This is a genomic window from Flavobacterium sp. FlaQc-52 (assembly GCF_044007495.1).
Taxonomy (GTDB): domain Bacteria; phylum Bacteroidota; class Bacteroidia; order Flavobacteriales; family Flavobacteriaceae; genus Flavobacterium; species Flavobacterium cupriresistens.
In genome coordinates this window covers 173,014-275,679 of record NZ_JBIPCV010000007.1, presented here as the reverse complement: position 1 = coordinate 275,679, position 102,666 = coordinate 173,014, and the positions used below count along the sequence as shown (strand labels likewise).

Annotated in this window: 81 protein-coding genes and 4 tRNA genes; 21 read left to right on the top strand and 64 right to left on the bottom strand. The window is 35.5% G+C overall.

Features of this window, described 5'->3' with window-relative positions:
• Window positions 1-315: 315 nt before the first annotated feature.
• The 4 genes from ACHRV5_RS14155 to ACHRV5_RS14140 all read right to left on the bottom strand — a co-directional run bounded on the left by ACHRV5_RS14155 (window position 316) and on the right by ACHRV5_RS14140 (window position 4,367).
• Window positions 316-2,223: an SPFH domain-containing protein gene (locus ACHRV5_RS14155; protein WP_047773586.1), complete on the bottom strand. Its 1,908-nt coding sequence runs from the start codon at window positions 2,221-2,223 to the stop codon at window positions 316-318.
• Window positions 2,224-2,509: 286 nt separating this feature from the next.
• Window positions 2,510-3,046 (bottom strand): YcxB family protein, encoded by a 537-nt coding sequence (locus tag ACHRV5_RS14150; RefSeq protein WP_047773584.1) that lies wholly within the window; start codon window positions 3,044-3,046, stop codon window positions 2,510-2,512.
• A 136-nt stretch (window positions 3,047-3,182) separates the two neighbouring features.
• Window positions 3,183-3,677 carry a YgcG family protein gene (locus ACHRV5_RS14145; protein WP_230002643.1) on the bottom strand — a complete coding sequence of 165 codons (495 nt, stop codon included), beginning with the start codon at window positions 3,675-3,677 and terminating at the stop codon, window positions 3,183-3,185.
• A gap of 207 nt (window positions 3,678-3,884) precedes the next feature.
• Window positions 3,885-4,367, bottom strand: coding sequence for a TPM domain-containing protein (locus ACHRV5_RS14140; RefSeq protein WP_395427198.1), 483 nt, complete (start codon window positions 4,365-4,367; stop codon window positions 3,885-3,887).
• A gap of 351 nt (window positions 4,368-4,718) precedes the next feature.
• Here ACHRV5_RS14140 and ACHRV5_RS14135 point away from each other — a divergent pair, with 351 nt between their 5' ends.
• Window positions 4,719-5,120, top strand: coding sequence for an NUDIX domain-containing protein (locus ACHRV5_RS14135; protein ID WP_395427197.1), 402 nt, complete (start codon window positions 4,719-4,721; stop codon window positions 5,118-5,120).
• A 67-nt stretch (window positions 5,121-5,187) separates the two neighbouring features.
• On the opposite strand, the gene ACHRV5_RS14130 is transcribed toward ACHRV5_RS14135, so the two are convergent.
• From ACHRV5_RS14130 to truA, 16 genes are all read right to left on the bottom strand, one after another.
• A complete protein-coding gene (locus ACHRV5_RS14130) occupies window positions 5,188-5,505 on the bottom strand; it encodes a hypothetical protein (RefSeq protein ID WP_395427196.1) in 318 nt (105 codons plus the stop codon).
• Window positions 5,506-5,555: 50 nt separating this feature from the next.
• Entirely contained in the window at window positions 5,556-5,999 is a 444-nt protein-coding gene (locus tag ACHRV5_RS14125) for a hypothetical protein (RefSeq protein WP_395427195.1), read from the bottom strand.
• 72 nt (window positions 6,000-6,071) lie between these two features.
• Window positions 6,072-7,754 (bottom strand): CocE/NonD family hydrolase, encoded by a 1,683-nt coding sequence (locus ACHRV5_RS14120; RefSeq protein WP_395427194.1) that lies wholly within the window; start codon window positions 7,752-7,754, stop codon window positions 6,072-6,074.
• 202 nt (window positions 7,755-7,956) lie between these two features.
• Complete coding sequence (locus tag ACHRV5_RS14115) at window positions 7,957-8,334, bottom strand: DUF3703 domain-containing protein (protein WP_047773570.1); 378 nt, start codon at window positions 8,332-8,334, stop codon at window positions 7,957-7,959.
• 194 nt (window positions 8,335-8,528) lie between these two features.
• On the bottom strand, window positions 8,529-8,936 hold the full coding sequence (locus ACHRV5_RS14110; RefSeq protein WP_395427193.1) for a VOC family protein: 408 nt from the start codon (window positions 8,934-8,936) through the stop codon (window positions 8,529-8,531).
• 56 nt (window positions 8,937-8,992) lie between these two features.
• Entirely contained in the window at window positions 8,993-9,724 is a 732-nt protein-coding gene (locus ACHRV5_RS14105; RefSeq protein WP_395427192.1) for a helix-turn-helix domain-containing protein, read from the bottom strand.
• 60 nt (window positions 9,725-9,784) lie between these two features.
• On the bottom strand, window positions 9,785-10,282 hold the full coding sequence (locus ACHRV5_RS14100; protein WP_395427191.1) for a hypothetical protein: 498 nt from the start codon (window positions 10,280-10,282) through the stop codon (window positions 9,785-9,787).
• 373 nt (window positions 10,283-10,655) lie between these two features.
• The gene (gene lpdA / locus ACHRV5_RS14095) at window positions 10,656-12,044 is read right to left on the bottom strand and encodes a dihydrolipoyl dehydrogenase (RefSeq protein WP_047773563.1); all 1,389 of its coding nucleotides are present in this window, start codon (window positions 12,042-12,044) and stop codon (window positions 10,656-10,658) included.
• Between the two features lie 343 nt (window positions 12,045-12,387).
• Complete coding sequence (locus ACHRV5_RS14090) at window positions 12,388-12,972, bottom strand: NUMOD4 domain-containing protein (protein ID WP_047773783.1); 585 nt, start codon at window positions 12,970-12,972, stop codon at window positions 12,388-12,390.
• 204 nt (window positions 12,973-13,176) lie between these two features.
• Complete coding sequence (locus ACHRV5_RS14085) at window positions 13,177-13,941, bottom strand: LytR/AlgR family response regulator transcription factor (protein WP_395427190.1); 765 nt, start codon at window positions 13,939-13,941, stop codon at window positions 13,177-13,179.
• Window positions 13,942-14,180: 239 nt separating this feature from the next.
• Window positions 14,181-15,500 (bottom strand): RagB/SusD family nutrient uptake outer membrane protein, encoded by a 1,320-nt coding sequence (locus tag ACHRV5_RS14080; RefSeq protein WP_395427189.1) that lies wholly within the window; start codon window positions 15,498-15,500, stop codon window positions 14,181-14,183.
• Window positions 15,501-15,512: 12 nt separating this feature from the next.
• Window positions 15,513-18,854: a SusC/RagA family TonB-linked outer membrane protein gene (locus tag ACHRV5_RS14075; protein ID WP_230002586.1), complete on the bottom strand. Its 3,342-nt coding sequence runs from the start codon at window positions 18,852-18,854 to the stop codon at window positions 15,513-15,515.
• An 18-nt stretch (window positions 18,855-18,872) separates the two neighbouring features.
• Window positions 18,873-21,473: a zinc-dependent metalloprotease gene (locus ACHRV5_RS14070; protein WP_395427188.1), complete on the bottom strand. Its 2,601-nt coding sequence runs from the start codon at window positions 21,471-21,473 to the stop codon at window positions 18,873-18,875.
• Between the two features lie 86 nt (window positions 21,474-21,559).
• Entirely contained in the window at window positions 21,560-23,131 is a 1,572-nt protein-coding gene (locus tag ACHRV5_RS14065) for a histidine kinase (protein ID WP_395427187.1), read from the bottom strand.
• Window positions 23,132-23,164: 33 nt separating this feature from the next.
• Entirely contained in the window at window positions 23,165-24,919 is a 1,755-nt protein-coding gene (locus ACHRV5_RS14060; protein WP_395427186.1) for an ABC transporter ATP-binding protein, read from the bottom strand.
• A 63-nt stretch (window positions 24,920-24,982) separates the two neighbouring features.
• Window positions 24,983-25,723, bottom strand: a complete 741-nt coding sequence (truA, locus tag ACHRV5_RS14055) for a tRNA pseudouridine(38-40) synthase TruA (RefSeq protein ID WP_395427185.1) — start codon at window positions 25,721-25,723, stop codon at window positions 24,983-24,985.
• Window positions 25,724-26,045: 322 nt separating this feature from the next.
• Here truA and ACHRV5_RS14050 point away from each other — a divergent pair, with 322 nt between their 5' ends.
• A complete protein-coding gene (locus ACHRV5_RS14050; RefSeq protein WP_395427184.1) occupies window positions 26,046-26,540 on the top strand; it encodes a metallophosphoesterase family protein in 495 nt (164 codons plus the stop codon).
• Between the two features lie 7 nt (window positions 26,541-26,547).
• On the opposite strand, the gene ACHRV5_RS14045 is transcribed toward ACHRV5_RS14050, so the two are convergent.
• The 3 genes from ACHRV5_RS14045 to ACHRV5_RS14035 all read right to left on the bottom strand — a co-directional run bounded on the left by ACHRV5_RS14045 (window position 26,548) and on the right by ACHRV5_RS14035 (window position 29,075).
• Window positions 26,548-27,264, bottom strand: coding sequence for a sensor histidine kinase (locus ACHRV5_RS14045; protein ID WP_395427183.1), 717 nt, complete (start codon window positions 27,262-27,264; stop codon window positions 26,548-26,550).
• 202 nt (window positions 27,265-27,466) lie between these two features.
• The gene (locus ACHRV5_RS14040) at window positions 27,467-28,129 is read right to left on the bottom strand and encodes a response regulator (RefSeq protein WP_395427182.1); all 663 of its coding nucleotides are present in this window, start codon (window positions 28,127-28,129) and stop codon (window positions 27,467-27,469) included.
• Window positions 28,130-28,661: 532 nt separating this feature from the next.
• The gene (locus ACHRV5_RS14035) at window positions 28,662-29,075 is read right to left on the bottom strand and encodes a DUF4293 domain-containing protein (protein WP_395427181.1); all 414 of its coding nucleotides are present in this window, start codon (window positions 29,073-29,075) and stop codon (window positions 28,662-28,664) included.
• A 183-nt stretch (window positions 29,076-29,258) separates the two neighbouring features.
• On the opposite strand from ACHRV5_RS14035, the gene rho reads away from it, so the two are divergent.
• Window positions 29,259-31,100 carry a transcription termination factor Rho gene (rho, locus tag ACHRV5_RS14030; protein ID WP_395427180.1) on the top strand — a complete coding sequence of 614 codons (1,842 nt, stop codon included), beginning with the start codon at window positions 29,259-29,261 and terminating at the stop codon, window positions 31,098-31,100.
• A 691-nt stretch (window positions 31,101-31,791) separates the two neighbouring features.
• Here the strand turns inward: rho and ACHRV5_RS14025 are convergent.
• From ACHRV5_RS14025 to ACHRV5_RS13995, 7 genes are all read right to left on the bottom strand, one after another.
• Window positions 31,792-32,814 (bottom strand): M28 family peptidase, encoded by a 1,023-nt coding sequence (locus ACHRV5_RS14025; RefSeq protein WP_230002577.1) that lies wholly within the window; start codon window positions 32,812-32,814, stop codon window positions 31,792-31,794.
• Window positions 32,815-32,821: 7 nt separating this feature from the next.
• The gene (locus ACHRV5_RS14020; protein ID WP_230002576.1) at window positions 32,822-33,799 is read right to left on the bottom strand and encodes a DUF3667 domain-containing protein; all 978 of its coding nucleotides are present in this window, start codon (window positions 33,797-33,799) and stop codon (window positions 32,822-32,824) included.
• A gap of 37 nt (window positions 33,800-33,836) precedes the next feature.
• Window positions 33,837-34,610 carry a dienelactone hydrolase family protein gene (locus ACHRV5_RS14015; RefSeq protein ID WP_395427179.1) on the bottom strand — a complete coding sequence of 258 codons (774 nt, stop codon included), beginning with the start codon at window positions 34,608-34,610 and terminating at the stop codon, window positions 33,837-33,839.
• Window positions 34,611-34,711: 101 nt separating this feature from the next.
• Entirely contained in the window at window positions 34,712-36,913 is a 2,202-nt protein-coding gene (locus ACHRV5_RS14010) for a penicillin acylase family protein (RefSeq protein ID WP_395427178.1), read from the bottom strand.
• Window positions 36,914-36,915: 2 nt separating this feature from the next.
• The gene (locus tag ACHRV5_RS14005) at window positions 36,916-37,782 is read right to left on the bottom strand and encodes a cyanophycinase (protein ID WP_395427177.1); all 867 of its coding nucleotides are present in this window, start codon (window positions 37,780-37,782) and stop codon (window positions 36,916-36,918) included.
• Window positions 37,783-37,801: 19 nt separating this feature from the next.
• Entirely contained in the window at window positions 37,802-39,325 is a 1,524-nt protein-coding gene (locus ACHRV5_RS14000) for a M20/M25/M40 family metallo-hydrolase (protein ID WP_395427176.1), read from the bottom strand.
• 20 nt (window positions 39,326-39,345) lie between these two features.
• On the bottom strand, window positions 39,346-39,798 hold the full coding sequence (locus ACHRV5_RS13995) for an Lrp/AsnC family transcriptional regulator (protein ID WP_047773536.1): 453 nt from the start codon (window positions 39,796-39,798) through the stop codon (window positions 39,346-39,348).
• A gap of 200 nt (window positions 39,799-39,998) precedes the next feature.
• Here ACHRV5_RS13995 and rocD point away from each other — a divergent pair, with 200 nt between their 5' ends.
• Both rocD and ACHRV5_RS13985 read left to right on the top strand, forming a co-directional pair.
• The gene (rocD, locus tag ACHRV5_RS13990; protein WP_230002571.1) at window positions 39,999-41,252 is read left to right on the top strand and encodes an ornithine--oxo-acid transaminase; all 1,254 of its coding nucleotides are present in this window, start codon (window positions 39,999-40,001) and stop codon (window positions 41,250-41,252) included.
• A 297-nt stretch (window positions 41,253-41,549) separates the two neighbouring features.
• Window positions 41,550-42,155 carry a hypothetical protein gene (locus ACHRV5_RS13985; protein WP_395427175.1) on the top strand — a complete coding sequence of 202 codons (606 nt, stop codon included), beginning with the start codon at window positions 41,550-41,552 and terminating at the stop codon, window positions 42,153-42,155.
• Window positions 42,156-42,295: 140 nt separating this feature from the next.
• Here ACHRV5_RS13985 and ACHRV5_RS13980 read toward each other — a convergent pair whose 3' ends face one another.
• The 11 genes from ACHRV5_RS13980 to ACHRV5_RS13930 form a co-directional block, all read right to left on the bottom strand.
• Complete coding sequence (locus ACHRV5_RS13980) at window positions 42,296-43,693, bottom strand: RagB/SusD family nutrient uptake outer membrane protein (protein ID WP_395427174.1); 1,398 nt, start codon at window positions 43,691-43,693, stop codon at window positions 42,296-42,298.
• A 10-nt stretch (window positions 43,694-43,703) separates the two neighbouring features.
• Window positions 43,704-46,694 carry a SusC/RagA family TonB-linked outer membrane protein gene (locus ACHRV5_RS13975; protein WP_395427173.1) on the bottom strand — a complete coding sequence of 997 codons (2,991 nt, stop codon included), beginning with the start codon at window positions 46,692-46,694 and terminating at the stop codon, window positions 43,704-43,706.
• 364 nt (window positions 46,695-47,058) lie between these two features.
• Window positions 47,059-48,456: a RagB/SusD family nutrient uptake outer membrane protein gene (locus ACHRV5_RS13970; protein WP_395427172.1), complete on the bottom strand. Its 1,398-nt coding sequence runs from the start codon at window positions 48,454-48,456 to the stop codon at window positions 47,059-47,061.
• A 10-nt stretch (window positions 48,457-48,466) separates the two neighbouring features.
• Entirely contained in the window at window positions 48,467-51,463 is a 2,997-nt protein-coding gene (locus tag ACHRV5_RS13965) for a SusC/RagA family TonB-linked outer membrane protein (RefSeq protein WP_395427171.1), read from the bottom strand.
• 320 nt (window positions 51,464-51,783) lie between these two features.
• Window positions 51,784-53,433, bottom strand: a complete 1,650-nt coding sequence (locus ACHRV5_RS13960) for an arylsulfatase (RefSeq protein WP_395427170.1) — start codon at window positions 53,431-53,433, stop codon at window positions 51,784-51,786.
• Window positions 53,434-53,463: 30 nt separating this feature from the next.
• On the bottom strand, window positions 53,464-54,726 hold the full coding sequence (locus tag ACHRV5_RS13955; protein ID WP_395427169.1) for a YeiH family protein: 1,263 nt from the start codon (window positions 54,724-54,726) through the stop codon (window positions 53,464-53,466).
• A 103-nt stretch (window positions 54,727-54,829) separates the two neighbouring features.
• A complete protein-coding gene (locus tag ACHRV5_RS13950) occupies window positions 54,830-55,552 on the bottom strand; it encodes a thioredoxin domain-containing protein (RefSeq protein WP_395427168.1) in 723 nt (240 codons plus the stop codon).
• Between the two features lie 9 nt (window positions 55,553-55,561).
• Window positions 55,562-56,662, bottom strand: a complete 1,101-nt coding sequence (locus ACHRV5_RS13945) for a sterol desaturase family protein (RefSeq protein WP_395427167.1) — start codon at window positions 56,660-56,662, stop codon at window positions 55,562-55,564.
• A 206-nt stretch (window positions 56,663-56,868) separates the two neighbouring features.
• Window positions 56,869-58,791, bottom strand: a complete 1,923-nt coding sequence (locus ACHRV5_RS13940) for an arylsulfatase (protein ID WP_395427166.1) — start codon at window positions 58,789-58,791, stop codon at window positions 56,869-56,871.
• A gap of 22 nt (window positions 58,792-58,813) precedes the next feature.
• Complete coding sequence (locus ACHRV5_RS13935; RefSeq protein WP_395427165.1) at window positions 58,814-60,286, bottom strand: RagB/SusD family nutrient uptake outer membrane protein; 1,473 nt, start codon at window positions 60,284-60,286, stop codon at window positions 58,814-58,816.
• Window positions 60,287-60,302: 16 nt separating this feature from the next.
• Entirely contained in the window at window positions 60,303-63,425 is a 3,123-nt protein-coding gene (locus ACHRV5_RS13930) for a SusC/RagA family TonB-linked outer membrane protein (protein ID WP_395427164.1), read from the bottom strand.
• Between the two features lie 941 nt (window positions 63,426-64,366).
• Here ACHRV5_RS13930 and ACHRV5_RS13925 point away from each other — a divergent pair.
• From ACHRV5_RS13925 to cobA, 3 genes are read left to right on the top strand one after another with little or no spacing between them, the layout of a single operon-like run.
• Window positions 64,367-64,870, top strand: a complete 504-nt coding sequence (locus ACHRV5_RS13925) for a hypothetical protein (RefSeq protein WP_395427163.1) — start codon at window positions 64,367-64,369, stop codon at window positions 64,868-64,870.
• A 45-nt stretch (window positions 64,871-64,915) separates the two neighbouring features.
• Entirely contained in the window at window positions 64,916-65,488 is a 573-nt protein-coding gene (locus ACHRV5_RS13920; protein WP_395427162.1) for a molybdenum cofactor guanylyltransferase, read from the top strand.
• Between the two features lie 5 nt (window positions 65,489-65,493).
• Window positions 65,494-66,285, top strand: a complete 792-nt coding sequence (gene cobA / locus ACHRV5_RS13915; RefSeq protein ID WP_395427161.1) for a uroporphyrinogen-III C-methyltransferase — start codon at window positions 65,494-65,496, stop codon at window positions 66,283-66,285.
• Between the two features lie 436 nt (window positions 66,286-66,721).
• Here cobA and ACHRV5_RS13910 read toward each other — a convergent pair whose 3' ends face one another.
• Window positions 66,722-67,078 (bottom strand): hypothetical protein, encoded by a 357-nt coding sequence (locus tag ACHRV5_RS13910; protein WP_395427160.1) that lies wholly within the window; start codon window positions 67,076-67,078, stop codon window positions 66,722-66,724.
• Between ACHRV5_RS13910 and ACHRV5_RS13905 the strand changes: the two genes are divergently transcribed.
• On the top strand, window positions 67,059-67,442 hold the full coding sequence (locus ACHRV5_RS13905) for a hypothetical protein (RefSeq protein WP_395427159.1): 384 nt from the start codon (window positions 67,059-67,061) through the stop codon (window positions 67,440-67,442). The genes ACHRV5_RS13910 and ACHRV5_RS13905 overlap by 20 nt on opposite strands.
• An 829-nt stretch (window positions 67,443-68,271) precedes the next feature.
• Here ACHRV5_RS13905 and ACHRV5_RS13900 read toward each other — a convergent pair.
• Window positions 68,272-68,856: a DUF4202 domain-containing protein gene (locus tag ACHRV5_RS13900; protein WP_395427158.1), complete on the bottom strand. Its 585-nt coding sequence runs from the start codon at window positions 68,854-68,856 to the stop codon at window positions 68,272-68,274.
• A gap of 437 nt (window positions 68,857-69,293) precedes the next feature.
• On the opposite strand from ACHRV5_RS13900, the gene ACHRV5_RS13895 reads away from it, so the two are divergent.
• The gene (locus tag ACHRV5_RS13895; protein WP_395427157.1) at window positions 69,294-72,077 is read left to right on the top strand and encodes a chondroitinase family polysaccharide lyase; all 2,784 of its coding nucleotides are present in this window, start codon (window positions 69,294-69,296) and stop codon (window positions 72,075-72,077) included.
• 378 nt (window positions 72,078-72,455) lie between these two features.
• Here ACHRV5_RS13895 and ACHRV5_RS13890 read toward each other — a convergent pair whose 3' ends face one another.
• The 7 genes from ACHRV5_RS13890 to ACHRV5_RS13860 all read right to left on the bottom strand — a co-directional run bounded on the left by ACHRV5_RS13890 (window position 72,456) and on the right by ACHRV5_RS13860 (window position 79,213).
• Window positions 72,456-73,736, bottom strand: coding sequence for a TolC family protein (locus tag ACHRV5_RS13890; protein ID WP_395427156.1), 1,281 nt, complete (start codon window positions 73,734-73,736; stop codon window positions 72,456-72,458).
• Window positions 73,737-73,811: 75 nt separating this feature from the next.
• Window positions 73,812-74,951, bottom strand: coding sequence for an ABC transporter permease (locus ACHRV5_RS13885; protein ID WP_395427155.1), 1,140 nt, complete (start codon window positions 74,949-74,951; stop codon window positions 73,812-73,814).
• 108 nt (window positions 74,952-75,059) lie between these two features.
• Entirely contained in the window at window positions 75,060-75,995 is a 936-nt protein-coding gene (locus ACHRV5_RS13880) for an HlyD family secretion protein (RefSeq protein WP_395427154.1), read from the bottom strand.
• A 14-nt stretch (window positions 75,996-76,009) separates the two neighbouring features.
• A complete protein-coding gene (locus ACHRV5_RS13875) occupies window positions 76,010-76,732 on the bottom strand; it encodes an ABC transporter ATP-binding protein (RefSeq protein ID WP_395427153.1) in 723 nt (240 codons plus the stop codon).
• A 102-nt stretch (window positions 76,733-76,834) separates the two neighbouring features.
• On the bottom strand, window positions 76,835-77,248 hold the full coding sequence (locus ACHRV5_RS13870) for a DUF2141 domain-containing protein (RefSeq protein WP_047773769.1): 414 nt from the start codon (window positions 77,246-77,248) through the stop codon (window positions 76,835-76,837).
• A gap of 46 nt (window positions 77,249-77,294) precedes the next feature.
• Window positions 77,295-78,212, bottom strand: coding sequence for a DUF6268 family outer membrane beta-barrel protein (locus tag ACHRV5_RS13865; protein ID WP_395427152.1), 918 nt, complete (start codon window positions 78,210-78,212; stop codon window positions 77,295-77,297).
• Between the two features lie 107 nt (window positions 78,213-78,319).
• Window positions 78,320-79,213, bottom strand: a complete 894-nt coding sequence (locus tag ACHRV5_RS13860) for a helix-turn-helix domain-containing protein (RefSeq protein ID WP_395427151.1) — start codon at window positions 79,211-79,213, stop codon at window positions 78,320-78,322.
• 358 nt (window positions 79,214-79,571) lie between these two features.
• On the opposite strand from ACHRV5_RS13860, the gene ACHRV5_RS13855 reads away from it, so the two are divergent.
• The gene (locus ACHRV5_RS13855; protein WP_395427150.1) at window positions 79,572-80,336 is read left to right on the top strand and encodes an META domain-containing protein; all 765 of its coding nucleotides are present in this window, start codon (window positions 79,572-79,574) and stop codon (window positions 80,334-80,336) included.
• A gap of 720 nt (window positions 80,337-81,056) precedes the next feature.
• On the opposite strand, the gene ACHRV5_RS13850 is transcribed toward ACHRV5_RS13855, so the two are convergent.
• A complete protein-coding gene (locus tag ACHRV5_RS13850) occupies window positions 81,057-82,337 on the bottom strand; it encodes a DUF2130 domain-containing protein (protein WP_395427149.1) in 1,281 nt (426 codons plus the stop codon).
• Window positions 82,338-82,738: 401 nt separating this feature from the next.
• Here ACHRV5_RS13850 and ACHRV5_RS13845 point away from each other — a divergent pair, with 401 nt between their 5' ends.
• Entirely contained in the window at window positions 82,739-83,449 is a 711-nt protein-coding gene (locus ACHRV5_RS13845; protein ID WP_395427148.1) for a class I SAM-dependent methyltransferase, read from the top strand.
• A gap of 275 nt (window positions 83,450-83,724) precedes the next feature.
• Complete coding sequence (locus ACHRV5_RS13840) at window positions 83,725-87,402, top strand: PKD domain-containing protein (RefSeq protein ID WP_395427147.1); 3,678 nt, start codon at window positions 83,725-83,727, stop codon at window positions 87,400-87,402.
• Between the two features lie 150 nt (window positions 87,403-87,552).
• On the opposite strand, the gene ACHRV5_RS13835 is transcribed toward ACHRV5_RS13840, so the two are convergent.
• The 3 genes from ACHRV5_RS13835 to ACHRV5_RS13825 all read right to left on the bottom strand — a co-directional run bounded on the left by ACHRV5_RS13835 (window position 87,553) and on the right by ACHRV5_RS13825 (window position 89,533).
• The gene (locus tag ACHRV5_RS13835; protein WP_395427146.1) at window positions 87,553-87,831 is read right to left on the bottom strand and encodes a putative quinol monooxygenase; all 279 of its coding nucleotides are present in this window, start codon (window positions 87,829-87,831) and stop codon (window positions 87,553-87,555) included.
• A 2-nt stretch (window positions 87,832-87,833) separates the two neighbouring features.
• Window positions 87,834-88,439, bottom strand: coding sequence for an NAD(P)H-dependent oxidoreductase (locus ACHRV5_RS13830; protein WP_047773483.1), 606 nt, complete (start codon window positions 88,437-88,439; stop codon window positions 87,834-87,836).
• Window positions 88,440-88,546: 107 nt separating this feature from the next.
• The gene (locus tag ACHRV5_RS13825) at window positions 88,547-89,533 is read right to left on the bottom strand and encodes an aldo/keto reductase (protein ID WP_395427145.1); all 987 of its coding nucleotides are present in this window, start codon (window positions 89,531-89,533) and stop codon (window positions 88,547-88,549) included.
• A gap of 120 nt (window positions 89,534-89,653) precedes the next feature.
• Between ACHRV5_RS13825 and ACHRV5_RS13820 the strand changes: the two genes are divergently transcribed.
• Window positions 89,654-90,499 carry an AraC family transcriptional regulator gene (locus ACHRV5_RS13820; RefSeq protein ID WP_047773479.1) on the top strand — a complete coding sequence of 282 codons (846 nt, stop codon included), beginning with the start codon at window positions 89,654-89,656 and terminating at the stop codon, window positions 90,497-90,499.
• Between the two features lie 498 nt (window positions 90,500-90,997).
• On the opposite strand, the gene ACHRV5_RS13815 is transcribed toward ACHRV5_RS13820, so the two are convergent.
• The 4 genes from ACHRV5_RS13815 to ACHRV5_RS13800 form a co-directional block, all read right to left on the bottom strand.
• Window positions 90,998-91,468, bottom strand: a complete 471-nt coding sequence (locus ACHRV5_RS13815) for an RES family NAD+ phosphorylase (protein ID WP_395427144.1) — start codon at window positions 91,466-91,468, stop codon at window positions 90,998-91,000.
• Entirely contained in the window at window positions 91,468-91,968 is a 501-nt protein-coding gene (locus ACHRV5_RS13810; RefSeq protein ID WP_230002532.1) for an antitoxin Xre/MbcA/ParS toxin-binding domain-containing protein, read from the bottom strand. Before ACHRV5_RS13810 ends, ACHRV5_RS13815 begins: the two co-directional genes overlap by 1 nt.
• Window positions 91,969-92,434: 466 nt before the next feature.
• Window positions 92,435-93,199, bottom strand: a complete 765-nt coding sequence (locus ACHRV5_RS13805; RefSeq protein ID WP_395427143.1) for an NlpC/P60 family protein — start codon at window positions 93,197-93,199, stop codon at window positions 92,435-92,437.
• A gap of 69 nt (window positions 93,200-93,268) precedes the next feature.
• Complete coding sequence (locus ACHRV5_RS13800; RefSeq protein WP_395427142.1) at window positions 93,269-94,447, bottom strand: acetyl-CoA C-acyltransferase; 1,179 nt, start codon at window positions 94,445-94,447, stop codon at window positions 93,269-93,271.
• 241 nt (window positions 94,448-94,688) lie between these two features.
• On the opposite strand from ACHRV5_RS13800, the gene ACHRV5_RS13795 reads away from it, so the two are divergent.
• The 7 genes from ACHRV5_RS13795 to ACHRV5_RS13765 all read left to right on the top strand — a co-directional run bounded on the left by ACHRV5_RS13795 (window position 94,689) and on the right by ACHRV5_RS13765 (window position 98,016).
• Window positions 94,689-94,772 (top strand) — tRNA-Ser (locus tag ACHRV5_RS13795).
• A 14-nt stretch (window positions 94,773-94,786) separates the two neighbouring features.
• Window positions 94,787-94,861, top strand: a tRNA-Pro gene (locus tag ACHRV5_RS13790).
• 15 nt (window positions 94,862-94,876) lie between these two features.
• Window positions 94,877-94,950, top strand: a tRNA-Arg gene (locus ACHRV5_RS13785).
• A gap of 94 nt (window positions 94,951-95,044) precedes the next feature.
• Window positions 95,045-95,121: transfer RNA gene (locus ACHRV5_RS13780), tRNA-Arg, on the top strand.
• Between the two features lie 382 nt (window positions 95,122-95,503).
• The gene (locus ACHRV5_RS13775) at window positions 95,504-95,686 is read left to right on the top strand and encodes a type II toxin-antitoxin system HicA family toxin (protein ID WP_395427141.1); all 183 of its coding nucleotides are present in this window, start codon (window positions 95,504-95,506) and stop codon (window positions 95,684-95,686) included.
• Window positions 95,687-95,984: 298 nt separating this feature from the next.
• Window positions 95,985-96,395, top strand: coding sequence for a type II toxin-antitoxin system HicB family antitoxin (locus ACHRV5_RS13770; RefSeq protein ID WP_395427140.1), 411 nt, complete (start codon window positions 95,985-95,987; stop codon window positions 96,393-96,395).
• Window positions 96,396-97,296: 901 nt separating this feature from the next.
• The gene (locus tag ACHRV5_RS13765; protein WP_395427139.1) at window positions 97,297-98,016 is read left to right on the top strand and encodes a hypothetical protein; all 720 of its coding nucleotides are present in this window, start codon (window positions 97,297-97,299) and stop codon (window positions 98,014-98,016) included.
• Window positions 98,017-98,155: 139 nt separating this feature from the next.
• On the opposite strand, the gene msrA is transcribed toward ACHRV5_RS13765, so the two are convergent.
• The 6 genes from msrA to ACHRV5_RS13735 form a co-directional block, all read right to left on the bottom strand.
• Window positions 98,156-98,692, bottom strand: coding sequence for a peptide-methionine (S)-S-oxide reductase MsrA (gene msrA / locus ACHRV5_RS13760; RefSeq protein ID WP_395427138.1), 537 nt, complete (start codon window positions 98,690-98,692; stop codon window positions 98,156-98,158).
• Window positions 98,693-98,739: 47 nt separating this feature from the next.
• Window positions 98,740-99,189, bottom strand: a complete 450-nt coding sequence (gene msrB / locus ACHRV5_RS13755) for a peptide-methionine (R)-S-oxide reductase MsrB (RefSeq protein ID WP_395427137.1) — start codon at window positions 99,187-99,189, stop codon at window positions 98,740-98,742.
• Window positions 99,190-99,384: 195 nt separating this feature from the next.
• Complete coding sequence (locus tag ACHRV5_RS13750; RefSeq protein ID WP_395427136.1) at window positions 99,385-99,594, bottom strand: hypothetical protein; 210 nt, start codon at window positions 99,592-99,594, stop codon at window positions 99,385-99,387.
• 85 nt (window positions 99,595-99,679) lie between these two features.
• Window positions 99,680-100,168 carry a peptide-methionine (S)-S-oxide reductase gene (locus ACHRV5_RS13745; protein ID WP_395427135.1) on the bottom strand — a complete coding sequence of 163 codons (489 nt, stop codon included), beginning with the start codon at window positions 100,166-100,168 and terminating at the stop codon, window positions 99,680-99,682.
• Window positions 100,169-100,238: 70 nt separating this feature from the next.
• Window positions 100,239-100,730 carry a peroxiredoxin family protein gene (locus tag ACHRV5_RS13740; protein WP_395427134.1) on the bottom strand — a complete coding sequence of 164 codons (492 nt, stop codon included), beginning with the start codon at window positions 100,728-100,730 and terminating at the stop codon, window positions 100,239-100,241.
• 112 nt (window positions 100,731-100,842) lie between these two features.
• A complete protein-coding gene (locus ACHRV5_RS13735) occupies window positions 100,843-102,627 on the bottom strand; it encodes an aldo/keto reductase (protein WP_395427133.1) in 1,785 nt (594 codons plus the stop codon).
• Window positions 102,628-102,666: the final 39 nt, after the last annotated feature.

Genomic DNA, 102,666 nt, shown 5'->3' with positions numbered 1-102,666 from the left:
TAAAAAATCATTACAGACAAATCGCTTAAATTCTTCACTGTATTTAGATTGCCATTTTGAGGTTGATATTTTTGTATATCGTTCCATTTTGTTACACTTTTGTGTAAACCTATTTCAGGACAAGACATGATTTGACAAAGTAAATGACTTATTTAGAAAGTCTTTCGTAGCTTTCATTCAAAGTAAGAGTAAACATATGAAGATATTATATATTGATTTTAGTAAAAAATAGTAAAGTTAGATTTGATTAATTGTATTATAAAAAAAATCCGACTTGCTCTCACAAATCGGATTTAATAATAAAATTGAAATCAATTATTTTTTAGGACTTTTTACATTTTTTTCGGTGTCCATCATTTCCATTAGTTTTAAGCCAAGCAGGCCACTTATAGATCCATCGGAACCACCGTTTCCTGTAATTAAAACATCCGGAATTACTTTAATGTTTCCTTTACCAATCTCTTCGGTTACTTTGTATTTGGTAAAATTATCACCACCCATTGCGGCAACTTGTAATTGATACGATTCGGCTGTTGATTTACCAACGGCCATAATTTTCTCTGCTTCTGCCAAACCGGTTTTTGAGATTCTTTCAGCTTCAGCACTTGCTGTCAGTTTTGTAGCTTCGGCTTGCGCTCCGGCTCTGGCTTTGGTTGCTTCTGCTTCTGCATTGGCACGCATTTTTGTAGCTTCAGCTTCGGCATTTACATTTAATTTTAAACTGGTTGCATCACCTTCCGCTTTCTTAACAGTTGCATCTGCTGTACGTTGTGCGATTTCAACACTTTGTGAAGCGCGAACAATTTCTTTTTGCATATCAGCAATTGCCGTTTCTTTCTCCATTCCCTGACGTTGTTCCTGTGCCATTCTTTGGGTTTGATAGGTTTTTTGCTCTTCTTCGGCCAGTTTTCTATCGGTTAGAGTTTTCATCAAAGAGTCCGGCGGTACAATATCTCCAATTAAGGTATCAACAGCGTTTACATTGTATTCGTCTAATACCAGTTTGATATGGTTTTTAGCAGATTCCTGACGCTCTTTTCTGGTTGACAAAAACGAAATTACATCACTATCCTGAGCTGAGTTTCTGAAATAGTTACCAATCGTTGGCTCCAAAACCTGAGAAACCAGATTGTTCATGCTTCCGAAACGGGCAATAACTTTTGGCGCTTCATTGGCCGGTACGTGAATAATTTGCGCAACATCCAGATTAAACGGGAAACCATCTTTTGAACGTACGGTAATTGTAGATAAGTTTTTATCTAAATTATGAGATTCGCTTCGTGCATTTGCCCAGTTTAAAACCAGGTTAGTGGTCGGAACAGCTTCCAGTTTTGTGGTGTATTTATTCAGTGCATATTTTCCGGGACCAAGAGGTTCCATCCAAACACCACGTTGTCCTTTGGAAACAATATTTCCGTGTTTGAAAGTGTCGCCTGTTACGTCTTGTCCGTCTTCACCTATATAGGAGATTATAACACCAACATAACCGATTGGCACATCTGTCATTGGGTTTTGTTCAATTAGAACTCCCCAGGTATTGATGTAATACGAACCGGCAAGCATGACCTGAGGTTGCAAACCACGATTTCCGCCTTTGTCAAGGAACTGGTCAAAATCCTGAAAGTTATTATGTCCTTCGATAGATTTACCTGCAATTTGTCCTTGCGGAATTGGCTCGCCATCAAGAGCCGTTACGATTCCGATCATGTTTTCGTAAATCTTAATTTGATCTGCGATTACAATCTCAAACAGGAACGTATTAATACGATAAGACCCTGTTGTAATAAAAGCGGTCTGACGTCCTTTTTGTCCTCCGTTGTTTAAGAAAGCAGTAGCATCCTGAAAGTTGTCGCTGTCTACTTTTCGGGCCAGAATTCGTCCGGTTGGGATTTCTTTTCCGTCTTTACTTAAAACGAGTCCGATTTTACCTTCGGGAATCAAAGTAAAGCTTGTCATGTCTACTATGTATTGCCAAATCCACATTCCCCAATACAATCCGGGAGCTAAGGCCTGTGCTTGGTAACCGGCTTCTCCTTTTGTGGCAATAATTCTACCATCGGGAAGTGATTTGTCGGCACCAAACAAAACAAATTTCTTGGTTACAAGACCAATTTTATCTTCCGGAACAATCACCATTCCGAAGAAAACGCGAAGCACAAATTTGTAAAATAAGATGGAAAGTACAAGTAGTAAAATCCACCAATAAGAAGTAATTTCAGTCATAATTATTTATAGTTTATACTACAAACGTACTGCAAATGTTTCCTGTTAAAATGAAATATTTTTAAAATTAACATTTGATAACTGTTACTTAAAAAAGTTAAAAAAAGACTGATTTTATATCGTTGGAATTGTCAATTTGTGACACGATTTTTTGCTGTGTCAACTATGATTGGTATTTTGGGTTTTAACAATTTAAAAGGGAAATTGTTTGATTTTGGATGGGGTTGGGGAAGGAGTTTTAAAACGTACTTGATTTAAGAATATAGAAAAAGAGGGATAAGAGTATTTATTGCCATTCCCAATTTACTTTGTCTACATACACTGCTTTGTATTCTATTAGTATGGTTTTAAATTCTTCTGTATGATTTATTGCTTTTCGAGGTATTATTATGGAGAGATCTGTTTTTAATCGTATTAAAAAATGGTCTTTAAGTTCGATGAGTTTTTCGACTTCGTTTGAATTTATTTTTGTTTCGCTTGTTTCATCTTTACCGTAAATATAATCTTCCGTAAACGTAATTTCGGAAGTACGATTTACACTGTTTTTATAATGTTCATTTATGTGATTTACATAATGTTTTTTATATCTTCTTTTTGAATAATACGGGTAGAAAGAAAACCAGATAATTCCGAAAAGAATTAGTAGAATTCCAGCGAAAAAATTGCCTTTATGCAGAATAAAATACAATGCAAGTATTAAATATAGTATTGGAATTCTAATTCGTTCGTTTCTTCTTTTTCTCTTAATGTTTTTTGATTCAGAAGCAAGGTATAATTGATTTACTAGTAAGTCTGAATAGTTTAATTCGTATGTTAATGTCATTTTTTATGGAAGAGTATTTTATTGATGTCGATTTTTTATGATGTAAACAATACGCTCATAATAAGGATTCAATTTGCATTGATAAATCGGATTTTAACTAATCAGTTTTTGATTTCAGTGTTTTACCGTTAACGGGTTATAATTCCAGCTTTTTTATAATCTGAATTGTTCCTTCTTGCAGTCCTTTAAAATAGTCTCCTTTTTTTAGTTCAGGAATGACAAAAGTAGAGAGGATTATTTCTACTTCTTTGTCACTAAGTTTGTTGCGTAACTTTTCTACTCCTCGAATTTGTATTTGTCTCAATTGTTTGCTTATTACGAGCAAAATAGAAGCATCTATCTTTAAATTGGTATTCAAGTATTTGTCGAGTTCTAAAGAATAATCGGCAAGTTCTGTGTAAGAACCTAATGTAGGAGTGGTTATAATCAGTATTTTATTGTTTGTTTTTGTGTCACAGGACTTTAAGGCTTCTTTTAAAGTTTCTACTTGTTTTGAAGTCAGAATTTTTTCGAAGTCATTTACATAATCATAGGATTTTGCGAAGATATTTTGCGCTTCTGTTTTTGACTGAGCTAATGAATTGTTGAAAAAAATTACAGAAAGTGTAATGATGAAAAATATTTTTTTCATGGGTAGATTTGGTTTTTGGGAGTCGTAAAAGTAGGATATTATTATTAGATATCAAGTTGCAATTTGATACCAAATCGTTACTATTTGTTGTTTTTCAGGAAGATTTAACAGAATCAAAAAAAATCCGGTTTCTGAAGACAGACCGGATTTTTTGGATTGAAAAATACATGCAATTTATAGCTGTACAGTTCTGTAATTGAAGTAAGTTTATTCTATTTTTTTTAATATTTGTGCTATGCCATCTTCCAGACCTTTGTAATAATTTCCCTTTTTTAATTCCGGAACTACAAAATTGGCTGCGATTTCTTCTATTTCTTTGTCGGAAATCTTGCTGTGTAGTTTGTTGACACCCTGAATTCGCATTTGTCTCAATTTTTCACTCATGATAATTAAAATCGAAGCATTTACCTTTAAGTCATTGATTAGATATTTGTCTAAATCCAGCGTATAATCGGAGATGTTTGAGTAAGGGTTTAGGGAAGAAGTGGTTACAATTATAATTTTATGAGTTGATTTTGTTTCCCCTTTTTTTAGAACGTTATTGAGATTTTCTATTTGTTTTGGAGTCAGAATTTTTTCAAAGTCATTTACATAATTGTATGATTTTGCAAAAACATTTTGCGTTTTCGTCTGAGAAAACAGAACATAAGGGAAAACTAAAGAAATTACAAGAATTAAAATTTTTTTCATGAGGTGTAGTTAATTTGGGTGCCGCAAAATTAGCATTTTATTATTGTAATTAGGTCTGTCAATAACTGTTAAAAATTAATTTATATTCGATTTTTTATAAGGCACTAAAATCGGAGTATTTTTTAATTTTTTTGAGATGCAACAATTATTTCATCTTCGTTGATTTCGCAGAGCAGGACAGCTATTAGAAAAAACGAGCAACGAACTTCATAGAAGATTGTGATAGAAATAAATGGAATCATAGAAATCGAGCGAACAAAAAAAGAAAAATAAATCGTATTAAAATACTGTTTCTCATTTAGCGTTTTTTTTAATTAATAGTATATTTGAGGTCAAATTTAATTTTATAGTATGCCTGGTTTTATTGACAAAGTGGCTTTGATTCACGTAAATGATCAAAAAGTTTTGAGTACCATCTCAAAGAATAAAAACGCATTTTTTTTCCCTGGTGGAAAGAGAGAACCTAACGAATCAGATATTGATTGTTTAAAAAGAGAGATTGAAGAAGAACTTAATGTTACATTGAATGATGATACTATTCAGTTTTTTGGCACTTTTGAAGCGCCTGCACACGGACATCCGGAAGGTGTAAATGTACGTATGATTTGTTATTTTGCTGACTATATTGGTGAATTGAAAGCCAGTAATGAAATAGAAAGTTTTGCTTGGTTAGAATTTAAAGACAAAGCAAATTCCTCATTGGTTGATCAGTTGATATTTGATGAATTGTATGAGAAAAAAATAATTAAATAGTTGTAGAGATGCACTGCTGTGCATCTCTATCTGCATCTCTACTGTGCATCTCTACAACAACAATGGGTTATAAACACCAAGAATTGATATTTTGGACATTAAAATCCAGGCATTTTTTAGATTGTTCCTTAGAGATTGCAATTATTTCTTCTTTTTTAATTCCTGCATTGTAGTAATAATTAGTGTCGTCTTCTCCATAAATCCATGCATCACTAGAACCGTTTTCCATGACTATACTATTAAAAACAAACACATTGGATTGTTTTGGGATGTAGTAATTGGGATCAATTAGGCATCCCCAGAGATTTTCCAAGAATGTGGAAGTGAAGAACAGATAGAGAGTAACAAATAAAAATGTCGTTGCGATGTACTTTCTGTATTTCATTATAAAGGGTTTTGCAAAATATAAAAAAAGTGAGGGAGTTTGATTTTGTTTTATTCAACTGTCCCACATTCAATTGGTTCGGGTTGTATCTTTAACTTTTTGTACATCCTGTCAAAGTCTTCTTTGGGATTGTTGTAATCGGTTTTTCCGTATTTGAGGTAAATTGTGGTTTTCAGATCGTCTTTAATCGAAAACTTCTTTTTATAAGGTTTACACTTTAGACCATAAACTTTTATGTCAATACGATTCTTGACGATGTCTTTTGGATTAAGAGTGAAAATGTCAATGCCATCAAAATTGGTGCAACATTCTGCTTTGATTCTTTTATTACCGGAGTATATTTCGAAAAATGATCCTATTATAGTGTCTTTTGTCTTTTTCTCAATGGTCATTATTTCAATTCTGTAGTCTTTTTTGGAATCGTTGTTTTGTCCAATCACTGATAAACTGAAAAGAAAGAGGAAGGAGTAAATTATTTTTTTTATTGAGGGCATTTTTTGGTTTGTTACTGTTGTTCTGGAAATGTTGTCAAACGACTGTTAGTTGCAGTCAATTTATTAGTCGAATTAGTTCTTCCATATCGGAATTTTTATAAAACTATCGTTATGCCATTTTATTTGTAACGGTTCGCCTGCATCCTTTATAGTTTCGTCCACGACTTCTTTCCCTGAGCCGTAATTTATAATCTCAAATGGGTGTTTGTTGATGTTTACCAAGATTAAAAGCTGACTACCTTTACTAATTTGCTTGCTTATAAATCGGGTGTTGTTGACAGGAATGCTTTCTTTTTTGCCGGGTTCTAACAATTGTCGTTTAGCGTTGTCTTTTGCGTAACTGGCTCTGCCGACATATCGCGTTAAGTAAAAATATTTTCCGTTTGGGAGTATCTCGTATAAAGCCAACGAAACATCCATGTCTTTTTTATTGATAGTTGCATAAAGATTGCCAAGAAAGGAGCCATTTATTGAAAATTCTTTCTCAAAAGGGTCTGTTTTAAAAACCAAAGCACCGCTTACATCTAGTGTATCAATAATAATTTTGGGTGTGTAGTAGTTGTTTTGATTTTCACGATCTTTAAAATCAACAGTTTGAATTTCAAAACCTTTCTGTTTTGGTTTTTTGGCTGTCAAAGTTTTAGTGTTGAGATACAATTTTAGGGTGTCGTTATTTATTTTATTTAAGGAGGGAACGTGCTTCCATTCGTTTTTCCCCATTAACTGAAAGTTGACTTTGTCTTTTAACAGATCGGGTTTGGGTTTGTTTTTTAGAATATAATCAAGCCATTCATAAGCAAGATCCCCCATGCTAATGTTGGCAACGTTGTCTATTTCGTAGCCCATTAGATTTGGAGTTGCTTTTCGTTGTCCACTCCAATGGTCATAAGGACCAATTACAAGATAATGGTTGGCATTTTTGTTGTATTGGTTGTGCCATTTGAAGTATTGTAAAGAACTAATCTGAGCACCATCATAATATCCGGTTGTAGATAAAACTGGGATATTTATTTTAGCGTATTCCTGTGGTGTTGGTACTACTGATTTCCAATAGGCATCATAAGCAGGATGTTGCAGCCATTTTTGAAACATAGGATTTGGAATCCCGGCTAAACTGTCTAAACTCTTGTAGGAACTTCCTTTTTCAAACCATTCAAAAGGCAAATTTTTGCTTATGCCCTGCGATTTGTATATATTTTGATAGGGCCAGTTTAATGCAATATTACTTTGAACATTATTCTCCATTGGCACATCAAAACCGGGCATTATTGCTACTTGTGGCACAATGGTTTTAAGTGCGGGATGAATGTTTTTTGCGGTTGCCCATTGCGAAAAACCGGTATAACTGCCTCCCAACATTCCAACTTTTCCATCACACCATGATTGTTTACTAATCCAATCTATAATGTCATAGATGTCCGTTCCTTCGTGTTCGTAGGGCACATAGTTCTTGAGATCGCCTCTGATACCACGGGCGTAAGCGACAATTCCGACATAATCTTTGTCGGCAGATCTTTTGCCAAGAATGGCGTCACCGGCTCCCTGATAATAGGTTGTGTAAAAAAGTACCGCAGGTAATGGTTGAACATTTGCTTTTTTGCGAACTATAATTGCCGAGATCGGGATTCCGCTCTTTGTAGGTATTAAAATGCTGTCCTGAATACGGTATATAGTGTCAGCAGGATTGGTTTGTTGCGCAAAAACTGTTGTTAAACTCGTCAGTGTAAGTAAAAAGATTAAAAATAAATGTCTCATTCATTTTATGTTTTTGGTTGCTCAATTTTAACGTGTTGTGGGGTGTACCCGTTGCTACTGTTTTGGTAATTAGTGCTTTTGGGGATTAAAGATGCGATATTTTACTTTAAAAACAAGTTTTTGAAATACAAAATTCTCTTCAGATTAAGTCTAAAATGCTAATCTTACCTACGGTTTTGTATGATCTTTTCTCCCTATAATCTCAATTATAGCTTACACCTGCTTTATGGAATATATTTTTTATTTCTTCTTCAATTGGAAAAGATTTTAAAGGAGGGACATTGGCACCTCCTGGATTTCCTGTGGGAATTTTGCCTACAAATGATTTTACACCACCAAAGATCAGACGAGGAATTTGCCCAAGAATTTCTTTTTTACTTTTTATTTTGAATCCGAATTGTAACATCTTCCAGTGTACATAAGTATGCGAAATCGGAAACTTTTGCCCTATAATATGGGCTCTTTCCAGATGATTCCAGGCAGCTTTTAAATTATTGGCAGTATATTCAGTTTGATATTTTTTTAATTCTTCATTATAATAGGGGGCTAATTCTTTTGGAAGTAATGTATTAAATTTCATGGTTTTTCTTTTTCAAATAATGATATAATTAGCTGTAATATTCGTTGCTTATAAGTGCGTACGACTTTCGTTTCAGTACCAGGCGAGGTTGGAGATCTCGAAGCCGAATATTTTCGCTACAACGAATATAGGAATAAAAATGCTAATTTCATTGCAACTCCAATCTCATCCTGTGGCTGTTGGTGACAGATTATTTATACCTTTATATAGTTCAGATACCAATGTATTCCAAACTTATCCAGTACACAAACCAAATTAGTTTCGATGGTCGTTTCAAAAAAGTCAGAAGTAATATTCCCGTCAACTTTTAGTTTGTCGAATACCGATTTATGTTCAACGGGATTGTCAAAATTTATAGTCATTCCGATACCATTTCCATAAATTACATCTTCTTTTTCAAATCCGTCTGAGATATAAAAATGAATATTTTCGGCTTTAAATTCGGCGTGAGCAATTTTGTTTTTGTAGCTATCCGAAACTTGATAAGGTGTTTCAGAGAACCGTTGTACAAACGTTGTTTTTCCGTTAAAACATTCTTCGTAAAATTCTAAGGCTTCTTCTGTTCTGCCTTTAATGGTGAAATAAGCAACTAATGGTTTCATATTTTATGTTTTGCCAAAGATTGACATTAGTTAGACCAAAAAATTGAACGGAGTTGCTATTTTACACTTCGCGAAGGTAAAATGCCAAAAGCTTTAAAATAAGTTCTTGTAAAATGTGCCTGATCAGAAAACCCGCCTGAGTAGGAAGATTGTGTGAAATTCTGATTGTCGCATATCGATTTTAAAGATTTTATCAATTTGGAATACAATACAAATTCTCTAAACGACATTCCGGTTTGTTCTTTAAAAAGATGGGAGAGTCGGTAAGTAGATAAATTGTTTGATGCTGCAACATGCTTGAGAGTACTTTTTTCTGATTTCCGAATTAAATCAATAGCTTGTACAATTCGTGAATCCATTTTAACTGTGTTGGATATTATTCCGATTTTCGCAGCAATTTGGACAATTAATTCTTCGGTTAGTTTCTCATTATTTTCATTGACGGAAAACCAGTTCCTTAAGATTTCAAGGATGTTTTGTGTTTGAGCAGGAGATAGTTCTTTGAAAGTTTCGCTTTTGTCTGTCAGATTGAATCCCTGACTACAAAACGGATCAATATGAATAAAAGCAACATAACTCTTATACGGATTGATGAATTTTCGAATGGCATTGGGTTGAATAATTATTCCTGAACAAAAAACACTCTGTTGTCCGGATTCAAAGTGAAATTTTTCTGAAAACGAAACGGCTATGGTAATAGCATGATGCAAGTGCTGCTCAGTTTGAATGTCTTCTCCAATGTAGATTCCGCCAATCTCCGAAAATCCTATTTTTATATTTTTTCTCACGGAGGTTTTGTGTCTAAGTTTGGGTTGATGATTACTAACGGTTGTTAGCGCTCTATTTTTTTAATGCCTACTATCCGAAACTAAATATTTTTCAATGTGCACTTTCCAAACTTCTCTTTTGTTAACGACAAATTGTTCTTCTTGACTATTTTTATTTTTTATGAGTATTCCATTACTTACCAAACCCATTGTCTTAACAAATTCAACTGCTTCGATTTGATTTAGAAGTATAATTTGTTCATGTCGTTTTATGTAGTTTATTAAATTGGTTTGGAAAATTAGCCTGTCACTCATTAGGTAAAGTGTTCCTCCAACTGCTATACCATCTTTAAAATGATTTGTCATTCCGTGATAAATTACGAGTTGTTTGTCAATGTCTTGAAATTTAATTGAGAAATCAATTTTTGAAAATATTTTGAAGTAAAAAAGAATAGGTGAGAGTACTAAAATGATGACACTAACAATAATTGCAATGTCTATTTTGACAGTGTACGCAAGGTAAGTAAACATAATGACTGCAAAGATTAATCCTGATAAAATAGAATATTTAATTTTCATTTATTGATATGTTTTTATTGAGATGATTTTTTTTATTCTCGAACAATTTAATCGTTACTGTTTTGAGGCTAGTTGCGGCTGGAAATTAAAGGTGCGATATTTTCCCGTTAAACACAAATTTTGAAATTACAAAGTCTTCTTAACAGGAATCTTTTTAACTGCTAAGTGCGCAGGGGTTTACGCAAAGTTCGCAAAGTTTTTTAGACAAAGCTTTGCGAACTTTGCGTTTTTATAAAGGCTCGCATATCAAAAAAATCTTTGCGACCCTTGCGGTTTAAAACAAACGACAGAAAAAAAATCCGATCTGCTTTACACAAATCGGATTTTTAATTGAAAATTATATATAACCGTCGTCGTCCTGACGCGGGTATTTTTACAAGTGAATTACTTCGCCGTAAGCATCAGCAACAGCTTCCATAACCGCCTCACTCATCGTTGGGTGAGGGTGAATAGATTTTAAGATTTCGTGACCTGTAGTTTCCAGTTTACGGGCTACAACTGCCTCAGCAATCATATCTGTAACTCCGGCACCAATCATATGACATCCTAACCATTCTCCGTATTTAGCATCGAAGATTACTTTTACAAATCCGTCTGAATTACCGGAAGCTTTTGCTTTACCTGAAGCAGAGAACGGGAATTTACCAATTTTTAATTCGTATCCTTTTTCCTTTGCTTGTTTTTCAGTCAAACCAACTGAAGCGATTTCTGGAGTTGCGTAAGTACAACCCGGAACGTTTCCGTAGTCAATTGGGTCTACGTGTAAACCTGCAATTTTCTCCACACAGTTGATTCCTTCAGCAGAAGCTACGTGAGCTAAAGCTTGTCCCGGAGTAACGTCTCCAATTGCATAGTAACCAGGGATATTGGTTTGGTTGTATGCGTTTACCAGAATTTTATCACGGTCTACAGCAATACCAACTTCTTCTAATCCGATGTTTTCGATGTTTGTTTTGATTCCAACTGCAGAAAGTACGATGTCTGCTTCAAGGATTTCTTCTCCTTTAGCTGTTTTTACTGTTGCTTTTACACCAGCACCTGTAGTATCTAATTTTTCTACAGAAGAATTAGTCATTACTTTGATACCTGCTTTTTTCAAAGATCTTTCAAATTGTTTTGAGATATCTTCGTCTTCTACCGGCACTACATTTGGCATAAATTCTACAATAGTAACATCTGTTCCCATTGAGTTGTAGAAATGTGCAAATTCAACACCAATGGCTCCTGAACCTACAATGATCATAGATTTTGGTTGTGTTGGTAAGGTCATTGCCTGACGGTATCCAATTACTTTTACACCATCTTGTGGTAAGTTTGGTAACTCACGAGAACGTGCTCCTGTAGCAATAATAATATGATCTGCACTATATTCGGTAACTTTATTGTCTTTGTCTGTAACGTCCAGTTTTTTTCCTGGTTTTAGTTTTCCAAAACCTTCGATAACGTCAATTTTGTTCTTTTTCATTAGAAACTGAACTCCTTTGCTCATTCCGTCTGCAACATTACGACTACGTTGTACCACTGCCGGGAAGTCTTTGTCGAATTCAGTAACTTTTAATCCGTAGTCTGAAGCATGTTTCAAATAATCAAAAACCTGAGCCGATTTTAATAATGCTTTTGTTGGGATACATCCCCAGTTTAAACATACACCACCTAAGTTTTCTTTTTCAACTACCGCTACTTTAAAACCTAATTGTGAAGCTCTAATAGCTGTTACATATCCACCAGGACCACTTCCTAAAACAATAACGTCGTATTTCATTTTTTTTGCTTTTAATAGTACTACCGAAAATGAAGTTTTATAGATCCGAAACTCATTTTCAATTTCTTTGTTATTTGTGATTGCGAATTTAAGGATTTATTTTAAAAAAAGGACTATAAAGGTAAAATGTGAATTGTGATTTGTGAAATGGTTGACGTGAAATGGGAATCTTAATGAAGGGGAGTTGTGTACAGTATAGTATCAGATGTTGAGTGGTACCGTTTGTCAAGCAGAGCGGAGTCGAAGCTCTTTTGTGGTTATAAGCTCTTCGACTCCGCTCAGCCTGACAGTTGGGGGTGTCACATTTTTATATTTTACATTTCACACTAAACAGATAGAAAAGTTAGACCTTGATATGTCCCCAGTTCTCGCCGCTGGCGATTCTTCTGATTTGCATTTCGCTTACACCAAATTGTTTGGCGATCATTTTCAGACGTGTTTTTTGCTCAGGTCTGGCCAGAATTTTTTTGATTAACATGACTTTCGTAGTGGTCAATTTTCTTCCATCGGCTTTTAAGTTGTGCTCGATGAGATTCTTTTTGGCCTGAATTACTCGTGGGCTTTTACGACTGTGTGCCATCATTTCGGGTTTTGTCGCCCAACATAAATTGTTGCTGTCGTCGTTGCTTCTGTTGTAGTCTAAGTGTAAAACATAGGTTTGCTCTTCTGATTCTTTTGGAATGAAATAATGCGCAACCAGTTTATACAAAAACAGGTATTTGTTGATAATTTTGTCGTCTTTTTTGACTTTAAATCTAAAAGTAGGGTAGCCGTCACTCAGGCCCCCTTTTAAGAGACGACCATTTTCCATTTCGTCTATAAAGCTGATTAATCGGCCTCTGTTCGAAATGGCATATCTAAGTTGTAATGAGGCGTTTATTTCTATTTCTTTGAATTCTTCGTTTGGATAAAATCTTATTTGTGGCATTTTCTTTTTCATTTGAATTTTGTGTCTCAAATATAAATAATAAAGAAAAGTGAAAAGCTACTTTGCTGGTTATGAGGATCAGTTTTATGATTCCTATAACGCTAATTTAACTTTTTTAAGAAGTTTTTTGGGATTTGGAACTTGCCTTAGAGGTGCCGGATTTTAAATTACATTTTTTTTCTTAGAAAAACGGTTTGCAGTGTTTTATTGATCAAGCCAGTTTTTAAAGTTATTGATTTCTTTTTTGCTGATAATTATAGGATCAGTTTCTAAGGGAGAAGTCGTAAGTTTCAATTCTATTTTTTGATTAGAATGTTTGATGACTTCTTTTATAATGTTTCTGTTCACGATGTATTTGCGGTTAACTTTAAAGAAAATCACCGGATCCAGATTGTGAATAATATCGGTAAGTGTATTGTTGTACAAATAACTATTCCCTGAATTTGCATAAATAAAAAGATGTTTACCGGAGGCTACAAAATAGGTGACATCATTTTCGTTGATCGAAATAAGTTTATAACCGTGATTGACTAAAAAGTGGCGCTGTACTTTACTGGTTTCAGGATTTTCGATAGCAACAAGGGATTGTAGGGTAGCATCGCTATTGAAAGTGTTTTTTATTTTTTTGAACTTCTCGAGTGCTTCCAATAAATCCTGCTCTTCAAAAGGTTTCAGAAGATAGTCGATTGTGAAATGTTTGAAGACGGTTATCGCATAAGAATCGTAGGCGGTAACAAAAATAACAGGGCAGGCGATCGTGGTTTTTTCGAAAATCTCAAGACTTTTTCCGTCGCCGAGATGAATGTCCATAAAGGCCAGGTCGATAGGATTTCCGGTAAAAAAAAGAACGGCTTCTTTTACGGATTTTAGAATAGTGATTTCCGTTATCTGTAAAATATTTTGCTGCTCTAAAATAGATTTCAGAAAACTCGATGCAAGATACTCATCTTCAACAATGGCAATTTTCATCTTCTTTTGAATGTAAGGTTAATGATGCTTCTGTATCAAAGAAGCTGGTATTTGGCTCTGCAAATATATTAGTTACGCTTAATAATTAATAAAATTGGATTGTTTTTTTATAGAAATTTTTAAGTGATTCTGTTTTATTGTCAGGAAGATATAAATTGATAAGGATATTTTTATTTCTTCCGTTTTGAGCAAAAAAAAGTCCAGCTTTGAAACTGGACTTTTTAGAAAACAAATAGGTATTATAGATTGGGATTGTTTAATCTCGCGTTTGCCGGAAAAAGAATGGTATAACGCGGATCGTTTTGTATTAGAGTGTGAGTTTCACCATGCAAAGTGTGAACGATTTGTTTTTGAGAGGTTCTTCTCAAATCAAACCAACGTTGTCCTTCTACAGCAAACTCACGTTGTCTTTCTTGTAAAATTAAAGTGTTTAAATCTGTTGCATTCATTGTATTGATAGCACTTTGAAGCTGAGTGTATCCAGCCGCAGTATATCTGTTTTTGATAAAGCTTAATACAATTGTTCTGGCATCGGCAAGTTTGTCTAATTTTAATAAGGTCTCTGCTTTTGTCAAATACAATTCAGAGGTTCTGAAAGTACATTTTTGGTCGATATTGGCTCCTTTTTGAATTTTGAATTTACTTCCGCTTGCTACAAACAAAAGAGGGAAACGTAAATCTGCTGTTCTGTTGTAGGCTGTCAGTAAGTCTGTCGAAGCATAAGTAGCACGTTGAAGACCGGTCATATATCCTTCTTCTAAAGCTAATATAGATTCTTTTGAATCGTATTTATTTGGAAGGACGGGAGTTGCTTTTAAGTCAACAAGATTGTTATTAATTACCAAGGCTTTATTAGCAGCATCCAAAGATCTTTGCCATTGTTGCATGTACAAATAAAGACGGCTTTCGAAAGCATATAAAGCAACTTTAGAAAAACGGTAATTAATACCTTTTGCCTGAGTGTCTTTGTTAATTAATTGCCCTGCTTTATCAGTATCAGAAATAATTTGATTGTAAATTACTTCAACACTTTGAGGTATGTAAACCTGCTCTAAGTCAATTTCAAGCGCCAATGGAACTCCTTTGTCTGATGCAGCAGTTGCAGGATTGTAAGGTTTTCCGAAAAGGTTAATCAAATCAAAATATGCCATTGCTCTTAAAGCATAAGCTTCTCCTATTAATTGATTTTTTTCGGGAGAATTATCTAGCTTAGAGGATGCATCATTAATGACTACATTGGTGTAAAAAATAGTAGTATATAAATCCTGATAATGAAAAGTTTGTGTAAAACGATCCGGGTTAGCATCGTTCCAGTTATAAATGTCTTTGTAGAGATTAATTTCATCTCCAAATTCATCCATAATTAATTCGTCAGTACGAACTGCAGTTAATGATTTGTGCTGTGGGTAAGTGTTGTATCCTCTGGTCAGAAGGGCACGATATTGATCTAATGTTTCCGGAATAACTCGGCCCATAGGGGTAACATCGAGATAATTATCACAGCTTGTTATTGCAAGTACTGCAACAAAAAGGGCTATATATTTTGAGAATTTTTTCATCTTTAAATTTTATTAGAAAGTTACATTACATCCTAAAGTGAATGATTTAGGAACAGGTTGCGCATAAATATTTCCGAAGGTTTCCGGGTCAAAGTAACCTTTGTAATCAGAACTGATTACGAATAAGTTTCTTGCTTCAACATTAAGTCTGATACTTTGAATGTTTATGTAATCTGTAAATGTCTTTGGGAATGTATATCCTAAACGAACACTGCTTAATCTCATATAACTCATTTCACTGGTCCATGTGTCTAAGTAGTTCATTGTAGGTATTGGATTCCTTGTCGAAAAATATTGGTAAGCCATCCATGAATCTCCTGTACCTGATGTCTTGCTCGTAATTCCAGGTAAGTTAGAAGAGGTATTTGTCGGTGACCATGCATCTAAGATATCTCTGCTGTAATTTTGTCCTCTGTCAACTTGTGTTCCGTTGTATGGAGGAGTTCTTGTAACAGTCTGTTTGATATTAAAAGAAGCAGCGATGGCAAGATCAAAATTATTTACTCTAAAGGTATTTGTTAAACCTCCTGTAAACTTAGGATCTCTGTCTCCTAAATAAACAAATAAGTCTCTAAATTCAGTCGGTGTTAACTTTGAGTCAGCAAATTCTCCAGGAAAGAAATCTCCCCAAACGTCATATAAACCAAAGAAAGTTTGAGCATTTACAGTTTCTCCTTTTTTGTTTACAAATAACGGATAACCGTTTTCGTCGATACCGTTTGTTTTAAAGCCAAATACAGCATTTACAGCGTAACCTTCCTGATTTGGTAAGAAACTATTGTCTCTTACAGCCAGACGATCTACGTTACTTTTGTTGTGAGAGAAGTTAATACTTGTATTCCAAGAAAAGTTTGGACGGTCGATATTTCTTGTAGATAAAGTAATCTCGAAACCTTTATTACTTACTTGTGCCCAGTTCATGTTAGTGAACTCAAAACCATTTTCTAATGGAAGTGCTTTCAGACCAATTAAGTCTGTACTTTTTCTTCCATAGACATCAGTTACAATGCTGATACGGTTGTTAAATAAACCAAGGTCCATACCGAAGTTGGTATTTTCTGTTTTTTCCCAACGCAATTTATCATTTGGAGGACTGGTAACATTAATAGTAGGTTCTGCTTGTCCTGGAAGGATAATGGCCGTACTGTTTGTACCTACTACATAAGGAGAAGTGTTTTTGTCAATATTTCCTTGTAAACCATATGAAGCACGAAGTCTTAAGTTAGAAATCGTTAGATTATCTTTTAAGAAATCTTCTTCAGATACTGCCCATGAAGCAGAAGTTGACCAAAGAGGTAAATATTTGTATTTTGGATCTACACCAAACAAATCAGAACCATCATATCTAACACTTCCAAAGAAGCTGTATTTTCTGTTGTAGGTATAAGCAGCCGTTGCAAAGAATGATGCAAAAGCATTCTCGTTTTTAGATTTAGCGTAGGTTCTGTAATCTGATTCTTTAGCCAGACCAGCATTTGGGAAAACAATTTGCTGTGTAGTTAAATTGTTCTCATCAAAACCAAAACCTTTAGTAGCGATCGTTGTGTTGTAATTTCTTCTTAATTCATTACCAACCATTGCTTCAACTTCATGTTTTCCTCCTAAAGTTTTAGCGTAACTCACCATTGTTTTCAGGTTGTACTGAAAAAAGTCTGAGTTGGTGTTTTGGATAACACCACCAACCGGAAGAAAATAAAGTTGATTACCACCACTGAAGTAGCTCGTTTTTTCTTTTAAGTTTCTTGTATAATAAGTGTCTTTACCGGCGAATTTCTCACTAGCGGTATTGTCTAATTGTAAACCTAATTGACTTGTTACTTTTAAACTTTTGGTAAGTTTGTATTCAGCATCAAATAAGGCTTTTAAGGCTCTTGCTTTTAATTCGTAAGAAGTGTTTTCTCTTTCTTCTATGAAATTAAAAGGTACTCGACGATCTGAATATCCTGCAATATCCTGATCGTATTTGTAGCTTCCATCAGCATTGTATGGAGTTAAGTACGGGTTTACGTTTCTGGAGTACGTTGACGGACTTGTAAAAGCGTAAGAATCTGTTAAGTAAGAGGTAGTTATGTTTTGAGAACCAAAAATACTAACACCCACTTTGAATTTGTCTGTTATTTGGTAATTGTTTTTTAAGGTTACGTTATAACGCTTGAAACCAGTTCCAATAGTAGTTCCTTTTTCATCATAATAACCTAGCGAGAAGTAGTAATCAGATTTTTCTCCACCACCGGATAAACTTAAACCGTGCTGCGTATTGATAGCAGTTTGGTATAATAAATTACCCCAGTTTGTATTGTTGCCTCTTAAACTGTTGATCGATTGTTGTGTGTTTGGACTCAAAGAAGAGAATCCACCGGCTCTGAAAGCATCTAATTCATTCGATCCGTTAAGGATACGAGCTATATCACCACCGGTGTCTCTATACGTTAAATCTGAGCGTCCTGCCATATAAAGTTCTAAATCTACTTTCTCAGAAGAATTCATCAAATTCAATTTAGAAAATTCAGGTCTTTGTGTAATAAAAGTATTGGTATTAAAACTTACCACCATTTTACCGGCTTTACCTTTTTTAGTAGTTACTACAATTACACCATTTGCAGCACGTGCTCCATAAATAGCTGTTGCAGCAGCATCTTTTAATATGGTAATATCTTTAATATCGTCAGGGTTTAAACCTGCAATAGAATAGTTGTTTAAAACATCAATATTGTCTTTGTCAAAGTTTTTAGGAATATCATTTCCTTCTAATGGTAAACCATCAAGTACCCATAATGGATCTTGTGCACCACTTAAAGAGGCAGTACCCCTGATTCTGATTTTTGCAGGTGCTCCCGGTGCTCCCGATGGTGTGCTAACAGCAACTCCGGCAATTTGTCCAACTAATAACTGGTCAATACTCGAAACCCCTGTTTGCTGGATCGCAGACATGTCGATTTTTGTAATGGCTGAAGTAAGCTTTCTTTTCTCAATTTTTTGGTATCCTGTTACCACAACTTCTTGAAGTTTTGCAGTCTCAGATTTTAAACTAATTGTGTAATCTTTTTGAGATGGTGATAATTCTAAAGTATAAGAAGTATATCCCATAAAAGTAACTCTCAGGGCAGTAACATTTTTGGCTATTCTTAATTGAAATTTACCATCAAAATCAGAAGTAGTTCCAATTGTTGAAGTTTGAATGATTCCCGCCATAGAAGTTTTGTTGGAAATCGAGTTGTTTTCGACGAAAATAGAAACTCCTGGAATTGGAGATTTATCATTTTCATCGAGTATAATTCCCGTAATGGTTCGGGTTTCCTGCGAGTATCCTGCGATGGCCAGGAGTAGCAGTAAGGCATGTAAAATTTTTTTCATGTTTTCGGGGGTTATTTATTAAAAGGTTGTGTTACTTAATGCTTTTTCAATTCTTTGTATCAAATCGCTATAATGATTTTGTGTCGATTGATCTCCGGTATTCTTTTTACTTTTTATAAGTTGAAGTACTTTTGCAAGCTCTCCTTTTTTATCAGAAGTGACTTCTGTAACTCTTTTTAAGGATGATTGGTTAATGTTACGGGACATTTTTTCCTCCTGTAGTGAAGTACATAAATGTGGCATGCTTAAGGTTTGTAGTACCTCTATTGTTTTTTTAGGTTCTGTTTTTTCAAATAATTTGTTTGTTGAAACAATCAGCACATCTACATAGTTTTTTTGCGTCATACGTTCCAGAATCGATAATGATTTGTTTAAGATCGTTGGTGCAAAAACCTGTTGGTGTATTTTTCTGAATAACTCATTTACCGTAAAAACTTTTTCTTTGGCTTCGTTACGCTGATACAATTCGTTTTCAGTAATTCTTAGTAAACGGTCATCGCTAAACAAATCGTACATAATGCCATATTGCAACTCTCTTGATAAGGTATACGGCGTATATTCGTAAGGTCCTAAAGGAGAATCTTTCAATGGATTTGTTTTATCTAATATTGGATTGAAAAACAACCATTGTGGAATCGTAAGTACATTTTTAACCAAATAATCTGCTGCTCTTTTTTGCATCAAAGCAGGAACTGGAATATAACTTTGTTTGTTATCACCATGTACCGTTACATTTAGATAAACACCACCAATATTGTTTAATACATGACGGTTGTACATTTGCCATTGACCAATAGTTCCGATATATAATTTGGCAGTTTCATAATATGACTGATCTTTATCGTAAGTCCAGTTTAAAATATTATCAACCACACGTTTTAAGTTCTTGATACCATATTCGCTGGCTTTAACAGCGTCGTTTCCTAAATCTTCAGATTGAGAGCGAGGATCAATTAAATTTCCTCCATCTTGTTGCTCACCATAAAAATAGATCGGATCGTTTTGGTGTAAAGCGATTAAAGCATTCTGTTTTAACTTTTCGTTCTCGTTGGCAGCGTACCATCTGTATCCCCATTCGATAGCATATTTATCATACTCACCGATTTTTGGAGTGATAGCGGTAACATTATCTTCCGGCTGTGCTACGTAATTGTAACGGGCATAGTCCATAATAGAAGGAGCAGTTCCACCCATTTTTGCAGTGAATTCTTTCGAACGTAACGACTCAACATCATACGCAAAAGAAGAACCCATATTGTGTTTTAGTCCAAAAGTGTGACCTACTTCGTGAGAAGACACAAATCGAATGGCTTCTCCCATATGCTCATCACTAAAAGTATTTCCTCTTGCTTTGGGATCAATTGGTCCGGTTTGTATGCGCATCCAGCTTTGCAAAGAAGTCATTACATTGTGCCACCAGATAATATCGGCTTCAATTATTTCACCACTTCTCGGGTCAACAACTGATGGTCCCATCGCGTTTGATTTTTGCGAAGCAGCATACGTAATAACTGAATAGCGTACATCATCTGCATCAAAATCCAAATCGTCAGCTGTTGGCTCTTTGGCAATAATGGCATTTTTAAATCCGGCTTTTTCAAAAGCAATTTGCCAGTCATGCACTCCGTCAATAATATATTTTCTCCATTGTTTTGGAGTAGAAGGATCGATGTAATAAACGATTGGTTTTTGTGGCTCAACCAATTCGCCTTTTAGATAACGCCCTTCGTCTTCTTTTTTAGGCTCTAATTTCCAGCGGGTAATTAGTTCTTTTTCCAACAATGCCTGTTGAGCATCGGCAAAATACCAGTGTTTTTCTGAGAAGTATCCAATACGCTCATCAGAAAAACGTGGTTTCATCGGTACTTTATCCAACAAAACAATATTACTGGTTACGCCAAGCGTTACAGATAATGCAGGGCCACCTTCACTAACAGAAGTAGTTAGCTGCGATTTTACCACCACATTTTTAGGAAATGATTTTAAGTTTTCGATATAAGACAAGTCTGATTTTACAGAACCTCCAAAGCTGATATTGCTCAGAACATCGTTAAAACTTTTCTGTTTACCATCAAAGATTTTATTGACTTTAATGACAACCGAAGTCGAATCATTGTTTTTGGTTTCAATGTCAAAAACTTCGATAATTGATTCAGAAAAATTGTCTTTTACCGAAGCTGTTATGACATCTTCTTTTGGAGAAGTGACTTTAGGAACGTATGACTTTACCCATACCTTCTTTGCAATTGTATCTTTATAAAAACGAATTACTTTATTTTCGTAATTCATTCCTTTGTTTAATCCGGCGTCATTTACTTCAAAAGGAACCTGAGATAATTTGTTTACGACTAGAAATTCTCTTTCAAATAAACTATCCTGGATTTCAAAATAAACATCAGTCTTAACTTGAATGATATTGAATAGTCCCTTTTTTACAGTTCCCTTTTTTACAAGGTCATTGTATTTTTTTCCTTTTTTAGAAGAAGTTGTGTCTTTTGCTGTTTCGGTAGTGTTTTCTTTTTTCTTATTCTTTTGTGAATAAGCAGAAATCGGGCCTAATAAAAATAAAACTAATACACAGATTACTTTTAAATCAAACAGGAGTGCCTTTTCCCTCATTTTGGTGTTAATTTTAGGTTAATTTTTGCTCGAAAATATTTGTTTTTCTAACAAAAAAAAAGGGAAAGGGAGTGAATGGCTTGTTTTTAGGAGTGAATGTCGATTAAAGGCAAAATACATACGAAATTATCCTCTTTTTCTGAGGCTTCAAAATCACTTTTAGCATAGTGATTGTAAATACTCTGGAGGTAATTTAATCCAAACTGAGTACTAGGTTCTACATGTTGTTTTTTCTGCAGATTGTTGGTAATAATAACTTTATCTGCCTTAATAACGATTTTGGTGCGCAACGGAATTTCGTCTGTAGCCATGTTGTGCTTGATGGCATTTTCAACCACAATCTGAAGTGCTAAATAGGGAAGGCTTTTTGTTAAAGCAGCTTCATCTTCCACTTCTATAGAAAATAACAACTCTTCCTTAAAACGGGTTTGTTGCAGGAATATATATTTTTCGATAAATAATAGCTCCTCCTTTAATAGAACTATATTTTTTTCAGGCGGGTCAATTAAGTAACGATAAATACGAGACAGATTTAAGGTGAATTTCTGTGCCGTTTTTACATCGCTGCCAATTAACATATAAAGTGAGTTGAGCGAATTGAATAAAAAATGTGGATTTATCTGCTCCTTCAATTGTTGGAGTTGAATAAGGGCCTTCTCTTTTATTATTTTTTCATTTTCAACCAACAAGGTATTCTTTTCCTTGATTACGATTTCTTTTTCTTTATAAGCCCTTCTGTTGGCATAAGTAAAGAGATAGAAAATAAAAAGAAGCATTATCGTAGTAATCGAATAGATAGAAGTTGCGTATTTTTTTATAGAAGTAACATCTTCATCAATAACATCTTTTGGAAAACTCACACAGATAAACCATTTAGCGCCTTTTATATCCATTTTTTTAGTAAAACGAATGACATCCAGTTTTAAGTATTCGGAAAGAGTAGTACGTTTTACATAATCGCTTTTTTTAGTAAAAATGGTATCAGAGGACTGAATCGAAGCAATATCATACACATTTTTGCCTATGAAAGAAGTTTCGGGATGATAAATACATTTCCCTTTTTCGTCAAATATAAAAGCGTAATTAGACGTCGTGACATCTATGATCGAAAAATAATCATGCAATAACCTTAAGTTCACGTCGTAGCCATAACGAACAATGGTTCCGTCAGGACTAATTGATTTGAAATAAATTCTCCAGGCCCAGTCTCTTCCCTGCGGAACAATGGTGTTTATATGTTGCGCAGCTTTATTGGTGGCCGTAAAATCACGAATATCCTTTTTTAAAGCTGCAGAGGTCGTATCATTCTCAAAGTGAATTTGACCGTCATTAATCTGAAACCAATTATTGGCAACCAACGAATCTGTTGCCTGAATTGAACTCAATATTTCAAGATTCGATAACAGATTTTTTGAGCTGCTGATTTTTAGAAGATGTTTAATCTGCATTTCATGTTCCAGAAGCTTCGAAAATTCCATCGTCATGATTTCCTGTTTTTTAACAAAATTCCGACTGGCACTTAATTCATTCGTTTTGTTGGTAAGATCTGTAATCAGGTTACTAATAAAGTACACCGAAATGACGGTAACTAAAATAGAGATCGTGCCGTAAATTAAAAACGCTCGTCTGGAGGTGGTATTGCTAAAACTGAATTTCAAAGAAAATATATAATTTGTGTATTAATGAAAAAATTAATTTGCGACGGCAAATTGCGAATCGTACAGGTTTTTGTAATACCCATCTGTTTTACTAAGCAGTTCCTGATGTGTTCCTTCTTCAACAATCAGTCCTTTATCCATTACTACAATTTTGTCCGCATTTACAATAGTCGCCAATCGGTGCGCAATGATAATTGAGGTTCTTCCTTTTGTAATGGTTTCTGTGGCACGCTGAATCAGTTCTTCAGAATACGTATCAATCGACGAAGTGGCTTCATCTAAAATCAAGATACTGGGATTGCTGACATACGAACGTAGAAAAGCGATTAATTGTCGTTGCCCCGACGAAAGCATAACGCCACGCTCTTTAACATCAAAATCGTAATTGTCAGGCAGGCTCATAATAAAATCGTGAACGCCAATTTTTTTGGCCGCATCTAAAACCTGCTCCCGCGTAATTTCTGGATTGTGTAAGGTGATGTTGTTGTAAATCGTATCGGCAAATAAAAACACATCTTGTAAAACCACGGCAATTTGTTTTCGTAAGGAAGCCAAAGTGTAGTTTTCAATATTGTGTCCGTCAATACAAATCGTTCCGCTGTTAATTTCGTAAAAACGATTCAGAAGATTGATAATAGTTGATTTTCCTGCTCCGGTCGATCCTACAATCGCAACAGTTTGCCCAGAAGCAACCGATAAATCAATTCCTTTTATAACTTCTTCTTCCGGGATATAACTAAAACGGACTTCTTTAAATTCAATGCTTCCATTGAAAATAGGAGCCTCAAGTGTTCCGGTATCCTGAATATGATCTTGTGTATCTATAATGTCAAAAACACGATTGGCAGCAATCATTCCTAATTGCATCTCGTTAAATTTATCCGCGATCTGGCGCAATGGGTTAAACAACATTCCGATAAACATGGTGTACGAAAATAAATCCCCAAAAGTGGTAAAATGATCTCCGTTTAAAATTCGGAATCCACCATAAACCACAACCAATCCTAAAGTAATCGAGGAGATAATATCGGCAATCGGAAAGAAGATCGAGTTATATAATATGGTTTTGATCCAGGCAACTTTGTGTTTGTTGTTGATTTCTTTGAAATTTTCGGCTTCGATTCTCTCGCGGTTAAAGAGCTGTACAATCTTCATTCCTGTAACACGTTCCTGCACAAACGAGTTCATGTTGGCAATCTGCGTACGAACTTCTTCAAAAGCCACCTGCATTTTGCGCTGGAAGATTCTGGTGATGTATACAAGAATTGGCATGGCAACCACTACAATCCAGGTTAATTTCCAGTTCATGTAAAACATAAAAATCAATACCACGATCATTTTCATCATATCACTGATGATCATAAACAATCCCTGACTGAAAATACGGGCGATAGATTCAATATCCGATACAGATCTGGTTACCAATTGTCCCACCGGTACCAAATCAAAATATTTCATTCTGAAACTCAGTATATGTTTAAAGAGTTTGGTTCGAATGTCTTTTACAATATCCTGTCCGAGCCAGTTGGCCCAGTAAACAAAATAAAACTGAGAGAAAACTTCCATCAGTAAAACCACTCCCATTAATACGATATACATTAATAAACCATATTGGTCGTGAGTCTTGATATAGCCGTCGACCGTTTGTTTTAATAAGTAGGGACGCAGTGCTGCAAAAACAGACAACGAAACAGCAAATATAATAACGCCATAGTAGCGCCATTTGTAAGGTTTGGTATATTTTAGAATTCGTTTGAATAAACGGGTATCAAATGCTTTTGCTTTCATTTTATTTTGGAGCTAATTACTTCGCTTGTTTCCTGTTCTTATTTCAGTTTTTTAACTTGAGGATTATTTTTTGATATAATCGTACGTTATATCGGTTAAGTACAATCCGTGTGCGGGAACTGAAAACCCGGCCTTTTCTCTGCTTTTGCTGGCGATAATGTTTTCAAAATCATGCAGCGAAATTTTATGTAAACCAATATTGATTAAAGTACCTACAATGGAGCGAACCATATTTCTTAAAAAGCGATTCGCAGAAATCGTAAAAACCAATTTGTCATTTTCATTTTTCCAATACGCCTCAAAAATCGTGCAATCAAAGGTGTTTACATCAGTATTCACTTTCGAAAAACATTGAAAATCGGTATGGTTCAGTAAAATTTTTGCCGCTTCATTCATCAAAGCTACATCTAAATTTTGATTAAAGTACCAGCTCAATTCTTCCAAAAATGGATTTTTAACAGTGTTGATGCGATATTCGTACGTTCTTTTGGTGGCATCAAAACGACAGTGTGCTTCATCGTGAACCAAAATCAGGTTAAAAACGGCAATGCTTTTAGGTAAATACGAATTGAGTTTATGAACCAGAGTCGGTATGTCAATTGGAGTTTCAAAATCAAAATGAGCATACATTTCCTGAGCATGAACACCGCTATCCGTGCGTCCGGCTCCCATAACATTTATGGTCGAATTTAGCAAAACAGAAAGTGCTTTGTTTAAAGTCTCCTGTACAGAAGAGGCGTTTGGCTGAATTTGCCAGCCGTGATAAGGTGTTCCGTTATAGGCGAATTGAATAAAATATCTCAAAGTAAAGGTTCATAGGTTTTGAGGGACAAAGGTACAAAGGTTTTTTTTAAAAGTGGTACAGGTTCATTTCTTACACATTCACAAATCGTAGAGACGCACTGCTGTGCGTCTCAACAATGCGGTGATGAATAAGGTAGAGACGCACGTAGAGACGCACAGCAGTGCGTCTCTACCATTATTAAAAATTAGAACGAATCAAAGACGCAATGCAATGGTGATTAAAGACGCTATGCGATAACGATTAAAGACGCACAGCTGTGCGTCTCTACGGAAAAACCTTTGTACCTTTGCACCTCTGAACCTTCTTTTACCTTAATAAAAATTGAAAAAAATCCTCCTTCTTTCCGATACGCACAGTCACATTGATGACGTTATTTTAAAATATGTAGCACAGGCTGATGAAGTTTGGCATGCCGGAGATATTGGAGATCTGAATGTTACCGATACGATAAAAAAGCTGAAACCGTTGCGCTGTGTTTATGGAAACATAGACGATGCTAAGGCAAGATTGGAATTTCCGCTGCACAATCGTTTTATGTGTGAAAATGTTTCCATTTGGATTACGCATATTGGAGGTTATCCAGGAAAATACAATCCAAGTATCAGAGAAGAAATGACATTAAATCCGCCGAAGTTGTTTATTTGCGGGCATTCTCATATTCTGAAAGTGATGTTTGATAAAAAGAACAATTTGCTGCACATGAATCCCGGTGCTGCGGGAAAAAGTGGCTTTCACCAAATGCGAACGATGCTGCGATTTGTAATTGATGATGATAAGATAAAAGATTTGGAGATTGTAGAAATCGGTAAAAAATAAAGGGTTACTAAATTGGAACTTCTATTTTTACCGTAGTGCCTGTAACTTCATTTTTTTTAGAAGTAATATTGAAATTTCCTTTCAGTTTTTTAATTCGCGCTCTGATTCGGTTAAGGCCAAAACCTTCCGTTTCGTTTAGCTTTCCAATGGTAAACCCTTTTCCGTTATCCTGAATAGTGATTATGAGTCGATCGTTTTTTTCGTGCAGAGCGATTTCAGCTTTTGATGCTTCGCTATGTTTTATAATATTGTTAAGTAGTTCTGATACAATAAAATAAATATTCATTTCGAATTTTTCAATGTACCTTTTTTTGGTTGGAATTGAACTTGAAAACTGAAAATGAAGGTTTGAATTCGAGTTTTTCTCGCATAAGTCTTCCAAAGCATACAGTAGACCAAAACGAACTAAAAGCACAGGGATTAATTCATGAGAAATATCGCGTAGACGATCGTGAACTTCTTCCAGAATCGCTTTGGCCTTAGTGATTTCGTCTGATTGAATGTTGTTTTGAGCTGTAAATGTATTGAGATGCAAACCGACAGAAGAAAGCAAGGAATTGATGTCATCATGTAGAAAGGAAGCTATTTTTTTTCGTCCGATTTCCTGACTGTCAATAGCGGCGTTGATTATGTTAAGCTGTATTTTTTGCTTGATGTCTTTTTGTTTGTTTTTTCGTTTTAGCTGGTTGTTTTGGTAGTAGAAATAGAATAAAATCAATACCATGATCACCAGAATAAACACTAAACTGACTGTATTTTTATTGACGGCCGGATGAGATTGAAGTGGAGGACTCTTTGTGATTTTTCCAGTAATTATAGTCTTCTTCAGGGGTCTATTGTGCTGACTGGTAGTAGTGTTTGAACTAAAAGTCCAAAAGAGGAAAAAGAGTAGCAGTATCCTGAAAATTGACATATAAGTAATGCAATTAGGGTTTTATTAAATTGTTTTTTAAAGCATATTTTACAAGGCCGATCACGTTTTTCATCTTTAACTTTTTCATGATGTTTTTTCGATGCGTTTCAACGGTATTGAGACTTATAAAAAGTTCTTCGCTTATTTCTTTCCCACTGTATTCCAATGAGATCAGAGTGATGATTTCCAGTTCTCTGGGGCTTAGTATTTGGTTTTCTTCAAAAGAGTTTTTGTTCAATTTTGGATTGTTCCGGGTAAAGCTGGTAAAGATTTTTTCTCTTACGTGATCATCAAAATATTCCTGATCAGTGTTGACGACTTTAATGGCTTCAATAATATTTTCTCCGGCACTTTTTTTTGTGAGATAGCCTTTTGCGCCCAGTTTCATTACTTCTTTTACGATTTTTAAATCGTCGTAACTGGAAAGAATAATGACTTTACAAGGGAAACTTTTTCGGCTGAATTCCTTTAATACTTCAATTCCATCCATATTTGGCATGCTGATATCCAGTAATAAAATAGCAGCATTGTTTTTTATAACGTCTTCATATATAGTAGTTCCGTCTAGTGAGCTGCCTACCACTTCAAAGTCATGGACAGTATGTAATAAATTGCTTAGACCGTCTATGAGTACCTGATGATCATCGGCAAGATGTATTCTTATTTTTTGTGTCATTGGTGCTTTTTGAATCAGGGAAACTCAAATTTATGAAAAATAACTTACAATGAGCATTTTCTTGGGTATTTTGGCAGGGCAGGTGGGACAGACTGAAACTGGATCAAGACATATTGTTGTGGAGGGACAAATATCTTGTAGTTCCGTAATTTCGAATCAAGTTAAAAAATTGTGGAATAATTTTTAGAAATTTCTTTTGTTAGAAGTAGCAGATCTTATACTTTTTCGCCACAGCTTTTTAAGTACCTAATTTTCCAACTTCTCGCTTTGACGATCTCGCCAAGCCGTTAAGTTTTTTTTCTATTTTTAAGTTTCATCTTTCAGTTCTCTACTTTCTCGCTTTGGATTTCTAAAAATGTTATAGAGTCTCAAAGTTTTTTCTGTTTTTTCATTAAAACTTTGCGATTTTGCGACTCTGCGAGATTTTTACTTCCCCACAACTTTCGGACTTGATCCCTGAAACTTTTAGGCACAAAAAAACCCGGATCATAAAATCCGGGTTTTTTCACACAAATAAATTAAGTTTATAGGTTTACCTCAAACGATCTACAGATTTTACAAGATCTTCATCCTTTTTGATGGCCTTATTAGCTAAAACTAATAACACGATAGCAACAATCGGTAGAAACATCCCAATACCTTTCTCAGAAACTTGTACAGTTTCTCCAGATAAATTTAGTGATCGATATACAAATAATCCTAATAAAATTAAGTTTAATATTATATTCAGTCTGCCCATTACAAACTGGTTTTGTCTTTTTTTGTATGAAATAATACTTACAATCGTAAGCATTGTGCTTAGACCTAATACTATGGTGTAAATCTGGTCTTGCATAAAATAGAATGCTTTTCCGTTGTTTAATGTCCAAAGCGGAACAAAAAATAGTAGTACCCCCGTTACGATAAAGGTAAGAATTAAATATATAGTTTGAATTCGTTGTATCATGGTCTAAAATTGTTTTACAAAAATATATTTTCTTTTTTATAAATACTATTGTATGATAAAATTTTATTCGTATTATTGCATTATAATACCGTAAGCACTTCATACTGCGGTCAATTCAAAACAATTATCTACCTATTCTTTTTACAGTATTTCCGTTAAAATAATTAAATTCATAGAACATTCATGTTTGATATTTCTGCATTAAAAGAAATGAAGCTTGCTGAGCTTCAAGAAATAGCTAAGTTAGCTAAAACTATAAAGTTTAATGGCGTTAAAAAAGAGACTTTAATCAGTCAGATTTTAGCGCACCAAGAAGCGACTGTAGCGCCGCCAGTTAACACTGTGGCCGATGCGGAAATAGTGGATGACAAACCTAAAAGAGCAAGAATTGTTCCGGTCAAAAAAGCGCCGATTAGTAAAAACGCATCAGCGAGCAAAAATGCACCGGTTCTGGAATTTGATAAAGTAGAGGAAGCCCCTGTGATAGCAGCAACTCTGGAGGTTCCAACTGAGACTCCAAAAGAAGAAGAGGCTGCAGAGAATAAAGTTGTAGAGAAAAAAGGACCTAAAATTGTAAAATTTAATAAGTCAGCTTACGAGAAAAAGGTCGCTCAGCAAAAAGAAAAAGAAGCAGCAAAAGAATTTGTCAACGAGGAAGTTAATGAAAATAGTGATGCTTCGGCTCCAATAGCAGAAAGAACGGAAACTCCCGCTCCGACAACTGAAAAAGCAGAAACGGCTGCTCCGACAAAAAAAATAAATCCGAATCAGACTAAAAACCAGAATCCGAATCAAAATCAAAACCCGAATCAGAATCCAAATCAAAACGGGAACGGAAATGGTAACAGTACGAATCAAAATCCAAATCATAAAAATAAAAAGAATAATTTCAGAGATTCAGATTTTGAATTTGACGGAATTATAGAAAGTGAAGGTGTTCTTGAGATGATGCCAGACGGATATGGTTTCTTACGTTCATCAGATTATAATTATTTAGCGTCTCCGGATGATATTTATTTATCAACTTCACAAATCAGATTATTCGGTTTAAAAACCGGTGATACCGTAAAAGGGGTGGTTCGCCCACCAAAAGAAGGCGAGAAATTTTTCCCTTTAGTTCGTGTACTAAAAATTAATGGTCACGATCCGCAAGTAGTTCGCGATAGAGTTTCTTTCGAACACTTAACTCCGGTTTTTCCTTCAGAAAAATTCAAATTAGCCGAAAAAGGCAGTTCCGTTTCAACCCGTATTATTGATTTGTTTTCTCCAATTGGAAAAGGGCAACGTGGTATGATCGTAGCTCAGCCGAAAACCGGTAAAACAATGTTACTAAAAGACATTGCCAATGCAATTGCAGCCAACCACCCTGAAGTTTATTTGATCGTTCTTCTTATTGACGAACGTCCTGAGGAGGTTACTGACATGCAACGCAGCGTTCGTGGAGAAGTAATCGCTTCGACTTTTGACAGAGAGCCACAAGAACACGTAAAAATTGCCAATATCGTACTTGAAAAAGCAAAACGTTTGGTAGAATGTGGCCATGATGTGGTTATTTTATTAGACTCTATTACGCGTTTGGCAAGAGCGTACAATACGGTTCAGCCTGCTTCAGGAAAAGTTTTAAGTGGTGGTGTTGATGCGAATGCATTGCAAAAACCAAAACGTTTCTTTGGTGCGGCCAGAAATGTAGAAAACGGAGGTTCATTAAGTATCATCGCTACTGCATTGACAGAAACAGGTTCTAAAATGGATGAGGTAATCTTTGAAGAATTTAAAGGAACCGGTAATATGGAGTTACAATTGGATCGTAAAATTGCGAACAAACGTATTTTCCCTGCTATCGATTTAACGTCTTCAAGTACACGTCGTGATGATTTATTATTAGACGAAAAAACACTGCAAAGAATGTGGATCATGCGTAAATATCTATCGGATATGAACCCGGTTGAGTCTATGGATTTTGTAAATGACCGTTTCAAAAAAACGAGAAATAACGAAGAGTTTTTGATTTCTATGAATGACTAAGGAGGAAGGTTCTGAGCTGCTAAGGTTCTGAGTTTTTTAACTTGATATTTATTGAATAAAATATATAAAAAAGAGGAGTTTTTAGCTCCTCTTTTTTTGTTTTAATCTTTTTGCCACAAATTTCACGAATTCGCGCGAATGTTTTTTTGCCACAGATTAAAAAGATTCATACAGATTTTTTAATCCTATCTAACTCTTTTTTTTAGTTAGTCATGAGTAAGTCGTTTGTATTTCTTGTTTTTTTATCATTTTACCACGAATTAAGTTTTAAAATTACTAGCGGAGAAATATTGCCGAAGATTAAAGGATTAGGATGTTTTAACCCCAACAGCATAGGAGCAATTCGCGAAAATTAGTGCAATTTGTAGCAAAAAAGAAATCATTTTAATTCTCTAATCTGTGACTTTTTTTGCTCGTAGGCGTAAGAGGTTAGCAACTCTTTGTGAAATGGTATTATTTAAAATTTACACACCCAGTTTGTCCTTTCGACGAAGGAGAAATCTCCGCAAGGAACTCCGTAAAAACGAGCTTAGTAAAAAAAAATGTCCTTCGCCGTAAATGACAGAATAGCCGGAAATTCACATAAAAAAAGAGAAGTTTTTAGCTCCTCTTTTTTAGTTTTATTATTTGAAAAATCTTAGAGCCTCAGCTACTTTAAACCTTTGTCCCTCGGTATTAAAACCTCAGAACCTTACTTAATCGGTTTATCAACCACAGGTCTGTTCGCTCTATTGGCTAGATCCCAGGCAACAACAAATGCCAATTGTGTTCTTTTGGTTAAGGCATCGTATTCGATTTTTTCAGGTTCATCACCTTTACCGTGGTAATCTTCGTGTACTCCGTTAAAGAAGAATACAGCAGGAACACCATATTTTGCAAAGTTATAGTGGTCAGAACGCTCGTAAAAATGATTTGGATCTTTTGGGTCGTTAAATTTAAAATCTAAGTCTACTTTGGTGTATTTTTCGTTTTGACTTACAACCGCATTGTGCAAATCTGTAGACAAACGATCTGCTCCAATTACGTAAACATAATTGTTTGATTTGGCATGCTCTACATCGCGACGGCCAATCATGTCGATGTTGATGTCGGTAATGGTATTGGCAATTGGAAACAATGGATTCTCAGAATAGTAACGAGAACCGTGTAAACCGTGCTCTTCTCCCGTAACGTGTAAGAATAAAATAGAACGTTTTGGTCCGTGTCCGTCTTTTTTCGCTTTTGCGAATGCTTTTGCGATCTCTATAACGGCAACAGTTCCGGATCCGTCATCATCAGCACCGTTATAAACTTCTCCGTTTTTGATACCAACATGGTCGTAATGTGCCGAAATTACCAATACTTCATCCGGTTTTTCTGAACCTTCGATGTAAGCCCAGATATTCTCAGAATCAGGTAGGTTTTCGTTGCGTCTTGCATTTAAGAAAGCTGCCGGAACAGGTTGATAGAAGTCTGTTGCTCCTTTAGGAAACGAAATGCCATTTTTTTTGTATTGCTCAATCATATAAAGACCGGCCTTTTTCTGTCCTTTTGAACCCGTTTCACGGCCTTCCATTTCATCTGAAGCAACCGTATATAACATTGTTTTTAAGTCTTTTTCAGTGATAAGCTTGATGTATTTCGTTGGATCTGAATTGTCTTTCGACGCAACAGACTGCGCATTTTTACAGGAAAATGCAGTAGCAATTAATAATAAGAGAACAATCTTTTTCATTTTTGGTTTAGTGTAAATTGATAAATATGTAAAAAACATAAAAGGTAAGTAAAAATAGAATAAAAAAGGAATTTACAATAAACAGCATTACACTTTTAACAAATGAAACTATTCTTGATTCTCCATAAAAGCGATGATGTGCCGGATAGAAGTAATAACACATCCAGATAACCCCGACGAAGTTGGTAATATTGGAGATGAAACTTAGTGGACTATTCTCTCCGAACAGACCAATTATTTTTGTGATGCTAAATAAAATCAGAAACATTAGAAGGAGAAAAGAAAAATAATGTAAGGTAAAGATCCCATGATCAAAATAGTACCATTTTTTTTTGTTGTGAAAAAGCCATAATAGAAAAGCAAAAAATGGCATTATGATAAAAAGGATTTTGGGAATATTATGAATAAAGGATTCAATAAACTTTTCAAAAATCTCTTTTTTGCTATAATGCTTTGTGATATTATAAACTTTTGAGTAAGCCCAATATTCAAATTCTGAAAGTTTTTCTTTTTCTTTTCCGTATTGCTGAATAGAATCGATTTCTTTCATAGGTCTCATATCTAGATAGTTGCTCGAGATTTTCAATTCCTCATCCTTACTGTTTTTATCCGTTTTAGCTATTTCTGCTGATAATACTTTTGCGTTTTTATTGAAATCTTCGCTGACTTTGTTTGGAAATAGGGCAATTAAAAGAAAGGTTATAAAACTGATAAAGATATACAATCGGACAGGAGCCAAATAAGATAGTCTTTTGCCTGAAAGATACTCTTTGGTTAACGTGGAAGGTTTGAAAAGTAAGTTTCGTATAGTCTTCCAAAAAGCATTTTCGTAATGGGTTAAATCTTCAAAAAAATGAATAAATAAATGGTGAAATGTTTTTCTGGTATCGCTGTTTTCCTGGCCGCAATTTGGACAAAATTTTTGCTCCACGACGTGTCTGCAATTCAGACAGGTTTTATCTTTTCTAATGGTACTTTTTGACATTGGTTGTATTGACTAAGTTGGTTTTGATTGGCTTGTATTATTTTTTTAAGACTTCTTTTAAGAAAAGTTGTAAATGTTCAAAAGCTCTTTTTGCAGCAACCGGATTGTAAGCAGCACCTTTTGAATTGTCGTTTCCTGCTTCAGGATTTGTAAAAGAGTGAACCGCATTGGCGTAATAAATCATTTGCCAATCGGCTTTTGAATCGCGAAATTCTTGTTGAAGAGCTGTTATTTCCTCTTGTGATACATAAGGATCATCGGCACCGTGGCAAATCAAAATTTTTGATGAAATTGGTGCTACTGGTCTGGTACCTTCCTTACCCAGTCCGCCGTGAAAAGAAACAATACCTTTTAGATTCAGTTTTCCACGCACCGCTTCAAGGACCCCGCTACCGCCAAAACAATATCCAATTGCGACAATATTATCAGTATCGGCACCGGATTTTATTAATTGTTGTAAAGCAAGGTTGATCCTGTTTTGATATTCCGCAAAGTTGGTTTTGTAATGACCGGCTATTTTTGATGCTTCAGCAGTATTTTTAGGATAGTTTCCTTCGCCATAGATATCAGCAATAAAAACATGATACCCTAGTTTCGATAAATTTTCTGCAATTCCTTTTGAAGCATTATCGATTCCGAGCCATGCCGGCAAAAGTAAAATCCCCGGATTGTTGGGGCTTTTTTTGACTGATTTTATAAATAATCCGTTTAAGGTCTGATTTCCGTCGGCGTATTTTACAGGTTTCAATTGAGCGCTTATAGTGCTAGAAAATAGAATGGTAGCAAAAAGAAGCATAGTGTGGTTTTTCATAAATTTACAATTTTTAACAAATATCAGAAATATTACGATACAAAAAAACCTCGAAAGATATTTCCTTCAAGGTTTGATTTTGAGATGCTAAAAGTTAAAAATTACTCTCCCGGATGATAAGTGCGTTCGGCATTTTTTGTAATATCTTCTTTGTAGAATAAAACGTCTTTAAACTTTCCTTTTTGGTACATTTCTGCCTGATCGGTAAAATGTTTAGAAGTTTCATCACCGCTATTTCCTCCGGCTAATAATGATTTTGCTTTTATTTTTGGACCAAATTCAACGGCACAAACAAAACTATTACCATTGTAACCGTAACGTTTTTTTGAATTGTTTTGATAATTGCTTCTAAAAGCGGGCAAACTTCCCCAGGAAGAAGGACCAAATGCGATTGGTAAACTCGGTTTGGAGTCATCGTATTGTAGCACCAGATCTCCGCTTGTACGTTGAAAACGGTTGATTTCGCCCCAGGCAACCTGCCAGGTTCCCCATTTGGTTTTTAATTCTTTTAAAACCGATTGTAATTGCGGAATTAGTTGTGAAGTCGTTGCATTTTGGGCAAAACGTTTGGTGTTTTCGACCTGATCCGGTTCGCCTTCATCAATATAAGCTTTTTGGATAATTGGGTCTAATTTATAAGCCCATTCAACGGCTAGGGTAGTAGCAACCGAATTTTCTTTGGCATAATAGTCCCAATTTTTTAATAAAGTGATCGGCTCAATTAAATCGGAATATTCAGGATCAGTAGTTTTTATGTTTTTTTCGAAGACCGTGATCAAACTTGGAATCAGTACTTCAAAAATGGATAACTTAGTGTTGTAACCATCAGCGATTACTTTATCAAGCGTATAGTTGTTTCCTTTGCTAAAAATTCGAACCGCATTTACACCTCTGAAATTTTCCCCGTCGGGAGCCATATAAGGCAAATAGTTTTCTTTTTTTGGACTATTTTCTGCTGCCGAAGTATAAGGTGTTGAATTGCAATTCTGAATCCAACCGTTTACAGGATTGTACAAATGAACGGTTTCGTTAACGTCATGCAAACCTTTCCATTGTGTAGCAGAAACAGATCCGTCTATCACTTTAGACCAATTAAGTGTTTTATCTCTAATCGGGATATAATTACCGTGCCAATAGGCAATATTTCCTTTGTTATCAGCATAAACGGTGTTGTTTGAGGTGTTGGCTTTTAAATACATGGCTTTTTTGTACTCCTCAAAATTCTTTGATTTAGTTCTTACCCAGCTTTGAATTAAGCTGTTCATAGAACGATTCATCGATTTCAAACTAATCCATTTTCCATCGCGTTTGGCCATGATCGGGCCGTTATTGGTAAAATAGGTTTTGATTTTTTTAGCAATTAATTTCCCTTTTTCAGTGTAATTTATTGTAATTTCTTTCTCAATAACAGGAACTAACTTTTTGTCAAATTCATAAAAAAGTTTTCCTTTTTTGTTGGTGATTTTTTCCGCGTACATATCAGCAACATCTACATTGGATGAGGTGTGCATCCAGCCGCAATTTTCGTTGAAACCCTGATAGATAAAAAATTGCCCCCAGGTTACAGCACCATATGCATTCAATCCTTCTTCACTCGTGACTTGAACTTCGGGTCTGAAATAAAAGGTAGTGTGTGGATTAATATACAAAATCGAATTTCCATCAGCTGTTTTGGACGGAGCAAAAGCAAAACCATTTGAACCGGTTTGTACATTTTTTTCTCTTTCTACGTAAGCTACCTTGTCATTGTTTCCGGAATAAAAGGCTTTAAGTTCTGCGGTCGAAAGATCCGCAGTGCTAATGGCACCAATACTTCCGTCCGTCCATAAAAGCGGGTACCAAGGTTCAAAATGCGTTAAAAGAGCCGGTTTAATTTCAGGATGTTTGTATAAATAAAAATTGATGGCGTCCGCATAGCTGTTCAAAAGTTTTTTAAGCCACATGGGTGCTTTTTTGTAATCAGATTTGGCATCTTCAGCATCAATTAAAAGACGAATTTCTAAATCATTGTATAAAACCGATTCGCCTTTAATTTCTGCAAGACGACCTAATTTTTCAATATAATTCATTTCGATTCGTTTAAAATCGTCTTCACATTGCGCATAAAGTAAACCAAAAACAGCATCAGCATCCGTTTTTCCGTAAATATGCGGAATGCCCCAATTGTCTCGGATAATGGTTACCTGCTGCGCCAATTTTTCCAATCGATTGGCTTCTTTTGTATTGATTTTTTGTGCAAAAGCGGTTAAGGTTGTGCAAGAAACCAAAACGATAAGTTTAATCTTTTTTAAATACTGTAACATGATTATTTGATGTTAAATTTTTGTCCTGCGGTATAAATTCCCATTTGTAAATTCTCAATCGAAATAAGGTTGTTCTTTTTGGATTTTACAATTCCTTTTGGGTTTTTAATTACAATAACTTCGCTGTCTCCGGCCACTTCAATTTGATTGTTTCTTACGATAATGGCGGTAGCTTCATCGATTCCAATTCCGGTTAAATTTGGAAATTCAACCATTGCCGAAAGCAATCTGTTGTAGCGGTTTCTTTTTAAAAAGTGCTGGTCAATAATGGCGGTTTTCAATAATCCTAAGCCTTCAGCCGTTTCTAAATTGTCGTGTCGGATATTGTCAAAAGTACCGGAATATTCTTTTTCCAGTTTTTGGTTTCCGGTTATCATTTTTTCAGACATTACAGCTGCTCCGGCGCTTGTTCCAGAAATGGTACTTCCATTTTGGTAAGCCTTTTGTATGGCCGTTTTTATGGGAGTATTATGCACAACTTTCATAAAACGGACCTGATCACCACCACTTATAAAGATTAATTTTGCTTTTTGTACCGAATCTGCCAGTTTTTTATTTTGTGCGGTTTCGGTATTGAAATTCAACATCACAATTGGATTTTTCGTCAGCTTTACCATTTGATCTTTAAAAAACTGAAACGAACCGTCCGGCTCTTCGCTTGACATGGGTAAAACGACAATATAGTCTGTTGCTTTTAAATCTGCGACTTCCAGTACTTGTTTCATCAGTTCATCGGATCGGTCTCCGCCACCAATTATAAATAATTTCCCTTTTGGATTTTGGGCATGCGTAACAGTGCTGGAAAAGCCCAGGATTGTGATGAAAATAAAAAGTACAAACGAATAAGGCAAATAAAGTGGTTTTTTCATGGCAGTTATTTTTTGGTGGTTATTTGGTTGTTGAATGTGTTTCTATGAATTTTAACACGCTACTATTGACTATAGAAAGAATGTCTTTTTCTTTGTTTAAATCGACTTTTGCAGCCTGATCTCTTGGACTGTGGTAATCCGCATGAAAGCCGCTGAAAAAAGTCATTATGGGAATTCCTTTTGTTGTAAAAGAAGCGTAATCGCTCCCGGTATGTCCATTAGTTTCCCAAAGATCAAGTTCAAACGGATTTTGGAGGTTTTGATTGCCTGCAGCAGCGATTTTTCTTAAGTTTTCGTCTTCTTTTTGAGTGCCAATACTTAAAATGCGTTGTTTGGTATCTTCGGGAGCACTTCTTGAAATCATATCCATATTAATACAAAGAAGGATTTTCTGTTGGTTTAAATCTAAATGCTGAACAAAGTATTCACTTCCCAAAAGTCCCGTTTCTTCGGCAGTCCAAGAGGCAAAAACAATGTTGTATGGAGGTTTTATTTTAGATGCTGACCAGTTTTTTGCCAAAGCCAGCATTCCTGATACACCTGAAGCATTATCGTCAGCACCATTGTAAATAGAATCATTTTTGATGCCTAAATGATCGTAATGCGCTCCAATTATAATGGATTTAGAAGTATCTTTTCCCGGAATCATCCCGATTACATTGCGAACCGGAAAAGTTTCTGATTTCAAGTCAATTGAAAAATTACATTTTTTATTTTTTAATAAGGAAGAAGAAGTTTTTAATTGCTGCGCCGCTTTTTTTTCTGTTTCGGCTAATTGAATGGAGGTCCCGGCCAGAATTTTTTCGGTCGCTGGTGCAGATAGTCTAAAAATGGGAATAGAAAGGGACGTGGGATTTTCTAAGGAATCGAAAGTGTAATTGTTTGTTGATTTGGGTTTAAAATTCCCGGTCACATCCAAAAAAATGACTGCTATAGCCCCTTGCTGTATGGCGTTTTGGATTTTGGTTTCTTCTAAATTATTCTCTTCGGGAAACCATTTTTTAAATTTTTTAAAGCCAACTGAAGTAGTGTCTTTGTAACCCGGATAGCCTTCTAGAACTAAAACAACTTTATCTTTTGCTGATATTTTTGTATAGTCATCATAGTTTTCTTTTGGAACGCTTAATCCATAACCGACAAATACAATTCCGGCTTCTTTTTTTGAAGATTTGTCGACAGGCGTTACTTTGTATTCTGATTTTGGAGAAAGTAAAATTGTGTTGTTATTTCCACTGTCTATAGCTAAAGAAACAGATTGGACCGTATGTCTTTTGATATTAAAGTCCTGAAAAAAAGTATTGTTTTTGGATGGAGACGTATTGTTGTAGGGAAGTAGTTGGTACAATTCCATCATGGATGCAATATAGTCTGCGGCTTTAAATCCGCCTTTACTGGTTGGTTCACGGCCTTCCATCCAGTCAGAAGCTAAAAAAGACAATGTTCCTGAAAAATCACTTTTTACAGGATTTGGAACACTGGTTTGCGAAAACAAAATTGATTTACAGAAGAATAGAACAACTAAAGAAAGTTTTTGTAATCGCATACTTTTTTATTTTAAGTTTATTATAAGCTTATATTTCGTTTAAAAGCACAACCTAATTCTACCATCGAATCTGTTTTTGCAATTCCCGGAATATTATCGACTTTCTCGTATAATATTTTGCGCATATGTTCGTGGTTTTTTGCTGTAATTTTGAGGTATAGTGTATAGGAACCGGTTACAAAATAACATTCTGTAATTTCGGGTATTTCTTTTAAAGCTTCGATAATTCTTTCCGAATCCGAATCTTTATTCAATGTTATTCCGGTAAAAGAAGCCCAATCGTAACCAATAAGTTTTTCGTTTAGGATTGGCTTGATGCCCGTAATGATCCCTTGTTCAAATAAACGATTAATGCGTTGGTGCACCATGGTATTTGAAATTTTAAGATTAGTAGCGATGGTAGAATAGGCAATTCTTCCGTCTTTTTCTAATTCCTTTATAATTTTCACATCAAATTCATCTAAAATATCCATGTAACTTTTTTACGTTTAGTTTATGTAAAGATAAAAATAAGTCTAATGTACCTGAGTAAATATTAAATTTTAAAATGACTTAATTACATGTTAAAATAAGTTATATTGGTTTTATTAAGCTTATTTTTAAGTTAAAAATAACTATTCATTCACAATAAATCAATAAATTTTATATTTTTGCATTAATAAAAGAAAATATCATGGGACATAAACTAGAATCACTTTCATCAAAATCTGAGGTTTTGATTGAAAAAGAGAACAAATACGGAGCTCATAATTACCACCCGCTTCCGGTAGTTTTGGAAAAAGGAGAAGGCGTATACGTTTGGGATGTGGACGGTAAAAAGTATTATGACTTTTTATCTGCTTATTCTGCCGTAAATCAAGGACACTGTCATCCAAAAATTGTTGGAGCCATGGTGAATCAGGCGCAAACGCTTACTTTGACGTCCCGTGCCTTTTACAACGACCAATTAGGAAATTACGAAGAATATGTAACCAATTATTTTGGTTTTGATAAAGTTTTACCAATGAATACGGGTGCGGAAGCAGTAGAAACTGCTCTTAAACTTTGTAGAAAATGGGCGTATGAGGTAAAAGGAATTCATGAAAATCTGGCTCAGATTATTGTTTGTGAGAACAATTTTCACGGAAGAACGACTACCATTATTTCTTTTTCGAATGATGAAGGAGCGCGTAAAAACTTCGGTCCTTTTACAGACGGATTTATAAAAATTGAATACGATAATTTAGCAGCTCTTGAAAAAGCGCTGGAATCATCAAAAAATATTGCTGGTTTTCTTGTAGAGCCAATTCAAGGAGAAGCAGGAGTTTATGTTCCTTCTGAAGGTTATTTAGCAAAAGCAAAAGAACTTTGTGAGAAACATAATGTTTTGTTTATTGCTGATGAAGTTCAGACGGGAATTGCCCGTACAGGGAAATTATTGGCTGTTCACCACGAAAATGTGCAACCTGATATTTTAATTTTAGGGAAAGCAATTTCAGGTGGAGTTTATCCGGTTTCTGCGGTTTTGGCGAATAACGAAATCATGAATGTAATCAAACCGGGACAACACGGATCTACTTTTGGTGGAAATCCTGTTGCTGCGGCTGTTGCCATTGCGGCACTTGAAGTTGTTAAAGACGAAAAACTGGCTGAAAATGCAGAACGTTTAGGGATTCTTTTAAGAAAAGGATTAAATGAAATTGCAGAACGTAACGATTTAATCACCCTGGTTCGTGGAAAAGGATTATTGAATGCCATCGTAATCAACTGCGGTGAAGATTCAGATTTGGCTTGGGAAATCTGCCTGAAATTCAGAGATAACGGATTATTGGCAAAACCAACTCACGGTAATAAAATCAGATTGGCTCCACCATTGGTTATGACTGAGGCTCAAATTGAGGAATGTCTTGAGATTATCGAGAAATCTTTGAATGAGTTTAGAAGTTAAAATTTCATTTTATTATTAGTTCATATAGAAACCATTCGTTGCGACGAATGGTTTTTTTGCATACAATTGTTTTAATACTTTTGTGATTGACGTAAGTATATTTCTAAATAGCTGAAAACAAAACAAATTGGCTCACCATGATTGTTGAAATTTTGTTTGACTTTGATATCTTCAAAATAAAGGATCAAGTTTTTGATAGTTTTTTAAACGCCAATAGTAAATGCTTTTGGGTAGTGATTTAGTATTGAAAGAATGAATTACGATGTAAGATAGTGTTGATATTAAAGGGTAACATATATGAAAACAGTAAATATTTTAATAGTATTGATTTTTGTTTTTGCATTTTCGTCTTGTGAAAGAGACAAGGTAATTGAAAAAAAAAAGGTAGATAATAACAGCGATATAATTAAAAAAGAATTTAAAAGATCAAAATATTTTGATGAAGATAGAATTAAAGATGCGAAATACGCTGTAAAATATAAGGGAGATAAAGCTTCTTATGCTGAATTAGAATTATACTATGTATATAATGATTTGAAAAAAGAAGAAATTATTCCTTATACATTAATAATGGTCGAAAAATATCATAAATATGAATATGCATCTACTGCATTTATGAATTTATTAGAATTTTATACAGATGCAAAATTCACTTATGATGGAACGGATATTAGTTTATTACCTTATCTGAAAAATTTTAAAAAGTTAAATTTAGATCAGAAAAATTATTTAATATATTTTTTGAAAACCGGAGTAAAAAATGAAAACCTTGGATGTGTTCGTTATTTAGAAATATTAAATCGTGAAGGAATTGGTATTTCTCGGAATATTAAAATAGCAGATAGTTTAAAAAAGAAAGTAATACAATTGGAATACAAAAAACATTTGAGGGTAAAAAAATAAGGGCATATTAAAATGGATAGGCTTTCTGAAGTGTTTTCATAAAATTACGCTAACAAACGTCTTGCTATTTCAAGACAAGATAATTCATAAAAAAAACCATTCGCCGCAACGAATGGTTTTTTAGTTAAGATGTAATTTAGTTACTGACTATAACCCGGATTTTGAGTAATTAGTTTATTAGCATCCATTTCTGTTATCGGAATGGGGAATACTAATTTATCAGCATCAAACGGAAGCAAAGACGAGCCATCACCTTTATCACTAACATCAATAGAACCTTTTGTTCTTTTGATATCGTGAATTAAAAAACCTTCCATTGCGAGTTCAAGTTGACGTTCCAGTAAAATATCATTTAATGTTACTGCAGTTAAATTTTTGGCATTGGCTCTTGTTCTGAGAATGTTGATATCGTCGAGAGGTGTATTTCCGATGGCGGTTCCGGCCTGTAAATTGGCCTCGGCTCTTATTAAATACATTTCGGCCAGACGAATAATGCCAACATCGGCAAATTGATCGGTGTATTTTGAAGTTAGTATTTTTCCGTTCGTGGGATTTTCATAATTAAATTTTCCTCTGTCATCATTAGGATCGGTGAATTTAGCTAAGTAGGGATCTCTAATATAAAAATCACCGTTGCGACCTCCTCTGTCTTCAGAGGCATAAAATGTAACAGCGTCATTTTTACCGGTTTGTTTGGTGATTTGAATAGCAAATACATCTTCGGTTTTATCTGTATCGTGATTAAAGGCATCGGCATATTTAACAGATAACCCATGGCCACTGTTGGCAATGACATCATTTGCGGCATCTCTGGCTGCTGTATAATTGCTTTGTTGCAAATATACTCTGGCCAATAGTGCTTTTGCAGCGTATTTGTCGGCATAAAAATCATTTTCTGCGGGAAGATTGGTATAAGCGACATTTAAACCGTCAATAATAACTTTATAAACTTCATCTACCGTACTTCTTTCTTTAGAAAGATCAACACTAAAATCATAAATTGCTTTTGGTCGTATGACCACTCCTAATTGTGTATTGGCTTTGCCACTTTCATAAGGTTTTGCAAAGAAACGAACCAGATCAAAATAAGCTAAAGATCTTAAAAAGTTAGCTTCACCAATCATAATGGCTTTTCTTTCAGGATCTTTTACTTTATCGATGTTGTCGATAACCGTATTGGTGGCATTAATAATTTGATAACATTTGGCATAGGTTCCTTCAATGATAACATTATTGGCTAACATTGATTTGTTGTACATTTGACCTAATTCGCCATAAGTTCCCTTCCATCTCAAGTCAGTTGTAGCCGTTACACCGGTTACGCCAAGCAAATCCGCATAAAGTAAAATTCTTCCACCATAGGACTCTTTGTTTGCGGCCAATGCGTAGGTTCCTATCAGTACATTTGTTACTCCGGCTTCGGTGCCTAAGGTAACGTTTGCATCTCCTTTTTGTTTAGGTTCGATATCGAGTTCATTTTCGCAACTTGCATAAAACAACGCGAAAACGATCAGTAGGATTAGTTTATTTGATTTCATTTTGTAAGTTTTAAAAATTAATATTTACTCCTAAAGCCATTGTTCTTGCAGGAGGTGCTGAATAGAAATCTTCTCCGATTACGTTATCGTCTCTTCTTGCTTCGGGATCAAATCCTTTATAATTGGTGAACGTAAGTAAATTTACACCTGTAAAATAGAGTCTAAGACTGCTCAGTCCGGTATCCTTTATGGCTTGTTTAGGCAGTGTATATCCTAATGTAAGGTTTCTTAAACGCACAAAATCTGATTTGTCTAAATAACGAGTTGATTTCTGTGTACCATTTTTCCCTCCAAATCTTGCTTGTGGTACATCCGTAACATCTCCGGGTTTTTGCCAGCGATTTAACTGATCTGCCGTTTGATTGTCATAAACATCAGCAGCGGTAGATTGGTAAGAACCCGCATCGTTGTAAATACTGGCACCCCATTCTCCCTGAAAAGTAAAGGTAAAATCAAAACTTTTGTAGGTAATCGTATTAGTCATACCTGACATTAAAGTAGGGAACGGATTTCCAACGATCACTCTTCTTGCTTCAGCATAGTTACTTGTCATCTCTTTATTGAGAGTACCATCAGGATTTACAGTGTTTTTGAAAAAAAGAGCATCTCCGTTTTCTGAATTAACACCGGCATATTCAACTAAATAAAAAGAAGAGATATTGGCACCGGATCTGTTAATTGTATTACCTAACACAATGTCACTGTTGTTATTCGGCAATGATTTCACTTTTGATTGGTTGGTGGTCAGGTTAAAACTGGTGTTCCATGTAAAGTTTTCCTTTTCAATATTTTTGGTATTTAAAGTAAATTCAAAACCACTGCTTCTGATTGCTCCAATATTTTTATTGATAGAAGCTGCTCCCGAACTTATTGGAAGAGGAACTTCAAACAATAAACCATTAGTATCTTTTTGATAGTAGTCGGCCTCAAGCGTAATCCTGTCCCAAAAACGAGTTTCAAAGCCAAAATCAATTTGTGTAGATTTCTCCCAGGTCAGATTATCATTCCCCGTCTGATCGAAAGTTAAACCTGATTTTGCGTTATATGGATTTGTTTGGTATAACTGGCGTGAAGCAAAATTGCCTATTTCAGCATTTCCTAATTTCCCCCAGCTTCCTTTTAGTTTTAAGTAGGTTAAAACAGAATTGTCTTTAAGAAAGCTTTCCTGAGAAACAATCCAACCAGCAGAAAGGGCAGGGAAATAGCCAAATCGGTTGTTTTTACCAAATCGCGAAGAGCCGTCACGACGAATACTTGCTTTAAAGAGGTATTTGTTATTAAACGCGTAGTTTAATCTTCCAAACTGAGAAACAAAAACATAATCCGTTTCACTACCATGGCCTTCATTTACTTCGGCACCACCATCTATGGTATTAAAATTATCATTTGGGAAATAAATACTGTTTACATCCTGATATCTTCTGTGGTACTTATTATACTCCATACCGACAACAGCATTAAAACTGTGTTTTTCTGCAACAGTTTTATCAAAAGTAAAGTAGTTGCTCGAAATATAATTTTCGGTGTTTACGGAAGAGGCAAAAACGGCGCCGTCAGTAGCCATAAAAGGAGCATTTTTCCCTTCCCAATTATCTTCTGTTTGAGATAAAAGATCATAAGAGAAATCAGAATTGAATTTTAGAGAGGGTAAAAATTTATATTCTCCGTAAACTTTTCCTGTCACTCTTCTCATGATGGTTTTCCAGAACGTATTGTCTTTGGCTAAAAGATAATTTGAATATTCGGTATTAGGATTGGCACTACCGTCTGTTAATCGGGCAGGTGAGATTGGAGCTTGCGCTACTGATTGTAACGGAGTTGAAAAGGAATCATCATTTTGAACCCTGTTGATTAAGGATCTTGAAAAGCTTAAGTTCATACCCACCGTAAAATTGTCAAAAACTTTATGCGATAAATTTGTTCTAGCTGTTATTCGTTTTAAATCATTACTGTCAATGATACCTACCGTATTGTTGTAAGCTCCTGAAATGAAATACTTTGTTTTCTGATCGCCTCCCGAAAGTGAAAAATCTGCATCAGTCGTGTGACCGGTCTGAAAAGCAATATCCTGCCAATCGGTGTATGTTTGTCCGTTTCTCCAGTCTGAACCTTGAGATAAATTTTCTAATTCTTCCTCCACAGATTGCAGATCGTTTGCATTTCGTCCTGCCTCCAGTAATAATTCTACATATTGTTTAGCATTTAACCATTTCTTTTTATGTGTGGGTTCGCTAACCCCTTGTGAAAGGTTGATACTGAAAGTTCCTTTTCCTTCTTTCCCTTTTTTGGTGGTAATAATTACAACTCCATTAGCACCACGAGCACCATATATTGCTGCAGACGAAGCATCTTTTAAGACATCAATAGACTCAATCTCATTGGTACTTAAAGTAAGCAGTGGGTTGGTTGGCGCACCATTGCTGGACTCATCATCGGTAATTAACGGGATACCGTCTAGAACGTACAAAGGTTGTGTTCCGGCACTGATACTGGCCGCTCCACGAACTCTGATGTTAATTCCTCCATCTACTTTACCATTTGTTTGCGTGATTTGTACACCAGCTAATTTACCTACCAATGCATTTTGTACGTTGGCAACGGGTACTTGCTGGATATCTTTTGCAGTAACTCTGGCGATATTATCGGTTGAATTTTTCTTAGATTGGGTTCCGTACCCTACAACTACAACAGCATCAAGTTCATTTGAGATCCCCTGAAGGGTTATTTTCATTGATTTTGATGCCGGAATTTCCAATGTTTTCATTCCTACATATGAAACAGTAAGCGTTTGTCCTTCTTTTGCACTGATTGTAAATTCTCCATCAAAACTAGTTTGGGCAACCACTTGGGTTCCTTTTAAAACTATGTTAGCTCCGGGAATCGGTAATCCTGCCTTGTCAAAAATCTGCCCGGTTATTTTTACTTCCTGGGCGATTGTTATTTGGATGAATAAAATCAATAGCAGTGTTGCAAACCTTTTAAAATTTAGATCATTTTTCATGTTTATTTTATCTAAGATTAGTTTTGTAAACGTCTTGATTTTATGTTAATTAATCATAATGCCTTTATAAGTGTATTGAATGGATTTATTATTGTTTTAGTTGCAATAGACTAACATTTGTACAGAAATGATTGGTTTTTGTTGAAATTACATCGTTTTATTAATGGACTTAATTGCGTTTTATGCAGATCAAAACGCAATTAAAAAGAAGCCAAAAGGGGAAAAAATAAGGGAGTCTTGCTGAAGTATTTTATGAAAATTTTTGCAAAGAAACAGTTTGCTATTTTTAACGAGAATTCGTTTTATTCATAAAAAAAAACCATTCGTCGCAACGAATGGTTTTTTTAGTTAAAATGTAATTGAGTTACTGGCCGTAACCCGGATTCTGTGTAATTAGTTTATTAGCATCCATTTCTGCTATTGGAATAGGGAAAACTAATTCATCGGCATCAAAAGGAATTAAAGAGGTGCCATCAGCTTCATCGCTTATATCAATGGAACCTTTTGTTCTTTTGATATCGTGAATTAAAAAACCTTCCATTGCGAGTTCCAGTTGACGTTCGAGTAAAATATCATCTAAAGTAACGGCAGTTAAATTTTCGGCGTTGGCTCTTGTTCTGAGAATGTTGATATCGTCAAGAGGAGTATTTCCGATGGCAGTTCCCGCTTGAAAATTGGCTTCGGCTCTTATTAGATACATTTCAGCCAGACGAATAATGCCAACATCAGCAAATTGATCCGTATATTTTAAAGTTAACAATCGATCGTTTGCCGGATTTACATAATTAAATTTTGCACGATCATCATTGGGGTCTGTGAATTTAGCTAAATAAGCATCTCTAATAGAAAAATCACCACCACGACCTCCATTGTCTTCTGAGGCATAAAAGGTAACTGCATCGTTTACACCGGTTTGTTTGGTGATTTGAATGGCAAATACATCTTCGGTCTGATCAGTATCATGGTTAAAGGCATCGGCATATTTATTGGATAAGCCATGACCACTGTTTTCGATGACATCATGTGCCGCATCTCTCGCCGCCGCATAATTGCCTTGCTGTAAATAGACTCTGGCCAATAGTGCTTTTGCGGAATACTTGTCAGCATAAAAACTATTCTCTTCCGGAAGATTGGCATAAGCGAGATTTAAACCGTCGATAATTACTTTATAGACTTCATCTACAGTACTTCTTTCTTTAGAAAGATCAACACTAAAATCATAAATAGCGTTTGGACGAATTACTACTCCCAATTGTGTATTGGCTTTGCCACTTTCATAAGGTTTTGCAAAGAAACGAACCAGATCAAAATAGGCTAAAGATTTTAAAAAGTTAGCTTCGCCAATCATAATAGCTCGTTTGTCCGGATCTTTTACTTTATCTATGTTGTCGATAACCGTATTTGAGGCATTTATGATCTGATAACATCTGGAATAGGTTCCATCTATAATAACATTACTGGCTAACATTGATTTGATGTACATTTGTCTTAATTCGCCAAAGGTTCCTCTCCATCTAAAGTCAGTTGTAGCGGTTACACCGGTTACACCAAGTAAATCAGCGTAAAGTAAAATTCTTCCGCCATAGGCATTTCCGTTTGCGGCTATTGAATAAGTTCCTCTCAGTACATTTGTTACTCCGGCTTCAGTGCTTAAAGTAACGTTTGCATCTTCTCTTTGCTTAGGATCGATATCCAGTTCATTTTCACAACTTGCAAAAAACAACGCGAAAACTATCAGTATGATTAATTTATTTGATTTCATTTTGTAAGTTTTAAAAATTAATATTTACTCCTAAAGCCATTGTTCTTGCAGGAGGTGCTGAATAAAAATCTTCTCCAATTCCCTGATCGTCTCTTCTTGCTTCGGGATCAAATCCACTGTAATTTGTGAAAGTAAGTAAATTTACTGCCGTAAAGTACAATCTCAGACTACTCATTCCGGTGTCTTTTATGGCTTGTTTAGGTAAGGTATATCCTAAAGTAAGGTTTCTTAAACGCACAAAATCGGATTTGTCTAAATAACGAGTTGATTCCTGTGTTCCATTTTGACCATTAAATCGGGCTTGAGGTACAATGGTGACATCTCCCGGTTTTTGCCAGCGATTTAACTGATCTGCAGTTTGATTATCGAAATAATCAGCAGCAGTAGATTGATAAAGTCCTGCAGAGTTATAGATGCTGGCGCCCCATTCTCCTTGAAAAGTAAAGGTAAAATCAAAACCTTTGTAGATAATGGTATTAGTCATCCCTGACATTAAAGTAGGAAACGGATTCCCAACAATCACTCTCCTTGCTTGAGAATAGTCGCTTGTCATCTCTTTGTTGAGAGTCCCATCAGGATTTACAGTGTTTTTGAAAAAAAGAGCATCTCCATTTTCTGAATTAACACCTGCATATTCCACCAGGTAAAAAGAAGAAATATATTCTCCAACTCTGTTAATCGTATAACCACCGGCTGCTATTACGTCGGCACTGTTATTCGGTAAGGATCTTACTTTTGACTGGTTGGTGGTCAGATTAAAACTGGTATTCCATCTAAAATTTTCGTTTTCGATGTTTTTGGTGTTCAATGTGAATTCAAAACCATTACTTCTGATTTGTCCAATGTTTTTATTAATTGTTGCTGCACCGGAGCTTTTCGGAAGAGGGGCTTCAAACAATAAACCATCAGTATCTTTTTGATAGTAGTCGACTTCAAGAGTAATTCGGTCAAAGAAACCTGCTTCAAAGCCAAAATCAATTTGGGTAGATTTTTCCCAAGTCAGATTATCATTACCGGCCTGATCAAAAGTTAGACCTGATTTTAAGTTATACGGATTTGGTCGGTACAATTGACGTGAAGCAAAATTACCTATTTCAGCATTTCCTAATTTTCCCCAGCTTCCTTTTATTTTTAAATAGGTTAAAACGGAATTGTTTTTCAGGAAACTTTCATTAGAAATGATCCAACCGGCAGAAAGAGCAGGGAAGTAACCAAATCGGTTGTTTTTACCAAATCGCGAAGAGCCGTCACGACGAATACTTGCTTTAAAAAGGTATTTGTTATCAAAGGCGTAGTTTAATCTTCCGAATTGAGAAACAAAAACATAATCTGTTTCGCTACCATGGCCTTCGTTTACTTCGGCACCTCCATCGATGGTATTAAAATCATCGTTTGGAAAATAAATACTGTTTACATCCTGATATCTTCTGTGGTATTTATTAAATTCCATACCAATAACAGCATTAAAACTGTGTTTTTCTGCGATAGTTTTATCAAAAGTAAAGTAGTTACTCGAAATATAATTTTCTGTGTTTACTGATGAAGCAAAAACGGCTCCATCGGTAGCCATAAACGGGGCATCTTTTCCTTGCCAGTAATCCTCAGTTTGGGATAACAGATCATAAGAGAAATCAGAATTGAATTTTAAAGACGGTAAAAATTTATATTCAGCAAAAACTTTTCCGGTTAGTCTTCTCATGATGGTTTTCCAGAACGTATTGTCTTTGGCTAAAAGATAATTTGAATATTCTGTACTTGGATTGGCGCTACCATCTGCTAATCGGGCAGGTGAGATAGGAGCCTGTGCCACTGATTGTAATGGACTTGAAAAGGAATTATCGTCCTGAACTCTGTTGATTAACGATCTGGAAAAGCTTAAGTTCATACCAATCGTAAAATTGTCAAAAACTTTATGTGATAGATTTGCTCTCGCTGTTAATCGTTGTAAATCATTACTGTCAATAATACCTTCTGTATTGTTGTAAGCACCTGAAATGAAATATTTTGTTTTTTGATCGCCGCCTGAAAGTGAAAAATCGGCATCGGTAGTAAAACCGGATCGCAATGCAATATCCTGCCAATCGGTGTTTACTGCACCGTTTCTCCAGTCTGTACCCAGGGATAAATTTTCTAATTCTTCTTCTACAGATTCTAAATCGTCTACATTTCGTCCTGCCTCCTGTAGTAATTCTACATATTGTTTAGAATTCAGCCATTTCTTTTTATGTGTAGGCTCACTAACCCCTTGTGAAAGGTTGATACTGAAAGTTCCCTTTCCTTCTTTCCCCTTTTTGGTGGTAATAATTACAACTCCATTGGCGCCACGAGCTCCATAGATAGCCGCAGACGAAGCATCTTTTAAAACATCTATAGACTCGATTTCATTGGTGCTCAAAGTAAGCAACGGGTTCGTTGGTGCACCATTGCTGGACTCATCATCGGTGATTAACGGAATACCGTCTAATACATACAAAGGTTGTGTTCCGGCACTGATACTGGCCGCTCCACGAACTCTGATGTTAATTCCTCCATCGATTTTACCGTTTGTTTGCGTGATCTGTACACCGGCTAATTTACCTACCAATGCATTTTGTACGTTGGCGACAGGCACCTGCTGGATATCTTTTGCGGTAACTCTGGCAATATTATCTGTTAAATTCTTCTTAGATTGGGTTCCGTATCCTACAACTACAACTGCTTCAAGTTCATTTGAGGCATCCTGAAGGGTTATTTTCATTGATTTTGATGCTTCAATTTCCAACGTTTTCATTCCTACATAAGAAATGATAAGAGTTTGTCCTTCTTTTGCATTGATTGTAAATTCTCCATCAAAACCAGTTTGGGTAACCACTTTGGTTCCTTTTAAAACTACGTTTGCTCCGGGAATCGGTAATCCTGCTTTGTCAAAAATGTGTCCAGTTATCTTAACTTCTTGAGCGAGTGTTACTTGAATGAATAATGCAAATAACAGTGTCGCTAACCTTTTAAAACTTAAATCAATTCTCATGTGGTATTTTATTAAGATTAGTTATCTCAAATATCTTAATTATATGTTAATTAATAACAATGTTTTAGTAATAAAAATAACAAATAATCTAATTATTGTTTCATTTATAACATTTGAATTGAAATAGTTGTTTTTTGATAAAATAAAGTAGTTTTATTAATTGATAATTGAATTATTTTCTTTTTAACTAAAAAATTAGTTTTTATTTTGTTTTTAATTAAAAAATGTAAAATATTATAGGTTGTAATTGAAATTTAAAAGGCGATTGTTTAACACAATCGCCTTTTGTTTATAATTGTTTAAAATATCAAAAAAAACAATTATTTTTTTAGTGCTGCACCACCGGGCATCAGCTCTGTTTTTAGTTTGAATTTGCTGTATTCGACAACTCCTGTTCGGTCAGCCCATTCAAAATAAGCTGCCGAAAGTTGGTTTACAATTCCCGCATTTTGTTGGGCAACATTAGTAGTCTCGCCTCTGTCGGTTTCTATATTGTAAAGTTCCCATTCGTAAGACGGATAGGTAGAAACCAGTTTCCATTTGCCGTCTCTTACGGCTCTGTTTCCTGCTCTTTCCCAGAACAATGGTGTGCCTCTATCGACCTGCGAAACATTATTAAATAAAACAGATAACAAACTACTCCCAACCAAAGGATTTGTCGTCACACCATTATATGCTTTGGGATATTCTATTCCGGCCAGTTCGTAAAAAGTAGGAGCGAGGTCAATAATGTGTCCTGTTCCTTTATCGATTCTTCCGGCTTTTATTTTTGAGGGATACCAGGCAATAAAAGGGGAACTAAATCCACCTTCGTGCATGTTGTTTTTATATTGTTGTAATGGGGTATTGGATAAATAGGCCCAGTTTTGTTCCTGATAATCAAAAGAACCCGAAGTTCCAATTGGTCCATCGTTTCGGACTAAACCTCTTCCTAAAGGATTGTAGGTATTGAAACCGCCTTGGGCTCCATTATCAGATATGAAAATAATCAAAGTGTTTTTGTCTTTTTTTAACGCTTTAATCTTCTCCAGAACTTTGCCCACATTCTGATCCATATTATCAACCATTGCGGCATATACTTCCATTTTGGCTTTCCAGAATTGTTTTTCGTCGTAAGTTAGTTTGTTCCATTCCGGAACTTCGGGATCTCTTGGTGCTATGGTCTGATCTGCGGGTAAAATACCGTTTTCTTTTAGTTTTTGAATTCTTCGGTCTCTTAACACATCCCAGCCTTCATCAAATTTGCCTCTGTATTTGGCAATATCAACAGGTTTTGCCTGCAAGGGCCAGTGTGGAGCCGTAAACGCCAGATACAAAAAGAAAGGTTTGTTTTCTTTGTTTTGTTCGTCCAAGAAAGTAACCGCATTATTCCCAATCTCATCCGTAAAATAATAAGAATCATCTTTTGGATGTAATTCTTCGTTATTTCGAAGCAATTTCACCGGATAAGGTTTTTTTCCGAAAGGCAGCGGCTTGGTGTCAAAGTAGCTGGCAGCACCTTTTAAGATACCGTAAAATTTATCAAATCCTCTCTGGTTAGGCCATTGTGCCTGATCTTCAGAACCGACATGCCATTTTCCGGATAAGAGGGTACTGTAACCTCCGGAACGAAAAACCTCTCCAAGCGTGAGAGACTCTTTGTTTAAATACCCTTGATAGGCGGGTAATCCTAAATTCACATCAAAAAAACCTACACCGGCTTTGTGCTGGTATTGACCTGTTAATAACGAAGCTCTGGTTGGCGCACAAATCGAGTTGTTGTAAAATTCACGCAGTCTTGTTCCTTCTTTTGCCAGTTTATCAAGATTTGGCGTTTTTATTTCCGAACCATAATTTCCCAAGTCAGAATACCCCATATCATCGACCATGATCAGGATTATATTGGGTTTTGAAGCTGCTGTTTTACTTTGCGCCTGAACTAAAACTACCGATAGAAACAGGAGTGGTAGTAGGGTTGCTATTTTTTTCATGCTGTTTTTGTTTAAAATTGGAATCTAAATTTACTTATTGAAAAGCAAAAATGCAATTAGGAGTGTAATGATAATATTGAATAATTGTGCAATCAGAAAAGCGTACAGCGGTTTTTTAATGGTATTGCTTAGTAAATCTTTGAAATTGGTTTCCAGACCAATACTGGTAAAAGCCAAAGCAAACCAAATCCCTTGTAGATTTTTCAAACTGTCTTTTACCTCGTTTCGAATTTCCGGAGCAATCAGGAAGGAAAAAAGGAGGGAGGCAGCAATAAAACCAATTACGAATTTTGGGAAACGTTGCCAAATTACGCCTAAAGTTGGTTTAGAGATTTCGGTATCAGATTGTGTATTGTCGTTATACGTCCAATAAACTGAAATGGCAAAAGCGGCTAATCCTAACAATACGTTTTGCGAAAACTTTACAATAGTACTTATTTTTAAAGCAGTTTCGCCAACCAGTGTGCCGGAAGCGGCAACAGCCCCCGAAGTATCAATGCTTCCGCCTAACCAAGCTCCGGTTACTTCTTCCGGAAAGTCGAAATATTTGGCAATAATCGGCATAAAAATCATCATTGGTACGGCCGTTACCAGTACAATCGAGATGACATAGGACAGTTTTTTGGAATCTCCTTTTATCGCACCCGAAGTTGCAATGGCAGCAGAAACGCCACAAATAGAAACCGCACTCGAAATCATCAGAGCAAGTTCGTCATCTATTTTTAGTTTTTTGCAAAGCCAAAAAGCAAAGTACCAAACCGACAATACCACCAGTAATGCCTGAAATAATCCTAATGATCCCGCTTTAAGAATATCGGAAAAAATAACACTGGTGCCTAATAAAACCAAACCTATTTTCACAAAGACTTCTGTCGAAAGTGCGGCACGAAACCAGTCCGGAAGTTTGAAAAAATTACCAATGGACAAACCGAGAATCAGACTAAAAATAACGGCTTCTAAATTGAATCCTTTCAAAACAGAATTTCCGGCAATAATTAAAGCAATAACGGTCAGTAAATAGACTAAAGGAAAAACAATTAAGAAGTTTTTGACCGATTTCCCAACGAGAAAAACACCTATGGTTCCTATAGAAATGAAATATAAAAACTGCAATAGAAGAATTTGAAGATTGCCGAAATCAAAAACATCGTCTTGTAAATCGGTCAGATTCGACCATTTGAAAACGGGCACTGAAGGAAGGAAAATAAATAGGGAGATCCCAATGATTAAAAATCCTAAAATGACGACGGTCCAGTCTTCGTGAATTGTGAATTGTTTTGTTTTAACTGACATGTAAAGATTTTATTTGAAAAATGAAAACCAATAATAGGAGATGTGGTCGCTATAATGGTTTTCATTGAATACGGTTTAAACGGCTGTTCTAATTGAAATTGGGTTAGTTTAAATTGTTTGCCAAAGCCAAATCAACTTCCTTTTTCAAATCAGCAGAGCCTTCTTTTTTAAAGGTTATTTTCCCGTTTTTGTATAAGATCAGAGTAGGGAAAACTTGTATTGTTTTTAAATCAGCAATTATCTTCGGGCTGTCTTCGAGTTCAATTTCTACAATTTTTAAATTTTCGCCATATTGGGCTTTCAGAGTTTCCAGAACCGGTTTGACTTTTTTACAAGCACCGCAATATTTGGATCCGATATCAACTAAAACGGTCGTGTTTTCTGCGATGATTTTTTTGTATTCACCAAGTGTCAACTTACTTTTTGAACTGGTATAAAAAGGTTTTCCGGCACCAATCCAACTGGCAATTCCACCTTCTAAACTATAGGCTTCCTTAAAGCCATTTTTTAGTAATTCGTCTGCAAGAGCCGCACTTCTTCCGGCTCCGATGGAATAAATGAATACCGGTTTTGATGGATCTAAGTGGGCCACATATTTGGCGTAATTTTCGGATTGAAGGTTTAAGTTGACGGCACCTTCGATATGATTTAAAGCAAATTCTTCCGGACCTCTCGCATCAATTAGCTGTGGATTCTTTTGGCTTTTAATTTTAGAATAAAAAGATTCTAACGGAACGATTGTCTGACTCCGATTCTGAGAAAAACCAGCAATTGTAATTAGAAATACAATTGCTGTTATACGGCGTTTTATTGTTTTATTTTTCATGGTATTTTTTTAAGATTCAACATGCTCATAATAAGCAGGACCGGCCGGTGCTGGGACATTAGAAGGAATATTAACATTACTGTAGTTATTCACTTTTTGTGCAAGGGGAGCAGCAAAAACGCCATCGGCCAAAGCACTTCCTTCTTTTTTAGATTTGAAAATTGGCCAAAGAAACTGGGCATACCATTCTTCTTGTTTGTACGATTTCATTCCATAAGACTTCGGAAATTTGCGAGTGATCAAACCTGTTCCGAAGATGATGTCCCAAAGAAAAAACATATTGCCAAAGTTGCCTTTAAAATGACCAACACCATCGCCACTTGTGTCAGCATGATGTGCGTGATGTGTGGCAGGAGTCGAAATAAAACGTTCTAAAATCCAGGCAATCGGATGCAATATTCTGTATTTGTAAAAAGGTTTATCCCAGGCAATACTGGAATGGGCGCCCAATGTGATAAAACTTTTTATAACCGTAACAAACAAAGCCGGCAATCCTAAACCTAAAAACGTTAAGGTCGCGGTCAGATAAATTTGTGAAAAGAAAACGGTATAAATAAAATTCTGTCTCGATGCCATCGCCATTCCCATGTAGGGAGCTGAGTGGTGTGTTCTGTGAAAACGCCATAAAAACGGGACCTGATGATGCAAACGATGGTACCAGTATTGCGTTAAATCATCGGCTACGGCAATCAGGAAAAAGCCACCCCAAAACGGAACCCAGGAAAGCGTGTTTGCTAAATTGGGAATTAGAAAAGGCAAAGCGGTTAAACTGAAAAACGCAATTACAGGAGGTAATAGCAGTTTTGGAGCCAAAAAACAGATGATGTCTACTTTACGTTCTTGTCCTGTCCATTGATCGTCATACAGACCCGCAGCGAATTCGATAACGCCCAGTATAAGCATGAAAACGATTAGCCCCCAACTGCGGATGTTGGCAAAGACCGGCTTTGCAAATTCTAAAAATGAAGGCAGCGTAAGGTGTGACTCTGCTATGATACCATTGTTTAGTTTGAAATATAAATAAATGGCCACTACGGGCAAGCTGTATATAAAAAGACTGATTCCAAAGTCTCTTGCTAAGTTTTTTTGTGGATTGTGAATGACTCCCATGATTTTTTATTTTAAAAGTTGATTTACTAATGCTAAACCTCCAGCCAAAATGACTAGTGGTACTAAAAATACAATTGCCCCAACGACAATCTTTTTTCCAATAATTTCATAGTCTACTCTTTTCATATTGATTTAATTTTAAATGATTCAAATAGAATCAGGCCTTTTAGGTTTATCAAAAAGACCTGAATTTTAGTTGTAACGAATTAATGTGATCCTCCTGCGGGTTGGGTGGCTTTCTTAATAAGTTCTTGAATATTTTTGTCTTTATCCGGTCCTGAATTGTGGATTCTTCTGCTGAAAACATCCTGCCAGTCAATTAGCGGATAGACATTATTTTCTTTTGCCTGCTCATCAAACAGTTTTTTAAGTTCGGCTAATTTTTCAGGGTATTTTTTAGCAAGGTTGACACGCTCATTAAAATCTTCGTTTAAGTTGTACAATTCCCAAACATCGGTATCAAAATTGCTTTTTACAGGAGGTTCATTTTTGCCTAAGCTATTTTTTAAGGCAAAAGAATCAGGAAGATGAGCTGCGGCAGCTTTCCAACCGTCTTTGTAAATGGCTCTGTTTCCAAAAATATAGTAGTACTGTACTTTGTGCAAGGATTCTGCTTTCGGATCGTTTAAGGAAGCGTATAAAGAAGAACCTTGTATTTTATCCTGCTTGATTTCTTTGATATATTCCGGAGCTTTAACTCCAATAATGTCCAGTGTAGTTGGAAGTATATCGGTTACATGGCTGTATTGATTTCTGATTCCACCTTTGTCTTTAATTCCTTTTGGATAGAAGATAATCAATGGATTACGGGTTCCTCCTTCAGATTGTGCATCTTGTTTCCAGTTTTTAAAAGGCACGTTTGTTGCCTGTGCCCAGCCTAACGGATAGTTGGTATTGAGCCCTTTTGCCGTACCAATTTCCCCGATATGATCTAAGTTGGCCTGAAGATTTTTTTCGTCAGAAACACCCTGAGAAAATAGATTTTGATTGATGGTTCCTTGTAAAGTCCCTTCTTTACTGGCTCCGTTATCTCCAATGGAAACAATAATCAACGTGTTGTCTAATTGATTGGTTTCTTTCAGGTGATTTACAACTCTTCCGATTTCGTGATCGGTGTACGTAAGATATCCGGCATAAACTTCCATGAATCGGGCGTATACTTTCTTTTCGTTCGGACTCAGTTTTTTCCAATCTGTAATAAGCGGATTGCGTTCCGGAAGTACAGCATTGGCAGGAACTACTCCTAATTTCTTCTGATTGGCTAATACTTTTTCGCGATAAGCATCCCAGCCTTCATCAAATTTACCTTTGTATTGATCGGTCCAAGATTCTGCAACCTGATGAGGTGCGTGAACGGCTCCGGGCGCATAGTACAAGAAAAATGGTTTTCCCGGCGCTGCTTTTTGTTGTTTGGTAATATAGCTGATCGCTTTGTCTGTGATCTGATCCGTTAAATGTCTTCCGTCCGGAGTTACGTGTGCCTGATCCTCTACCAAATCCGGTTTATATTGATCGGTTTGGGAGCCTAAGAAACCAAAAAAGTGATCAAATCCTTTACCGGTTGGCCATCTGTCAAACGGACCGGCATCTGTAGCCTCTTCGTCAGGAGTAACACCATATTTACCAACGGCAAAAGTATTGTAGCCGTTAGCGTGTAAAATTTCGGCAATTGTTCCTTTGTCAGCAGGAATTCTTCCGTCCCAACCAGGGAAACCGGCAGACAAAACGGTGTGTGAAAATCCGCTAACATGTACTCTTCCTGAATTTCTTCCCGTTAATAAAGCAGCACGTGTCGGAGCACAAATTGCGGTGGTGTGAAAATTGGTGTATCGTAAGCCATTGTTGGCCAGATTATCAAAAGTTGGCGTTTGTATTAGACCTCCAAAAGCACTTGCAGCTCCAAATCCAACGTCATCAAGTAAGATCCATACCACGTTTGGTGCTCCTTTTGGTGCTGTTACAGGCTCCGGCCAGTATTCTTTGGAATCGGCTAAAGTTTTTCCGATAGTTCCTTTAAATTCGGTGTCAGGATTTAATTGTGCAAATCCGAATTGTGCGGCTAGTAAAGCCGTAATCAAAAGTCCTTTTTGCGGACTTTTGATTGTACTGTTGTTTTTAACTTTTTTCATTGGTGTTGTTTATTTGGGTTAATTAATATCCTGTGTTTTGTGGTAATCCAACTGGGTCGATACTTCTTTCGCTTTGTGGAATTGGGTATAAATTATTTCTCTCAGAAACCGAGTTTTTGGCAGTAACTTTTTTTACTTCGGTAACCAGAGTTCCCCAGCGTACTAAATCATACCATCTTTGGCCTTCTTGAACGAATTCTTTTTTGCGTTCTTCCTGAAGAGCCGCTCTGAAAGTAGCTTGCGTTAATCCGGAATAATCGATCGTAGCATCAGGAGTGAGTATTGGTTTTCCGTAAGCCCTTCTTTTTACCTGATTTAAATATTCGTAGGCTTCTGCTGTGGGGCCGCTTTTTTCGTTAATTGCTTCTGCATAAGACAATAAAATATCAGCATAGCGAATTAGCGGGAAATTAATGGCAACATTACCGGGAGAAGCCAGATTGGTAAGGTCCAGGTACTTTTTGAAAATCGGTTTTGGAAAAGTATATAACGATCCTGTTGCCGGATTGAACAATTGTTTGGCATAACTCACATCTCTTCTGGTATCCTGAGGAGCATAGATGTCATAAAATAGGGCTACATCTGAAATAATATCTGCGGGTTCTGTTGCGGTAAATCCGGTAAAAGAAGTTCCTTGAAAGGTACTGCCGCTAGAACCGTTTCCTGCCTGATTGGGTTCGAATTGAACAGAGAAAATATGTTCTTTTCCATTTTTTTTGGCTTTGTTGAATACGTCTGCAAAATTTTCAAAAAGAGCGTATCCGTACCCCCCGTTAATTACTTCCTGAGATTTTAAAATGGTTTTATCCCAGTCTTTTCTGGTAATGTATACTTTTACCAACAATGATTTTGCAGCTCCTGATGTAGCACGACCGGCATCATTTGCAGGATAAACTGCAGGCAAACTTTCCGCTGCTGTTAAATCAGAGATAATTTGAGCATAAACTTCCTCTACTGTTGCTCTTTTTGATTTTAAACTTTCAACATTAATAGAAGTTGGTTCATGTAAAACAATCGGAACGCCTCCCCAAAGACGAACCGCTTGAAAATACAATAATGCTCTTATGAATTTTGCTTCATTAATCAATCGGATCTTGATTACTTCCGAGCCAGAAACTTTTGGAATATTGTCAATGGCTACATTGGCTCTGTTGATTCCGGCATAAATCTGACGCCAAGCTACCTGAACACGATCTGTAGTAGCATCGTGTGTCAAACTGCTCAGTGCTCTTACTTGCGGATTCGTTGCAGAAACTCCCGCAGCAGCATAATCAGAAGCCATGTCGGTAAGGAAATATAGATTTCTGCCAAATAAACTTTGTTCACCGGGATCATTATTTAAGGAAGCATAAACGGCTGTTACGCTTGCCACTGCATCATCTTGCGTTACAAAGTATTTATCTTCCGTAACAAATGAGATTGGAGTTAGCTCGAGATCGGTGCACGATACCAGCAGACCTGCACCTAATAGAATTGTGAATAGTATTTTTTTCATCGTTTTATTTTTTTACTTAGAAAGTTACGTTCAGACCGGAAATGAATGTTTTGGAATTTGGATAGGCGCCAAAGTCAATGCCGGGATATAAATTGTTTTGTTCGTAGGAACTTACTTCAGGGTCATAGCCTTTGTATTTAGTCCAGGTTATCAGGTTTTCTGCAGAAACATAAAATTTCACACTGTTGGCTCTTAATTTTTTAGCAACGCTTTTAGGTAAGGTGTAACCTAAAGTGATTAGTTTTAATCTTAAAAAAGAAGCATCTTCAACATAACGTTCTGAAACTATTGCCAGAGGAGAACTCGATGCTCTTGGGATCTCATTGCTTGGATTTGCTGGTGTCCAACGATCATTTAGGACTGTTGACGCATTCGTTCCAAGTGTAGAGATTTCCAGTTGTTGATTCAGGGCATTAAAAACTTTTCCGCCATAAGAACCCTGAAAATTAACTTGTAAATCAAAATCCTTATACGATAGGGTGTTACTGATACTTCCCACAAATTTGGGTTGTGAGCTTCCAAGATCTCCTTTATCGGCGGCTGAGATTATTCCGTCTCCGTTGGTATCTACATATTTGCGGTCTCCAACTTTGGTATTGGCCAGACTGTTTATTTTAGGTTGTGTATTGATTTCGTCCTGAGTCTGAAAAATACCGTTGGTTCTGTATCCCCAGAAAGTCCCCAGAGGTTTTCCGACTTTCACAATTACGGGTTGTTGCTGTAATAAAGAACCATTTGGAACGATTGGGAAAAATTGAGTAACTCCGTTTCCTATTGCCACGACTTTGTTTTTATTGGCAGAAAACACAAAATTAGAGTTCCAGGAAAAGTTCTCGGTTTTTAAGTTCTCGGTGATCAAACCAATCTCAATACCTTTATTTTCAACCCCTCCAATGTTTTGAAGTACAGTAGCATATCCTGAAGTAAGCGGCACAGGTACATTGATCAGTAAATCATTGGTTTTTTTGTAGTAAACATCAAAAACAAAATTTATTTTTCGGTCTAATAAGGACAGGTCTAAACCAATGTTATACTGATTTGTTTTTTCCCATTTCAAATCGGGATTGGCCAATCGGGTAGGGGCTAGTCCGGTGTTGATCGTGCCTCCGAAGGAATAGTTAACAGAACCCATTGAAGCCAGAGAAAGATAATTTCCAATTTCCTGATTTCCTGTTGTTCCGGCGCTAAGTCTAAGTTTTGCTTCCGTAACTCCTTTTAAGTTTTTAGCGAAATCTTCTTCTGTAATATTCCACGAGAATCCTGCTGACGGAAAATACCCCCAAAGTGATTCCGAACCAAATCTGGATGATCCGTCGGCACGGGCGGACAAAGTAAAATTATAACGGTCTTTATAAGAATAATTGACTCTTGTTAACCATGATTTCAAAACACTTTCAAAAGCATCGCTATACGGTTTTGTCGGAACACCATCTTGCAGGGCATTATAGAGATTATGATCATTCACGAAAGTGTTGGCACCGGCAGTAACCACTTCACCTTTGGTATATTGCAGTGTGTATCCGGCCAAAGCTGAAAATTTGTGGTTTTCTCCAAAACGGGTATTGTAATTCAGTGTGTTTTCATTCAATACAGAACTTACCAGTCGGTTACCAACTGAAGCCAATCCTTTGGTAGATGCTCCAGTTGTGGTGTAAGAAGGAGCGTAATAATTTTGTTTGGTATTGATCACATCGCCGCTTACAGAAACTTTAGCAATTAATTCTTTGGTAATTTTATATTCCCCAAACAAGCTACTCAGGATTCTATTGATTTTGGTTTCATTAACCGTATTTTCCAAATCATTGATCGGATTGGAAATATATCCGTTTGTTGAGGTCGCGTAGGGGTTTTTGGTGACATTGTAACTTCCGTCAGGATTTTTGATCGGAACTACGGGAGCAATTAACAATGCACTAACCAGCGGACTTGGTTCTCTTCCTGAATTGGAGGAGCCAATTCCATTTGAGGAGGAGTTGGTATAATTGATGTTTACTCCAAACTTAAAAACTTGAGAATAGTTTCTTTCGTAATTGGCTCTTAAGGAAATTCTTTTAAAATCTGTCCCGATTACAACACCTTGCTGATCAAAAAAACTTGCTGAAATAGCATATCTCGAACGGTCATCACCGCCTGAAAAAGTCAATTGATGGTTTTGAATTGGAGCTGCGGTTCTAAAAGCAGCAGATTGCCAGTCGTAATTTCCGGAAGTTTTAAAATCTTCAATTTGTGCGGCTGTAAAAGAAGGCGCCTGTCCGATACTGGCCTGAACATCATTACGCAAACTGGCCCATTGGGAAGCGTTCATCAGATTTAGTTTTTTAGATACGGATTGTACTCCAAAATAACCTTGATAGGAGATTCGATCCACTCCTTTTGTACCCTTTTTTGTTGTAATAAGTATTACTCCATTAGCCCCTCTTGAGCCGTAAATGGCGGTTGCAGAAGCGTCTTTTAGGACTTCAATAGATTCGATATCACCCGGATTAATCGTCGATAATACGTTAACTCCTGCTCCGGCCAGAGCGACTCCGGCTGTACCGTTGCTATTGTCATTGTAAACTAGGATGCCATCGATGACGTATAGCGGTTCGTTACCGGCAGTGATAGAATTTCCACCTCTGATGCGTACGCTGGAAGAAGCGCCCGGACGTCCCGAGCTTTGTGTTACCACTACACCCGGAACAGCTCCTCGTAATAAATTGTCTGCTGATGAGGTGACCTGAGCAAGATTGGCTTTTGGAATTGAGGCCACAGCACCTGTAATGTCTTTTCTTTTCTGAGAACCATATCCGACAACTACTAATTCGTCTAATTCCTGGCGCTCTTCTTTAAGGTTTATAATTACCGGATTTCCTTCGACAACTATTTCTGTTTTTTTATATCCGATGTAACTTACGATTAAAGTATATGGAAATTTTTGGCCGGTTTGAAAAAAGAATTTTCCTTCTGTATCTGTTACAACTCCGTGTGTCGTTCCCTTAATAGTTACAGAAGCGCCGATAATAGGTTGATTAGTAATGTCATCTACGACAGTTCCGTCTAACTTTGATTGTATGAGTGGTGTGGTGTTTTGGGCATTAATTCCTGCCGATAACAGCAAGATAGAAAGCAATGAGTATATCTTTAATATTTTTTTCATTTCTTTGTATTGGTTTTAAGTAATTAACAAGGAGCCTTGAAAGTTGATTTTTCAACTCTCTGTTTGTTTCCTTTATTTCACGATAATGTTGTTCTTAAGCCTCGCCATTTCTGTTGCCGCAGAAATGGCTTTTTTTTTAGTTACAGCAACAGCCTTGCATTTTTTTCATTTTAGTTTTTTTAGTTATTAATTTTTTTGGATTGTAGGTATCGTTTCAATAATCAGTTTAGTGCAAAGCAATGCAGCAAACAGATTTTTGTAATTTCAGTAAATATTTTTGTGATGATTTTTTAAAAGATTCGTTTTTTAAATCAGATTGATTTTAGTGATTAGAGAATAATCAGCGCGAACGAATTAATGGCGGAGTTTAGCAACAGAAGCACATATAACAAAAAATGTTAGATGTATATTTTTTAAGTAAAATGGAATACGAAATGCTTTCAGTTGTTTTCAAAATATAGTGCTTTTGGTTTTAAATACGATTTTAAACTCTACTAATTCTATAGACAAAGTTAATTTTAATATAATAATATCCAAAAAAAAGTTTAATTATTTTTTTTGAATGTTAAAATGAGGGTAGTTTTTTAGTTTGTTGAAGGTGTTTAAAGTGTTGGTTTTTATAGGAGTGGAGTTTGTTTTTTTGTTTTTTTAATTCGCCGTATTATTTTTCAATGACAGCTTAAAATGTAGTATTTTGTACTTTGTTTTTCGTTTTTTAATTCTTTAAACGGCACTAAAAAAAGACAAAAAACAGTAGGTAGGACGTAAGTGTAGCTTAAAAAAATGACTTTACTTCTAAACTACATTCAATTTAAATGGTGATTTTGAATAAATTAGACTAATTTTATAGACATTAAAATACGACTGATTTTTTTACACGATCTATTGCAAAGGCACCTCTCTTTTTTTAGCTGTATTTAGCATAGTATATATTTATAATAATGATAAAAGTTAATAAAGCTTTAACCGATGGGAACGCAACCAGTTCAAAATCACCCATGCAAAAAATTTCTGTAGCTAAAGCATTTGATTGTGTTTTGGGAGAAGCCCTATATGCACCGATTACAATACCATCATTTAGATTGTCAACAGTAGAAGGCTATGCTTTTATTCACAGTGAGAAACACCAATACGATCTGATTTGCGATGTGCCGATTGCGGATCGTCTTAGTTTAAATGTAAAAAATAATGAAGCCGTATTTGTTGCTTTAGGCACTTTTATACCAAACAACGCAGATACAATTGTTACGGAAGAGTATGTTATGGCCAATGATAAATCGATTTTGATTACCATTATGCCGGAACAATTTGCAGGTGTTTCTTCTAAGTTGCAACCGATCGCCAAAGGGGATCTTGTTTTTGAATCGGATATTTTGATTACACAGGAGGTAATTGGTTTTTTAATTTCGTTGGGAATTACGGAGATAAATGTTCATCAAAAGTAAAAAATAAGTGTTTTTGAGTAACGTCTAATCTATAAATTTTTTGTTATGAAAGCGTTAACGGTATTTATTCTTTGTGGAGGAAAAAGCTCTGATGTGCAATCTGATAAGGGATTGGTTTTATTTCAAGGAAAACCTTTTATTGAACATATCATTCAGGCGGTTTTACCCCTTACACAAAAAATAAAATTGATTACCACAACGAGCGAATACGATTATTTAGCCTATAAAAAAATACCGGACATTATTACCGATAAAGGACCATTAGGAGGTATTTACACCGCATTGATGCATTCTAAAACCGAATTTAACCTGATCCTGAGTTGTGACATTCCATTGATTTCTACTGAATTATTATCGGAGTTAATTTCAAAACATACCGATGAAGCTGGAGTTACTGTTTTTGCATCTGCCAGTAAAATTCATTCGCTAATCGGAATTTATTCTAAAAAAATGCTGCCAATTATAAAAGAAGCAATCGATTCAGACCAATTGAAAGTGACGGATTTATTAGCCAAAATTCCACATCAGGTGATTACGATTGAAGAAAGTGAAAACTTTCATCTCACCAATAGTAGTTCGGCTGACGAACTAAACGACTTTAATATCAACATAAGTTAACAGAAATGCAAAAAGTAAAAACTCCAAAATTAACGGTTGTAGGAGCAGGTCCCGGTGATGTTGAATTGATTACATTGAAAGCAATAAAAGTTTTAGAAAGTGCAGATGTGGTTCTCTACGATGCACTGGTCAACGAAGAATTGTTACAGTATGCAAAAAATGCAGAAATTATTTTTGTTGGCAAACGCTCCGGTTGTCATGCCTATACACAAGATCAGATTAATGAATTGATTGTTGTAATGGCCAACCGTCATGGACATGTGGTGCGTTTAAAAGGGGGTGATCCCTTTATTTTCGGAAGAGGAAGTGAAGAAATTGAATATGTAGAAAAATGGGGTTTAGAAACCGATATTGTTCCCGGAATTTCATCTGCTTTAGGAGTTCCTGCTTCGGCTGGAATCAGTTTAACACAACGTAGGATAGCAGATAGTTTTTGGGTGATTACCGGAACGACTTCAAATCATGAACTCTCTAAAGACATTCATTTGGCATCAAAATCGGCAGCGACAGTAGTGATTTTAATGGGAATGCATAAATTAGAAGAAATCATTGCTATTTATAAAGAAAACAGAACAGATGATTTACCCATCGCCATTATCCAAAACGGAACGAAAGCTACAGAACGAAAAGTAATAGGAACCGTAAGTTCAATAACACAATTGGTTGCTGCGCACGAAATTGCAGCACCGGCAATTATCGTGATTGGAGAAGTGGTTAAAAACAACTCCAAATTGATTTCTTATTTTAAAGAATATTTTGATGATGAGTTTATATTACAGAACTTGGATTTAGAGTAGGGAATCTTGTTAATTTGGTTTTTAACCGCAAGGTTCGCTAAGAGATAAAAGCTTTTGGCAATCTGAGTCTTTAAAATTACTTCAAAATAAGTTTAGTGCATATTCCATAAACCCTCTATTTACTTTGTACAAATCTTAGCGCACCTCGCCTTTACTTTGCGATTAAAATAAAGGTTTACAAAGATTTTTTTTTCACGCAGATTTAGCAGATTGGGCTGATCTATTTACTTCTTAAAAAAATCTGCTAAATCTGGGTGAAAAAAAAATAGGTATAAAATTAAAAAGAAGCCATACTGTTATAATTAAACTTTGCATTTCTTGCGTAATCCCTTTGCGGCCCTTGCGGTTAAAAAAAGTAAACACAAAGAAAACTAAGCTTAATTTTAAAAATCATAAAAAAGGGTTCAACTATTAAAAGTCAAACCCATTCGTAGTATTATTTCTTTTTAGATTTTGATTTTTTTGCTTTCTTTTTAGCAATTTTTTTTGCTTTAGCTTTTAGTTTCGCTTTTTTAGCTTTTTCTTTCTTTTTCGCTTTAGCTTTTTGTTTTGCCTTTTTAGCCTTTTCTTTCTTTTTGTCGTTTTTAGCTTTCTCTTTTTTCTTGGCTAGTTTCTTTTTCTCTTTCTCTTTTTCCTTGTCTTTCATCTTTTTCTTTTTGTCTTTTGATTTATCTTTTTTAACAGTTTCTTCATTCTTTACTGCGACAGTCTTCTTGGATTTATTATCGTCTTCTGCACTTGTCAAAACTGTACCTTTCACAACCACTTTAGGATTGATAATTTTTTCTGCCAAAGCTCTTGGTGTAGTAGTTTTGGTCGGTGATGTAGTCGCCGCTTTTTTTGCCAATGCTCTTGGAGTAGTGGTTTTGGTCGGTGATGTAGTTGCCGCTTTTTTTACCAAAGCTCTTGGAGTAGTAGTTTTAGTCGGTGATGTAGTAGCAGTTTTTTTTGCCAGAGCTCTTGGAGTAGTAGTTTTAGCCGGTGGTGGAGTAGTGGTAGCTGGTTTCTTAGCTACCGGTTTTTTTGCAGCTGTTGTCGCAGAAGGAGTTTCTGCTTTCTTTACCTCTGTAACTGTTGGAGTACTATCTGTTTTAGGTAAATCAGTACTTTGTGCGATAGTTTCGTCTGTTTCTTTTTCCATATGGTATTTACTTTAATAGTTGAATCTTGTGAAATTACGACCGATAAAAAATTAACAATGTTTCTAAATCGTTAATTCTTAGTTAAGTAAATATAAGCAATAAAAATATACGCTAATGTTAAGTTTTATTGTAATGAAAGAAAAATAGGATTATTTTAACACTCAAAGTGCCGGTAATAGAAATGATAGAAGTGCTTTTGTAAGGAAAAGAAAAATTCCAATATTTTTAAATTCCAAATTCCAACTTTTACGGATCAGGAGCAAAAGTTGAGGATTAAGTAAAAGTGTACTTAAACCATATAAGTGATGTAAGTTCATTTTACGCTACTTGCCGAAAAAAGAGCAAATTAAAAAGTTGTGGAAAAATAAAAATTTCGTTAAGTCTCTGTTTAAATTTCATTAGAAAGAATTTTGAATCCGTTTTAATCCGTGTCTTCGTGATAACGAATCTGTTCAATCCGTGTCTGAATTTAAATTGTAATATGTGTGTATAACCATTATGTAGAATTGGACGCAGATTATCCGGATTTGCAATAGAAAAACGCTGATAAAAACGGATTTTTTATACTGAGAAAGCAATAGGATCGACTAAGACGAAGTACTTTTATTTATTACTTCTTTTTGCCCACCCCCCCAATTTTTGCACTTGATCCCTTTTTACGAGCTCTTGATTTCTTTTTAAACTTTGCGGCTTTGCGACTTTGCGAGATTTAACTTCTCCACAACTTTTGCACTTGATCCATAAGTAACCTTATGGCTGTAAATACTAAATTTATTATACAGCCTTTGGGAAGCGTTGTTTAAAGGCTTCATTTAGATGAAAAATGCTAAAAAGAATGCTGTATCTACAACCCGAGCGAAGCTTTTATGAGTTCCAGATTAGCTGCGGTATAGTTTATTTTTAAAGCTTCCTGATGTCCTTTATCAGACATTTTATCCCAGGTTTTTTTGATGATATTTTTGAGTTTTTCCTCATCGTGTTTGTGCACAAAAGGATCAAGGTAGTATTCTAAAAATACGAGACAGATGACATCTTCCAATAATTGTGTTTCAAGATCTTTTTTAAGTAGTTTTTTTTCAATTAAAAAAGACACACGGTCAATAAAGGTACTTTCGTAACCTGCTTTTTCTAAGATTGCTGCCGTAGTTACAGCATGGAATTTTTTCAGTTCTTCTCTCCATCTTAAGTAACCAACACGATCCATAGGATACGATTCCCGGGCAACCTTCCATCGGCAGATATGCTGTGCTTTTGAGGCAATTTGTACCTCTTCTGAAGCTTCCGGACAGAACTGCATCAGCCTTTTATACATGCGATCCGAGTATAATAATTCTTTCGGATATTCGATGTTCTGATCGGTTTCAATGTTGGGATCTTGTGCGTTTTCAGCATCGATCCACTCGCTGGCTTTTTGGAAAGGTGTATTCATTTTAGTCATAGAAATAGACTTCAAATATAGGCAATTAATCTCTAAAGTAAAGGAATGCTTGAAAGTTACCGCCAGGAGATTATGGTGAACTTAATAGCATTTAAAAACAATTCAAAAAAAACAAAAGCAGCTAAATGCCAATCACTTTCGCTTTTGACACGATCGAAACATGCCGGTAAAGTTCTTCAAAAAGAAAAAACGGCTCTTTTGTAAAAAAATCGTATAACGAATCGGTAGCAGAAAAAATAGTTGTATTTTTCCAAAATAATTCCAAAGACAAAATTTAGTTACCTATTTAGTGGTTAAACACTTTATGTAGGCAACTAAGTTTTGTCTTTTTTTTTTGGTTTTTTATTCTCAGGTAGTAACGGAGTTTCGATTTCGGTTCGTCATAAAGAATAAAATGTAATGTTTAATCATTCAAATAATAATCAAACATGTGTAAAAAATCTAGTGTAGTGGCATGGCTAGTTGCCTTAGTGTTCAATTTGTCTTATGCACAAACCAGTGAGGTAAATAAAATTAGAAAAAAATATCAGGATTGGCTGACGGACGAAAATGTCGATTATACCAAAACAGAGGTAAATGAAAGGTACAATCGGTTTTTGAAAAACGGAATCGCCGCCAAAAATTTATCCTCTTATGATTTTGCTAATCCCGGTCCGGTATGGGATTTTACCCAAAGTACAGATCAAAGTGCTTATCAAGTGTTAGTTGAACAAAAATTAATTAGATTAGCGTTTTTATATCAGCTAAAAGGATCGGTAAATAGTCCTAACCCGGATTACCACAGTATTGTACTTAAAGATAAGATCTTATCTCTTTTTAGCTATATGAAAGCAAAAGGGATTAGTGGTAGCACTAACTTTGCATATCGGTCAATTCCTGCTACTGAAGAAATAATTACCAGCCATTACGGAGTTTGTTTGCGCTCATCAGGTTATGCTACTGCCATTTTTTTAATGAGAGAAGAGTTAATTGATGTTGGTGAGTTTGAACATCACATGGGAGCACTTAACGCTCTTACCACTTTTATAGCACCCGGATATCCCTATTTCAATTTTACCAATCCCGGATTTAATTCAGATGTAATTCGTTCCTCAGTTCAACAGCGACTTTGTTACGTACTTGCACAAGACGATTCTGATATAACAAAGCTTGATAATATGGATTTTCTAAAAAGGTTTATTGATAATGCATTAAAAATCAGTAATGGATGGAATGATTGTATTAAACCTGATTTTATTACTTACCATCATAGAGGTGCCTACTCAAATTCATACGGAGTTGAAGCTTTACAACAATCTTCTATTCTCAACATGATGCTTAAAAATACGGCTTATGAATTAAACACAACAGCGCAAAGTAATTTAAAAAATGCCATTCTAAACTATAGTAAATTTAGTAAGGATTTTGAAGTTCCTTTGGGGCTTGCCGGAAGATTCCCAACGAACACTGCTGTACTTGATGATTTGAGACAAGCTATGGCCTTTTTATATGTAACAGATCCAATAACTAATTTAGATGCAGGAAAAGAGTTTGTTCGATTATGGAATCTTTCTTTTACTGCCAATATCGCATTGCTTAGACAAAATGCATTGTCTATTACACTAGTCAATACTATTGGTGGAGTGAGGGATATTTTACAAACTTTAAATTCAGGAATTACCCCTTCTTCAGAAATAACCGAAGGACAATTTAATTTTCCATACGCAGGTTTGAGTGTGCATAAATATAACGGTTATCAGGCAAGCGTAAAAGGAACAAGTAAGCACATTTGGCATTTCGAAAATTCAGACACTGAAAATATTTTTGGAAGATATACTTCCGCCGGAGCTTTGGAGTTATTAACCTCGGGAAATCCGGTAAGTCGCAGTTCAAATGGTTATGTAGAAAACGGTTGGGACTGGTCGCATGTACCGGGAACTTCAGTTGCTTATCTTCCATTGAGTGTACTTGGAAACGGGATTTCGAGAGAAATGAACGGCAAGTCGTTTTTAACTCATGCCTCTTTGGATGATAATGGTGTTTTTGGAATGGATTATAAAGATATAAACTCTGCTGGAGGCATGACAGCTTTAAAATCTAATTTCTTTTTTAAAGACATAATACTTTGTCTGGGATCTGATATCAAAGACACAAACGGAACTTATCCCATTCATACCACTTTATTTCAAACAGCACTTGCAGATACCAACACTGCGACTTATGTAAACAATATAACAGCTACAGGTATAAATTTCACACATACACAAACAGCCGGTTCTCTATGGGCTACTGACGCTGTGGGAAATGGATACGTACTACCTGAAAATTCAAACAATACTGCTGAGATAACGATTAACAGAACCACACAAAATTCACGAAATAATAGCAACACTTTGGATACCAATGGAAATTTTACCACGGCATTTATCAATCATGGTATTGCGCCTGTCGATGGAAAATTTCAATATGCCATCGTGATGCAGGGCGGTCCAATTAAAACAAAACAACTTGCGGATAATTTTTCTTCTTATTTTACGATTTACCAACAGAACAATCAGGCACATATTGCCGAATACAAACCGGATGCTATATTTGGTTATGTTATTTTTGATCCTGCCAGTATATTGAATTATGATGTAGTAATTAGTGTAAACAAGCCGGCAGTTGTAATGACTCAAACAATTGACAACGGAAAAAAATTAAAAGTAAGTCTTACCAATCCAAATTTAGGTTTATTAGGCGTAAATGAAACCTACAATTTGAGCCAGATTAGCAGTCAGAATTCAATTCTTAACAGCGTTCCGCAAGCTGATTTGGTTACACTCACATTAGTCGGTAACTGGGATTTAGCATCCCCTTCAAATAAGATTACTATCGCGGAAAATGGTGTTAATACCAATGTTACCTTTAGTACAATCAACGGATTAACCATTCAAACGGAATTAGTACAAACCACATTGGGAATTAATACTCCAAATAAGGAAACATCCAATGAATTTAAAGTAACTGTTACGCCCAACCCTTCAAAAACGGAATTTAAAGTACATCTAACAGGAGATTCTACAGACCCCGTTTTTGTAAATGTATATGATATTTTAGGAAGAAAGCTAAACACGATAAAGTCTAACAATATACAAACAATAATAATAGGTGCTAATCTGCTTCCAGGCGTATATCTTGCAGAAATAAGTCAAGGTAAGAATGTGAAAAAAGTTAAATTAATAAAACAGTAATTAATTCAAGTTGGTGGTTAGAAAAATAAAAAAGGAAGTATCAAAAATGAGGAACTAAATATGGAAGTCAAAAAAGGCGAAAATGTTATTTTTTGTTTGTAGAGTAGTGGCGGGTAAAATACCATTACTTCGCCACTACTTTCTAAAATCAATAGTATCAAGCTGAAAAATACAGCCACAGAAATGTATATCTATAAAAAACAAGCTCGGGTGAAATACAAACAGAGAAATAGCAGTTTTCTAATCTGTTCTGAATATCTGTTTTTTTGCAATTAAACAGAACCGAACTCACAGCGGAATTATAGAAACAGTCAAATAGATAGGTGCTTAAAGAACAATGTTTTTCTTTATGAAATTTGCTATTAATTCTCTTCAGTCTTACAGGACTAATTTTCCTGCTGCTTTTTTCCAATCAAGCCAGGATACGATCAATTGCTTTTTAAGTTGATTATGAAACAGTTCCAGATTTTGCAATTGAATCTCTTTGTCATTTAGCTCATAAAACGATATTTGATCAAACTTATACCGTTCTTGGTAGATTATCACAATCTCAGAAGTGAGCTTACTATTTTCGCGCACTGTTTTTAGCTGTTCCAGGATATTAGTGTATACAGTAACAGCATTTAAGGCATTGTATTTACTTTTATTCAGATTCTCTGTAATTTTATCATTATTCTGTTTTTGCTGAAACTTTAGCTGATCTATTCTTTTTGCCGTGTTCTCTCCGAATAAAACAGGTAACTTCAGTGACATGCCGATATAGCTATTTCCATACCAGCTATTTTGCTGAAAAGGATTCATGTTTTCTGTAAATTGATCGGCTCCTAAATAACCATTAATCGCAATCAAAGGACTATATTTCGTTCTTTCCAGTTTTTTTTTGTTCTCCAATACTTGATTTTGCGTTTTTAAAATTTCAATTGGAGGCAATGCTTCAATTAGACTTTCATCCAGATTAGTACTACTTTCATCCATGCTGTATTTTTCTAATGTTACAGAAGAAGCAATAGAAGATTCGTTTCCAATAACATACAAGAAATATTGTTTTAAAACCAATATGTTATTTGCTGCATTGCGATATTTTTGAACGGCATTATTGTGCGTTACTTTAGCGTCGTTTACGGCAACTTTTAAAACTCTTTTGTTTTTGTATTTTTGGTTAATAGTCTCCAAACTCAATGCTGTCCGGGCAGTATCACCAACAGCTTCATTTTCTTGTTCTTCAGCTACCAATATGTTTAAATATACTTTTGAGACTTCATAAGTCAGTTCCAGCTTTGCTTCTTTTTCATTTAAAGCGGCTAGTTTCTCCTGCAGTTTAGATTCAATTATTAATTTTGAAATAGAGATATCCAACAGTGGTTGTTGTAGCAAAACACCTGCGTTTTGAGAATAATTAGCCCCTAATTTTATTGGAATCATGCCATCAGATGATACACGGGAATTAAAAGCTTCGGCCGGTATAACACTTGTAGCAATAATTGGATTGTATTGATAATTATAATTCAACGCTACTCTGGGCAAATATTTTGCATTTAATTCTTTTGTCTTTAATTGATTGATTTTATGTTCTGTTTCCAACGAAGCCAATAACTTTCTGTTCTTTTGTGCCGCTTCAATTGCTTTATCTAAGGTCCATGTCGGGTTTTGTGCATTCATTTTAAAAAAGCATAAGAACAGAAGACATCTTATAAAACAGGTAGGCATTGAATTATTTTTCATTATAACAATTTTTTAACCCCTAAATACAGAGGCAGGTTCTACATTTTTTATTCTTCTAATAGCAAACACGGCCCCGAAGAGCGAAATAGAGAAAGTGATGGTTAGAATGGAGAAAAGTATTATTGGACTAAAATCTATCACTATTCCCGTTTGGTACATTCCGTTTTTAAAACCCAGTAAGAAAACAAGGGCAACCATAAATCCAACAACAGCAAATAAAGTGGCTTGTGTAAGGATCAATTTTCTAATGTATGAATCAGTAGCGCCAATTGCTTTTAAAGTTCCATAATCCTTAATTCTGTCAAGTGCCGATGAATACATCGTTAAGCCAATGATAAAAAAACCTGCTATAATGGCAAATCCCACCAAAGATCCTGTACTGGCACCTAAACCTGTAGAAGCCAAAACACTCTTTATCGTTGATGAACTCAAGGACGACGTGCGCCATGCTCTTACTCCGTAAATAGAACGATTAATTTGATCTACGATCTGATCTACATCTTCCCCTTTTTTTACATTTACCATTAAAGCACTTATATCAGTCGAAGAAATACCACTGTAAAACCTTGCCCTGTCTATTGTAGTGTACATCAAATAACCGCCCCAACCTCTTATTCCTTTTGTTTGTAAAGTGATAACGGCTCTTTTTCCATTGATTTCAAAATAGGTTCCAACATTTGACGACCCTCCGAAATTACTTCGGTCAAAATAATCTGCAGACACACCCGCTTCCTGCAATAAATCCGGAAGTTTTCCTTGTATGATCTTGGTACTATCCGGACCTGCCTTAAAATAAGGGAATTCACTCCCTATAATATTTACAACAGCACTGGTTCCATCAGGAAATTTTGCCTTACCGTTTGTTACAACGATTGGAAATGCTTCTTTTACACCAGTCAAACTCTTGATCTCTTTTTCTTTTCGGATATCAATCAAACTAAGCTGATTGGCATCTGTCGTCTTATTATCAACAACCCAAATATCTGCGGTTGTATTTTTTACCAACACGCTCATTAATCCTGTCAAAAAATTAAATGTTCCAATTTGTTGTCCGATGAGGAAAGTACTGATTACTATTCCAACTACTACTCCTATGCTTTTTGTCTTATCGAAACGGATAAACTTCCAGGCTGTTTTGATACTAGATTTCATACTTAGCGTATTATTTGTTTCTATTGAAATATGGAACTCGTGTATCTATATTGGCATTTGGAGCCAGACAGAATTTATACTCTTGCCATACTTGTTTGTGATTCGTAATTAATTGGATGTTTGAATAACACATTCAATTCGGGAATTAATTAAGTACTTCGTTTGGTTTTTCAATAGGATTTTTATTTCCCGGACTCTCCTGTCTTCCTGATCTCCTGCTTTTTCAGAAAAAATAGATTTACGTTTAAGTGCCGAAGAAGCAAAAATTACAATACCCGAGCCAATCGTTTTATTGGAGCCGATTTGGCGAATAATGGCTTTTTGACCTTTTTTAACCTTGTCAGCAAACAACTCATCAATTTCACACGTAGCAACCAATTTACTTTTCGGAATAAAATCTGCAAAAGACTGATTTGGTGATAATGCAGCTCCTATCGTTGCATTCATTGTCATAATTTGTCCATCGTCCAATGCTTTTATCAAATACTGTTGCAACTCCTTGTTTGATACTTCCAGTTCTTGTTTAATTTCTTGAAGTCTTGAGTTTGCGATCAGAATCTTGCTTTGCAGTTGTTCTAAATTGGTTTGGAAAATTTTAGTTTCTGTTTCAAGATTATCGACGTTTTGTCTTGTTTCAGCACCCTTTTCTTGCAGGTTTTTCAAACGTTCTAATTCAATTTGTTTGTTAGCAATATTTATTTTGTGCTCTTTTAAATTCAATTGCGCCATGTTTATCTCAACTCTTTGTGTCTCCATACGACTTTTAATCTGCGCTTTTTTTGCATCCTGAACAGAATGCTCTAATTCGATAATTAAATCATCTTTGACAATTACATCATTTTCTTTTTTATGGATAGCCACAACAACACCACCAACTTCTGTTGCCAATGAAGATAATTTCTCATCCGGTTCAATACGTCCCAGTCCTACAATAGCTGATGAAGCAATTTCCTGGGCAAAAGCTTTCTGATCGGGTTTTGCTTCTTCTTTTTTATTGCAACTACAAAATAGTATGGCTATTAGATAAATAAAAGTATATTTCATTCTTTATATTTTGATTAATGATTCTTTATAAATGCTGTATTTTCGGTCTCAGTTGCAATTCCATTATCTACATAAATAATTCTGTCTGCAAACTCCCTAAGTCGCATATCGTGTGTAACTACAATTACACTTTTTCCGTTTTGAGCAAGTGCTTTTAATTCATTCATTACCAGACCGACACTTTTAACATCTAATGCAGCCGTTGGTTCATCGCAAAGCACAATTGGCGGATTGGTTACCAATGCTCGTGCAATAGAAACTCTTTGTTGTTGGCCTCCGCTTAGCATTTTGGGTAGGTTTTTCATTCGATCTTTCATGCCTACTAATTCAAGCGCTTTTTCTGCTTTTTTTCTGGCCTCAGTCTCACTCATATTCATAAGTTGCAAGGGCATCATTACGTTTTCTAAAGAGTTAAGTGGCGCTAAGAGATTAAAACTTTGAAACACGAATCCAATTTTATTCAACCTCAAAGCCGATAATTCCTTAGCCGAAAGTGTATTTATGTGTTGACCATCTATAAAAACATCTCCTTTTGTTGGGTAAATAACACAGCCTAATAGCGATAATAGTGTAGTTTTTCCTGAACCGGAAGGACCGATTATTAAGGTAAGTTCCCGGGTTCTAAACTGAATCGTTGTTGCTTTTAAAGCTGTAATCAAGGTGTCACCGGTTTGATACTCTTTGCAAGCACCCTTTACCTCTGCAATAACCTTTTTTTTAGAAGTGATCTCTTCCATAATTTTATGTCATGATTTAAGTTTGCTTAAGATAATTGTACTGTTGGAAATGCCTGTCATTTCATAAAAGACAGGCTTTTTTTAAGCTAAGATTTCAAATTCCTAATAAAGATTTATTTTAATTGTAGCGTCATTATTTAAAATATAAACAGCGCAATCTCGAAATGTTGGTGCCCCACCGTCCGGTAGAAAATTAGTACTGTTTCCGACAGGCTCTTTGGGCATTCCCAGCCAATTGCTGTTTAGTTTTCCATTAGTATCCAAATCCTGAAAAACAGTAATAGCATAGGTCCCTCTTGGTAAATCGATTTGAAATTTCATAGTCTCCTGATTCACTTTTTGGACTTTGGTAAAGCAGGCTCTTTTAAGAAAATTTTCCTTTTTATCGTAGACATTCAGTACAACAGTCCCTTTTCCTTTTTGAACATTGTATACATCAACATTCGTTTTTACCTGTTGTGCATTTGTAAAATACGATACTCCCAATAACAGGATACTTAGAATAGATTTTTTCATTTTCTCTTTTAATTTTATAGTTTTTAATGTGATTCTATTTGCGTAATTATTTCCCAAAACGATAGCTCAGCATCATTTTTACATAGGGCATTTCTTTTGCTTTATAATTACTAATGGTATCATTCTGAGCATTAAACAGTGTGTATTTGTTGGCAAAACCTAAACCTCCTTGCAATTGCAACCAAAAACCATCAAAAAGACGCTGATTAATTTGCAGACCGCCATGAATAGCCGAAAACTGAGCATAATCGATCTCTTCTCCTTGATAATTCTTGTAGTTTTGTAAATTGTGAAGTGTCCAGTCAATCGATCCTGCCAGACCAACTTGCGTATTATTGCCCAGATTTCTGAAAATATTGACTCGTGGCCAGTATATTTGAGCAAACCACTTACCATTATTGCTCTTATAATCCAGAGATAGAGCAGGCGTTATTAAAAATTTGCCAAAAGCATACATGACATGAGGGCCAATCCCGATTTCTAGATTTGATTTTTCTCCAAACTTTCTTGAAACTCCAAAAATGCCATCGAATACCATATCATTCATCGAAAACGAGTTTTTAAAATCAGAAGCAATTGTGGGGATAAAAACGCCAAAGGCAGCCCATCTTTCTCCAAAAGGATGTCGTACAACAAGGGTAGGTTTGATTTCTTGTATTTTCGTGATGTAATTCGGACTAATTTCAATATTCCTATCAAATGTAAAGTCTAAAATTCGATAGTTAATTATCCCAAGAATTCGCGTTTTTCCAAGTTTAAAAGAGGGGATGGGCAACCAGAAATCGTAAGTAGTATAGTTGAATTTATTTCCATAGTACGGATCTACAGCTGACAAATTCTTAAAGCTACTTTTTCCATTTACAGTGATGCCAACCCCGGCGCCATCTGTTATTAATTGAGAATAAAATTTATTTGGAAGGCAAATAAACAAGGTCAGTAAAACCAATGACAGTACTTTTTTCAAAATAACATTTATTAAATTTAAACACACAAGCTGTATCAGCTCTCTAAGATTTTCTTAAGGCAAAGGTGCAGTTAAAACAATAATTGTTACTAGGATTTAGTTTGCCGTTACTCGGACAAATCGTGCGTAAGCGAATTTCGGTACTGAGAAGGAGTTGTACCGGTTATTTTTTTGAAAAGTCGTCCAAAGTAAGAAGGATCTTCGTAATTCAATGCAAAAGCAATTTCTGAAATATCTTTAGTCAAATCTTGTAGAAGGATCTGGCTTTGCAGGATACTAACATTGTTAATCCATTCCTTTGGAGCTATTCCGGTGGTTTGCTTAATGCACCTATTGAGATAATTTACAGAGATTTTTAATTTATCGGCATAAAAGGTTACCGATTTATTCTCCGTATGATATTTATAAACCAGCTCTTTAAAGGAAAAAGTGATCTCATTACCACGGTGCACCGTTTTATTGAGTTCTTTATTTGAAAAAATAATTTTCTGGAAAGCTGCCTGCATGAGTGAATAACAAATTTCGATATTGGAATTTTCATTGCGAAATTCTTGACTTAACAAGCAAAACAAAGAATTAAGCCATACACTTGTTTCTACAGGCAATTTAAGAACTGAATTAGTGGCAAATATCTGTATCAACTCCTGTTTCGACAAAATATGATTGAGGACACTCTCTTCAAATAAAATAAAATGTCCCGTTATAATCTGGTCAATTTCTTTCATTGCGGTGATATGTCCTTGTTTGACAAACAATACATCATTTTCAGTTATTGTTATCACCTCATTATCTACTTGCTGTTTTGCATTGCCTTTGGTAACATGAACAATAAAATTATAATCGGGTCTGAAAAGTGGGGTTGGAATCTGGAGGTATTCTGTTGTAGTATTTAAATCATAGATCTGCAAAGGAGTTTTTAAGAAATCAAAGTCCTGAGAAGCATCAGACATAAATTGTCTTGGGAATTCTTCTGATGAAATAATTTTAATATTCTTACCCATACCAAAAACTTAGCTGTTGAGCTACAAACTTAAGAAACGGTTCTGTTACATCTGTAGAATAAAGTCAATTAAAATTATCCGATTCGCAAATTGTAAAGATTTATTCTAAGCGGTTGCAAAACCTTATTTGGAAGAATTAATTCAACCTAAAATTACTCCAAGTGTCGTTCTTGAGAAAAGCTTTTTAATAACACGGATTGTTGTTTTTATTCTTTTTCTTATTTTAATTTTGCTTCTGTATTTATCCCGTTTTTCTTAAATTTAACCAAATTAGACCTAAAAAAATCTTAAAAAAAGGATGCGACCGATTTTTGGCTCGATTTTTTCAAGTGTGAGGTCATAATAAAAATTAAATGATATGAAAAAAGTACTTTTACTATGTGTATTAATGTCCGTGATGTTAAGTTGTAAGTCGGTGGCGGTTAAAAATTCAAACACAAAAGAAACAACTTCTACAACAAGTTCCGAAGAAGAAGAGGGTTCTGTTTATTTTAAAGCTACTGGAAATGAACCATTTTGGGGATTGAAAATAGGAAAGGAGAAAATTGTCTTTACGTCGCTGATTGAAGGAATGGAAACCATCAGTTTTGACGCTGTAGAGCCAATCAGAGCTATGGATGCTAATGTGAAGATGTATAAAGTAAATAATGGAAAAATTACAGCAACAATTACTACACAACAATTTGATTGCCAGGATTCAATGTCAGGAGAGGTTTCGCCTTATACCGTTAAGATTGAAATTAACGGTAAGACTTTAAATGGTTGTGGTAAATACATTACCGATTACCGTTTGTACGATATATGGGTGCTAGAAGAGTTAAACGGTAAAAAAGTGACGCTTTCAGACTTCCAAAAAGAACTGCCAAGAATTGAGATTAATTCAACTGAGAATAAATTTATGGGTTTTGGAGGTTGTAATTCTATAGGAGGAACTATCTTTTTTGAAAAAGGAGTATTGAGATTTTCTAACGTCGCTTCGACTTTGATGGCTTGCGCGCCGGGAAATAAAGAGGCTGAATTTGTGAAAGCATTACAAAGCACTAACACGTATTCGATTGGAGATCTTAGACTGAGACTTTCTAATCCTGACGGAACCTTGTTGGTTTTCAGAAAAGTAGATTAAATAAGGTCTTTTTTAATAAATATAAATTTTGCCATTCTGATTTTCGGGTTAGAATGGCAAAATTCGTTTTGGGTATAAAAGGAAGTGGGTAAATAGTATGCAGACTGTATAATTAAGGATCAAGTCCGAAAGCTATAGGGAAGTAAAAATCTCGCAGAGTCGCAAAATCGCAAAGTTTTAATGAAAAAACAGAAAAAAACTTTGTGGCTTGGCGTCTTTGCGAGATCGTCAAAGCGAGAAGTTGGAAAATTAGTTACTTAAAAAGCTGTGGCGAAAAAGTATAAGATCTGTTACTTTTAACAAAAGAAATTTCTAAAAATTATTCCACAACTTTTTAACTTGATTCGAAATTACAGAACTACAAGATATTTGTCCCTCCACAACAATATGTCTTGACCCATAATTAATTTAAGTTGCTAGTTGTTTTAGGTTTGAAATTAGACCGCCTATACCTCATTTCTGAATTATAATAATGTAAGTTTCCAGTAAAAATTAAGATATTTTCAAAAGTATCGTTTTGAATAGCCTCCTGCTTCAGCTGGAGGATTACAAGTAGTTCAAGATTTAATGGCTTTAGCCGAATTATGCCCTGGTTCTTTGGGCTAAAGCCAATGATTCAGCTCTCAATCATATACCTCCAGCTGAAGCAGGAGGCAAATCAACCCTTTTGTGCTTTCGTCAAATAGGATCAACTAATTATTAACTAGTAATTTGAATTACTTATTCTAGTTCTTTTGTTTTTTCTTCTTCATCGTCTTCGATAAAATCAAGCTCTAAAGCTCTTACCGTTTGTACCGCATTTCCGGCAATACCACGAATTGAACCGTACATGCCTAAAGTATTGTGAACCACTTTTTCGATCTGCTTTTCGCGTTGTTTCCAAATACGTTGCATCGCTCTTTTCTCTGAATCCAGATCACTTTGCATTTGGGTAAAGCCTTCTACAATTCCTTCTACTTGTAAGCGAAATTCATTGCTAGTTAGAAAATCATACAACATCGACATTTTGTCTCCTTTGTTTTCCTGTGCCTGAACAGCCTGACTAACTTGTATTAAAGATTGGCGTAAAACGGCACTTAAACCTTTAAATTCTTCGTAGGTGCAGATCCAGATTCCGTCACGCATGCCCATTCGATCCATTCCTGAAGGCATAACTTCTGTAACCAAAACCCCGATATTGGCTTTTTTGGTTCTAATGTCGTTTTTAAACTTCTCAATCCAAGCGGGCTGAAAGGCTTTGGTTCTTTTGCTTTCGTAATAAATAGAGCCACAATTTTGCAATTCGCGTGTGTTTACAATCTGCAAACAATCGGCTCCGTTAGCACCTTTTTTTACTTCGTCGATAGTGTCTAACGGGAAATTATTAGCCAGCCATTCTTCGATTGCCAGTTCCATTACCTCGCCTTGCAATTGCATAGAACCTTGTTCCTGCTTGCGTTTCATTTCTTCGATCAGTTTTTTTTGATCGTCGGATTGTTTTTGGTATTCTTTTATTTTTAATTCGTTTTTTTCTTCTTCCTGCTTTCTGATTTTATCTCTTTCTAAAAGCAAAGTGGCGTTAAGCTGTTTCTGTGCTTCAGCTTCGATTGCTTCTTTCATTTCGAGTTTTTCCCGTTGAAGTTTGGCAATTTCGCCTTCCATCTTATTAAGTTCACGGAGTTTTTCTGATTTCTCGGAAAGCTCTTTTTCCATGGCAAGCAAACGATCTTTGTTTTCCTCGTCGAGTTTGGTTTTCAGCTTTTCAGTGATTTCCTTTTCGGCCGTTTTTTTCTCGCGTTCCAGACGTTCTGCGAAAAGTTCATTTTCCTGCTTCTTTTTAGCCTCAAATTCTAATTTAGCTTTTTCGAATTGCTCGTTTTTAAGCTCCAATTCTTTGGTTTGAGCAGTGGCTTTTTGCTGATACTCTTTGCGAATGCTGTCTTCTAACTGGTGTTTTAGAATGTCATTGACATCGATAGTTGTTCCGCAGTTTGGACACTGAATTGAAGATTGCTCGGCCATTTTTATTGATTTTATTGAGGTAATGTAATTTTCTGCTAAGGTATTTAAAAGTTAAGGCTTTTTTGCCACGAATTTATCGAATTTGCACAAATTTTATAAAGAGAAAAATAGAGTTTCGTGTGAAATCTTATTTTAATTGGCGATCCGCTTGACGTAAATTTTAATTCGAGAAAATTCGAGAAATTCGTGGCAACTTTTTTTTTAAAAGTTCAGAAAAAACAACTGTTGGGTTTCGTAATTTCGAAAGTATCTTCTTTTAAAGCAAGTATCAAAGTGTTAGTTTTGTTTTAAGTGAGAAGTAAGATGTGAGAAGTAAGATGTGAGAAGTAATAAAGAATAAAGAATACATCCGCTTAATCTGCGAGAAAAAAAAGCCATATAAACCTGAATACTAAAAAACGATGATGAATAAATCAACCACAGCAGAAATTAGAAAACGTTTTGATAATGATGTCGAACGATTTTCCAATTTAGACACGGGACAAGTCGCAACAATCGATGCTACAATCTCTTTAGAATTAATTACGGAAGCTTCAAAACGAATTGTTCCCAATGCCAAAAATATTTTGGATATTGGTTGCGGAGCAGGAAATTATACCTTAATGATGCTTTCTAAAATTCCAAATCTGAATGCAACTTTAGTCGATTTAAGTCAACCGATGCTGGATAAAGCTTTAGAAAGAGTATCAAAAGAAACAAGCGGTAAAGTCGAAATTTTGCATGGGGATATCCGTGAAGTGGCTTTAGCGGAAGAACAATTTGATATTATTCTGGCCGGAGCAGTTCTGCACCATTTGCGTGATGATCAGGACTGGGAAACAACATTTTCGAAATTATTCAGGCTATTGAAACCAGGTGGTTGTTTGATGATCTCGGATCTGATTACACAAGATACCGCTTTATTAAACGAATATACCTGGGAACGTTACGGCGATTATCTCGAAGGAATCGGAGGAGCCGAATACCGTCAAAAGGTTTTAGATTATGTAGAAAAAGAAGATTCTCCAAGATCAATGAATTATCAATTGGATTTGATGAAAGAAGTTGGCTTTAGCAAAGTAGAAATTTTGCACAAGAATATGTGTTTCGGTGCTTTTGGAGGAATTAAGTAATATGTTTGTTTTTTAAGATAAGCTACTGTAAAAGGTAGCTTTTTTTATGATTTTTAGTTTTTAAAATTCAATAAATAAGTTAAAACTAGGTAATATACAATTGTTTTGCAATAAGATAATATCTATTAAATGCATTTCAATTAAATATTTTTATGAAAAAAAAATATCAAGTAAAAGAGATTAAAAAACGAAGTCATTTTGAAGCTTTTTTTTTAATCGATTTTATGATAGTACTGTATGTGAAAGTACAACTAACCTAAAAAAAAACTATTATTTTGAAAAAAACCTACTTTTTTGCTGCAGTTTTTCTGTGTCAGTTCCTCATTTCCTTTGGGCAGAATCCAATCGGTTGTGGAACCAAATTATCCCAACAGGAAGAAGCTGCTTTTCTAAAATCTTTATCAAAAATTAAAACATGGAAAAAATCGAACACCCGGAAAACCGTTGCTACACCTTATATTATTCCGGTGGTGTTTCATATTCTTGGAGACGGAACTAACATCAATAATGTTTTTACCAAAGAGCAAATGAAGTGCAGAATTGATGATGCATTGCTTACGGTAAACAAAGATTTTAATGGTCTGTTTCCGGAATACGCTACGACCGATCCTCGTTTTGATGCAATTAAAAGCAAATTAAATATTCAGTTTGTTCTGGCTACTGTTGACCCCGAAGGAAATCCTTTGGAAATTCCCGGCCTGGACTGGCATCCAGAAGCACATGTAGTAGATGGTTATGATGCTAAAATTTATGATTATATCTGGTACGGTAAAAACAATAAGTATTATTTGGATGTTTTGGTTGTAGATGAGCCCAATACCGGACAGGGATCTGTTGGTTCGGGACACGCCTTTTTGCCTATTCAGGATGCGATCCCTCGTGTTGCTTACAATCACAGATATATTGGGAGTACATGTGGCTCAAATGCGAGTGCGACTTTTGCAAAGGTAATGACGCACGAGTTTGGTCATTATTTTGGTTTAAAACATACTTTTCAGGATGATTGTGATGCCGTCAATGATGGAATGGCCGACACGCCGCCAACAAAAGTGGCCGAAGGTTGTGCCCGAAATGTATTAAATAGCTGTGGCGTTTACCCCAATGCCGAAAACCATATGGATTACAATACAGATTGCCAGAATATGTATACCAGAGACCAGACCAATGCAATGACGTATTGGTTAGATGACAAAACGGTGGCTAAATATCCACGTGGTTTGTTGTGGCAGGAAAGTAATCTTAGCTCGGTTGGGGTTATTGAAACGGCACCAATCGCTAATTTCAACAGTAATACAACGGCTATTTGTTCAGGAAAAACAATCGCGTTTAAAGATCGTTCTTTGGGATTACCAACTTCGAGAGTATGGACTTTTGAAGGTGGTATCCCTGCAACCTCTACAGATTTAAATCCGGTTGTTCAGTACCATACAGCAGGAAAATTCGAAGTGACCTTGCAGGTAACGAATGCTCTTGGAATGAATACCAAACAAGTGCTGAATTATATTGAGGTAGATCAAAAATCGGGAGTGAATTTAGTCGAAAATTTCACTGGTGTTTTTCCTCCTTTAGGTTGGGAAATTACAAATCCGGACAATGGTTTAGCTTGGGAAAAACGAAAAGATGTAGGGCACAATGATAGTTCGTGTATGATTATGAACAATGCAGATAATGCAGTAGTAGGGGCGTTAGACTATATCAGATTGCCTTATCTTAATTTTGCAGCCGGACAAAACAGTCAGTTGTTTTTTGATTTGGCTTATACCAAATTTGATGATGCGAGTCCGGATGTTTTAAAAGTAGAAGTTTCAACAGATTGCGGACTTACTTGGAATGAGGTGTATTCAAAAACACATACGCTTTTAGAAACCACGCAGGTTCCTACTGCTTTGGCGAATAATTGGGTACCGACTTCTGACGCTAATTGGCGAAAAGAAATTGTAGACCTTAGTACCTATCAGGGGAATAGTAATGTTTCTATTCGTTTTGTAAATGTGTCGGGTTACGGCACAAGGATTTGGATAGACAATGTAAATGTTGCTATTATTCAGACGGCTACTCCGGTTTCTGATTTTGCTTCCAATGTCAGAGGGACGCGTTGTACTAGTGTTACAGCTCCTTTTTTAGATGTTTCAACAGGAAATCCAACGTCATGGGAATGGTCTTTTCCGGGGGGTACGCCTGCTACTTCTATCGAAAAAAATCCGATTGTGACTTACAATTCACCAGGTTCGTATGGGGTGACACTTTCAACCAAAAATGGAAACGGTACAGGAACAACAGTAACTAAAAATAATTTTATAACAGTTGTAAATCCTGACAGAATTTCTTTTACCGAAGGTTTTGAAAATTCTTTTCCACCCGCAGAATGGGAAATTAGTAATCCCGATCATAAATTGACTTGGGAAAAACGAGCCAATGTTGGACATAATTCTTCGTCTTGTATGATAATGAATAATGCGGACAATGCGAAAGTGGGTGAGATCGATGAGATTATCCTGAAACCCGTTGATTTATCTGTTGGCATAACTGATTTCTCCTTTGATGTTGCCTATGCTAAATTTGATACGGAAAGTCCCGATGTTCTTGAAATTCTGGCTTCAAAAGATTGCGGTCTTACATGGGAAAGTATTTATGTAAAAACACATACTGAACTGGAAACCTTTGTCAGCGCTGATCCCAATAATTGGGTTCCGGTTTCAGATTCGGATTGGAGAACAGAAAGGGTGTTATTGTCGAATTTGAAAGGGGTAGCGAACGTTTTGTTTAAGTTTAAAAATACTTCGGGATACGGTTCAAGAATATGGATTGATAATGTGAAATTCACTTTTGATAGTAAAGAAACACCCTTTTCGGAATTTGTAGTGGAGAGTCAAAAACAATGTAGCGATTTACCAATAGCCTTTAGAGATAATTCAACAGGAGAGCCTACTTCATGGTCCTGGTCGTTTCCGGGTGGTACGCCGGCGACTTCTACAAGTAAAACGCCTGCTGTAGTTTATGATAGTCCGGGAACTTATACGGTAACCTTGACTGCGTCTAATTCTTACGGAGCAGGATCGGTTATGGCAAAAACGGATGTGGTTGTAATTAATGGCAAAAACAGTCTTCCTTTTTCAGAAAATTTCGAAGCAAGTTTTCCAATTCAGGATTGGGAAATCATTAATCCCGACAAAGACGTTATTACATGGGAAAAACGTTCGGATGTCGGCAAAGGAGATTTGTCTTGTCTGGTGATCAACAATGCTGATAATCCAACTGGTTTGATAGACGAGTTGATTCTTAAAGCAATGGATTTTTCTTCTTCTGCAACTCCGTTTTTATCCTTTGATCTGGCTTATACGCAGTACTTAAATGCTTTTGATCCTGCACCTGCACCGGATAAAATAGATATTGAAGTCTCTTCGGATTGTGGGGTAACCTGGACAAATGTATATGCTAAAAATCAATTGCAGTTGCAAACCGTTTCACCACCAATTCAGGACGATCCGGCAACAACGGCTGCAAATGAAACCAACGATTGGATTCCAACCAAAGATTCGGATTGGAGAACAGAAAAAATTGATTTAAGTATAGTGAAAAATCAAAAGAGTGTATTGGTAAAAATCAAAAACACTTCAGGTTATGGAACCAGAATTTGGTTTGATAATTTAAAAATAAATAACGGATCTAATTTAGCAATAACAAAACCAAAAGGAGCGAACAATTTGTCAGGAGTTCAGGTATATCCAAATCCATCCAGTAATGTGTTTCATGTGATCACACCGGTTTCAGCAGATAATTATACCGTGACAGTTCATGATATTGGCGGAAGGATGATTTACAAAGAAACTTTCTCCGGAGAGAATACTGCTGATAAAGCTATTAATTTATCGGGAAAAACAAAAGGAGTATATTTTCTTAATGTGACTTCTTCAACAAAAAAAGGATATACGCAGAAGATCATTAAACAATAAATTTGAATTTTATAGAAAAAGGCTGTCTCAGGACGGCCTTTTTTATGTTTGTCTAATAGGTTGGACTATTGATTCTATGGCTACTTATTGATCCATAAGATAAACCTACAAGGTTTTGAAAACCTTGCAGGAGTAATGTTCTTTACTATTTTATAAAAGCTGTGCCGTTTTGTAAACCTGAACCGGGGCGGCTAATAAGGATTCACTTTTAGCAATAAAATCCAACAGATAAGATTGATTGTTGTGTAAATCAAGTCCGGCTTGGTCTTTCCATTCTTCCCAAATGATAAACACATTTTCAGCGGTATGCAGGTCATAACGAATACAAGCCGCTTCTTTTCTGGTTTCGGTGACCAGATGGATAATTCTACTTTGAATTTCTGTTAGGTGCTCTTTTTTACTCTTTATGATAGCTGTAATCGAGATCATGGTTATAAAGTTTTGAAAGTTTCTTCTAAATGGTTGGTATAGTCTTGTTTAAAGATAGTAATATTTTCCGGTGTGGCACCTTTTTCAACATCGTGAAAATGAAAACTGTCTACTTTTTCTATTCCGGCAAACGTATTCATTTTGTGAAAACCAAACATTACACCATCATCAACAGAGGTTTCTTCGAAGAATTCTCCCGGTAAAGTAAAAGCTGTTTTTGGAGCATTCCAGCTCGTGGTCAACATGTATTTGCGACCGTGTAAAAGCCCTCCAGTTCCATAATTAATGTCCGGATTTACACGACTTCTCCCGTCACTTTTATAGATTCCGTTGTTATGACCCTGAGTAAAAACATCATCAATGTATTTTTTAAAAAGATTAGGTAATTGAAACCACCAGATTGGGGTGTGATAGATAATTAAATCTGCCCAAACGAATTTTTCTACTTCGTGTTGCAGGTTAATTTCATCTTCGATATGAGTTGTTTTTATTTCGTAATTATTGTTTTGGGAAAGGTATTCAATGGTCCAATCCTGAACAGTTTGATTGAATTTTCCGCCTGAATGTGCAAATTTTTGCCCGCCGTTTATTATAAATATTTTTTTCATAGTGTGAATGTTCTTAGTGAATCTGTGGTGTAGTTTTTAATACAGGCTTGTTTTTTATGTGAAACTAATCCTGTGTTTCTACGTATGGTGTAATTTTTTGTTTGTTGTTATTTTATTTTTGAAATAGCCTGATTGATAAAATCCAATTCCAAAGCAGTAAGATCGAAATCCATTGCTTTTGCGTTTGAAATCGCCTGTTCTGCATTTCTTGCTCCGGCCAGAACAATGCTAATTCCTTTTTGTAAAGTCGTCCAGCGTAAAACCAATTGCGCTAAATTGATTTCTTTTGCGTGTGCTAATGAACTCAATTCTTCGATTAAGGTTTTGACTTGCTGAAGATCAAATTGACCAAAATAACCATTTCTGTGATCGTTTTCTTTTAGTTTGGTGTCGGTAAAATATTTTCCGGTCAATAAACCTCTTTCCATTGGACTGTAGGCGATGATTCCGATATTTTCTGCAACGGTAAGTGGAATTAAATCGGCTTCTATTTTGCGATTCAGCATGCTGTACGAAACCTGATTTGAAGCTAGCGAAATTGTTTTTTGAGCTTCTTTCAGTTGTGAAACATCGTAATTGCAAACTCCGGCAGCTCTTATTTTTCCTTGTTTGATTAACAAGTCTATGGTTTCCATAGTTTCCTGAATTGGAGTAGTGGAGTCTGGCCAATGGATTTGCAGTAAATCAATATAATCGGTTTTTAGTCTTTTTAGACTTTCTTCGACTTCTTTGATAATATTTTCTTTAGAGGCGAATTTGTAAACCGGTAGTTTTTTTCCGTTGTCATCTGCATCAAAGAAAAAATCTCCTTTGCCTTTATTGCTTCCGTCCCATACCAGTCCAAATTTGGTTAACAATTGCACTTTTGATCGGTTTTGTGATTGTAGTGCTTCACCAATCATTTCTTCGCTTAAACCAAATCCGTAGAAAGGAGCAGTGTCTATTGTGGTCACTCCATTGTCGATGGAAGCATGGATAGAATCGATTGAGTCTTTCTTTTCATTTCCGCCCCACATGTTGCCTCCAATGGCAAATGCACCATAAGTTATTGCTGATAATTCGAGTTCAGTATTGCCTAGTTTTCTATATTCCATAATCGTGGTATTTTGTGCTTTAAAAATTTTAAGGCAAAATTATACTGTTTTTGTGATTTATAATTTGTACATATTTGTGTTTTTTAGGTATATTTGCAAACTGAATTAATTTGCTGTACAATGAAAAAAGAAAATTTATACGAACCATTTACCGTTTCATTTGAAACGCTGGACGAATATCCGGATGTCGGGGACCGTCATAATTTTTTTGAATTGGTGTATGTTTTAGATGGAACCGGCTCGCAATGCATTAACAAAACTATTTTTGAATATGATGGTGGACATTTGTTTCTGTTGACACCTGAGGATTGTCATAATTTTACGATTAAGACGACAACAAAGTTTTTCTTTTTGAGATTCAACGATATTTATTTGAAGAATTCGAGTTTACAGAGCGAGAACATTCAGCGATTGGAATATATTCTTCAAAACGCCAATCATCAGCCGGGTTGTATTTTAAAAAACGAGTCAGATGCATGTTTGGTAAAAGTAATGATAGAAGCGATTTGCAGAGAACATCAGGATAAAGACGTTTACAATCAGGAGTTGATTCAGCAATTGATAAATACGCTGATTATTATTGTAGCGAGAAATATTGCCAAATACCTTCCCGAGCAGGTTAATATTGGATGTGAAGCCAAAGCAATGGATATCCTGCAATATATTCAGAATAACATTTATTATCCCGAGAAAATAAAAGCCGAGTCCATCAGTGCGCATTTCGGAATTTCAAATACCTATTTAGGCCGTTATTTCAAAAAACATGCTAACGAAACGATGCAGCAATACATCAGTAATTATAAAACGAAATTGATTGAACACCGCTTGCAGTTCAGTGAAAAACGAATCAATGAAATTGCCTATGAATTTGGTTTTACAGATGAAAGCCATTTCAATAAATTCTTCAAAAAACATAGAGGAAATAGCCCTTCAGAATACAGAAAAACGATTCGTATCAGTGCTTAAAAAGTTTTTGTTCGAAGATTTAAGAAAGAGTTACTAGCTTAGAAACATAAGAATTAGGGAGTTTTTTTTGACACGAATTACACGAATTTACACTAGTTTTTTTGTGTGTTCTTGAAATTGGCTAAATCATTTTAATCCTTTAATCGGTGGCAAAAAATCGCCACAAGAGTTTTAAAGATTAATTCGTGAGAATCCGTGTAATTCGTGGCCAAATTTCCCCTGTATTGTTATTGAATAGGATGATTCGCTTTAACCATCAGTAAAAATCACCCGCAAGAAGCGTAAGATTAATTCGTGGAAATTAGTGTAATTCGTGTTTATCTTTTCTTTGTATTGCCGTTGAATAAGTTGAGCTAAATCATTTTAATCCTTTAATCAGTGGCAAAAAAACGGCACGAAGAATTTTAAAGATTAATTCGTGAAAATTAGTGTAATTCGTGTTGGTTTTTTCTTTGTATTGCTGTTGAATAAACTAAATCATAATCTGTGGCAAAAAAACTACTTGCTTTTAAATCGGGAATCAAAAGCCATTCTGGTAGAGCTTAAAACTTTGATTTTTAGTGTGTCGCTATGATTTGGGTTTATTAAGTAGTTATACTCCATAGGCACAATGCTGCTAGGTACTTTTAAAACTGCAGCCTCGTCATAATTTATAAAATCATCCCCTATAATTTGGGTTACCGGAATAGGGGGTTTAGAGTCCCAGTTTACTGGTAAGTCTTCTATGTGTACTTCTTGAATTGTAATTTCGTCCGGTATTTCGATTTCCACATAAAAACGATCAGTAGGTAAGTCCTCGCTTAAATCCAAATGAACAGAGACTTCAAGTGTTGCTAAAGCCCTGCTTTCTGCGGTATAAACCATTTTTGTGTTTAGACTGTTCCAGCGATACCCTTCGCACATTGAGGCTCCGATTCCTTTTAAAGTTGCGTCCAGGTATTTTTCCCGTTCAATTCTGAATACTACCATCAGGCTAAATTTCCAAATTCTAATCGGTTTAGGCTGAATTTCACCTCGTTAATTCCGGTTACGGTATCGAGCATGTTTTCAGGAACATTTCCGCCAATGGACAGGTTGGGTTTTTTTAGCCAACGTTGAAATTTCTCTTCTTCATTATTGAAAACCTCTAGGCCGTAATCTATTAATTCGTTTATCAGAATGACTAATTCGCTATCTCTGCTGTCCAGAAGAAGGTGTTCGCTTTTCTTCTTATTGTAAGTAGTTTGAGGAATTCCCACAATCGTCAAAACCGATTTTACAGGATTGTTTAATCTTCTGCTGATGACTTCAATTGAATCATACGGAATGCCGGATCTTATAACAGCAACGCGCTCAAGTTTGTTGCCCCAGCTGTATTCTTTACCGTCAGAGTTTAAAGTAGATCTTTTTATTGAGATTACTTTCCCCGAGGCATTTTGAATACTTCTTTTAGTATCGAAAGGTTCTGTTTTTTGCTTTACATTTTTCATGACGCAACTAATTTGCTGTAAATATACAACAATTTTGTTGTTCTTGCGATTATGATTGTTGTAAAATGTTGTTTGTCAATTGTGAAAAGAGTAAATTGTTTTTTGATAAGCCCATAGTTTACCCGAATATTTCTTAATTTTTACTCGTTTAAACGATGGAGTATGAGGTTAATTTTTAGATAAAATAGAGGTTTTTTACCACAGATTTCAAAAAAGTTCGTTTGGGACTTTGACAAAGAGTTGCTAACTTTTGCGTGATGTTAGTAAAATAAAATAGCACGCAGATTTTGCTGATTTTGCGGATTTTCGCGGAAGACAATAAAAAAAGCAGTCTGAGTATAACAACAGGCTAAGCAAATCTGCGTAAAAAACAAAAGGATTAAAATAATTAAATCTGTGGAAATCCTTTTAATCAGTGGCAAAAAAAAATGTGGTAATTGGTGAAATTCGTGGCAAAAGAAAAAAATTATATAATCTTCTTAATAACCCTAAGTTTATGCGTGTGTTTGTTGGTTTCCGGATTGTAAATCCCTAAATGGTCTAAGCGATCAATACGTACTTTTCCACTGGCGTGAATGATGTAATTGTTCTCCATAATGATACCTACATGAGTGATATTACCCTCGTCATTATCGAAAAAGGCCAGATCACCGACTTCACTTTCTTCAATAAAACTCAAAGGTTCGCCATCAAGAGCTTGTTGTGAAGCATCGCGATGTATTTTGTAACCATTAAGTTTGTATACCATTTGTGTAAATCCCGAGCAATCAATGCCAAACGGAGTTTTTCCACCCCAAAGATAAGGAGCGTTGAGGTACATAAAAGCGGTGCTTATTAGAGCGCTTTTGGGTTTTAAGCCACTTGTTTTGGTGCCTTCAAAATCGAAATTACTCGTATTGATTTCACTGTTATTCAAAAAAGACAAAGATGCCCCAAGCGGAATTGGTAGCAATAAATTGGTATCGGGAGTAGTAATATAATCAATCAGATCGGCATTTAGAATAATGGCTTCATTACTTAATTGATTGAAATTAGCTTCAGAAATAACCTGATACTGTTTTGAATCGACCCAGCCTTCGTAGTCATCAAATTGAATTCTTATTCGGGCCCATTGATTTTGACGTTCTAATATTTCGAGGTGCTCACCAAATAAAAGTTGTGTGACGATTTCACTTCTGTCACTTGGTTCAGATCGAACGGGTACTATAGCTAGATTGCAAATTCCGAACATTTAAGGTCTTTTATAAGTTGAAAATTAGGAGTTATTTTGGTTGCAAATAACTCCTAATGTAATATGTTTTTAAGCTCTTTCGATAACAATAGCCGAAGCACCACCACCACCGTTGCAAATTGCTGCAGCTCCGGTTTTAGCGTTATTTTGTTCTAAGACATTCAATAAAGTTACAATAATTCGGGCTCCCGAACAACCTAGTGGATGTCCTAATGAAACAGCACCACCATTTACGTTTACTTTATCGTTGGCAAGTCCAAGGATTTGTGAGTTGGCTAAACCAACAACAGCAAAAGCCTCGTTAAATTCGAAATAATCAACATCGCCAATTGCAATTCCAGCTTTGTCTAACGCCTTTGGTAATGCTTTTGCAGGGCTTGTAGTGAACCATTTTGGCTCCTGAGCCGCATCTGCATACCCTTTGATGAAAGCAAGTGGTTTTAATCCAAGTGCGATTGCTTTTTCTTCCGACATTAAAACTAATGCAGCAGCTCCGTCATTGATCGTTGAAGCATTGGCAGCAGTAACAGTTCCGTCTTTAGTAAAAACAGCGCTTAGAGAAGGTATTTTGTCCAATTTTACATTGGTATATTCTTCATCTTTAGAAACGATAACCGGTTCTCCGCGTCTTTGTGGTACTTCTACGGGTACAATTTCAGCATCAAATTTTCCGGCATCCCAGGCTTTTGCACTTCTTTCGTAAGATTGAATGGCATAATTATCCTGATCTTCACGAGTGATTTTGTATTCTGATGCACATAAGTCAGCGCAAACTCCCATTGCGTTGTTATCGTAAGCATCAGTCAAACCATCTTTTTGCATTCCGTCCAGCATTGTCGCAGGACCAAATTTGTTTCCGTTACGCATTTGCACGTAATGTGGAATCAAACTCATGTTTTCCATTCCTCCGGCAACTACGATTTCGGCATCACCACAAGCAATTGCCTGAGCAGCGAACATAACGGCCTTCATTCCCGAAGCACAAACTTTGTTTATAGTTGTACAAGCAACGTTTTCAGATAAACCGGCAAAAAGTGCAGCTTGACGTGCTGGCGCTTGTCCAACTCCGGCTTGTACTACATTGCCCATGAAAACTTCATCAACTAATTTTGGGTCCAGGTTAATTTTTTGAAGAGCTCCTTTTATAGCGGCAGCCCCTAGTTTTGGTGCGGGTACGGTCGATAAACCTCCCATGAAACTTCCGATAGGTGTTCTAACGGCAGAAACGATAACAACTCTTTTGTTCATTTTCTGTGTGATATTAGTTAATCAAGCAAATTTAATCTTTATTTATACAAATTCAAATTTTGAGTGAATTGGATTGAATTTTAAATTTAAGATGAAATTTTTGTTAATTCTATTCATTTGATTGTTAAGTGTTTTGGAAAAAAGATCAAAAAAAAACAAAAAAAAGCATCAAAATACTTGTGAGATATCTAATGTTGTCATACCTTTGCCACCGCAAAACAGGACACGTTTCCTTGAGCTTGGAGAGGTGCCAGAGCGGTAATGGAGCAGATTGCTAATCTGTCGACGGGTAACCGTCGCCAGGGTTCGAGTCCCTGTCTCTCCGCTTAAATTTTGCCTCGGGGTGTAGCGTAGCCCGGTTATCGCGCCTGCTTTGGGAGCAGGAGGCCGCAGGTTCGAATCCTGCCACCCCGACTACAATTAGATAATGGACGCATAGCTCAGCTGGATAGAGCACCTGCCTTCTAAGCAGGCGGTCGAAGGTTCGAATCCTTCTGCGTTCACATTCAAAACCACTCGACAGAGTGGTTTTTTTGTTAATATCGTTGCAGATCAAGCAACTTCCTTCTAAACAGAAGGTTAGAAAATTGAAATTATGGACGCATAGCTCAGCTGGATAGAGCACCTGCCTTCTAAGCAGGCGGTCGAAGGTTCGAATCCTTCTGCGTTCACCAAAAGCCACTCCATCGAGTGGCTTTTTTGTTTTTATACGTTTCGGTAGAACTGGAATTTCCGTATTGAATTAAAGGATCAAAAGTTGTGGAAAAACAAAAATCTCGCAAAGTCGCGAAGCCGCAAAGATTAAAAAGGGTAGTTGCTCCGTTTGTTCTTTTAACGGAGGAGATCTGATTGAAAGCGAATAGATGAAGTAAATCACACAAAAAGTTTCGTATTGAATTAAAGCTGACAGGTTTTTTAAAAGTAGGTATTGTGGAATGAAAATTTAGGATTGCTTTTTTCTTGAGTTAAATTTTTATTAAAACATATATATCATTTATGTTATATATTGCGAAAATGTTATATCTTTGGTTTGTGAATTTATAACAACGTTAGGATATGAGCAGTGATGATTTGTTTAAGATGTTGAAAGCTGACGGATGGCTATTTGTAAGAGCCAAGGGAAGCCACCATATTTTCAAACACCCGAAGAAAAAAGGAATAGTTGTGTTGCCTCATCCGAAAAAGGATATTCCGAAAGGCACAGAAAACAACATTTTAAAACAAGCAGGACTGATTTAATCAGTCCTTGACTTGTGGGAATCATTACAATTAATATATTGCTAACTAACCAATAGAGTACACCTCGAGTTTATTAACCTGAGAAAAGATTTGTAATATAATAACGCACGGTACAAAGCGCTAAAAATTGCTAGTTTATTAATTAATCGAATTTAATAATTCGGAAAAAAAATGTCTAATTTATTAATCATGAAAAAATGAAAACTTATGGAAAAGTCATCTGAATTAAAAGGTAAAAAAACGTGAAATAATCGTAATAGTAAAAAAAGAAAAATTAAAACCAATAAGAAATCGGAGTATGGCAATCAAAGTTAAGATTGAGAAATCTGATGGTCGCTATTGGGGGACAACACAAAATGTACCTGGTGTAGTGGTGGCCGACGGTGATAGTATCAATGAATTGAAAGATAATATGAAAGAAGCTGTGGATTTATATTTAGAAGCAGCTGAAGAATGTGATAAAGAAACTTATGATTTATTTAAAAACGGATTTGAATTTGAATATGATTTAGAAGTATCAGAAATATTTAACGACGTTTTTGAAGTGATCAATAAGACTGAATTTGCAAAAAGTATAGGAATAAATGCATCTTTATTTAGACAATACACAAATGCAAATACACAAACATATATATCTGAAAAAAGAGCTAAAGAAATTGAAAACGGTTTACATCGTTTAGGAAAAGAGCTTTTAAATGTAAAGCTTTAAAAATAAAATTTCTACATAAATTATAATATTTATGTGTCTTTTGCCCCTCATTTGAGGGGTTTTTTTATGAAAAACCGTAAAATTTATTGGTCTCAGATTGGGGTTTAAAACCCTGCAATTTATTGCAGTACTTTAGTAATGCGAAAAAATATAATCTTTTGTTTTTTTTAGTTTTGATAAAAAATTTTCAAAATTGAGAGACTTTTAGTCTCTCGTCAAACAAACCTCTGCACTTTCAGTGCAGAGTGGTTTAGTTTTTCATAAAAAATTTCGGCTTTATTACAGCTTTATTAATTTTTTGTACTGTAATGTGTTGATCTATATTGGTTTTTTAAATATTGAATACTTCCTTCTAAGCAGGCGGTCGAAGGTTCGAATCCTTCTGCGTTCACCAAAAGCCACTCCATCGAGTGGCTTTTTTGTTTTTTATACGTTTCGGTAGAACTGTAATTTTCGTATTGAATTAAAGGATCAAAAGTTTTGGAAAAACAAAAATCTCGCAAAGTCGCGAAGCCGTAAAGTTTAAAAAGGGTAGATGCTCCGTTTGTTCTTTTAACGAAGGAGATCTGATTGAAAGCGAATAAGATGAAGTAAATCACACAAAAAGTTTCGTATTGAATTAAAGCTGACAGGTTTTTGAAACCTGTCAGCTTTGGTTTTTTGGGTATTTAATTTTGTTTTAAAATTTTATCCTTTTTATGTTCTCAAAAAATCGAGAAACAGGTGTTTGTACTGGTGAGTAGGAGCGATTGAATAACTAACTTTATAAGGAATAATATTAGTTAAGATTTTTGTTTTTAAAGTGTTAAAGTGGCGGTTGTATAGTAAGTTAGTATGCGGTCTACTTGAAATTTAAGACTAATTATTCACTTGTTGAACGTGCAATTTTAATTTTTAAAATATGAAAAAGTATTCTCTTTTTGCTTTATGTTTCAGCACATTCGTAAGTTGGACTTCAGCGCAGACCACAGCAGTTGACACCACGCATATTTTTCGAACTAAGACTCTGGCTCTTAATTTAGATGGTGCCAGGCATGCTTATCATCCAAATAATGAAGGATTATTGTATAATTTAAATGGAGGGATCACACGAGAAGAAGCAACTCAAAATAAGTTTAAAAAAGACAGGGGTTATGGCATCGCTAAAAAACGTATCGGTCAAAGTGATGATTATGAGGGTTACCTCCAGGCTGATGGTTATTTTGTGTCACAAACCACTCCTTATAATAGAAATGAACCGGAGAGCAGTGCTGCCAGATATGCCGATGCTGAAACAATTCCGTATATCACCTTAAGTCCCAAGTGGAAAGAGCGAGGAATTAAAAATTGTGATATTGCATTTGTTGTTAATCTTGATAATGGCAAAAAAAGTGCTGCCATATTTACGGATTACAGAAAAAATGATGAAAGTTTAGAAATTTCTTTAGCCCTTGCTCAAGGACTCGGAATCCCGGTAGCAACAAAAGAAGGTAGTTCGTACGATAATAAAAAAACAGTTACCAAATACAGGGGAATAGCGAGTCGAAACCTTAAAATTTACTATTTTAAAGGTAGTGGCGATGGTAATGGTAAAACCGTTGAAGAGATTAAAAAGGCAGCTCGAAAATTAATGGGATTGTAGTAAGTATTATTCGGTTAAAACTAGGTTGTTTTGGGAAGCATTATAGTGCTCTATAAATTAACAGCGAAATAATAATTTTACACAAAGAAAAGAAATCAAAAAAAGCGAATTTCTTTTTAGGGAAATTCGCTTTAGATAATTAATTAACTTTTTTAGTCTGTTGGTATAACATTCTAAACTTGGCAAGTTTGGGTGCAATTACCGCTTGGCAATAACCTGCATTGGGATTGTTTTTGTAATATTCCTGATGTGAAACTTCTGCGATGTAAAACTCTTCGATTGGTTTTACTTCTGTAACAATCAGGTCATCAAAAGCTTCCTGTACTTCTTTTATGGCATTTTCGGCGATTTGTTTTTCGGCATCATTTTCGTAAAAAATAATACTGCGGTATTGTGTTCCGTGATCAGCACCTTGTTTGTTTAGCGTGGTTGGGTTATGTGTTGTCAGGTGAATAACCAATAATAGAGCTAACGGAACTTTTTGGGCATCGTAAGTAATTTCAACAACTTCTGCATGTCCGGTTCTGCCATCGCATACTTCACGGTAGGTAGGATTTATTGTCGCTCCTCCGCTATAACCGCTTTTAACGGCAATGACACCTTCAACCTCAGAGAAAATGGCTTCTGTACACCAAAAACATCCTCCACCCAATACTATTTTTTTTATATCGCTCATAGCTATTTTTTTAAATTGATACGTACTCAAGATTTTCCTGAGCAGTATTAAATGTTTTCTGTTTTTACTAGTGAAACTGCATTCGTGCAATATCTAAGTCCACTAGGTGCGGGACCATCGGGGAAAACATGACCCAAATGAGAGTCGCAAATGTTACAGGTAATTTCTACGCGTACCATTCCAAATGTTACGTCTTTGATATAAGCTACATTTTCTATCGCAACAGGTTGTGTAAAAGAGGGCCAACCCGTTCCGCTTTCAAATTTTTCACTCGAATAAAAAAGAGGAGTGTTGCAACATTTACAAGCATATTTCCCAGGTTCAAAAAAACTGCACATGTCAGAGCTGTGGGCTCTTTCTGTACCTTTTAGTCGTGTAATACGGAATTCTTCTTCGGTTAGTAATTTACTCCATTCCTCAGGTGTTTTTTCTACTCTTTTTGGAGGAGTTGGATTTCCCTGATTGGCGTATTTTATAATATCGTTCCAGTTTAGCATGATGTTTTTTTTAAGTTATAACTTGCTGGATGTAATTCTTTTTAACACATAGAAACATAGTTTTGAAAGTGATGCTTTATTTAAGGTGTGTTAATAAATTGTACACTTTGGGCTGTTATAGGTTTTATTTAAAAAATTAAAATTGTAATGAACTACTCCTTTCTAATGGTTTTTTACTGTTTTTTGTAGTATAATTCAATACTCGTTTTTAACTTGATTTACTAAATTCAAGAATACTGATTTTGTAAATCGGACAAAAGTTTTGGTTTCGTGATCGTAACCAACCCATTTGTAGTGATTGCCGTACGGACATAAAGGTGCTCCCTCAGTGGTACCTTTTACTAAAGAATACCGTGATTGATCCTTGACGAATTGTTCTTTGTCTATTTTTACTAAATGGCTCATGTCTTAGATTTATAGTACAAAGTTAGGGCGAAAGAAAGCGTTACTTGTAGACCCGATTTCCTGCAAATTTGTTTATTTTTCCCTTTTAGTCTTTAAGGGTGTATTTGCTGTATTTTTGGAACAATAAATTTAGTTTCGGACGGATGTAAGTTTCACAAAATGGTGCTTCTTTTCGAGTTTTATAGTAGTTCAAAAATTCGTCTTTGTTTATTTTAAATTGTACAAAAGGCAAAATTTCTGTAATGTACTTTTCTGTGTTTTCGATTTGTAATTCAGAAACGAATTTTAAGCTTTCTTCTTTTTGTTGTTCATTAAAATAGTAAATAGCACTTCTGTATTTGCTTCGCATACTGTGATTTGAAGTGCTGGCATGCGTAAGAAGATGGATCTCGATTAATGTTTTAAGTGAAATTAAATCAGTGTCAAAATGAACGATCACTGCTTCTGACCAATAATCCTGAGGCTCGACAGATTCAATCCAGCCTTGCTCGACCAATTCTACACCAATTAAAGTTTGAAAAACAGCTTCCGTACACCAATGACATCCGCCTCCAAATCCTATTTTAAGTCTCATTACGCGTTAATTTAATCGTGTTGGTATTCGTTTTTTTTAATGTCGTTTTTATTTAGCTGTTTTGACTTTACTATTTTTTTCTTGATTTTAGAAAAGCAATTGCGCCTTCTACGTTGATGTGAAAATCTGAAAAAACAACTGTATCTTCTTCATCAATCAATAAAAACCAAGGTGTTCCTCCGGTTTGAAAATCTGTCATAACCGTCGCCCTTTTTTCTCCATAATCAGAACCGTCATCGTGTCCAAACGGGATTTTTAGATCATATTTTAGTTGGTTTTCACGAAGTTTGTCGGCTGTGTTTTCATCAAAACCTTCAAAAACAGTTTGGACAGCAAAAAAGACAACATTTTTATCTTCTTGCAAAGCATCAACCATTTTTTTTAAAGAAGGCAATCCAATAGAGTGACAACCCGGACACCAGTTTTGGAATCCGTAGATTATTTTAAATTTTCCTTTGTGATCCTTTAACCGAATCGGAGCTGTTTTATTTCCGTCTCCGTCAATCCAATAGTTTACTCGTAATTCAGCTGCTTTTGGGCTTGTTTTTTCTGTATTGCTCATACCTATTTGTTTTTTAGAGTGCAAAGTTCGTTCAAAACAAGACCTAATTAGTAGACTGGTTGTCCTTATCAATTGGCAATTTTCCCCTCTTTGTTTTTGTGGAAAGCAAACTTTATTGCCAACTCAGTTTTTTTCGATCTTCCCAATAGTCTTCAGGTGTTTGTTTTACGGTTTTTAGAAGTTCGATTTCATGATCTTCTAAAGAAAAAGAGTTTGCTTTAAGATTTTCGTTCAGTTGATCGAGATGTGTTACACCACTAAGTACAGAGTATGGATTGAGTGTAGCGATTACAAATTGAAGGGCGATCGCATCAATACCTACATTATATTTAGTTGCTAAGTTTTGGAAAATTTGGAGCCCGTCATTTTTGTCTAAAAAGATACGGCCATTAGCCATTGCTTCTTTTATAATTACCTTTTTGAACTTTAGTTCTTCTTTTAAATTTAAAAGATTTTGCTCTAAGAGGTTGTAAGAAACCTGAAAAACATCAAATAGTGCTTCGTTATTGCATTTTATTTGAAGGGCTTTTTTAATGATTTCATTTTGATTTGCACCACTTGTAGAAAGGCCAATTTCGATGTTTCGCTCTTTTTTAATTTGGTATAATTTTTCTAATACTTCTTGGTTTTCCAAAACACCGCTTTCTAATGTGGCTGAGTGAATTTGGTAAATTTGAATGTTTTTTAATCTTTCGAAAGTAGTTTTCGATTGTCTTTCCAGCGTTTCAAGTGTATGACTTTTTACTTCGTGTACTATTGCATTTTTGTCAAAATTGGCAACATAAGTGTATCCCCATTTACTTGAAATGATGATGTCTTTTGGCTGGAATTCAGTAATCCATTCTGATAGTATTTCTTCTGCAACTCCATAACTGGGTGCGGTATCAAAATGCCTGATTCCGGCTTGGTAAGCTTCGGTTAAAAAATGTTTTCCTTGCGTTTTAAAAACTGCCAAATCAAAATTCTCATCTGAAATGGAATTGTTTTTAATATTGATATAGTGAGGCCTGCCAATGGCCGCCATTCCTAGTCCGATCATAGTTTTATTATTTTTAAACAAATTCAAAGCGTATTTTTTTTTGCGATATTGTATGGGGGCTATTTTTTCGTTCTTTTTAAAAAAACGACTAAAGGTCTGAATGTCATTAAACCCTAATTCATAGGCAATTTCAGAAATGTCTTTATCCGTATAAGAAATTAAACGGCGTGCTTCGAGCATGATGCGTTCCTGAATGAATTTGAGAGGCGATTTTGTTCCCAGTTTCTTAAACGTATTGGAGATTGTTTTCGGGGATTTGTAAATAAGGGAAGCATAATCCGCAACAGTATGTTTGCTTCTGAAATTAGTCTCTACCAGGAAATTGAAATTCCGTATCAAATCATTTTGTTCTGTACCCGTAATGCTGCTCAGGGATTGCATTTTGTAAACCCTGGTGCAGGTAATCAATATTCGTTTAAGCATCATTTGCAACATCTCGAGCTGAAGACTGTCTTTCATTTCAAATTCCAAAGTAGCCATTTTCCATGCCGTTTGCATTATTTCTAACGGTACTTCATTAATTTTTATGATGGGTAATTTTGCCGCTGCTCCATAATATAAGATTCCTTTACAGCCAATTTCACTGTCATGATCTAAAACGCAATAGAACGATTTGTTGAATTTCAGTAAATTAATAGTCTTGATGTTTTCGTATTCAAGTTTATGAAATTCCGTTAGAAAGACGATTTCATTTTTTTCAAAAGTATAAGGTATTCCATCTATTGTAAGTTTGTTTTGATCAGAAGTAAACCAAATAAGAAGCAGGGTTTGTGTTTTTGTGTTTTTTAAAAAATTGCTGTTGTGACTATCGATTTTTTGTAGTTCAAAGTACTCTCCGTTTTTTCCATCATATACCATCGCTGTGAGTTAAGTTTATTATTTGATTCTAAAAAGTTA

Excerpts from the sequence above, each read along its gene's own strand:
- ACHRV5_RS14140 (WP_395427198.1), bottom strand. The coding sequence starts at position 4,367 with ATGAAAAAAATTTTAATTCTTGTAATTTCTTTAGTTTTCCCTTATGTT.
- ACHRV5_RS14040 (WP_395427182.1), bottom strand. The coding sequence starts at position 28,129 with ATGACACAAAAAATAAGAATACATCTTGCCGATGATCATCAGGTACTC.
- ACHRV5_RS13815 (WP_395427144.1), bottom strand. The coding sequence starts at position 91,468 with ATGGTAGTATTCAGAATTGAACGGGAAAAATACCTGGACGCAACTTTA.
- ACHRV5_RS13995 (WP_047773536.1), bottom strand. The coding sequence starts at position 39,798 with ATGGATATTTTAGATGAATTTGATGTGAAAATTATAAAGGAATTAGAA.
- ACHRV5_RS13935 (WP_395427165.1), bottom strand. The coding sequence starts at position 60,286 with ATGAAAAAAATACTATTCACAATTCTATTAGGTGCAGGTCTGCTGGTA.
- ACHRV5_RS14120 (WP_395427194.1), bottom strand. The coding sequence starts at position 7,754 with ATGAGACATTTATTTTTAATCTTTTTACTTACACTGACGAGTTTAACA.
- ACHRV5_RS14110 (WP_395427193.1), bottom strand. The coding sequence starts at position 8,936 with ATGAAACCATTAGTTGCTTATTTCACCATTAAAGGCAGAACAGAAGAA.
- ACHRV5_RS13835 (WP_395427146.1), bottom strand. The coding sequence starts at position 87,831 with ATGATCTCGATTACAGCTATCATAAAGAGTAAAAAAGAGCACCTAACA.
- ACHRV5_RS13920 (WP_395427162.1), top strand. The coding sequence starts at position 64,916 with ATGAAAGCGTTAACGGTATTTATTCTTTGTGGAGGAAAAAGCTCTGAT.
- ACHRV5_RS13830 (WP_047773483.1), bottom strand. The coding sequence starts at position 88,439 with ATGAAAAAAATATTTATAATAAACGGCGGGCAAAAATTTGCACATTCA.
- ACHRV5_RS13890 (WP_395427156.1), bottom strand. The coding sequence starts at position 73,736 with ATGAATGCACAAAACCCGACATGGACCTTAGATAAAGCAATTGAAGCG.
- ACHRV5_RS13740 (WP_395427134.1), bottom strand. The coding sequence starts at position 100,730 with ATGAGCAATACAGAAAAAACAAGCCCAAAAGCAGCTGAATTACGAGTA.
- ACHRV5_RS14025 (WP_230002577.1), bottom strand. The coding sequence starts at position 32,814 with ATGAAAAAGATTGTTCTCTTATTATTAATTGCTACTGCATTTTCCTGT.
- ACHRV5_RS13950 (WP_395427168.1), bottom strand. The coding sequence starts at position 55,552 with ATGAAAAATAAAACAATAAAACGCCGTATAACAGCAATTGTATTTCTA.
- ACHRV5_RS14020 (WP_230002576.1), bottom strand. The coding sequence starts at position 33,799 with ATGTCAAAAAGTACCATTAGAAAAGATAAAACCTGTCTGAATTGCAGA.
- ACHRV5_RS13970 (WP_395427172.1), bottom strand. The coding sequence starts at position 48,456 with ATGAAATCAAATAAATTAATCATACTGATAGTTTTCGCGTTGTTTTTT.
- ACHRV5_RS13870 (WP_047773769.1), bottom strand. The coding sequence starts at position 77,248 with ATGAAAAAATCTATTCTAAGTATCCTGTTATTGGGAGTATCGTATTTT.
- ACHRV5_RS13925 (WP_395427163.1), top strand. The coding sequence starts at position 64,367 with ATGATAAAAGTTAATAAAGCTTTAACCGATGGGAACGCAACCAGTTCA.
- ACHRV5_RS13940 (WP_395427166.1), bottom strand. The coding sequence starts at position 58,791 with ATGAAAAAAGTTAAAAACAACAGTACAATCAAAAGTCCGCAAAAAGGA.
- msrA (WP_395427138.1), bottom strand. The coding sequence starts at position 98,692 with ATGAGCGATATAAAAAAAATAGTATTGGGTGGAGGATGTTTTTGGTGT.
- ACHRV5_RS13930 (WP_395427164.1), bottom strand. The coding sequence starts at position 63,425 with ATGAAAAAAATATTAAAGATATACTCATTGCTTTCTATCTTGCTGTTA.
- ACHRV5_RS14100 (WP_395427191.1), bottom strand. The coding sequence starts at position 10,282 with ATGAAAATTAAATATTCTATTTTATCAGGATTAATCTTTGCAGTCATT.
- ACHRV5_RS14130 (WP_395427196.1), bottom strand. The coding sequence starts at position 5,505 with ATGAAATACAGAAAGTACATCGCAACGACATTTTTATTTGTTACTCTC.
- ACHRV5_RS14145 (WP_230002643.1), bottom strand. The coding sequence starts at position 3,677 with ATGAAAAAAATATTTTTCATCATTACACTTTCTGTAATTTTTTTCAAC.
- ACHRV5_RS13895 (WP_395427157.1), top strand. The coding sequence starts at position 69,294 with ATGTGTAAAAAATCTAGTGTAGTGGCATGGCTAGTTGCCTTAGTGTTC.
- ACHRV5_RS14135 (WP_395427197.1), top strand. The coding sequence starts at position 4,719 with ATGCCTGGTTTTATTGACAAAGTGGCTTTGATTCACGTAAATGATCAA.
- ACHRV5_RS14070 (WP_395427188.1), bottom strand. The coding sequence starts at position 21,473 with ATGAGGGAAAAGGCACTCCTGTTTGATTTAAAAGTAATCTGTGTATTA.
- ACHRV5_RS13850 (WP_395427149.1), bottom strand. The coding sequence starts at position 82,337 with ATGGCCGAGCAATCTTCAATTCAGTGTCCAAACTGCGGAACAACTATC.
- ACHRV5_RS13745 (WP_395427135.1), bottom strand. The coding sequence starts at position 100,168 with ATGAGACTTAAAATAGGATTTGGAGGCGGATGTCATTGGTGTACGGAA.
- ACHRV5_RS13750 (WP_395427136.1), bottom strand. The coding sequence starts at position 99,594 with ATGAGCCATTTAGTAAAAATAGACAAAGAACAATTCGTCAAGGATCAA.
- ACHRV5_RS14080 (WP_395427189.1), bottom strand. The coding sequence starts at position 15,500 with ATGAAAAAATTCTCAAAATATATAGCCCTTTTTGTTGCAGTACTTGCA.
- ACHRV5_RS13945 (WP_395427167.1), bottom strand. The coding sequence starts at position 56,662 with ATGGGAGTCATTCACAATCCACAAAAAAACTTAGCAAGAGACTTTGGA.
- ACHRV5_RS13735 (WP_395427133.1), bottom strand. The coding sequence starts at position 102,627 with ATGGTATATGATGGAAAAAACGGAGAGTACTTTGAACTACAAAAAATC.
- ACHRV5_RS13955 (WP_395427169.1), bottom strand. The coding sequence starts at position 54,726 with ATGTCAGTTAAAACAAAACAATTCACAATTCACGAAGACTGGACCGTC.
- ACHRV5_RS13875 (WP_395427153.1), bottom strand. The coding sequence starts at position 76,732 with ATGGAAGAGATCACTTCTAAAAAAAAGGTTATTGCAGAGGTAAAGGGT.
- rocD (WP_230002571.1), top strand. The coding sequence starts at position 39,999 with ATGGGACATAAACTAGAATCACTTTCATCAAAATCTGAGGTTTTGATT.
- ACHRV5_RS13960 (WP_395427170.1), bottom strand. The coding sequence starts at position 53,433 with ATGAAAAAAATAGCAACCCTACTACCACTCCTGTTTCTATCGGTAGTT.
- ACHRV5_RS13845 (WP_395427148.1), top strand. The coding sequence starts at position 82,739 with ATGATGAATAAATCAACCACAGCAGAAATTAGAAAACGTTTTGATAAT.
- ACHRV5_RS14090 (WP_047773783.1), bottom strand. The coding sequence starts at position 12,972 with ATGCCACAAATAAGATTTTATCCAAACGAAGAATTCAAAGAAATAGAA.
- ACHRV5_RS14005 (WP_395427177.1), bottom strand. The coding sequence starts at position 37,782 with ATGAAAAAACCACTTTATTTGCCTTATTCGTTTGTACTTTTTATTTTC.
- ACHRV5_RS14125 (WP_395427195.1), bottom strand. The coding sequence starts at position 5,999 with ATGCCCTCAATAAAAAAAATAATTTACTCCTTCCTCTTTCTTTTCAGT.
- ACHRV5_RS13775 (WP_395427141.1), top strand. The coding sequence starts at position 95,504 with ATGAGCAGTGATGATTTGTTTAAGATGTTGAAAGCTGACGGATGGCTA.
- ACHRV5_RS13980 (WP_395427174.1), bottom strand. The coding sequence starts at position 43,693 with ATGAAATCAAATAAACTAATCCTACTGATCGTTTTCGCGTTGTTTTAT.
- ACHRV5_RS13975 (WP_395427173.1), bottom strand. The coding sequence starts at position 46,694 with ATGAAAAATGATCTAAATTTTAAAAGGTTTGCAACACTGCTATTGATT.
- ACHRV5_RS13860 (WP_395427151.1), bottom strand. The coding sequence starts at position 79,213 with ATGGGTAAGAATATTAAAATTATTTCATCAGAAGAATTCCCAAGACAA.
- ACHRV5_RS13885 (WP_395427155.1), bottom strand. The coding sequence starts at position 74,951 with ATGAAATCTAGTATCAAAACAGCCTGGAAGTTTATCCGTTTCGATAAG.
- ACHRV5_RS13820 (WP_047773479.1), top strand. The coding sequence starts at position 89,654 with ATGAAAAAAGAAAATTTATACGAACCATTTACCGTTTCATTTGAAACG.
- ACHRV5_RS13880 (WP_395427154.1), bottom strand. The coding sequence starts at position 75,995 with ATGAAATATACTTTTATTTATCTAATAGCCATACTATTTTGTAGTTGC.
- ACHRV5_RS14150 (WP_047773584.1), bottom strand. The coding sequence starts at position 3,046 with ATGACATTAACATACGAATTAAACTATTCAGACTTACTAGTAAATCAA.
- ACHRV5_RS13855 (WP_395427150.1), top strand. The coding sequence starts at position 79,572 with ATGAAAAAAGTACTTTTACTATGTGTATTAATGTCCGTGATGTTAAGT.
- ACHRV5_RS14015 (WP_395427179.1), bottom strand. The coding sequence starts at position 34,610 with ATGAAAAACCACACTATGCTTCTTTTTGCTACCATTCTATTTTCTAGC.
- ACHRV5_RS13765 (WP_395427139.1), top strand. The coding sequence starts at position 97,297 with ATGAAAAAGTATTCTCTTTTTGCTTTATGTTTCAGCACATTCGTAAGT.
- lpdA (WP_047773563.1), bottom strand. The coding sequence starts at position 12,044 with ATGAAATACGACGTTATTGTTTTAGGAAGTGGTCCTGGTGGATATGTA.
- ACHRV5_RS13965 (WP_395427171.1), bottom strand. The coding sequence starts at position 51,463 with ATGAGAATTGATTTAAGTTTTAAAAGGTTAGCGACACTGTTATTTGCA.
- cobA (WP_395427161.1), top strand. The coding sequence starts at position 65,494 with ATGCAAAAAGTAAAAACTCCAAAATTAACGGTTGTAGGAGCAGGTCCC.
- rho (WP_395427180.1), top strand. The coding sequence starts at position 29,259 with ATGTTTGATATTTCTGCATTAAAAGAAATGAAGCTTGCTGAGCTTCAA.
- ACHRV5_RS13900 (WP_395427158.1), bottom strand. The coding sequence starts at position 68,856 with ATGAATACACCTTTCCAAAAAGCCAGCGAGTGGATCGATGCTGAAAAC.
- ACHRV5_RS14085 (WP_395427190.1), bottom strand. The coding sequence starts at position 13,941 with ATGAAAATTGCCATTGTTGAAGATGAGTATCTTGCATCGAGTTTTCTG.
- ACHRV5_RS13810 (WP_230002532.1), bottom strand. The coding sequence starts at position 91,968 with ATGAAAAATGTAAAGCAAAAAACAGAACCTTTCGATACTAAAAGAAGT.
- ACHRV5_RS14060 (WP_395427186.1), bottom strand. The coding sequence starts at position 24,919 with ATGAAAGCAAAAGCATTTGATACCCGTTTATTCAAACGAATTCTAAAA.
- ACHRV5_RS13825 (WP_395427145.1), bottom strand. The coding sequence starts at position 89,533 with ATGGAATATAGAAAACTAGGCAATACTGAACTCGAATTATCAGCAATA.
- ACHRV5_RS14115 (WP_047773570.1), bottom strand. The coding sequence starts at position 8,334 with ATGAAATTTAATACATTACTTCCAAAAGAATTAGCCCCCTATTATAAT.
- ACHRV5_RS14000 (WP_395427176.1), bottom strand. The coding sequence starts at position 39,325 with ATGCGATTACAAAAACTTTCTTTAGTTGTTCTATTCTTCTGTAAATCA.
- ACHRV5_RS14035 (WP_395427181.1), bottom strand. The coding sequence starts at position 29,075 with ATGATACAACGAATTCAAACTATATATTTAATTCTTACCTTTATCGTA.
- ACHRV5_RS13770 (WP_395427140.1), top strand. The coding sequence starts at position 95,985 with ATGGCAATCAAAGTTAAGATTGAGAAATCTGATGGTCGCTATTGGGGG.
- ACHRV5_RS14010 (WP_395427178.1), bottom strand. The coding sequence starts at position 36,913 with ATGTTACAGTATTTAAAAAAGATTAAACTTATCGTTTTGGTTTCTTGC.
- msrB (WP_395427137.1), bottom strand. The coding sequence starts at position 99,189 with ATGCTAAACTGGAACGATATTATAAAATACGCCAATCAGGGAAATCCA.
- ACHRV5_RS13800 (WP_395427142.1), bottom strand. The coding sequence starts at position 94,447 with ATGAACAAAAGAGTTGTTATCGTTTCTGCCGTTAGAACACCTATCGGA.
- ACHRV5_RS13805 (WP_395427143.1), bottom strand. The coding sequence starts at position 93,199 with ATGTTCGGAATTTGCAATCTAGCTATAGTACCCGTTCGATCTGAACCA.
- ACHRV5_RS13985 (WP_395427175.1), top strand. The coding sequence starts at position 41,550 with ATGAAAACAGTAAATATTTTAATAGTATTGATTTTTGTTTTTGCATTT.
- ACHRV5_RS14155 (WP_047773586.1), bottom strand. The coding sequence starts at position 2,223 with ATGACTGAAATTACTTCTTATTGGTGGATTTTACTACTTGTACTTTCC.
- ACHRV5_RS14075 (WP_230002586.1), bottom strand. The coding sequence starts at position 18,854 with ATGAAAAAAATTTTACATGCCTTACTGCTACTCCTGGCCATCGCAGGA.
- ACHRV5_RS14045 (WP_395427183.1), bottom strand. The coding sequence starts at position 27,264 with ATGGTATTGATTTTATTCTATTTCTACTACCAAAACAACCAGCTAAAA.